The 115,343-nt window shown below is 64.7% G+C and carries 82 protein-coding genes (1 of these 82 cut by a window edge); 44 read left to right on the top strand and 38 right to left on the bottom strand.

Annotated features, from left to right (window positions below; all coding sequences use genetic code 11):
• Positions 1–705, top strand: the 3' portion of a protein-coding gene (locus tag FA85_RS20365) for an RCC1 domain-containing protein (protein WP_036113361.1). 591 nt of this gene lie to the left of the window's left edge; 705 of the gene's 1,296 nt are visible here — the last part of the coding sequence; the start codon falls outside the window, past its left edge; it ends in the stop codon at positions 703–705.
• 17 nt (positions 706–722) lie between these two features.
• Here FA85_RS20365 and FA85_RS20360 read toward each other — a convergent pair whose 3' ends face one another.
• From FA85_RS20360 to FA85_RS20350, 3 genes are all read right to left on the bottom strand, one after another.
• Positions 723–1,487, bottom strand: a complete 765-nt coding sequence (locus tag FA85_RS20360) for a PA3715 family protein (protein WP_036113362.1) — start codon at positions 1,485–1,487, stop codon at positions 723–725.
• Between the two features lie 32 nt (positions 1,488–1,519).
• Positions 1,520–2,683 (bottom strand): hypothetical protein, encoded by a 1,164-nt coding sequence (locus FA85_RS20355; protein ID WP_156108740.1) that lies wholly within the window; start codon positions 2,681–2,683, stop codon positions 1,520–1,522.
• A 106-nt stretch (positions 2,684–2,789) separates the two neighbouring features.
• Positions 2,790–3,956, bottom strand: coding sequence for a hypothetical protein (locus FA85_RS20350; RefSeq protein ID WP_036113368.1), 1,167 nt, complete (start codon positions 3,954–3,956; stop codon positions 2,790–2,792).
• Between the two features lie 109 nt (positions 3,957–4,065).
• Between FA85_RS20350 and FA85_RS22260 the strand changes: the two genes are divergently transcribed.
• A complete protein-coding gene (locus tag FA85_RS22260) occupies positions 4,066–4,314 on the top strand; it encodes a hypothetical protein (protein WP_156108741.1) in 249 nt (82 codons plus the stop codon).
• A 347-nt stretch (positions 4,315–4,661) separates the two neighbouring features.
• On the opposite strand, the gene FA85_RS20340 is transcribed toward FA85_RS22260, so the two are convergent.
• Positions 4,662–5,165 carry an alcohol dehydrogenase catalytic domain-containing protein gene (locus tag FA85_RS20340; RefSeq protein ID WP_051943670.1) on the bottom strand — a complete coding sequence of 168 codons (504 nt, stop codon included), beginning with the start codon at positions 5,163–5,165 and terminating at the stop codon, positions 4,662–4,664.
• Positions 5,162–5,911 carry an SDR family oxidoreductase gene (locus FA85_RS20335; RefSeq protein WP_036113373.1) on the bottom strand — a complete coding sequence of 250 codons (750 nt, stop codon included), beginning with the start codon at positions 5,909–5,911 and terminating at the stop codon, positions 5,162–5,164. The genes FA85_RS20340 and FA85_RS20335 overlap by 4 nt, the downstream gene beginning before the upstream one ends.
• 103 nt (positions 5,912–6,014) lie before the next feature.
• Between FA85_RS20335 and FA85_RS20330 the strand changes: the two genes are divergently transcribed.
• A complete protein-coding gene (locus tag FA85_RS20330; RefSeq protein WP_036113375.1) occupies positions 6,015–6,935 on the top strand; it encodes a LysR family transcriptional regulator in 921 nt (306 codons plus the stop codon).
• 17 nt (positions 6,936–6,952) lie between these two features.
• On the opposite strand, the gene FA85_RS20325 is transcribed toward FA85_RS20330, so the two are convergent.
• The 3 genes from FA85_RS20325 to FA85_RS20315 all read right to left on the bottom strand — a co-directional run bounded on the left by FA85_RS20325 (position 6,953) and on the right by FA85_RS20315 (position 11,478).
• A complete protein-coding gene (locus FA85_RS20325; RefSeq protein ID WP_036117638.1) occupies positions 6,953–9,559 on the bottom strand; it encodes a phosphocholine-specific phospholipase C in 2,607 nt (868 codons plus the stop codon).
• Between the two features lie 169 nt (positions 9,560–9,728).
• Positions 9,729–11,042: a PQQ-dependent sugar dehydrogenase gene (locus FA85_RS20320; protein ID WP_036113376.1), complete on the bottom strand. Its 1,314-nt coding sequence runs from the start codon at positions 11,040–11,042 to the stop codon at positions 9,729–9,731.
• Positions 11,035–11,478 carry a DUF2231 domain-containing protein gene (locus FA85_RS20315; protein WP_036113378.1) on the bottom strand — a complete coding sequence of 148 codons (444 nt, stop codon included), beginning with the start codon at positions 11,476–11,478 and terminating at the stop codon, positions 11,035–11,037. The genes FA85_RS20320 and FA85_RS20315 overlap by 8 nt, the downstream gene beginning before the upstream one ends.
• 154 nt (positions 11,479–11,632) lie before the next feature.
• On the opposite strand from FA85_RS20315, the gene FA85_RS20310 reads away from it, so the two are divergent.
• Positions 11,633–11,986 carry a TMEM175 family protein gene (locus tag FA85_RS20310; RefSeq protein WP_051943672.1) on the top strand — a complete coding sequence of 118 codons (354 nt, stop codon included), beginning with the start codon at positions 11,633–11,635 and terminating at the stop codon, positions 11,984–11,986.
• A 209-nt stretch (positions 11,987–12,195) separates the two neighbouring features.
• On the opposite strand, the gene FA85_RS20305 is transcribed toward FA85_RS20310, so the two are convergent.
• A complete protein-coding gene (locus FA85_RS20305; protein ID WP_239739794.1) occupies positions 12,196–20,499 on the bottom strand; it encodes a GH36-type glycosyl hydrolase domain-containing protein in 8,304 nt (2,767 codons plus the stop codon).
• A 906-nt stretch (positions 20,500–21,405) separates the two neighbouring features.
• On the opposite strand from FA85_RS20305, the gene FA85_RS20300 reads away from it, so the two are divergent.
• The 9 genes from FA85_RS20300 to FA85_RS20260 are packed head-to-tail and all read left to right on the top strand — an operon-like array spanning position 21,406 to position 32,506.
• Complete coding sequence (locus tag FA85_RS20300) at positions 21,406–23,595, top strand: polysaccharide biosynthesis tyrosine autokinase (RefSeq protein ID WP_036113381.1); 2,190 nt, start codon at positions 21,406–21,408, stop codon at positions 23,593–23,595.
• Positions 23,596–23,635: 40 nt separating this feature from the next.
• Complete coding sequence (gene wcaK / locus FA85_RS20295; RefSeq protein ID WP_036113384.1) at positions 23,636–24,868, top strand: colanic acid biosynthesis pyruvyl transferase WcaK; 1,233 nt, start codon at positions 23,636–23,638, stop codon at positions 24,866–24,868.
• 2 nt (positions 24,869–24,870) lie between these two features.
• Entirely contained in the window at positions 24,871–26,112 is a 1,242-nt protein-coding gene (locus FA85_RS20290) for a glycosyltransferase (protein ID WP_036113387.1), read from the top strand.
• A 2-nt stretch (positions 26,113–26,114) separates the two neighbouring features.
• Positions 26,115–27,539: a lipopolysaccharide biosynthesis protein gene (locus FA85_RS20285; RefSeq protein ID WP_051943674.1), complete on the top strand. Its 1,425-nt coding sequence runs from the start codon at positions 26,115–26,117 to the stop codon at positions 27,537–27,539.
• Entirely contained in the window at positions 27,536–28,453 is a 918-nt protein-coding gene (locus FA85_RS21245) for a glycosyltransferase family 2 protein (RefSeq protein ID WP_051943676.1), read from the top strand. The genes FA85_RS20285 and FA85_RS21245 overlap by 4 nt, the downstream gene beginning before the upstream one ends.
• Before the next feature lie 5 nt (positions 28,454–28,458).
• The gene (locus tag FA85_RS20275) at positions 28,459–29,691 is read left to right on the top strand and encodes an O-antigen ligase family protein (RefSeq protein ID WP_036113390.1); all 1,233 of its coding nucleotides are present in this window, start codon (positions 28,459–28,461) and stop codon (positions 29,689–29,691) included.
• Positions 29,684–30,166 (top strand): serine O-acetyltransferase, encoded by a 483-nt coding sequence (locus tag FA85_RS21240; RefSeq protein ID WP_051943678.1) that lies wholly within the window; start codon positions 29,684–29,686, stop codon positions 30,164–30,166. Before FA85_RS20275 ends, FA85_RS21240 begins: the two co-directional genes overlap by 8 nt.
• Complete coding sequence (locus FA85_RS20265) at positions 30,163–30,984, top strand: glycosyltransferase family 2 protein (protein ID WP_036113393.1); 822 nt, start codon at positions 30,163–30,165, stop codon at positions 30,982–30,984. The genes FA85_RS21240 and FA85_RS20265 overlap by 4 nt, the downstream gene beginning before the upstream one ends.
• Before the next feature lie 16 nt (positions 30,985–31,000).
• Positions 31,001–32,506, top strand: a complete 1,506-nt coding sequence (locus tag FA85_RS20260; RefSeq protein WP_051943681.1) for a right-handed parallel beta-helix repeat-containing protein — start codon at positions 31,001–31,003, stop codon at positions 32,504–32,506.
• A gap of 2 nt (positions 32,507–32,508) precedes the next feature.
• Here FA85_RS20260 and FA85_RS20255 read toward each other — a convergent pair whose 3' ends face one another.
• From FA85_RS20255 to FA85_RS20245, 3 genes are read right to left on the bottom strand one after another with little or no spacing between them, the layout of a single operon-like run.
• Positions 32,509–33,690: an acyltransferase family protein gene (locus FA85_RS20255; RefSeq protein WP_036113396.1), complete on the bottom strand. Its 1,182-nt coding sequence runs from the start codon at positions 33,688–33,690 to the stop codon at positions 32,509–32,511.
• The gene (galE, locus tag FA85_RS20250) at positions 33,690–34,670 is read right to left on the bottom strand and encodes a UDP-glucose 4-epimerase GalE (RefSeq protein WP_036113399.1); all 981 of its coding nucleotides are present in this window, start codon (positions 34,668–34,670) and stop codon (positions 33,690–33,692) included. Before galE ends, FA85_RS20255 begins: the two co-directional genes overlap by 1 nt.
• A gap of 35 nt (positions 34,671–34,705) precedes the next feature.
• Complete coding sequence (locus FA85_RS20245) at positions 34,706–36,151, bottom strand: undecaprenyl-phosphate glucose phosphotransferase (RefSeq protein WP_051943683.1); 1,446 nt, start codon at positions 36,149–36,151, stop codon at positions 34,706–34,708.
• A 395-nt stretch (positions 36,152–36,546) separates the two neighbouring features.
• Here FA85_RS20245 and FA85_RS22255 point away from each other — a divergent pair, with 395 nt between their 5' ends.
• From FA85_RS22255 to FA85_RS20230, 3 genes are all read left to right on the top strand, one after another.
• Entirely contained in the window at positions 36,547–36,879 is a 333-nt protein-coding gene (locus FA85_RS22255; RefSeq protein ID WP_197056615.1) for a hypothetical protein, read from the top strand.
• 129 nt (positions 36,880–37,008) lie between these two features.
• The gene (locus FA85_RS20235; RefSeq protein WP_036113405.1) at positions 37,009–38,121 is read left to right on the top strand and encodes a polysaccharide biosynthesis/export family protein; all 1,113 of its coding nucleotides are present in this window, start codon (positions 37,009–37,011) and stop codon (positions 38,119–38,121) included.
• A gap of 48 nt (positions 38,122–38,169) precedes the next feature.
• Positions 38,170–39,510 (top strand): UDP-glucose dehydrogenase family protein, encoded by a 1,341-nt coding sequence (locus tag FA85_RS20230; protein ID WP_036113408.1) that lies wholly within the window; start codon positions 38,170–38,172, stop codon positions 39,508–39,510.
• 79 nt (positions 39,511–39,589) lie between these two features.
• Here FA85_RS20230 and FA85_RS20225 read toward each other — a convergent pair whose 3' ends face one another.
• The 4 genes from FA85_RS20225 to FA85_RS20210 form a co-directional block, all read right to left on the bottom strand.
• On the bottom strand, positions 39,590–41,791 hold the full coding sequence (locus FA85_RS20225) for a YjbH domain-containing protein (protein ID WP_343122855.1): 2,202 nt from the start codon (positions 41,789–41,791) through the stop codon (positions 39,590–39,592).
• A gap of 95 nt (positions 41,792–41,886) precedes the next feature.
• Positions 41,887–42,669, bottom strand: a complete 783-nt coding sequence (locus FA85_RS20220) for a capsule biosynthesis GfcC family protein (RefSeq protein ID WP_036113412.1) — start codon at positions 42,667–42,669, stop codon at positions 41,887–41,889.
• Positions 42,666–43,283 carry a YjbF family lipoprotein gene (locus tag FA85_RS20215; protein WP_036113414.1) on the bottom strand — a complete coding sequence of 206 codons (618 nt, stop codon included), beginning with the start codon at positions 43,281–43,283 and terminating at the stop codon, positions 42,666–42,668. Before FA85_RS20215 ends, FA85_RS20220 begins: the two co-directional genes overlap by 4 nt.
• A gap of 215 nt (positions 43,284–43,498) precedes the next feature.
• Complete coding sequence (locus tag FA85_RS20210; protein WP_036113418.1) at positions 43,499–43,936, bottom strand: low molecular weight protein-tyrosine-phosphatase; 438 nt, start codon at positions 43,934–43,936, stop codon at positions 43,499–43,501.
• An 80-nt stretch (positions 43,937–44,016) separates the two neighbouring features.
• Here FA85_RS20210 and FA85_RS20205 point away from each other — a divergent pair, with 80 nt between their 5' ends.
• A complete protein-coding gene (locus FA85_RS20205) occupies positions 44,017–44,649 on the top strand; it encodes a phosphatase PAP2 family protein (protein ID WP_036113422.1) in 633 nt (210 codons plus the stop codon).
• Positions 44,646–44,993: a hypothetical protein gene (locus FA85_RS20200; RefSeq protein ID WP_051943685.1), complete on the top strand. Its 348-nt coding sequence runs from the start codon at positions 44,646–44,648 to the stop codon at positions 44,991–44,993. The genes FA85_RS20205 and FA85_RS20200 overlap by 4 nt, the downstream gene beginning before the upstream one ends.
• A 36-nt stretch (positions 44,994–45,029) precedes the next feature.
• Here FA85_RS20200 and FA85_RS20195 read toward each other — a convergent pair whose 3' ends face one another.
• Entirely contained in the window at positions 45,030–45,752 is a 723-nt protein-coding gene (locus FA85_RS20195; protein WP_036113425.1) for an AraC family transcriptional regulator, read from the bottom strand.
• Positions 45,753–45,966: 214 nt separating this feature from the next.
• Between FA85_RS20195 and FA85_RS20190 the strand changes: the two genes are divergently transcribed.
• The 14 genes from FA85_RS20190 (at position 45,967) to FA85_RS20125 (ending at position 67,607) form a co-directional block, all read left to right on the top strand.
• Positions 45,967–46,908, top strand: a complete 942-nt coding sequence (locus FA85_RS20190) for a 4-hydroxyproline epimerase (RefSeq protein ID WP_036113428.1) — start codon at positions 45,967–45,969, stop codon at positions 46,906–46,908.
• Entirely contained in the window at positions 46,905–48,002 is a 1,098-nt protein-coding gene (locus tag FA85_RS20185) for an NAD(P)/FAD-dependent oxidoreductase (protein WP_036113431.1), read from the top strand. The genes FA85_RS20190 and FA85_RS20185 overlap by 4 nt, the downstream gene beginning before the upstream one ends.
• Positions 47,999–48,244: a (2Fe-2S)-binding protein gene (locus FA85_RS20180; RefSeq protein WP_036113434.1), complete on the top strand. Its 246-nt coding sequence runs from the start codon at positions 47,999–48,001 to the stop codon at positions 48,242–48,244. The genes FA85_RS20185 and FA85_RS20180 overlap by 4 nt, the downstream gene beginning before the upstream one ends.
• Positions 48,241–49,539, top strand: a complete 1,299-nt coding sequence (locus FA85_RS20175) for an NAD(P)/FAD-dependent oxidoreductase (RefSeq protein ID WP_036113436.1) — start codon at positions 48,241–48,243, stop codon at positions 49,537–49,539. Before FA85_RS20180 ends, FA85_RS20175 begins: the two co-directional genes overlap by 4 nt.
• Positions 49,536–50,441, top strand: coding sequence for a dihydrodipicolinate synthase family protein (locus FA85_RS20170; protein WP_036113440.1), 906 nt, complete (start codon positions 49,536–49,538; stop codon positions 50,439–50,441). The genes FA85_RS20175 and FA85_RS20170 overlap by 4 nt, the downstream gene beginning before the upstream one ends.
• A 3-nt stretch (positions 50,442–50,444) precedes the next feature.
• The gene (locus FA85_RS20165) at positions 50,445–52,040 is read left to right on the top strand and encodes an aldehyde dehydrogenase family protein (RefSeq protein WP_036113444.1); all 1,596 of its coding nucleotides are present in this window, start codon (positions 50,445–50,447) and stop codon (positions 52,038–52,040) included.
• Positions 52,037–53,239: a M24 family metallopeptidase gene (locus FA85_RS20160; RefSeq protein WP_036113447.1), complete on the top strand. Its 1,203-nt coding sequence runs from the start codon at positions 52,037–52,039 to the stop codon at positions 53,237–53,239. Before FA85_RS20165 ends, FA85_RS20160 begins: the two co-directional genes overlap by 4 nt.
• 95 nt (positions 53,240–53,334) lie before the next feature.
• Entirely contained in the window at positions 53,335–55,116 is a 1,782-nt protein-coding gene (locus tag FA85_RS20155) for a DUF885 domain-containing protein (RefSeq protein ID WP_051943687.1), read from the top strand.
• Between the two features lie 12 nt (positions 55,117–55,128).
• The gene (locus FA85_RS20150) at positions 55,129–56,886 is read left to right on the top strand and encodes a DUF885 domain-containing protein (RefSeq protein WP_036113449.1); all 1,758 of its coding nucleotides are present in this window, start codon (positions 55,129–55,131) and stop codon (positions 56,884–56,886) included.
• Position 56,887: 1 nt separating this feature from the next.
• A complete protein-coding gene (locus tag FA85_RS20145) occupies positions 56,888–58,471 on the top strand; it encodes an APC family permease (RefSeq protein WP_036113452.1) in 1,584 nt (527 codons plus the stop codon).
• A gap of 16 nt (positions 58,472–58,487) precedes the next feature.
• Positions 58,488–60,914 (top strand): twin-arginine translocation signal domain-containing protein, encoded by a 2,427-nt coding sequence (locus tag FA85_RS20140; RefSeq protein WP_036117672.1) that lies wholly within the window; start codon positions 58,488–58,490, stop codon positions 60,912–60,914.
• Positions 60,915–61,031: 117 nt separating this feature from the next.
• On the top strand, positions 61,032–62,969 hold the full coding sequence (locus FA85_RS20135) for a glycoside hydrolase family 127 protein (RefSeq protein ID WP_051943689.1): 1,938 nt from the start codon (positions 61,032–61,034) through the stop codon (positions 62,967–62,969).
• Positions 62,970–63,126: 157 nt separating this feature from the next.
• Positions 63,127–66,030 carry a TonB-dependent receptor domain-containing protein gene (locus FA85_RS20130; protein ID WP_051943691.1) on the top strand — a complete coding sequence of 968 codons (2,904 nt, stop codon included), beginning with the start codon at positions 63,127–63,129 and terminating at the stop codon, positions 66,028–66,030.
• Positions 66,031–66,092: 62 nt separating this feature from the next.
• Positions 66,093–67,607, top strand: coding sequence for a DUF5597 domain-containing protein (locus tag FA85_RS20125; protein ID WP_156108845.1), 1,515 nt, complete (start codon positions 66,093–66,095; stop codon positions 67,605–67,607).
• Positions 67,608–67,627: 20 nt separating this feature from the next.
• Here FA85_RS20125 and FA85_RS20120 read toward each other — a convergent pair whose 3' ends face one another.
• The 4 genes from FA85_RS20120 to FA85_RS20105 form a co-directional block, all read right to left on the bottom strand.
• The gene (locus FA85_RS20120; protein ID WP_239739796.1) at positions 67,628–68,416 is read right to left on the bottom strand and encodes an XVIPCD domain-containing protein; all 789 of its coding nucleotides are present in this window, start codon (positions 68,414–68,416) and stop codon (positions 67,628–67,630) included.
• A gap of 244 nt (positions 68,417–68,660) precedes the next feature.
• On the bottom strand, positions 68,661–69,368 hold the full coding sequence (locus FA85_RS20115; RefSeq protein WP_156110299.1) for a hypothetical protein: 708 nt from the start codon (positions 69,366–69,368) through the stop codon (positions 68,661–68,663).
• On the bottom strand, positions 69,298–69,879 hold the full coding sequence (locus FA85_RS20110; protein ID WP_036113457.1) for a hypothetical protein: 582 nt from the start codon (positions 69,877–69,879) through the stop codon (positions 69,298–69,300). The genes FA85_RS20115 and FA85_RS20110 overlap by 71 nt, the downstream gene beginning before the upstream one ends.
• A gap of 787 nt (positions 69,880–70,666) precedes the next feature.
• Entirely contained in the window at positions 70,667–71,851 is a 1,185-nt protein-coding gene (locus tag FA85_RS20105) for an MFS transporter (protein ID WP_036113458.1), read from the bottom strand.
• Between the two features lie 242 nt (positions 71,852–72,093).
• On the opposite strand from FA85_RS20105, the gene FA85_RS20100 reads away from it, so the two are divergent.
• Positions 72,094–72,468 carry a TraR/DksA family transcriptional regulator gene (locus FA85_RS20100; RefSeq protein ID WP_036113460.1) on the top strand — a complete coding sequence of 125 codons (375 nt, stop codon included), beginning with the start codon at positions 72,094–72,096 and terminating at the stop codon, positions 72,466–72,468.
• 303 nt (positions 72,469–72,771) lie between these two features.
• On the top strand, positions 72,772–73,593 hold the full coding sequence (locus FA85_RS20095) for an alpha/beta fold hydrolase (protein ID WP_036117681.1): 822 nt from the start codon (positions 72,772–72,774) through the stop codon (positions 73,591–73,593).
• Positions 73,594–73,758: 165 nt separating this feature from the next.
• Here the strand turns inward: FA85_RS20095 and bla are convergent, their stop codons facing one another.
• From bla to FA85_RS20055, 8 genes are all read right to left on the bottom strand, one after another.
• Positions 73,759–74,733 carry a class A beta-lactamase gene (gene bla, locus FA85_RS20090; protein ID WP_051943694.1) on the bottom strand — a complete coding sequence of 325 codons (975 nt, stop codon included), beginning with the start codon at positions 74,731–74,733 and terminating at the stop codon, positions 73,759–73,761.
• Positions 74,734–74,931: 198 nt separating this feature from the next.
• The gene (locus FA85_RS20085; protein ID WP_051943696.1) at positions 74,932–76,341 is read right to left on the bottom strand and encodes a sugar porter family MFS transporter; all 1,410 of its coding nucleotides are present in this window, start codon (positions 76,339–76,341) and stop codon (positions 74,932–74,934) included.
• 58 nt (positions 76,342–76,399) lie between these two features.
• On the bottom strand, positions 76,400–77,026 hold the full coding sequence (locus tag FA85_RS20080; RefSeq protein WP_051943698.1) for a nucleoside/nucleotide kinase family protein: 627 nt from the start codon (positions 77,024–77,026) through the stop codon (positions 76,400–76,402).
• A 65-nt stretch (positions 77,027–77,091) separates the two neighbouring features.
• Entirely contained in the window at positions 77,092–78,507 is a 1,416-nt protein-coding gene (locus tag FA85_RS20075) for a family 4 glycosyl hydrolase (protein WP_036113462.1), read from the bottom strand.
• Entirely contained in the window at positions 78,485–79,432 is a 948-nt protein-coding gene (locus tag FA85_RS20070; protein ID WP_239739797.1) for a carbohydrate kinase family protein, read from the bottom strand. Before FA85_RS20070 ends, FA85_RS20075 begins: the two co-directional genes overlap by 23 nt.
• Complete coding sequence (locus tag FA85_RS20065; protein WP_036113464.1) at positions 79,411–80,790, bottom strand: APC family permease; 1,380 nt, start codon at positions 80,788–80,790, stop codon at positions 79,411–79,413. The genes FA85_RS20070 and FA85_RS20065 overlap by 22 nt, the downstream gene beginning before the upstream one ends.
• The gene (locus FA85_RS20060) at positions 80,787–82,781 is read right to left on the bottom strand and encodes a beta-galactosidase (protein ID WP_081907492.1); all 1,995 of its coding nucleotides are present in this window, start codon (positions 82,779–82,781) and stop codon (positions 80,787–80,789) included. The genes FA85_RS20065 and FA85_RS20060 overlap by 4 nt, the downstream gene beginning before the upstream one ends.
• Before the next feature lie 2 nt (positions 82,782–82,783).
• Positions 82,784–85,588 carry a TonB-dependent receptor gene (locus FA85_RS20055; RefSeq protein WP_239739798.1) on the bottom strand — a complete coding sequence of 935 codons (2,805 nt, stop codon included), beginning with the start codon at positions 85,586–85,588 and terminating at the stop codon, positions 82,784–82,786.
• A gap of 634 nt (positions 85,589–86,222) precedes the next feature.
• Here FA85_RS20055 and FA85_RS20045 point away from each other — a divergent pair.
• The gene (locus FA85_RS20045; RefSeq protein ID WP_036113468.1) at positions 86,223–89,168 is read left to right on the top strand and encodes a TonB-dependent receptor; all 2,946 of its coding nucleotides are present in this window, start codon (positions 86,223–86,225) and stop codon (positions 89,166–89,168) included.
• Positions 89,169–89,175: 7 nt separating this feature from the next.
• On the opposite strand, the gene FA85_RS20040 is transcribed toward FA85_RS20045, so the two are convergent.
• The 4 genes from FA85_RS20040 to argS all read right to left on the bottom strand — a co-directional run bounded on the left by FA85_RS20040 (position 89,176) and on the right by argS (position 93,016).
• Positions 89,176–89,646: a DUF1203 domain-containing protein gene (locus FA85_RS20040; protein ID WP_036113474.1), complete on the bottom strand. Its 471-nt coding sequence runs from the start codon at positions 89,644–89,646 to the stop codon at positions 89,176–89,178.
• 72 nt (positions 89,647–89,718) lie between these two features.
• Entirely contained in the window at positions 89,719–90,336 is a 618-nt protein-coding gene (locus FA85_RS20035; RefSeq protein WP_239739799.1) for an OmpW/AlkL family protein, read from the bottom strand.
• 49 nt (positions 90,337–90,385) lie between these two features.
• The gene (locus FA85_RS20030; RefSeq protein ID WP_036113479.1) at positions 90,386–91,162 is read right to left on the bottom strand and encodes a cyclic nucleotide-binding domain-containing protein; all 777 of its coding nucleotides are present in this window, start codon (positions 91,160–91,162) and stop codon (positions 90,386–90,388) included.
• A 93-nt stretch (positions 91,163–91,255) separates the two neighbouring features.
• Entirely contained in the window at positions 91,256–93,016 is a 1,761-nt protein-coding gene (gene argS, locus FA85_RS20025) for an arginine--tRNA ligase (RefSeq protein WP_051943701.1), read from the bottom strand.
• 190 nt (positions 93,017–93,206) lie between these two features.
• Here argS and FA85_RS20020 point away from each other — a divergent pair, with 190 nt between their 5' ends.
• A complete protein-coding gene (locus tag FA85_RS20020; protein ID WP_036113481.1) occupies positions 93,207–94,505 on the top strand; it encodes an NAD(P)/FAD-dependent oxidoreductase in 1,299 nt (432 codons plus the stop codon).
• Positions 94,506–94,612: 107 nt separating this feature from the next.
• On the opposite strand, the gene FA85_RS20015 is transcribed toward FA85_RS20020, so the two are convergent.
• The 3 genes from FA85_RS20015 to FA85_RS20005 all read right to left on the bottom strand — a co-directional run bounded on the left by FA85_RS20015 (position 94,613) and on the right by FA85_RS20005 (position 98,542).
• Positions 94,613–95,473 carry an aldo/keto reductase gene (locus tag FA85_RS20015; protein ID WP_036113483.1) on the bottom strand — a complete coding sequence of 287 codons (861 nt, stop codon included), beginning with the start codon at positions 95,471–95,473 and terminating at the stop codon, positions 94,613–94,615.
• A gap of 82 nt (positions 95,474–95,555) precedes the next feature.
• Positions 95,556–97,877, bottom strand: a complete 2,322-nt coding sequence (locus FA85_RS20010; RefSeq protein WP_036113484.1) for an ATP-binding protein — start codon at positions 97,875–97,877, stop codon at positions 95,556–95,558.
• Positions 97,877–98,542 carry a response regulator transcription factor gene (locus FA85_RS20005; protein WP_036113486.1) on the bottom strand — a complete coding sequence of 222 codons (666 nt, stop codon included), beginning with the start codon at positions 98,540–98,542 and terminating at the stop codon, positions 97,877–97,879. The genes FA85_RS20010 and FA85_RS20005 overlap by 1 nt, the downstream gene beginning before the upstream one ends.
• Positions 98,543–98,900: 358 nt before the next feature.
• Here FA85_RS20005 and tviB point away from each other — a divergent pair, with 358 nt between their 5' ends.
• From tviB to FA85_RS19980, 5 genes are all read left to right on the top strand, one after another.
• Positions 98,901–100,169 (top strand): Vi polysaccharide biosynthesis UDP-N-acetylglucosamine C-6 dehydrogenase TviB, encoded by a 1,269-nt coding sequence (gene tviB, locus FA85_RS20000; protein ID WP_036117702.1) that lies wholly within the window; start codon positions 98,901–98,903, stop codon positions 100,167–100,169.
• A 16-nt stretch (positions 100,170–100,185) separates the two neighbouring features.
• Complete coding sequence (locus tag FA85_RS19995) at positions 100,186–101,196, top strand: NAD-dependent epimerase (RefSeq protein WP_036113488.1); 1,011 nt, start codon at positions 100,186–100,188, stop codon at positions 101,194–101,196.
• A 51-nt stretch (positions 101,197–101,247) separates the two neighbouring features.
• Positions 101,248–102,921 carry a GMC oxidoreductase gene (locus FA85_RS19990; RefSeq protein ID WP_036113492.1) on the top strand — a complete coding sequence of 558 codons (1,674 nt, stop codon included), beginning with the start codon at positions 101,248–101,250 and terminating at the stop codon, positions 102,919–102,921.
• A gap of 4 nt (positions 102,922–102,925) precedes the next feature.
• The gene (locus tag FA85_RS21235; protein WP_051943703.1) at positions 102,926–103,678 is read left to right on the top strand and encodes a 4'-phosphopantetheinyl transferase family protein; all 753 of its coding nucleotides are present in this window, start codon (positions 102,926–102,928) and stop codon (positions 103,676–103,678) included.
• Positions 103,679–103,804: 126 nt separating this feature from the next.
• Positions 103,805–105,205, top strand: a complete 1,401-nt coding sequence (locus FA85_RS19980; RefSeq protein WP_036113496.1) for a TIGR03013 family XrtA/PEP-CTERM system glycosyltransferase — start codon at positions 103,805–103,807, stop codon at positions 105,203–105,205.
• On the opposite strand, the gene FA85_RS19975 is transcribed toward FA85_RS19980, so the two are convergent.
• Positions 105,202–105,891 carry a J domain-containing protein gene (locus FA85_RS19975; protein ID WP_036113497.1) on the bottom strand — a complete coding sequence of 230 codons (690 nt, stop codon included), beginning with the start codon at positions 105,889–105,891 and terminating at the stop codon, positions 105,202–105,204. The two genes, FA85_RS19980 and FA85_RS19975, sit on opposite strands and share 4 nt — an antisense overlap.
• A gap of 80 nt (positions 105,892–105,971) precedes the next feature.
• Here FA85_RS19975 and FA85_RS19970 point away from each other — a divergent pair, with 80 nt between their 5' ends.
• A complete protein-coding gene (locus tag FA85_RS19970) occupies positions 105,972–106,700 on the top strand; it encodes a hypothetical protein (protein ID WP_036113500.1) in 729 nt (242 codons plus the stop codon).
• Between the two features lie 423 nt (positions 106,701–107,123).
• On the opposite strand, the gene FA85_RS19965 is transcribed toward FA85_RS19970, so the two are convergent.
• Complete coding sequence (locus tag FA85_RS19965) at positions 107,124–109,661, bottom strand: autotransporter family protein (RefSeq protein ID WP_036113503.1); 2,538 nt, start codon at positions 109,659–109,661, stop codon at positions 107,124–107,126.
• Positions 109,662–110,062: 401 nt separating this feature from the next.
• Here FA85_RS19965 and FA85_RS19960 point away from each other — a divergent pair, with 401 nt between their 5' ends.
• Together FA85_RS19960 and FA85_RS19955 are read left to right on the top strand one after the other, a co-directional pair.
• Complete coding sequence (locus FA85_RS19960; protein ID WP_036113510.1) at positions 110,063–112,153, top strand: hypothetical protein; 2,091 nt, start codon at positions 110,063–110,065, stop codon at positions 112,151–112,153.
• Positions 112,154–112,187: 34 nt separating this feature from the next.
• Positions 112,188–115,127: a hypothetical protein gene (locus FA85_RS19955; protein ID WP_036113514.1), complete on the top strand. Its 2,940-nt coding sequence runs from the start codon at positions 112,188–112,190 to the stop codon at positions 115,125–115,127.
• Positions 115,128–115,343: the final 216 nt, after the last annotated feature.

Genomic DNA, 115,343 nt, shown 5'->3' with positions numbered 1-115,343 from the left:
CGACTGGATATCGATCTCGTGCCAGGCCTTAGCGACATAGTTCAGGTCGCCGGTGGCAAGCGAAGCAGCATGGCCCTGGGCAAGGATGGCCGTGTGTGGACGTGGGGAAACCTTTCTCATCCTCTGATCGAATCGTCGTCCCCGCCGCAACCTACCCTCGATGCCGTCTACTGTGGTGGCTACGAAAATCCCTTCCACCTCCCCGAGGCAGCGAATCCTACGCCTGAGCCCGTCGCTGGCTTGCCGCCGATAACGGCGATCTCAAGCTTTCACGGCTTCGACCTGGCGCTGGACCGGAAAGGCCGCGTCTGGGGCTGGGGTTACAACGATTGCGGACAGCTCGGCGGCGACCCCACCACCCTCGTCGAACGAGGGGGTTTCCAGTATGCGCCCGCCATCATCGAGGGCCTGCCACCTATTACCGCCATGGCCGCCGGCCGGCGTCATGCGCTGTTTCTGGGCACTGACGGCAGCATCTGGGCTACCGGCGATAACGAGTTTGGCCAGCTGGCAACGAGAGCCACCCTCCCTTTTGGCGGGCAAACCTGTGTGTCGAGCACCCAGCGCGGCGGCCTCGATCCCTATTCGGGCAAACCGGTGCGCATCGAAGGCATTCCAACGGCAAAGGCGGTCGCTGCCGATAATGGCCACAGTGCCGCTATTGATGAAGACGGACATGTATGGATCTGGGGACGTTACCCGTGAGACGCGGACATCGACTTCTACTCACCGTAGCTCGGTGCAGAAAACGATCCATACGTCGCTCCGTCATACGCGATCTGCTGACGCTCGATCGTTACCACCTTACAGGATTTACCCGGAACACCCGATTCAATGCTGTCACGCGTAACCACGAGAAGATCCTTGAAGCCACGACTGCTGGTCGGCGCGATCGTGATCGCCGAGCGGACCGCACGCGTAGCGTCATCGCACCCAGGTGAACTACCGCCATCTGTTAAAAGCTCAACCTGGGTCGAAAAGATCCTGTCAATCGCCTCGCCGCGCCGAACGAACATCGTCAGGCGCGTCTCACTCCATTTCGAATGCGTGTTGTAGGGGTAGTGGACGTCGCGAACACCAAACGCACGAACGTCCGCGGCAAGTTGATAGCGCGCCGTATCAACTTCCGTCGCCCGCAAGGAGGAAGCATCCGAGACGAGATAGGCTGGATCTCGTCGCTTTGCCACAACTTTCCGGGCACGCACATCCCAGATAGCCACGTCCAGATTAAAATGCTCGTCGTCAGCAGGACTAACGATGGCGACAATAGAGGTGCCAGACGTGACCGGATCACGACGGCATGAGGACAAGGCCGGGTCGAAGGTAGGCAAGCGCAGCTCTCCGGCAACCGCTTCGATGATTTCGGCACCACAAACGCGCGCAGCGACATCGGGCACCCGTTCATTCGCGATGCTGCTGAACACCGTCATGACCGTGATAGCTAAAGCAGCCCGCCTGAAAAGCCGGCAAAAAACACGTATCGGCATTCGTTGCTCCTCCAGTATCCCGGACATAACCGTCAGCCCGCCTCATACCGGCGCCCAGGCGAACTAAAAACAAACAACAACGCCGCATTCCCTGCAGCAAACAGCCACGGAAAACCCGACCCATTCGGCAATCGATTATTCGGCGACAGCAAGGAAAGCGACCGAGGCAACCCCACCACCATCTGAGCCATTAAAGAAAGCACCCCTTTCATCGGCGCTCCCGTGCTTTCATCAAGGCCCGCAACGCAGAGGGCCACGACCACCAGTATCACGTAGCCGACGAACAGCCCACGAGGCAGGATGGCGCGATGGGCGGAGTTGTAATGTGCCGCACCTCCGGTCGCCAGTAAGGCCGCTGTAACGACCAGTACGGCCCAGGCTGTCGTCGGTACCGGGCTCCTGGCCGCTTCGATGGCGCGAACTCGATTCGCGATCTCCACGCCTGCGAGCTCCCGGACGCCCAACGCCGTTTCCCATGACGGGGCGTAGTCAGCACCAGAGTCTGCCATGACATGCCGGGTCGGGGTCCCGGTCTCCAGATCGACTCGCTTTACGATGCCATCAAAATGCTTGAGCGCCTCCACGATGTAGGCGACTTGTCCAGCTACCGTACCGCCAGGGCCAGAAGACCTGCACCACGTTCCGGCCTCTCCCCCCGCGCTGATCTGGACCGGAGCGCACGACAAAGACGCGTCGTCGACTTGAACACGAGCACCTAGCTCTGCATCCAACGATCCGCGATTCGTCACGACAGCCGCAACAAACACGTGGTCGCCAGTGCGGGTGACGTAGATTCCCTCCCCTGAACGAACGGTCTCAGGCGGGATTCCAGCGACACCGTCAACAGCCAGGCGGATGCTGAACCGTTCGGCCACGTAAGCCATCGCAGCCTCGCGGTATGCACCACTGTCGGCGAGCGGGGAGTCGATCGCTTGCTCCACCGTCATATACGGCGGCGTGCCACCTTCCAGACGAGTGAGGTCGCGTCGCCACAGCCACGTCCGCAGTGAAGGCGTCCATAGGTCTCCGTTTGCGTCGTACATCTGCCAAAGGAGCTTGTACGCGCCAACGTCATCATCCGGCACATTCTGCTGCAGGATGGAGTGAAGCGGCTCCTGCTGTTTCAACGGGTCGCCGGCCTGCCCCACCGCCGGCAACAAGCACAGCAATACGAAAACCCAGACGAATCGCTTCACTTCATCGAACTCCCGAATCAATCACCACCGACCGCAACTCATCCCGCCTCACCTGCCGCAGCCCAAGCCGACTCATCGGCCCTCGGTGAAAAGTCAAGCCGACTGGCTACTTCGCTTTATACCGACGTCCAGGCGCGCTCAAGACAAACAGTAGAGCCGCGTTCCCAGCGACGAAGAGCCAAGGAAAACCCGACCCATTTGGCAGATGATTAGCCGCCGTCAGCAAAGAGATCGACCAGGGAAGCCCGACGACTATCTCGACCAGCACGGACAATACGCCACTCATCGGGGCGCCCGTACTCTGATCGAGTCCTCCCAAAGCAACGGCCGCTGCAGCTAGCATCATGTACCCGACGAACCATCCACGCGAGACGACGGGGCCGTTTGCCGAACGGTAGTGTGCCGTGCCGCCGGTCGTAAGAAGGATCGCGATCACGACCAACATGGCCCAAGCCGCTCGTGGCGCACCACTCTCCGTGGTGATCTGACTTGGCGGCGTGGGAGGATGATAGACCGAGAACGCAGGATCACCCTCTCTCAGGGTCGTTTCCCAGTCGGTGGCGAGGGTGGGGTCATTCGCCAGCGTCACGTGGCGAGTGGGTGAACCGATGTCAATCTCGGCCTCGGGAACGACGCCATCTGGTGAGTTCAGCAATGCATCGATCCCGGCAAGTTGCCGATCCACGCTGCCGTGCCCGAGCGCAGTGGCACACCAAACGGGAATCGTCATGCCCGCCTTCACCTGTGAGAGATTGCACCTCAGATCCACGTCTCCATGAGCGACTCGCATGCGAATGCGGGCCTCTATTGGACCTTTATTCTGCACCGTCGCCTTCACGAACACTTCCTTTGAAGATCGCCTGGTGAAAATGCCCGGTGCCTCACGGGTAGTACCCGATGGCCGACCGGTTGCATCGTCAACGCCGAATCGAATGGAAAACGTCTTGGTCAGATAGGCCTGCGCCGCGTTGCGGTACGCTGCCTGATCGGCCATGGGTGATTCAATGGCTTCTTTCACCGTCGTAGGCGGTCGCGGTGAGCCATCGATGGCGGTCAGGCTGCGTCGCCAGATCCATGTACGCAATGCAGGCGCATAGGCCTCGCCACTCGCGGCCTCAAGCGCCCAAAGCCTTTCATAGGCGCCAAGGTCATCGTCTGGAACCTCCCTTTGCAGAACGGAGCGAAGGCGTTCCTGTTCATTCAGGGGATCTCCTGCCTGCGCCACCGCAGGCAGCAAGCACAGAAGCACGAAAACCCAAACGAATCGCTTCACTTCATCGAACTCCCGAATCAATCACCACCGACCGCAGCCCATCCCGCCTCACCTGCCCCGGCCCGAACTGACTCACCTTCCCATCCAGCAGCACCACCGCATAGTCGGTATGACCCATCGACACCCGCGTGCGATGCCGGTCCAGGTAGTTCAGGACTTCGAAATCGCCGATGGTCCGCACCTAATCCGGTCGCCCAAGCGTGGCCACCACCTGGTCGCGGCTCGCGCCGATATCGATCTGCGTGATTTTGTGACCGGTCGTCTGGCACCCGGTGACCGCGATCACCAGGGCGACCGCACAAAGCATCCGTTTCATTGTTTTCCCCTGTTTCCGGTCGGCGCCGTCGGCGGACCGTAGGGCATTGTAGCGTCGTGAAGGCGCACTCGGCACGCCACCTTGGGGGTGCGAAAATGCCGACCGTACAGGGGTCACGCCGACGCTGCATGACACGTACCACGCGCACACCGGCCAGCTCAGCCTGAACCAGCCGCTCTGGCGAAAAGCCAACAGCGTCGCGCTGGACCAGGCGAGCCACGCGAGCGATCAGGCCAACTGGCAGATGGCCGACACGGAGCAACAGCTCTACGTGAAGCTGGCTACGAGCTGGTTCGACCTGATGGAAGCGCGCGACGTCGTCGACTTTCGCGGAAACCGTACGCCGTGAACGCAGCGGCGGTCGGGCCCTGCGCCGCTACGTCACGTGGTTACAGGATCGGGCCGAAAAACACTACGACCGGCAACGCATCGACACGCAGCGAAGGGATGTCGTACAGCGCCTGCCACGCGGTTAGTGCACCGATCGGCAACGTGGACGCTTCGATGGCAGTCAACATGTCAGGGAGCCGGGTGACCTCTGACGGCAGGACACTGGCCTGCTCGGCCGCAGCCCCGTTGCGCCAGAAGTCGATCAGGCCGACGACGCGGTCGCCGATGGCGAAGCCCTGAGTCCCGGCACCAGCATGCGCCACTCGCCCCGCGAACTCGTGACCGATGATGACGGGAAGCGCACGAGGCGAACCGTCGGGTAAGGCCATCGTTCCATTCGTGACCCACGCGGGTTCGCCGAAGGTCATGCCAACGGCTTCGACGTCGATCAGCAGCCGGTCGTCGGCGTTGGCGGGCACCTGCGTCTCGCCCACGTGGATCGTGAGATCGCCGGACCCGGCATCCGCAATCCAGGCCGCTTTCATCGTGGACGGCGTGCTCATAGCTGACTCATCCCGCCGTCGATGATGATCTCGGTGCCGACGATGAAAGCCGACTCCGGCGAGGCCAGGTGAAGCACCGTCGCGGCGACTTCTTCCGGACGGCCAAAGCGGCCAATCGGCACCTGGGACTGGATGCTGTCCGCGGTGGCCTGCAGCGTCGCCGCATCCATGCCGAGCTTGCCGTAGAGCGGCGTCTGCACCGGGCCCGGGCTTACGACGTTCACGCGTACGCCCTGCGGGATCAATTCCGCCGACAGCGTCTTGGCCAGGGAGATCAGTGCCGCTTTCGTCGCGGCATAAACGGACGAGTTCGGCATGCCGATGTGGGCGTTGATCGAGCCGTTGAGCACGATCGATGCACCGGTATTGAGGTGAGGTGCCAGCGCCTGGATCTGGAAAAAAGCACCCTTGATGTTGGTATTGAAGCTGAGGTCCCAGAACGCTTCATCCACCTCGGCCAGCGAGGCGAAGCGGGCCATACCGGCGTTGATGAATACCGCATCCAGCTTGATCCCGAGGTCGGCCACGGTGGTGCCCAGCGCACGGGCATCGGTGATGGAACCGGCGTCGTTGCGGATGACGGTGGCGCGCGGCCCCAGTTCGGCGGCGGCGCGGTCGATACCCGCCTGATCCCGGCCGGTGACGATGACCCGCGCCCCTTCGGCGATAAAGCCCTGAGCCACCGCGAAGCCGATGCCGGTGGTGCCGCCGGTGACCAGAACGTTCTTGTCTTTGAAACGGTTCATGACATGACTCCCGTGGGGTGGTTGATGGAAGCATGCTGCGCCGTGCCGTGTCTTTTGCCGTACCATCCTTTCGACGCACTCGTTCGAATGGGTCGAACGTCTTATGCTTTCGGATGATGAAATTGCCCTGCTCGAGGCCATTCGAGAGGCCGGCAGCCTGTCGCGCGCAGCACGCCGGCTGGGCAAGGCGCCTTCGACCATTTCGCACGCTGCACGGCAGCTGGAAGCACGTTTCGATGCCTTGCTGTTCGACCGGCGTCGTTACCGTCTGCAGCTGACACCCGCCGGCCAGCTGCTCGCGCAGGAATCCGCACGACTGGCCGCGGACGTCGGCCGCCTCACCCAGCGGGTCAAGCAGATCGCCGGCGGCTGGGAGGAACAGCTCTGGCTGGTCACGGACGAGATCTTCGAGTTCGAACTGCTGCTGCCATCGATCCGTGCATTCGACGCACTGGGTTCCGGCGTCACGCTGCGCGTAACCCACGAAGTCCTGGGAGGCACCTGGGAAGCCCTGGCCGACGGTCGCGCCGACCTGATCGTCGGAGCCACCAACGAACCACCGGCCATTCCGGGGCTGCGCTGGTTCGAACTGGGGACCATGGACTGGGTCTTCGCCGTGTCACCGCGCCATCCGCTCGCGAAGGAAACGAGCCCTCTCACGCAGGACGTCCTGGCCCACCATCGGGCGATCGTGGTCGCGGATTCGTCGCGCCGCCAGCGTCGCGGCTACGGCGTCGTCGGCGGCCAGCCCACGCTGGCGGTGCCGAGCATGCGCGCGAAGATGCGCGCCCAGCGCGAAGGCCTGGGCGTGGGCTGGCTGCCGCGCGACCGCATCCTCAGCCTGCTGAAGAACGGCAACCTCATTGAGAAGACGGTGGCCAATCCGCGCGAGCCCAACACGCTGTACGTGGCATGGCGGGAGGAACACGAAGGTCGTGCGCTCGCCTGGTGGCTGGACCAGTTTCGCGATCCGCGGCTGGCGAAGCGGCTGGTCCAGGGGGTCGACGCAAGCGCGACACCCTAGACGAGCAGACAGAGACGTCAGATGCGGAACGGTATGGGCTTGCCACCCAGCACGGTGTAGCTGTCGTCGAAGAAGTACCACGCTTCGTAGCGGCCAGGCGGCAGCGCATCGCCCGACGCGTCGGCCAGCATGACCGAGCCGACACCACGCGGCGCATACACCCAGCGGAGCAGGTGTTTTTTCGTGGGCTCCGAACCCGCGGCGAACACGCCGATCCAGTTCTTCGGACGGTGGTGCCACGGTGGCACCGCGTAGTCGAAGCGACGGCCCGCATAGCCCTCGCCCTGGATCGACACCAGCGCGTGGAACATCCGGTCGTTGCCAATGGCCGGGTCGGTGACCGGAGCCCGGAGCTTCTGCGGTACATAGCCAGCCATGCGTCGCAGGTAACCCGCCTGCCCCGCGACGCGCACGGCGACGTCGTACCAGCCACGGCTCACCTGCCACTCGATCGTCCGCTCGCAACCGGCCTCGACGCGCACCTGCATCGGTCCATTCTCGTAATACGCGTTATCGCCCAGCTGAAACACGCAAGCTTTGTCACCGGCCCGGTTGTCGAGACGAATGGAGAGACTGCCCTTCCACTCCTGATGCCAAGCACTGACTTCCGCCGCGAGTCCTGCGGACCCCATGGCCCGCTGATCGCCTCGCCACTCGCGCAGAAAGCCGTTGGGACCATGGATCGCGACGTCATAACGGCCGTCGTCGGCAACGGGCCGTACCGCTGAAAGCGACTTTCCGGCCTCGATCGTAAAGTGTTCGGAGGTCTGCGCCGCGGACATCGGCTGATGAAACCCGATGAGGGCGACGCCGATCGCCCCGGTATTGGCGAAGCGCAGCGCCAGCTGACCTCCGTCGACCCGCATGTCCGCCGCAAAGGCGTAGTCCGTACGACAGGCTGCCCGCGTGGCGGGTGCCTGGACCGGGAAGACCTGTGGCGCGGGCACGGCCGCGCTTTCGGTACCGTTCCGGAAATGCGTCGCCGTATCGATACGGCGTGGCAGCGACGGCCGGAAATCGAAAGCTTCCGTGAGATCGCCGCAGACCGCACGTCGCCACGGCGAAATGGCATCGCAACGCACCGCATCCTTTTCGCGACCCTGATTCGACAGACCCTTCGCCGCCGACCACGCTTCGAGCAGGCGGATCACGGAGGTATGGTCGCTCAGCTGCGAATGCACCTTGCCGCCGGCGGTCCACGGCGACACGATCACCATCGGCACGCGCGGGCCGAGTCCTACCGGGATCGCATCCATGGTTTCCGCGGCACCCGCGTCCTCCAGGGTCATCTCGCCGTAGGCATCGCTGGTCGCCGGAACCGGTGGCGGCACGTGGTCGAAGTAGCCGTCGTTCTCGTCGTACATCAACAGGAACACCGTCTTGCGGAAGACCTCCGGGTGGTCGTTGACCAGTACGTCCAGCAACCTGGCGGTGAACGACTCGCCGTCGCCCGGCGATGAGCTGGGATGCTCGCAAAACGCCGACGGCGCCACGATCCACGAGACGCGCGGCAGGCCCGCTTTCACCTCACCGGGTGCGGGATCGTCCGGCTCCATGCCGGCGGCGACGTCCTTCGCGAACTGCGCGACCAGCGCGTCGCCGGTCTTGCCACTGGGCTGCGCAAAGACGCGCCCACGGCGATACAAGGTCTGGAACGTCGGATCGTCCGAGGTATCGATCGGCTTGCCGGTGTTATCGACCCGGAAATTCTTGTAGTACTGGAGGTAGTTATCGCCGTAGTTGTCGTACTCCTGGTAGATCTTCCAGGTGATGCCGTTCTCGGTAAGCGTCTCCGGATAGGTCTTCCAGTCCGCGATACCGGCGGCTACCGCCGCGTTCCTCGCCTCAGGCGACTGGCCGAGCATCGCCGGGGTGATGTCCTTGTTGATGTCGCAGGCGATGTCCGCGACGTAACCGCAGCTGCCGTAGTTGTCCGGAAAATTCATCGGCGGCGGCACGGTGCCCGACCACAGGCAGAACCGGTTCGGATCGGTCGCCGCGAAGATCGAGCAATGATAGGCGTCGCATACGGTGAACGCGTTGGCCAGCTGGTAGTAGAAAGGCAGGTCGTCTGCGTTGAGAAAGCCCATCGCCTGCCGGCTCTTCAGCGGCACCCAGGTGTCCCAGTTGGACCAGGTCTGCTGTGAAGCCTTCCAGCTGTGATCCAGATCGGCCATGTACTGGTACTGCACGTTGCCTGGCGCGTTCAGGCGAAACGGCAGCACGTAATTCGTCGACTGCGCGGCGCGATCGGTGTCGTACCAGCCCTTCGGTTGCGTCCACGCCGCATGGGCCACGTGATCGCTGAAACCGCGGCTTGCCGCGTCGAGGCCTTCTGGCTGGTACCAGGCGTAGTTGCCACTAGGCAGCGGAACGGGTCGCGGATCGCCGTAGCCGCGCACACCCGGCAGCATGCCGAAGTAATGGTCGAACGACCGGTTCTCCTGCATGAACACGATGATGTGCTCGATATCCGCCAGACCCGGCGTACCGGTGGGATTGTGCGGTTCGAGCGCCAGCGCTTTCTCGATCAGACCGGGCCAGCTTGAAAGCGCTGCGACGCCCGCGGTGCCCGCACCCATCTTGAGGAAGCGGCGTCGCTTGATATCGTCGATAGGGGGCATGCCCTGGCCTCACGTCAACCGGCCGGTGTTGGCCGGTACCCGATTGTCACTATCCATGTTGCAGTAGCGCGTCAGCCCCGTGTGACCACCCCGGAATGCGACGCGGCGCACAGCCAGGCCCGCTCAACGCGCATGGCCCGGCCCGTCTTGTATCGCCCCGACCGTTTCTTCAGCGTGCCGCGTCCGTCACACGCCAGACCGTGTCACCGACATCATCGGCGATCAGCAACGCACCGTCCTTGTCCTGCACGACGCCCACGGGCGCGCCATACAGCTGCTTCTCGTCGCTGGAGTGGAAGCCACTCACCACGGTCTCCGGCTTACCTTCCGGTTTGCCATCCCTGAACGCGACGAAGACCACTTCGTATCCGCTCAACGGCGAACGATCCCAGCTGCCGTGCTCGCTGATGAAAGCGCCGTTGTGGTACTTCGCAGGCAGACCGTTGCTCTGCGTCAGAAGCAACCCGAGCGGCGCCACGTGCGAGCCGATGGCGTAGTCCGGCCTGATCGCCTTGGCCACGAGATCGGGCCGTTGCGGTTTGACCCGCGTATCGATGTGCTGGCCGTAATAGCTGTACGGCCAGCCGTAGAAACCGCCTTCCTTCACCGAGGTGAGATAGTCGGGCACGAGGTCGGCGCCGATTTCATCGCGCTCGTTGACGATGGCCCAGAGTGAGTTGCTCACGGGGTCCCACTGCAAACCGGTGGGATTGCGCAGGCCCGCGGCATAGATGCGACTCGCCCCGGTGGCGACATCGACCTCGAGCACATCGGCACGCCGGTATTCGATATCGAGGCCGTTCTCGGTGATGTTGCTGTTGGAGCCGACGCCGACATACAGCTTTGTGCCGTCCGGGTTGGCCTGCAGCGCCTTGGTCCAGTGATGGTTGATGGTGTTCGGCAGATCGGTGAAGTTCGTCGCCGGCACGGTGATCCGCGTCTGCCCTTCCTGGTAGGGATAGCTGACGATGCCATCGGTGTTGGCGACGTAAAGCGTGCTGCCGATCAGCTGCACGCCGAAGGGCGAATTCAGCCCTTCGAGAAATACATGCTTCTCCCACGGTCCCGACGCGCTCTCGCGCAACAGTGTGATGCGATTGCCGCCCTTCCCGCCTTTGCCCGACTGGTTCTTCACCATGCTGGCGATCAGCTGCTTGGGTGTGGTCACGGGCTCGCTGCCGGGACCGTTGGACTCCACGACCAGCACATCGCCGTTCGGAAGCGTGTACAGCTGCCGCGGGTGCATGAGGCCGTCGGCGATGCGTTCGATCTTCAGGCCGGCCGCTACCCTCGGCGCCTGCCCCTGTTTCCAGCCTGCCTTGTCCGGTACCTGCATGGGTGGGACGAGAAAGTTTTGTGCCTTGGGCAAGGTCGGATCGGTGCCCGACTGCTGGGGCGGCTCGAAGGAGGCTTTCTCGCTGCACGCCCCGAGGGCGACGACACAGGCCAGCGCCAGCGCGTTGCGACAGATGTACTTAGTCATGGGCCAGCACTCCCCGGTCGGATGCCCGCACCGCGACCACGATGTGCCCGATAGCGAGCAGCAGAACGGTGACGGCGGAGAGCCATACCCCTTCCGGGATGACCGCATACGCGTCACGGCTGTGAACGAAGGCGTTGAAGATCGCGGCGACGATGGCCACGAGGTTGAGCCAGAAGTCGAGTCGCTCACCGCGCACGGCGGCGTGACGGGAGGTGACCCAGACCTGGGTCAGGTTGACCAGCCGCGGTACGATCGCGAACAGCAGGCCGAATACGATCAGCCAGGCGGCCCCCTTCATCCAGAGGATCACGCCGGTGCGGGCGTAGACGATATCGAAAATCAGTGCCGCCACGAAGCATCCGAACGGTATCGGATTGAGCAGGCCGTAAATGGCATTGGCCACCACGTTGCGACGTGGCAGGACATGAGAATGCATGGTGACGATCTCCCTGGACTGGTGGAGCGGACGAGGCCTCCGCTCCGCATGCTGATCCGGGCGATGTCTAAGCCGCGTCTGCTCCTGGGCACCCCCTTCCCCTGAAGACCCGTGGCGGGCGATCATCCGCAAGAAATCACAGGGGGAGTTCGGCATGTCGGAGCACGGCCAGGATCAGCAGCTCGAGCGGCTGACCTTTTTTTCGGACGCGGTGTTCGCCATCGCCATCACCTTGCTGATCATCGAGGTGCACGTGCCTCATCCCGAGTCGCGTACGGACCAGGCCTGGCTGCAGGCTCTGGTCGACCTGATTCCGCAGCTAGCGGGTTTCTTCCTCAGCTTCATCGTCGTCGGCGCGTTGTGGGCCGCGCATCACCGGGTCTTCGGGCTGTTGCGCCGTTACAATCCCTCGTGGCCGGGGCGCAGCAACCTTCCGCTGCTGCTTACGCCTTTGGCGGTGATGTTGTTTGCCCGGATGCGTTCCCGGAGGCCGACGGCGGCGCCTTGACCGGCACGCAAGCGCCGGACGTATCCACGCGGCGCACGACGCAGGCCTCGGGATGCGTGGCGGCGGCCACGTTATAGGCGGCTATCCGGTCTTCCCGCAGCTGGGGCGCGGGCGACGGATCGTTCGATTCCTGAGACATGAGCATGATCTCCCGATCCGCCGGTACGCCCGGCTGCACTGACGCTGCGCGTAGCCGCGTTACGCCACCGTTACCCTCCCGCATAGATCACCTGCACCCGATGCTCGGCTCCGTCATCCTTCAGGGCCAGGGTTGCGCCACAGGCCACCCCGTCCAGCAAGAGGCTCGCCGGTTCGCCCTCGTGTGCACGACGCAGGTCGATGACGTAGGTCGCTCGTCCCTGGCGGTAGCGCACGGTATAGCCCGGCCAGTCCGCCGGAACGCGAGGCACGATCCGCAACCGGCCACCGTCGAGATGGATACCCAGTAACGACTCGACGATCAGGCGGTACATCCAGCCCGCCGACCCGGTGTACCAGCTCCACCCACCCCGTCCCGTGTGCGGCGCGACGGAATAGACGTCCGCCGCGATGACGTACGGTTCGATCTTGTAGCGCCCGATCGCGGCGGCGTCCCCGGTGTGACTGGCAGGATGGATCATCCTCGTCAGTTCCCACGCCCGCTCGTGGTTGCCCATGTGCGCGAAGGCCATGGCGGCCCAGACCGCGGCGTGGGTGTACTGGCCACCGTTTTCCCGCACGCCGGGCACGTAGCCCTTGATGTAACCGGGATCCATGGCCGACGTGTCGAACGGCGGATCGAGCAGGCGGATCATGCCCGGATCGTCGAGCACCAGATACCGGTCCAGCGACGCCATCGCACGTGCTCGCCGGTCGTCGCCGCCCACGTCCGAAAGGACCGACCAGCTCTGTGCGATCGCATCGATCCGGCATTCGTCGTTGCCCGCGGAGCCCAGCGGGGTGCCATCGTCGAACCAGGCGCGCCGATACCAGTCGCCGTCCCAGGCGCTCGCTTCGAGGGATGCGGCCAGCGTGTCGGCCCCCGCGACGCATTGCCCGGCGAACGAGAGGTCACCGCGCTGACGAGCCACCTGTGCGAACTCGCGCAGCACATGGACGAGGAAGAAGCCAAGCCAGACGCTTTCGCCCCGCCCGGCCTCGCCTACCTTGTTCATGCCGTCGTTCCAGTCGCCGCTGCCCATCAGCGGCAGGCCGTGAACGCCACGCGGCGCGGCGTGTTCAAGCGCCCGGACGCAGTGGTCATACAGCGACGCCCGCTGGCCCGAAGGCCGGGGCTGATCGTAATAGGACTCTTCCCCGGGGCGCAGCGGACGGCCTTCGATGTACTCGACGGACTCGTCGAGTACCCCGGTATCGCCGCTGGCCTGCACGTAGCGGCTGGCGGCCAGTGGGAGCCAGAGGTAATCGTCCGAACATCCCGTACGCACGCCGCGACCGCCGGGCGGATGCCACCAGTGCATCACGTCACCCTCGACGAACTGATGCGCCGCGCACATCAGCAACTGCGCCCGGGCCATGGCCGGCGCCGCGTGCTGCGTCGCCATCGAGTCCTGCAACTGGTCGCGGAAACCGATGGCCCCGCCGGACTGGTAGTAACCGCTGCGGGCCCAGAGGCGACTGGCGATGGTCTGGTAGAGCAGCCAGCCATTGGCGAAGACGTCGATCGACGCATCGGGCGTAGCGACCTGGACCGCGCCAAGGGTGTCGCTCCAGTGGCGCCGTACGGCGGCAAGGGCGGCGGTCGCCGAACCGGTCTGCCTGAAGCGCTGGACCAGCGCACGCGCCTCGGGTTCGCTGGCGCCCATGCCGAGGCGGAAGATCACGTCACGGGATTCGCCGGGCGCCAGGACGACGAAGCTGCGCAACACACCGCACGGGTCGAGTCCCGCCCCGACGCGGTTATGCCAGCCCGGACGGCGCATGCCCAGCGGCGCGCCCGCGTGGCCATTGCGCCCGAGAAAGGCGGTCCTGTCGCCACCGACGTCGCGGTCGGGATCTTCGACATCGAAGAAGGCGACGCGTCCCGGAAAGTCGCTGTTGTAGGCATTCCGTGCGAACAGCGCGCCGGTCATCGAATCGATCTCGGTGACCACGTGCATCGCGCTGCTCTCGCGCACGTCGCCCAGCAGCCATTCGACGTAACCCGTAATCGACAGGCGCCGTGACTCGTCACCGTCGTTGGTGAGAGTCAGGACCTGGAATTTCACCGACGCGTCGATGGCGACGAACACCGCCAGGCTCGACGAAACCGTGTCCTCCGCGTGGTCGAACACGGTGTAACCGAAGCCGTGCCGCGTGGTGTATTCACCCGCACCACGCATGGGTAGCGGCGTCGGCGACCACGTATGACCGGTGGCTTCATCGCGCAGGTACATCGCCTCGCCGCAGGCGTCTTCGACCGGGTCGTTCTGCCACGGCGTCAGTCGGCACCCGTGCGCGTTCGCTGCCCAGGTATACGCGCTGCCGCTTTCGGAGATCACCGTACCGAAGTCCGGATTGGCAAGCACATTGCACCAGGGCGCGGGCGTGACCGCACCGGGAGCAAGCGTTATCACGTACTCGGTACCGTCGGTAGAGAAAGCGCCCTTCGGCGCCGAAGCGGGGACCGGCTCGATGACCGGACGACGCGGCCAGCTGGCCGGCTCCGCGGCGACCGGGTGAGCGCCCAGCCGGTGACGCTCCATCTGCTCCTGCAGGGAACCCAGGCTGTCGACCACCACGATCGAGGCGCTGGCTTCCATCACCAGTCGATCCTCGAAGGACAAGGGCTGTGCCGCGCGGATGTAGACGCCGCCGGGGCGGTCGAGCAGGTTGGCTTCGGCGCCCGAGGCCAGCAGGCCGGTCAGCGCGTCGTGCAACGTCTGTCGGTACCCCGTGCTGTCCTCGTTCCAGATCACCAGGTCGACCATGAGACCGCGGAGGCGCCAGTAGGCGGCCGCGCGGATCAGATCGCGGGCGATATCCAGACGCGCGATGTCCGCGATGCGCAGCAGGACGATCGGCAGGTCACCCGAAACGGCTTGCCCCCACAGCCCCGACTGGCCGCGCCGGTTTGCCGCGATCAGGCCCGGCTCGGCGCGCAGGGCAAGGTTCGGATAGAGGATCGATGTCGCCATGTGCTCGTACAACTGGGCGTCGGCAAGCGTCGAGTTGGCCTGACGCAGCAGCACCTGGCTGCGTGTCCATGCGAGGTCGAAGACGCGGTCGGACAGGTGCCGGTCGCGATACTTCTCGATCAGACGTACGCAGCCCTCGCGCACATCCGCGACGCCGGTGACGAAGTCGAGCGTCGCCGTCTGGTCGGGATCGAGCGTCACCCGTACCCGAATGGCGACGATGGGATCGAGCACCGCGCCGTGACTTCCCGACAACGTGTCGCAGACGGCATCAAGCGCGGCCGGTTGAGCTGTGGTCCGGCCTCTCCCGATGAAACGGGCGCGGTCGGTCTCATACGAGATCGCATCGACATCCGCATCGTGTACCGCGACCAGATGGCACATCCATGGCGGGACTTCATCCGCCGAGCGCGGACGCCGTGTGCAGATGAGCGCCTGCAGGCTGGGCACGATCTCGGTCGTGACGAAGAGTTTGCTGAAGGCCGGATGGGCCGCGTCACCGCGTGGATCGGCCAGCACGACTTCGGCATAGCTGGTCAGTTCGATCGTACGACGCGTGCGGCCGCGATTGGTCACGCGGGTACGCCGCAGTTCCATATCGTCCTCGGGCGAGACGACGATCTCCGTATGCGTCTCGAAGCCGCGTTGCCGTACGCGGAACTCCGCGCGCGACTCCGCCAGAATGGCCTCGAAGTGGTCGGTCTGTCGTGCCACCGGCTGGTAGGCCGTCGACCACACGTCACCCGAGGCGGGATCGCGCACGTAACAGAACATGCCATGACGGTCGCGGGTGATGTCCTCGCGCCAACGGGTCAGCGCCATGCTGTCGCGTCGACTGTACCCACCACCGGCGCTGCTGACCATGACGTGATAACGGCCATTGGACAGCAGTTGCACCGCCGGCCGCGGACGGTCCGGATCGGTAAACAGGCGCAGCCGGGCTTCCGATGTCGCGGGTGCGGGCGCGCCCTCGCCCAGCCCGACGGCGTGCAGGTACTCCGATGCCGAGCGCGGCACACGTTCCTGCAACAGGAGGCTCGTCGCCATGACGCGCGGATCGGCTTCGAAGCGCTTGCGCATGGGCTGTCCGAGCAGCACATGCGCGATCGACAGCAACGACATGCCCTGATGATGGGCCATGAACTCCCGCACGATCGCCGAGTGCTGTCCCGGCGGCAGGCGCGACGGCGTGTAATCGACAGCTTCGTAGAGGCCGAACCGACCGGCCACGCCATCCGCGGTCAGCCGCTGCAGATTGCCGGTGGCTGCCGCCGGCGCGACCATCAGGGCCAGCACGGACGCATAGGGGGCCACGACGAGGTCGTCACCCAGTCCACGTTTGAGACCCAGACCCGGCACGCCGAAGGCCCGGTACTGGTAGGTCAGCTGCGCGTCGACGGCGTTGTATCCGGATTCGGACACCCCCCACGGAAGGTTGCGCTGCTTGCCGTATTCGATCTGGCGCGCGACCGCGGCACGACAGGTCTGCTCGAGCAGGCTGCCTTCGTAGGTCGGCATGACCAGCATGGGCATCAGGTACTCGAACATCGAGCCCGTCCAGGACAACAGCACCGGCAGACCGCCGGCATTCGTCAGCAGGCGGCCCAGCGAGAACCAGCTCTCCTGCGGTATCTGCCCTTGCGCGATGGCGACGAACGTCGTGAGTCGAGCCTCGGAGGCCAGCAGATCGTAGAACGAGTTGTCCAGCACGCGACGTTCGACATCGAAGCCGATCGACAGCAGGCGGCGGTTGTCGTCATAGAGGAAGGCGTGATCCATGACGGCCAGGTCGCCGGCCAGCGCCGCCGCCGCGGTGAGCGCGTCCAGACGCGTGGCGGCGCGCGCGGCGCGCGCCCGGTCGTTCGCGTCGGCCGCGATCTCCGCCAGCGACGCGATGCGATCACCGACGACGTCGGTATGCCACGCCTGGGCTTCGTCCAGAAGGTCGTCGCACTGCGCGGCGATCCGGGACAGCCAGAAACGCGTCTCTTCCGCGCCGTCGCTCCCATGGCGACCCACAAGTCCGTCCAGCTGGTGTCGCTGCGCGGTGGCGAACACGAATACATCCGTCGGCGTCGCGGGTGGCTTGCCCATCGCCTGAACGAGCTGATCCGACCAGTCGGCGAGGTCCGCTCGCCACGCGCCGCCGGCTTCTGACGCGAGGATTCCGACGCTGTCGGCCAGACCGGCGATCGACGCCACCGAAAAGACCGGCGCGTCGGCAATCGCCAGCAGCCCCCGCTGCAACGTGAGCAGGTGGCCGGCGAGGTTTCCGCTGTCGACGCTCGACACGTAGAGCGGATGCATCGGCGTACCGTGCTCCGTGTCGTACCAGTTGTAGAAATGGCCGCGATATCGCTCGAGATCGCGCATCGTGCCAAGCGTATGGCCAAGACGTTCGACCAGCGCCCCCGCCCCGAGATAACCGAAATCGTATGCGGACAGGGCGGAAAGCAGCCCCAGGCCCATATTGGTCGGCGACGTGCGCCTCGCGACGCGGGGCGCCGGCATCATCTGCACGTTATCCGGCGGCAGCCAGCGATCGTCGGGGCCCATGTACGTTTCAAAGAAAGCCCAGGTGCGGCGGGCGAGATGACGCAGGAACGTCCGGTCCGCGTCCGTAGGCGCATAGACTTGCGCGCTCTGCGCGCGGCTGACCCACCAAGCGAACGGTGGCGAGGCCATCCAGAGCAGGAGCAACGGGAACGCGACGGGCAACGCGGCCGGTCGTACGGCCACGAGCGCCGCCGTCACGCCGAACGCCACGGCCGGACCGGCCCACAGTGCGCGCCACGGAATCGTATGCGTGCCGCGACCCTGTCGCTCCACTTCGCCGGACGATCGCCATTCGAGCAGGTGCGTCCGACTCACCAGCACACGCCAGAGCGATCTCGCGATCGCATCCACGCTCAGGCGAGCTTCGTGCGGAAGCCATGCAACGGCGAGGCCGAGGCGTGCCACATGCTGTCCCGCCGCGTCCAGGGCGACGCGGCCGTGCACCGGCCAGGTCACATCGTGTGGCTTGCGAATCACGTCCATCAGCACGTGGAGCAGAACCGGTACGAACAGCATCGACAGGACCGCGATAGTCCACGTCGCGACGGGGCCGATCCACAGCCAACCGCCTACCAGCAAGGCCAGGGCGGCCGGCGACACGAGACTGCGGCGCAGGTTGTCGAAGATCTTCCAGCGCGACAGGCTGCTCAGATCGTTGCGAACCCATCCATGAACGCTGGGCACCGTCGGCATCAACCAGGGCAAGAGCTGCCAGTCGCCACGGGTCCAGCGGTGCCTTCGCACGCTGTCATCCGCGTAGCGCCCCGGAATCTCCTCGAAGACCAGGACGTCGCTGAGCAGCCCCGAGCGCGCGAAACAGCCCTCGATCAGATCGTGACTGAGTACGCGTTCGTCCTTGAGGCGCCCGGCCAGTGCACGCTCGAAGGCATCGATGTCGTAGATGCCCTTGCCCGTGAACGAGCCTTCGTGGAAGACGTCCTGGTAGACATCGGACACGGCACGCGTATACGGATCGACACCGGCATCCGCGCCGTACAGGCGTGCATAGACCGAGCGCGCCTGCGCCGGCAGTGCGATACCCACGCGCGGCTGCAGGATGCCGTAACCCGACACCACGGTGTTCGACGCGTCGTCGAACACCGGGCGGTTCAGCGGATGATCCATCGCCGCCACCATCAGATGAGCGGCGTCGCGCGGGAGCTGCGTATCGGAGTCCAGCGTGATGACGTAACGGACGGGGGGAAGATCCGCGATTCGTCCGACGATGAGCGCGAAGCGTTCCGCGCCTTCGCCGCGCAACAGCCGGTTCAGTGCGGCGAGCTTGCCGCGTTTGCGGTCGGCGCCCATCCAGCGTCGTTCCGTCGCGCTCCATTCCCGGGGGCGATGAAACAGATAAAAACGATCCGCTGCCACCGATGGATACCGGGCATTCAGTGCCGAAACGCGACGTCCTGCGTACGCGAGGATCGCCTCATCGTCCGGGAGGGCGGGCCGATCGGCATCCAGAAAGTCGGTGAGCAAGGCGAAATGCAGCGCATCGTCGCGATTGGCGAGGAAACGCACCTCGAGTGCATCGACGACCTCGTCGACGTCCTCCACACTGCCGAGCAGGGTCGGCACGGTGACCATGGTTCGCGCTGCCGCGGGCATGCCGGACGCATAGTCCATACGAGGCAGGTAATCGGGCGATGCGATCAGCGACGCGCCGAGGTTCAGAAGGCTCAGGCTGAGCTGGCTTGCAACGAGCAGACACCCTGCGCCGAGCAGCATCCACACCCAGGCTGACGCCGAAACGACCGCCGCCGTCGCCACCAGGCCAACGGTGAGCGCGGCAGTGAGCAGGAGAAACACGGTGAACGACACCGCGAACGGTGCGCGTGTGAAGGCGCGAGCGCACCGTGTTTTCCAGCCCCGGCTTGCGCCGAGCGCACGCTCGAACTCCGTTGCCCCCGCGCCGACCAGATAGAAACCGACGTGCCGCCGGGTCGTATCGTGGACACCAGCCGCCTGCGCGAGACATGCGGCGTGCACCGCACGGGCGGTATCCACTTCGCTGCGACGTGTCGCACGCGCCAGGCGCTCCACCGCATGGCGATAGCGATCCCGGCTGGTGAAATCCATCGCGGGATAAACGCCGGAGGGATCGTCGCGAAGCGATGCCTCGACCAGACTCGCGTGTTCGACGAAGTCGCGCCAGTCCACCGTCGCCAGCGAACGGAGGCTGCCGATGCTGTTGCCGACCGACACCTGGTGCATCGCCTGCTGCTGCGATTCGGCCTGCACGAGGTAGTCGATGCTGCGGCCCGATTCCGCGAGCCTCTGCTCGACCCAGCCCAGCGGCATGGCCAGTGCCGGCCCCTGCCCCTGTAACCGGCGCACCAGCTCGGCCACGAACGGTGCACTCATCACCGGGGCGGAGCGCGCCATGTCGGCGACCACCAGCACCACATTCTTCGGATCGTCGGCCGCCATGCGCGTCATGGCATCCGCCCAGCGCGTGGCACGTCGACGACGCGAGCGGTCCTGAGTCACGCGCACGGCGATGCGACGCAGATTTTCGATCAGCGCGAGCCGCAGCATGATGGGCACCGCCCAGAGTTCGCCCAGACTGAGCGGCGCGACGGTCTGGTAGGCATCGAGGAAACGCGCCAGGCCAGCGGCGTCGACGCGTCCATCGCCGTGGGAAATGACTTCCAGTGCGATGTCGTAGACGCGGGGAAGACCATGGGATGCGCCGCCATCGAGCTGGACGAGTTCGCGACTGTACCCTTTGGGAAAATCCTTGTTCGCGCTGCGGATGTGCTCTTCGATCAGGTAGAGGTTGTCCAGCAGCCACTCGCCGGCGGGCGTCGCGCTCTCCCCGCGACGTGCGGCCACCATGAGGCCGCGACACGCCCCAAGGATCACCCGTTCGTTGTCGGCAAGACGGGGAAGCAGCCATTCGGGTAGCCGGCGCGCAGCCAGACGATGCCTGGCGGCGAGTTGCGCGCCGTAAGCCTCGAGTTGTTCGGCATTGAAGAGTTCGGCTCGTAAGGCCGGCTCGCGTTCCGCGCCCGCGGTTTCCCGGACGCGCTTACGCCGGAAAAGGTCTATAGACCCGCCGTTAACATCGCGACGACATGCATGAGCTGCTCCCGATGCGGCCGGTGGACCGCCCTTAGCCGCCGAGTGTGCGCCGCTGACGGGCCGAGCGCCATCACCAGGGCGGAGATCGCCGTGTGTGCGTTGCTGCGATGCGGAAGCCACCTTGCCGAATAAGCGCGTATACGCGGCGCATACATCGGAGTGGTGACCATGCAGTGCAGCAATTAGTGACTGCGGAATGAACCATTCATTAGTGGTGCGTGTAGATACACCGAGACGCATATAACGAATTACTAACGTATTTGCGTTCTAGCGTCTCCGTAAGCGATGGTTCCTTGACGCAGGTCGCAAAACTGGCGGTTTTCACTTTGAGGCCTACGCGACCCCGTCTAAGCTGAAAGTCCTTCGGCGCGGATCAGTGGTACGCGATTGGCATCGAAGAAGGCGAAGGACATCGTTCTTTCAACGAATGGCGTCGACATCGGCATCCCCAACGGCCGCCCGTCGACGCCCGCCTGAGGTTTCATCCTACGCATCCAAGGGGGTGTGTCATGCGCCAGCTGTGTGCCGGTGCATGGAGATGTGTGCGTAAAACGCTGGAAATACAGGACGTTGGCTGGCCCTCTGCTTTTCGGCCCATTCATTCTCGCTCCGGTATAAACGCTTAGACGTCCAATTCATCTCCAGGAAACACGCGGCCGCATGACGACGAAGATTGAGCAGGCACATGATGACGACACCATCGATCTCAACGCGTTGTTCGGTACGCTGCTCGATCACAAGTGGCTGATCGTTGCAATCACGGGGGTCTTCTTCGTGATCGGTGTGCTGTATACGCTGCTGGCGACGCCTATCTATCAGGCCACCGCCGTGGTGCAGGTCGAGCAGAAGACGCCGAGCCTTCCGGGGCTGAGCGACCTTTCGCAATCGCTCGGCACGACCGCATCGCAGGCCGTCACCGAGATCGCGCTGATTACGTCGCGCCTGGTCGTCGGACAGACGGTCGACGACATGCGACTAAACGTGCAGGCGTTGCCGCAGCGCATGCCGGTGATCGGTGACTACCTCTCCCGCGGGCATAAACCCGGCCAGCTGGGCAAGCCTCGCTTCGGACTCAGTCGCTATGGCTGGGGCGGCGAGGTCGTCGACATCTTCAAGCTCGATCTGCCCGATCCGACCATGGGCGGCAAGTTCGAGCTCCGCGCCGAAGACAATCACCAGTTCAGCCTGTACGACGACGATGGCAAGCGTGTGGCGCAGGGCGCCGTCGGTCAGCTGATCAACGGCAAGGGCGTGACGGTGCAGATCCGCCAGCTGGTAGCCAACCCGGGGACGCGCTTCGACGTCGTCGTGCAGCCCGCGCTGACCACCACGACCAAGCTGCAGACCGATGTCGTCGCCCTCGAACAGGGCAACGACTCCGGGATCATCGGGCTGACCTATAACAACGCCGATCCGGAGCTGGCGCGGAAGGTGCTGGAACACGTCACCACCGCGTATGTGCGGCAGAACGTCGAGCGGAACTCCGCCGAAGCCGCCAGCCAGCTGCAGTTCGTCAAGGACCAGCTGCCCAAGGTGCGGCAGGACCTGGACAAGGCCCAGGCCGCGATGAACGCCTTCCAGACACAGTCCCACTCCGTCGATCTGAGCATGCAGACCAAAGGCCTGCTCGATCAGATCGTCGGTGTCGAGAACAACATCCAGCAGTTGCACATGCAGGAAGCGGACATCGATCGCCGCTTTACTCATGACCACCCTGCCTACAAGGCGTTGCAGCAGCAGATGGGCCAGCTGCAGGCACAAAAGGACAAGATGCAGAAGGAAGTCGGCGCCCTGCCCGACACCCAGCAGCAACTGCTCAAGCTCAACCGGGACGTCCAGGTCAGCAGCAATACGTACACCAGCCTGCTCAATCAGGCTCAGCAGCTCGACATCGCCCGCGCGGGCACCGTCGGCAACGTGCGTATCGTCGACAAGGCGGCGGTGGACCCCAACGTTCCCGTGCAGCCGCGCAAGGCGCTGATCGTCATCATCGCGACCTTCCTCGGTGCCTTCCTCGCGCTGGCCTTTGTCTTCCTCAAGCAGATCCTCAATCGCGGCATCGAAGACCCTGCGCTGATCGAAGACCTTGGCCTGCCCGTCTATGCGTCGGTGCCGCTCAGCTCCGGCCAGAGCGCGCGTTCCATCCGCACCCGTCACAAGCACGGCGCGCGTGGCCCCCTGCTCGCCATCAGCGACCCGGCCGATCTGGCGATCGAATCCATCCGCAGCCTGCGCACCAGCCTGCACTTCGCCCGGCTGGAAGCGAAGAACAACATCCTGATGATCACCGGCTCCAGCCCGTTCGCCGGTAAGACCTTCGTCTCGGCCAACCTCGCGGCCGTCATTGCCCAGGCGGGGCAGCGCGTGCTGCTGGTCGACGGTGACATGCGCCGCGGCACGCTGCACCAGTTGCTCGGCGTCAAGACGGGACGCGGGCTGTCCGATCTGCTGGTCGGCAAGGCCGAACTCGCGGACGTGGTGCAGAAGGGGCCGACCGAAAACGTCGATTTCATCAGCCGCGGCCAGGTGCCGCCGAATCCGTCCGAACTGCTGATGCATCAGCACTTCACGCGCTTCATCGAGGCCGTGGTGCCCGCCTACGACCTCATCATCATCGATACGCCGCCCATCCTGGCGGTGACCGATGCGGCGGTGATTGGCCATCACGTCGGGACCAGCCTGCTCGTGGCGCGTTTCGGTCTCAACAAGCAGCGCGAGCTGGCACTGGCCAAGCAACGTTTCGAACAGAACGGTGTCGAGCTGAAGGGCGCCATCTTCAACGCGGTGGAAAAGCGCACGGCGGGCTACTCCGAGTACGCGTACTACAAATACAAGGCCGATCCGGCTTGAACCGCCCCGCTACCACGGGGCCCAGCATGAAAAGAGCACTATGTCGCGCATCCTGATCGTCGGAAATCACACGTGCGGCAACCGGGGCGACGGCGCCATTCTGCGCGGCCTTCTGGAATGTCTGGCGGAGGCGCTGCCGGGGATCAAGGTCGATGTGACCAGCCGCTTCCCGACCAGCTCCGAATACCTTATCGGGCGTCGGTTGTTGCCCGACACGTTGAATGCCTACTACAACGAAGCCGCGAAAAAGCGCTTCGGTGGCCTGCGGCCGAAGGTGCTGCGCCGCCTTGTTCCGCGCATCCTGCACGGGCATCTCATGGGACGCTGGTGGGCACGCTGGGTAAAGCTGCCGCAGCGCCATCGCGAGACCATCGAGTGGATGAAAGGGTACGACCTGGTCATTCAGGTCGGCGGTTCGTTCTTCGTGGACCTGTATGGCCCCACGCAGTACGACCAGTCCATCTGCGCCCTGCTGGCGGGCCGTCCGGTCTACATGATCGGCCACAGCGTCGGGCCCTTCCAGCAGCCGTTCTTCCGGCAGATCTCCGAAGACGTCATGACCCGGGTCAACGCGGTCGCTCTGCGTGAGGAAGTCAGCGCGCGCTATATGACCGAGGGGCGCATCCCGCAGGACAAGGTGCGCTGGACGTCGGATACCGCGTGGCTGGTCAATCCGGGGGTCAACGAGCCCGTCAATACCGCGCAGCCGACGGTGGCCGTGACCTTCCGTGAGCTGGCCCCGTTCGACAAGCGTCTGGGCGTGACGCAGGCCGAGTACGAAACGGCGTTCGCCGAGCTGCTGGATGCCGTGATCGAAGCGGGCTACCGCGTCGTCGCCTACTCCACCTGCACGGCCATCGACGGCTACCCCAAGGACGACCGCATGGTCGCTCTCAAGGTGCGCGCGCGCCTGCGCCATCCGGAGTCCTTCCATGTCGAGATGAACGAGCTCAACGATGTCGAGATCGGCCGCCGCCTCGCCACCTGCGTGCTCACCATCGGCACGCGGCTGCACAGCGCGATCATGTCGATGAACTTCGGTACGCCATCCGTGGCGCTCAATTACGAGCACAAGTCCGAAGGCATCATGAAGCGTCTCGGTGTGGACGACCTGGCCATTCCCGTCAAAGCCCTGCTCGACGGCAGCCTGCGCACGAAGGTGCTCGCGTTGCTCCAGGACGAGACCTTGCGGCCACGCGTCGCCACGGCGGTCGCCCGCGAGAAGGCGTTCGCCCGTGAGTCGGTACTGGCGACGCTGGGGATCGGAGCCTGACCATGCCGATCCTGTTCGTCCTCCCGGAGTTTCCCAAGTATTCGGAAACCTTCGTCATCGACCAGATCGTCGGCCTGCTCGACCGCGGCTTCGACGTGCGCATCCTGGCGATCAGCCGGGGACCGCAGCCCGCACCCGGTGACATCGTCGCCACGCGGGGGTTGATGGAACGGACGACGTTCATCTTCGATCACTCCGCCAGCGCGTCGAAGCACTGGCAGATCCTGCTGCGCCGCTTGCGTCAGGTGCTTCCCGGACTGCCGAGCGCGCGCGTGCGCAAGGCGCTTTCCGTACGACTCTATGGCCACGCGGCGAAGAGCCTCGTCCTGGCCGGTGCCGTGCGCCGGATCAGGGAGCCGCTGAAGGCAAAGGCGATCATCGCCCACTTCGGTCCCACCGGCGTCCTGGCAGCCAACCTGCGCGCCCTCGGTCTGATCGAGGGTCCGATCCACACGGTGTTTCACGGCTTCGACCTTTCGCAGCACAGCGTGCTTGCCCGCCATGCCGACGATTACCGTCGCCTGTTCGCGCAGGGCGAGCGGATGTTGCCGATCAGCACGCGCTGGAGTCGCAAGCTTCAGGCGATGGGCTGCGCGCCGGAAAAGATTCAGGTGCACCGGATGGGCGTGGATCTGGAGAGCTTTCGTTACGTGTCCCCGGGCGATGTGTCGTCGGCCGGAACCCGCCCGCTGCGCGTGGTCAGCGTCGCCCGTCTCGTCGAGAAAAAGGGCGTGCTCTACCTGTGCCAGGCCGTAGCCGAACTGGCCAGGCGCGGCGTACCCGTCGAACTGAACGTGATCGGCGACGGCCCCCTTCAGCCGACCCTGGAGCGTTTCGTCGCCGATGAAGGCATGGGCGAGCACATCCATATCCTGGGCCGGCGCGACAAGAGCTTCGTACAGACCGCCTTGCGCGATGCCGACATCTTCGCCCTGCCCAGCGTCACCGCGACCGACGGCGATCAGGAGGGCATCCCCGTCTCGCTGATGGAAGCCATGGCCAGTGGCGTGCCTTGTCTGTCCACGGTGCACAGCGGCATTCCCGAACTGATCGAAGACGGCTATTCCGGGTGGCTGGTTCCGGAGCGCGACGCCGGAGCGCTGGCAGACAAGCTGGCGCGCATTCAGAACGGCGACTACGACCTCCCGGCCATCGCACGCCACGCACGTGAAACGGTGGAAGCCCGGTTCAACCAGAGCCGTCTGCACGACCAGCTCGCCGCGCAGCTGGCCCTGGAGGACTGACGATGGCCTCCGCCAAACGCGACGCCATCTGGACCGCCGGGTCGACCGTCATCAGCGCAGCCAGCCAGCTGTTGCAGATCGCGGTGCTGGCTCATCACGTCGACGCACGCATGCTCGGTGCGCTGGCGATCGTCAACGTGGTCAATGCGATCGCCACGTTGCTGCAGGACATGGGCCTGAGCAGCTACCTCATCCACCGCCAGAACATCAACCGTGAAGAGCGCACCTCGCTTTTCATGATCAGCGTGGGTCTCGGTCTCGTCTCGGCCGCCGTGCTCTTCTTCGTGTCCTACGCCGTGGCGTACTTCTATCAGTCCGAGGTCCTCGGCCAGCTGATGCGTCTGTCGACGATCAACTTCGTGCTGCTGGGGGTGGCCGCGCAGTATCAGGCCAGCCTGATCAAGGCCTTCCAGCTGCCGAGACTGGCCCGCATCGAAGTGATCGGACGCCTCTCGGGTCTGGCCACCCTGCTGATCATGGTGCTGGTCTTCCATGCGTCCATCGAAGCCGCCGTGTACGCCATGATCGTCAACAGCCTCGTCCGGCTGGGCTGCTTCCTGGCCGTGTCGGAGCCTGACTGGCACCCGGGTCGCGGGTTCGACCGGGGCATCATGCGGGAGGCGTTCCGCTATGGCGCCTTCCAGCTCGGGTCGCAGGTGATCAACCAGCTGCGCAGTCAGGCCGACCAGATCATCCTGGGCAAGTTTCTCGGCCTGGCGTCGCTCGGCGTGTATTCGCTTGCAAAGGAACTGGTCCTGCAGCCGACCAAGCTGATCATGCCGGTGGCGGGCCGTCTGGCGTTGCCGCGACTGGCGACCCTGCAGCACGATCCCGAAGCGCTGCGTCGCATCTACCTCGTCGGCCTGCGCGGTGTGGCGATCTTCAGCGCGGTGGTCTTCATCATGCTTGCCGTGTTCGCGCCACCGGCGGTGTCGATCCTGTACGGCCATCGCTACGACGGCGTGGCCCAGCTCATTCCGCTGATGCTGCTGTTCGGCATGCTGCGCCCGCTGGGCTCCCTGATCGGCGCCCTGAGCCAGAGCCAGGGCCGGTCGGACATCGAGTTCGGCTGGAACCTGAAGATCTGCGGCATCACGCTGGCGGTGAGCCTCGCCGGCGCGGCGTCCCGGTCGCTGGAAATCATGGCGGTGGCGCTGGCCATCAGCCAGATCCTGGCCACCGTGTTTTCGTATTACTTCTTCTCGTCGAAACTGATCCGGATCACCGCACGCGAGTTCTTCAACGCGTGGACGATCGAGAGCTTCGTACCCTATGCGTTTCTCATGCTGGCGGTCTTGGTTTACCCGGGCGATGGCTGGATGGCCAGCGCGGTGCGCTTCGCCATCGCCACGCCGCCGCTGGTGTGGGTGATCTGGCGTAGCCGGCACACCTTGCTGGACAAACAGATCCAGGCGGTGAGCGCATGAGTACGACGACCGATGCAATGCAGACGAGGAGCGATGACGCCATGGCGCTGGTGAGCGTTTACATTCCTACCCGCAATCGTTCGGCGCTGCTTCGCCGGGCCGTCGACTCGGTGCTGGCCCAGAGCTACCCCGAGATCGAGATTCTGATTTGTGACGAGGCCTCAACCGACGATACGGCCGAGGTCGTCGCCGACTACATTCAGCGCTACCCCGGCAAGTTCACCTATCTTCGCAACGAGACGCCGCAGGGCGCCTGCCGCGCGCGTAACCGGTGCATGGAGCAGGCTTCCGGCACCTATGTCACCGGACTGGACGACGACGACCTGTTTCATCCGCAGCGGATCGAATGCCTGGTCGACCTGTACCGGCGCAACAAGGTGTCGTTCGTCTGCAGCCGGTTCCGCTATTTCCAGAGCGACGCCCAGATCGCGGCGCTGCGCGATCGTCAGTACAGCCAGGCGGAACTGGGTAAGGTCGAGCCGATCACGCTGTCCGCCCTGCTCTACGCCAATCTCGCCGGCAACCAGGTTCTGACCGAGTTGTCGCGCATGCGCGAACTCGGCGGTTTCGACGAAGCGATGCCCTCATGGCAGGACTACGACATGTGGATCCGCCTGGCCGAGCGTTTCGGTCCCGCGCTGCGCACACGTCAGCTGCTGTCGTTCGTCGACGATGACAGGTCGCGCGCCCGAATTCGCAACTCGACCAAGCGCGCCGAGGGCAGCGAGCGTTTCATCGCCAAGCACACCCGGCTGATGAGCGCCGATCAACGGCGTAACCACCGGAACATCCAGTACGTCATGAACAAGCAGCGACCGCCCTTGGGCGACATCGCCCGGAACATCTCCGTCGGCGGCTACAAGTCGACGCTGAAAGTGTTGCTGCACAAGTTCTTCGGCGTGGCGATCGGCTGACCGGCATGGCATTGGCGATCAACAAGACGCGCGGCGCCGCCATCGTATTGCTGGCGATGCTGTTCGTGCAGATTCCGCTGGGGCACAGCACCACCAGCAAATCGCACGTCAACGTCTACCACCTCCTGTTGCTGCTCATGCCCGTGCTGTACATCCCGGCGGCACGCTACCTCAAGCTCAACCCGGCCACGGCGTTTATCGCCACGATGACGGCGACGGCTATCGCCGCCTCCGCGACCTATGGCGGCGGCGTCCGTTCCACGCTGATCCTGTTCGTGGCGGCGTCGTATTTCCTCGGCGTGGTCTTCGGGCGCAAGCTGCACGATATCGAGCTGCGCAAGATCTTTATCTGGATGCTGGGCTGCTGCCTGACCTTCGTCATCCTTCGCGATCTGGTCTACGCCGGCAGCCTGGGCGCGGTCTATGCGCGTACCGAGGGCGCGTCGAGCATCCTGTACATGTCGACCGGTGGCCGCAACATCGAGGCAAGCCTGCTTGCCCTGCTTTCCATTCTGTTGCTTGGCACCCGTGTTTATCCGATCGCGGCGGGCATCGCGCTGCTGACCAGCGGCATGATGCTGTCGCGAGCGGGGCTGGTGGGTGCCGCCGTGTCGATCGGCATCGCCTGCTGGCGTGCACGCAAATCCCGCCACTATTACTTCTTCAACTTCTTCGGCATCGCGATGGGCGTGCTGCTCGTCGGCCTGGTGCTGTCGTCGGTGATCGACATCCCCGTGCTGGACCGCTTCAACCTCAACGCCGAGACCCAGCTCGCGCACAAGAACGTCGGCCGCCTGGCGCTGTGGACCACTGCGGGCACCGCCCTGCACCAGAACATTCTGGGTTACGGCGTCGGCAACGGCGTGCCGGTGATGGAGCAGCTGTCCGGCCTCACCTTCGTCGAAAACAACGTCCACAATATCTATCTCCAGTTCCTTCTGGAAGGCGGCGTGCAGTCGTTGCTGCTCTTCCTGCTGATGGCGGCACAGATCCTGTTCACGCGTACGGAGGGCCAGCAGCGCAACATCAAGTTCTTCCTGCTTTGCTACCTGATGCTGGCCTTCATCGAGTTCAGCGGTTACGAGGCCTACTTCTGGTTTTTCGTCGGCATGTTCTACGCCCGCCACGACCTGCGCAAGATTCGCCTGCGTGAGGAAGCGAAGGAGCGGATGAAGATCCGCGCCAACGTACTGAAGCATCGCGACACCCTGCCCGCTCCGGATCCGAACCATGCTTGATGATTTTCGCGCCGACGTACGCCGCCTGAAGTCGCTGCCCGGCTACCGTGGCCTGGTCTGGTGGATGCTCGACCAGTCGTTCTGGGTGATCCTGACCTATCGCCTGATCTCCGGCACCCGGGGCACGGTGTTGCACACGCCGTTCCGCGTCTTCGAGAAGATCGCGGAATTCATGTTCAAGTGCTATGTGCCGACCACCGCGACGATCGGTCCGGGGCTGGTGATCTACCACGCCTTCGGCATCATCATCAACGGCAAGAGCACCATCGGGTCCAACTGCACGATCTACGCGCGCGTATGCCTTGGCAACCGTTTCCCCGGCGACGGTACGCCCACCATCGGCAACAACGTGACCATCGGCACGGGGGCCTGCATCTTTGGGCCCGTGGCCATCCCCGATAACTACGTGGTGAAGGCCAACGCGGTCATCACCCCATCGTCCTTCACCCCGCCCAACGTTGGAGCACCGTCATGAGCGAGGCCGATGTGCGCCTGTCGATCATCATCATCACCTGGAACGAACTCGGGAACCTGGAGCGCTGCCTCCACTCCCTGATGGACAAGGTGGATTTCAGCCGCGACGAAGTGATCGTCGTGGACAACGGCTCACGCGATGGCAGCGCCGAATTCGTGGCCACGCTGCCCCAGATCCGTTATTTTCCGCTCGACAGCAATTACGGCGTCGGCCCCGCACGTAACCGGGGCCTGTTCCTCGCGCGCGGCAAGTACTGCATGACGCTGGATAACGACACGATCTTCCTGACCAGCGATCCGGGCACCATCGTCGACGAATTCTTCCAGTCGCACCCCGATGCGGGCGTGGTCGGTTTCGAACTGCTGAATGTGGACCGCACCCGGCAGGACTCCACCCGCCGCTTCCCGCGTTTCTATCAGCCCATCGCGGCGCGTATCGCGGCCACCCGTAAGCTCGGCTTCGTGCAGCGCGAACTGGACCGCCACCTGATGGTGGACACCACCTTCGACGACAGCAACGATCCGCTCGAAGTCGACTACGTCCTCGGCGCCAACCAGACGTTCACCAAGAAGGTCGCCGCCTTGCTGATGGGTTATGACGACCGGATCTTCTTCGGTCCGGAAGACGCAGAGTTCTGCGTGCGCACCCGCAAGCTGGGCCTGCGCAACTACTACAGCCGGAAGATCTCCGTCGTGCACGACTACAAGCGTCGAACACGTAAGTTCTCCCGCCTCACCATCAAGCACCTCGCCGGCTTCGCCTACATGCTGAAAAAGCACGGCGGCGTGTACCGCTACTCGCTGAGCGAGCGCCGCTGATACCGGAGACGTCACCATGCACCGTCGCAGTTTTCTTCGTCAGTCCGTATGGGCCGCAGGCGCGATCGCCGTTCTGCCCCTGACCTCGCTTCGCGCCGCCGGCGCGGGCACCGGTAAGACGTACTACGTGGATGGCGGCGGGGGTAACGACGGACACGACGGGAGCAGCGCCACGCGGGCCTGGCGTAGCCTCGACCGACTGAACAAAACCCGCTTCGGGCCGGGCGACCGCATCCTGTTCAGGCGTGGGAGTGACTACCCGGGAGCGTTTCTGCCGAAGGGCTCCGGTAGTGCGAACGCGCCCGTGGTCGTCGATGCCTATGGCGAGGGAGCGCTGCCGCATCTGCATGCGGACGGTGGCGCCCCGTCGACCTTGCGCCTCCAGAACGTCGAGTACTGGACAGTGCGCAATCTGGAGATTTCGAACAAGGGACCGCAGATGGCACCGCGGCGCACGGCGGTGCACCTCTATCACGAGGACTTCGGCATCGCCCACGGCATCGTCCTGCAAGGTCTGCACATCCACGATGTGAACGGCACGCCGGTCAAGAAGGACGGCGGTGGCAGCGCGATCCTCGTCCAGGCAAAGACGAAAGACAAGCCCACGCGCTACCAGGACCTGTCCATCACCGACAACACGATCGAGCGCACTGCACGGGACGGCATCCTGTTCCTCGGCGCCGGCAGCCGCAAGGCCGGGCTGGCCACGGGTGTGGTGGTGCGCGGTAATCGCATCAGCGGCGTCCCCGGCGACTGCATTCTGGTGAAAGGCTGCGACGGCGCGCTGGTAGAGCGCAACACGGTGAGTCGGTGTGGCGCCCTTCCCCGTGGTGAAGCGGCCGCGGGCATCTGGCCGTTCGACAGCGACAACACGCTGATCCAGTACAACGAAGTCAGCGACCATAAGGCGTATGCCGACGGCCAGGCGTACGACGCGGACTTCAACTGCCGTGGCACGGTGATCCAGTACAACTACAGCCACGACAATATCGGTGGCATGGCGCTGGTCTGCAACGATGGCCGCAACGCGTCCGACGTCGGCAACACCGGTACGATCGTGCGTTTCAACGTCAGCATCAACGATGCCCTGCGCAAGACCGACAGCGCGTCACTGAGGATCTCGGGCCCCGTGGCGGGCAGCCAGATCTACAACAACATCATCATCATTCCCGAAAAGCCGATCGCCGGCGCCGAAGTCACCGTCTTCAAGGCGACCAGCTGGAAAGGGGTGCCCGACGACACGGCGATCCATGACAACATCGTGGTGTCGCCGCAAGCCCCGGGCATCGACATGAGCAAAGCCACGCAGACGAAGCTCGGCGACAATGCCGTCTTTGCGGACAGGGATGTCACGGCGTCGGCCAGCCAGCTCCGCACCGCGCGTGCCGACACGGGTATGCTCGCGCGCTTCCGGGAGCACCGGCCCTCGCTTGCCCAGGTCAATGCGCTGGTCAAGGCCTGTTTCGCCAACGGCAAGCCGGTACCCAATGCGCTGGAGCTGATCGGCAAGCTGACCGGCTAGGGTCAGGTCCGCGGTACGGTGGCCCGGTCCGGCGCGGGTGCGCGGCGGGCCGCCAGCCGCTGGATGAGGCGCTTTCCGAGCGCCTGACCCGGCACCTCGACGAGGTGATAGGTGATCGTGGCTAGCACCACCGTCCCCGCCAGAGCGACGACGACCGTGGCGCCGAAATACATGTCCGGACTCAGGTGATCGCCGGCATGCACCCTCGCTAGCAGCTTGCGGGCCACCTGCAGCATGAAGAAATGCACCAGGTAACCGCTGAAGCTGATCTTCCCTATATGCCTCATCGGCACGGTTACCAGCCAGCGATACGGCTGACGGTAGAGGCACAGCGTGATCAGGCCGAAAGCCAGGCCGTACAGAAAGACGGCCCGCGGATCGTCGGTCAGCTGCGGAACGACCAGCAGGGTCAGGACGCCCAGCGCGAACAGCGCCGCATTGGCGCACCGATTCCCCTCGTGGAAGAACCTCGTCAGTGCGCCGGTTTGCCCGAACAGGATGAAGTAGGCGCAGATGCCGCACAGGAAGATCGGCAGCTGGTTGGGCAGCCAGACAAAGACAAATCGCTCCCAGAGGTCGCCGTCGGCGATCGGCGGATGGGCGACGAGCGCGGGCCAGGTCAGAACATCGATGAGCAGGATGACGCAAAGCGCGGCGAAGGCTTTGGGGAAATCGCGAAGCGCAAGAAATACCAGCGGGAAGACGATGTAGAACGACATCTCCACGCCAATCGACCAGCCGCCGGGGACCACATCGTTCGCGCCCAGAAGCCACGCGGGGTTCCATCCGTTAATGAAGCCGAGCGTACCCAACAGCGTTCCCGGCGGCGGCAGCGCCTGACCTTTCATGACCACCGGTGCCAGACAGTAAACGCCGAATGCGATGTAAAACATCGGTGCGATACGGAAAAAACGGCGGATGTAGAAGTTCAGCCACTCATGCGACTCGCCGCCACGCTTGCCGGCGGACAGGAACAACGTGAGCGCGCTGACCACGAAGAACAGCTGCACTCCCCGCGCGCCCTGGGCGGCATAGCGACTCAGCCATCCCGACATGCTCGCCTGGTGCCCCATGGCCTGGTACATCTCGACATTGCGCTGCGCATGGCTCAGCAGCACACCGATAATGGCGACACCACGCAGGGCATCGATGAAATCAAGCTGTACCTTGGGCCGCGCCTGCATCAGCCGAAGCCGGGGTCGAGATGCCAGCGCCACGCGCTGGCGAGGATGTCGTCGAGGCGCGTAATGCGTGGCTCCCACCCTAGCTCGAGCCGCGCCAGTTCACTGGATGCGACCAGGGTCGCCGGATCGCCGGCGCGACGTGGCGCGATCTCGTGCGGCACCGGCTTGCCGGTTACGCGCTCGGCCGCGGCGATGACCTCCCGTACGCTGAAGCCTTCGCCATTGCCCAGGTTGAAGCGGAATGCGCCTTCATGGGTGGCAAGGTAATCGATGGCGAGCAAATGAGCCGACGCCAGGTCGTTGACGTGAACGTAGTCACGGACACAGGTCCCGTCGCGGGTGTCATAGTCGTCGCCGAACACCTTCAGCGCCGCGCCCTGCCCCAGCACCGCCTTCAGGACGTTGGGAATCAGATGGGTCTCGGGATCGTGCGCCTCGCCGATGGAACCGTCGGGATCCGCACCGGCCGCGTTGAAATAGCGCAACGCGACCGACCTCAGTCCGTACGCGCGGGCCGCATCCTCGAGCACGTGCTCGATCATCAGCTTGCTCTGGCCGTACGGGTTGATCGGCGCCGTGGCGTGACCCTCGTCGATGTGCTCCGCGTGGGGATTGCCGAATACCGCCGCCGTCGACGAGAACACCAACCGCTGGACGCCCGCCTCGTTCATGGCGGAAAGAAGGACCAGCGTATTGGCCACGTTGTTCCGGTAGTAGGCGTACGGATCGACCACCGACTCGCCCACCAGCGACCGCGCGCAGAAGTGAATCACCGCATCGAAACGATGCGTCGCGAAGACGCGAGCCAGCCGCGCCGCATCGCCGATATCGCCATGGGCGAATGTCACGCCCCTCGGGACCGCCTGACGGTGGCCTGTCGACAGATTGTCGTAGACCACCACCTCATGCTGGTTGGCCAGCAGGTAACGCACCATATGCGAGCCCACATAGCCCGCACCGCCACAGATCAGAAGCTTCAAGCGATATTCCCGGTTTTCGTGGATGAAGTGCTGGCTCAGCGCGACTCTTCGACCGCGGCCGAGGGTGTCGGCAGCGCCGCGTTTCCGGGTGACGGGGAGGCGCTGCCGCCCTCGCTATGCACAAACCCCTTGAAGATCGTGAGGAAGATGATGCGAAGATCGAACGCGACCGACCAGTGGTTGATGTAATAAAGGTCGTGCTCGATGCGCTTGACCAGATCGGTGTCGCCACGCCAGCCGTTGATCTGCGCCCAGCCGGTGATGCCGGCCTTGACCATGTGCTTGTGCATGTAGCCCGCGATCTCGCCCTTGAACTTCTCGACGAACATCGGACGCTCGGGGCGCGGACCCACGATGGACATGTCGCCGCGGAGCACGTTGAGGAACTGCGGGAGCTCGTCCAGGCTGGTGCCGCGAATGAAGCGGCCGAAGCGGGTGACCGTCTTGGCCGACGCATTGCCCCACTGCACGGCCTTGTTCTTCTCCATGTCCACAGGCATCGAGCGGAACTTCAGCATTTCGAACTCTTTGCCGTCCAGGCCAACACGACGCTGGCGATACAGGACGGGACCGGGACTGGACAGCTTGACGCCGATCGCAAGCGCGACCATCAGCGGCGAGATCATCAGCAGGATCGCGCCGGCGATCAGGCGGTCCTCGATGTCCTTGAGCAGCCAGGCATTGCCCAGTAGCGGGCTCTCGCGCAGCGTGACGAGCGGCACGCCCGCCACGTCTTCCATACGGTGATTGATCAACTGACGGCCCAGCATGTCCGGCACGAACTTCACCGTCATGACGTGCTGGTCCATACGATCGAGCACGTAGTTGATCGCGCGGTTGGCGCTGACCGGCAGCGCGACGAGAACCTGGTCCCACTCTCCCGACGCCAGCACTTTGTCCAGGTCCAGCAACGCACCTGCCAGCGGCACGCCACCTGGCACGCCGTTGTCGTAACTCGTGCGCACGTAAGCGGTGATCTTCATGCCGAGTGCCGGGCTGGACTCGACCTGGTCGATCATGTGCAGTCCGGAATCGGTCGCACCGATCAACAGGCACCGACTGATGCCCACCCCGCGCTCGCGAAGGCGGTGCGTGGCGCGATGGGCGACGACTCGCACCAGCGCCATGAATGACAGACCCAATATAAACGTCAGCGACACCCAGCCACGCGAATACAAATCGCTGACTTTGAGCAGATAGCCGAGCGCGATGAGCGCAGCAAAGGCGACAGACCACGATGCTGCGATGCGGCAATATTGCCCGACGGGACGTTCACCGATGGGCTGATCATAAACACGGAATGCGGCCGACGCGCTGAGCGTCGACAACAACAGTATAACGAGCGCCACTGAATAGACGCTGTTCATCGCTACCGTGTCGAATCGGACGTAGTAGGCCAGGAAACCGGCCGATACTGCGCAGATAGGATCGCTCGCACGGAGCTCTAGATCCACTAACGCATTGAATTTGGTCAGTTGCATGACAGGTACCTTCTTCCGACGCGACAATGCCGTGGTTAACGGCCTGCCCAGGTACGTGCCCCCTGTGGAACCGGGTTGTCCTGTCCGGGGACGCCCAACGGCCCAACACGTTTCAGATGGACTCCGGCATTCCGCCGGAATCCGTCATTCAACACTTCTCAGTGTGAGTCTTTCGACAACTCATGCTGCACCGCCAGAAAATTGGCGGCAATCCAACATATCCTAATTTGCGGCTCGCGTCACAAAAAGAATCGCCCCATTCTGTCGTTCAGCTGATTGCCTTGCACTTAACATCGATATGGCAGTGAATGGATCCCGCGTTTGCGCGAATAAACCGCGTTCATGAATGTCTGCAACGCGTGTACGCATCGATTCACCCACTGGAGATGACGACCATGAGACGTCTGCTTTTTGCTTGCGCGATTCTTGCCGTTGCGGCTCCGATCTGGGCCCAGAGTCAACGTGCCACAACCCAGCCCGGCACGCCTGAGAACCCGCAAAACAACGGCCAACAGCCCCGCGTGGCCAATCCGAACCAGGCACGTCAGGCATCGAAGGGGTCGCTCGCACCGGCCCGTGTCGGACCAGGCACCGCAGCGATGGCGGCTGCTACCGGAGCAACGGCCAACAACACCAGCGGCACCGGAAATGACGGTACGGGTGGCACCGGGGGTACGGGTGGCACGGGTGGAACCGGAGGCACCGGCGGCACGGGAGGCACGCGCTGAGCGGGCATCGACTCAGGTTCTGGACGTCTAAATGTCCATTCACGTTCCCGAGCCATTAATGCTCGATCGGTTTAAGTGGGGCGTTAAGCAATCGCCGCCTGGCGCTCCGACTGAAGGATCCCGTACACGATGAAGTTCCTGCCGATTCTCGGTCTGGCCGGGTGCCTGCTATTGAATGCATGCGTCCTGGCACCCGGCCAGCACATGAAGACCGGTGAGTTGAACGACAAGGAAAGCGCGACCGGAAGCCGCTACCAGCTCGTTCCGATCACGCCCAAGCTGATCGCGATGGATCGCGCCACCGCCACCGGGCGGGGCGTCGACCCCAGTCTCATCTCCTACCAGCCGGATCCCTATCGCATCGGTCCGGGAGATTCGCTGTACATCACGATCTGGGAGCACCCGGAACTCACCTCCCCCGCCGGTTCACAGCAGCAGACGGGTGCCAATGGACGACTCGTGCGGCCCGACGGCACGCTCTTTTATCCCTATGTCGGCTTGATCAACGCCGGTGGCATGACGGTGGAAGAGCTTCGCCAGGCCATCACGGACCGCCTGACGAAGTACATCGAGAAGCCCCAGGTCGACATCAGCATCATCAGCTACGCCAGCCAGCGGGTCACACTGGGCGGTGCCTTCGTCAGGACCGATCCACAGAACATCACCGTGACACCGCTCACGCTCGCTCAGGCGGTCGGGACGGCAGGCGTCAATGCCCAGCTGGCCGATCTGTCGGATGTCGTGCTCCGGCGCGACAACCGGGAATACCACATCGACCTGGACGCGCTGTCGCGCTCCCGCGACGGCGGCAAGGACATCTATCTGAAAGGCGGCGACAGCGTTTACCTGCCTTACAACGACCGTCACGAGGCATACGTGATCGGTGAAGTGCTGAGGCCGCAGGCGATTTCCTTCAAGACCAGCGACCTCACTCTCACCCAGGCCCTGGGCCGCACGGGCGGTCTCAGCCAGACCAGCGCGAACGGCAAGTCGGTCTATGTCATCCGTGGCGTCGAAGACATGGAGAAGGCGCCGGCAACGATTTTTCAGCTGGACAACACCTCCCCGGCGTCCTTCGCCGTCGCGTCGCAGTTCTCAGTCAAACCGGGCGACGTCATTTTCGTCGGACCCGCTGGAATTACGCGCTGGAACCGCTTCATCAGCCAGCTGCTGCCGCTCTCGGGCCTTATCAGCAATGCCGCCACGACGCAATACAACCTGGATCGCGACAGCCAGCTCTAGCTCTGATCGCGTTCCGCTTCACTTTTACGAGCTAAACAGGCGACATCGATGAAGGTCACTATTTTCGGCACCGGTTACGTGGGACTGGTCACCGGTGCTTGCCTTGCGGAAATGGGCAATCACGTGGTGTGCGTGGATGTCGACGAGGCCAAGGTGGAAGGGCTTCGCAACGGCGTCATTCCGATCTACGAGCCCGGCCTCGAGCCGATCGTCAAGCGTAACTATGCTTCCGGGCAGCTCGATTTCACGACCGATCCGGAACCCGCTATCGCGCACGGCGAGCTGATTTTCATCGCGGTGGGTACGCCACCCGATGAGGATGGCAGCGCCGATATGAAGTACGTCCTGAGCGTTGCCCGCACCATCGGCAAGCATATCGATGGCTACGCGGTGGTCGTGAACAAATCCACCGTACCCGTGGGTACGGCTGACCGCGTGAGGACCACGATCGCCGAAGTCCTCGGAGAGCGCGGTGCGAAGGTCGACTTCGACGTGGTCTCCAACCCGGAGTTCCTGAAGGAAGGCGATGCGGTCGAAGACTGCCTGCGCCCGGACCGCATCGTGGTCGGCTCGTCCAGCGAGCGCGCCGTGGCGCGCCTGCGCAAGCTGTACGCGCCGTTCAACCGCAACCATGACCGCATGGTCGTTATGGATGAGCGCTCCGCGGAGCTGACCAAGTACGCGGCCAACGCGATGCTCGCGACCAAGATCAGCTTCATGAACGAAATCGCGAACATCGCCGAGCGTGTCGGTGCCGACGTCGAACTGGTCCGCCAGGGCATCGGCGCGGATCCGCGTATCGGCTACCACTTCATCTATCCCGGTGCCGGTTATGGCGGCTCCTGCTTCCCCAAGGATGTACAGGCACTGGAGCGGATCGCTCGCGGTCACGGTTACGACGCGCGCCTGCTCAGCATGGTCGAAGCGGTGAATGCCGACCAGAAAACCCGGCTGTTCGCGCAGATCCAGCGTCACTTCGACGGTGACGTCAAAGGCAAGACCGTCGCCTTGTGGGGTCTGGCGTTCAAACCCAATACCGATGACATGCGCGAAGCGCCGAGCCGCCGCCTGATCGAGGCCCTGTGGGAAGCGGGCGCAAACGTCCGCGCCTTCGACCCTGAGGCCAGGGAGGAAACCACGCGTATCTACGGCGATCGCGGCGACGATCTCGTGCTGTGCGACAGCGCATACGACGCGCTCAATGGGGCCGATGTGCTGGCACTGGTCACCGAGTGGAAAGCCTTCCGTAGTCCGGACTTCGCACGGATCAAGGCGGCACTGAAGACGCCGGCGATCTTCGATGGGCGCAATCTCTACGACCCTGTGACGGTCGAAGAAGCGGGTATCGCTTATTACGGCATCGGCCGCGGGCGTTCGCTGCAACGCTAAGGCGCTGAAGCAGGCTTCAGTGACATAAGAAAGCCGCGCCCTGAAAGGGGCGCGGCTTTTTTTGCAGCTGTAAGACCGGTCAGTCGCCGATCTTGTTGAGGTTCTTGTCGAACAGATCGCTGTCCAGATCGTTGGTCATCGTGTAAAGCGTGTAGCGCTTGTTGAGACGCGCTCCGCCATCGCGCTGCAAGGGCTCCCACAGCAACGTGGCCCGGTTGCGCGACGACCGCGGCAGCAGCATGTCGAACGGAATGGACACATAGATGCCCTTGTCGAAGCTGCCTTCGCCGTAGCCCGCGCTGCCCGACTTGTTGGTAATCGTGGCGTACGCGCCCATGCGTGCCCCATTGGCGAACTGGCGTGACACGTCGACCGTCGTACCCCAGTCGCCGGCAAGGTAACGGCCCACGCTCACGGCGAGCGTCACGTTATGGAATCCGGTATCGAGGTATCCGGTCGCCTGCCCCGTAATCACGTGGTAGCGGCGGAAGGAGAAATCCTGATCGAAACCGCGCGACTTGACCCAGTTCAGGTCCGCCCCGAAGGCCCAGTGCTGACCGAACGGACGGTACAAGACTTCGCCACCGGCGCCGCCGTACATGCTTTCGAGCATGCCCGCGTACGCCAGGCCGTAAAGGTCTTCGCCCAGCTTGTGCGTGCCCGTGACCTGGAAGTTCGGCATGGTGATATCCGAGCTGGTCAGATACTGCCGGACATTGGTGCGGACCCGTGGCAGATTGCTGGGCGCGTCGTACTTGAACTTGTCGTAGTTGTTGGCGATGTTGACCGCCAGCACCCCGTCCACCCACAGATTGCGCGTGATGTTGAACGTGCCTGACGCGGTGCCGTAGATCTGGTACAGAACGAAAGCGTCGGGACCACCGAGGTTCTGCTGATAGCCGAGCGAGGTCCCGCCGGAGAAGCGCTTGAGCGGCGCCCGGTAGAGCACCTCCTCTTCCTGCGCGGTCACCGGGTCCTGCTCCACGCTGCGACGGAACGTCTGCAGGTCGATGCGGTTGTCCAGCAGCTCGATGAACTTAGGACGATGGACGCTGGTGTCCACCGTGGCCAGGCCATTGCGTTCGGACCTTACGGTCAGCCAGTCGATGCTGCCGTCGACGCGGTTATCGATGATGCGCGTCGCGCGGCCGACGCCCTCGGCGTTATAGAAAAAGCGATCCTGCTGGCCATGGATGACCAGCTCCGAGCCGCGACGACCGATGCTGCTGACGTTGATGCCTGCGTTGTCGTTGAGGGTCCTGGCCACTTCGCGCCAGTCGACCTGATCGGGGGTACGTCGCGAACGAGCCGACGAGTCCGCCGTAAGGTTGCCCCCGCCTTCAGCGCCCGGTGACACGGCTCCCGAGGGTGGCGGCGTCGCTTCCGGAGATGCCGAATCGGCCGTTCCCCTCATCGCCCTGTCACCGGTCGCTTCCGGAGGAGCCGCCACGGGCGTGCTCTCGAACGCCACGGCCTCCGGCTTCGGATCGTTCAGTTTGGGCGGATCGACATGCGTCGCCAGATTGCTGTGCAGGTTGATCGCGGCGGTCGCCACCTTGCCGCGCTCGTAGCCGAGCGTCAGGTCGACATTGCGGTTGACCCGGAATACGGCGCCCAGATTGATCGGCCACCGTTGCGGCTGATTGTTGCTCTGCGGCTGATGTTTGTAGTCGTTGCCATCGAGTTCGGCCTTGAGGACCAGCCAGTCCCACGGCGATCGGTACTCGACGCCTCCGAAGAAACCTGGACGCCCACGCAGGAACTTGTTGATGCTCAGCGCACCCGTCGCACCGGAACCGCTGCTCGGCCGCGTACTGAACTTGTCGCTGATGATATTCAGCGGGTTGGCGATATCGCCGCGGTTGCCGATGTAGCCCCAGGCCAGACCCAGGCTGAAATCGAATGGCCCTGCCCGCTTGCTGGTGACGATGTATTCGCTCGAGAACAGGCCGGTACCGCCGATGTCGCGCGCGCCGACCGCCACGGCGGGAAGCCAGCGGCTTTCCTCCCACAGGCGGATCTTGGCGTCGATCGACTTGTCCTTGTACGTCTGGCTACCGCTGAGGTAAGCCGGCCCATACGGCCGGTTACTTACGTTGGTATAGCGGAACGACCCTTCCAGCCAGGGTAGCGGCTGCATGGATACGTTGTAATTCGTATAGGGCGTCGTACGGCTCAGGACGAAGCTGAACTCGCCTTCCTGCGCCATGCGTGCCGTGGGCGACTGCAGGAGGCCCACGCCACCGAAGTCGCTCTGCGTATAGGTTTCCTGCGCGAGCACGCACGTCGCTCCGCCCGCCCAGAGGGCAAGGCCGGCGCAGCAGCCATGCAGCGCGACCCGCCGCGTGACGCGCCGTCGACGTCGAGGCGCCCGCATTAGCGCGCGCCCTCGTCGTTCAACAACTGCGTGGCGAGAAACGCGGCAATGTCATGGTTGAAGTCATCGTCGGCGGCGCCGGCGATGGCCTTGTTATCGAACGGCACGTAGATCCAGGCCCCCGGCGCCAGTACCCTTGGCGCATCGCGATTCCACAAGGCGATGTTCTGCTGGAATACCGCGCCGTCGGGCTGCACGACGAAAATCATATTGGGATCGGCAGCTTTTGAAACGGGACAATCCTTCAGGTAGTCGCGGGCGTCACGGAAGCCGACCTGGGGCAAGCGGCAGGTTTCATTCACCGCGCCGACCACGCGGATGTCCCGCGGACGCGTCGGGTAGAAAAGGCGATCGCCGTCATGCACCGGCCAGTTGTCGGCCGGCGTGACCTCGAGGCGGAACGGATCCAGAGCGGACAGGGTCCGGCGACCCGTCACCGGCAACCGGGCGAACCAGCGCTGGAAAGCGGCCGCGCCGATCGACAGATCCTCCTGCCCCTTCGCCATGGCCTGACGACGGATGGCACCCAGTTCATACTCCAGACCCGCGCGCAGGCGCAGCTGATCCCGCTGCAGGGCGGGCTGAAGCCACGCGGCGCCGAGCAGATAGGCATCCGGAGAGACGCCTGCCGCCAGTGCCGGGGCCGACAGGCGGGCTCCAGCCGGATAGACGTCCGAACCCGGTCGGGCCACGGCGCCGTCGACGGTCACGGTCACACCGGTCTGCGCGAACGACGGCCCGGCCATGGCCACGAGCAGCGAAAACAGCGCGATGCCCCTCACGCGGCGGGCTCGCGATACGGTCGCAGCTGGATCAGCTCCAGCGGGTAATCCGGGGCCACGTACTGGCGGCTCTTCCAGATGAAACCGTCCGCCGGGTCGACCCAGTAGCGATTGTCGAAGTGCACGCCCTGCGCGGTCAGCGACTCGTCCACACGTCTCAGACGATGCACCTTGCCCAGGATTTCGACGTCTTCCAGCCCTTTCGGCTCGAGCTGCGCCCGAAGGATGACGCCATACCGGTAATCCGGCGACCAGTCCATCCGACGGGTATAGCTGACTGGCCCGCTGAGCCGCTGCAGGCCCTGATGAAAGGGGTTTTCGCCCGGGAAGGCCGATGCGTCCAGGTTCTGGGGAAGGCCGACGGTACGGGCGATCACGCCGTCTCGCGTGAAGACGATATCGTGGTTGCCGCCGTACCAGCCGAGCTCGCCCTGCTCCGTCTTCGCCAGGATCAGAATCGCCTGGCCGGCGGGAGAATTCGCTTGCAACTGAAAATACGGCGAGGCCGCCACCGACTCGGGGGTGGCATCCACTTTGTCTCCCTGAAACGCGAGACGCACACTCTCGACACTGCCAAGCGACACCGTCGAGCAACCGGCGAGCAACGCCAGCACCAGTGCGAACCCAGCGGGGAACAGAAAACTTAGCGCGACGCGGGCGCGTTGTGTCTCAGGCCAAGCCAAAATCAGTGATGGGTCCGTTAAGTAAATGTCGAGCCCCGGCGTCGTGGCAAACGGGGCGATGCGAGGACAACACTGACAGTGGATCTACCCTACGAACACTACATGACCGATGCGGACTGAAAACTGACTGACGTCACGACGCGCGCCTATAAGTACTTCAACCATCCGCTGACGGCACCATCGATCAGTTTGTATACATGTTCGAAGGCCGGGCGTTGTTGGCGGTAGGGGTCGGGAATGTCGGCTCCCGCGCCCCAGCGATCCAGCAGAAAGACCTTCCCGCTTACCTCAGGCGCCATCCGACCGATTTCCGCGATGTGTCGCTTCTCCATGGCAAGGATCAGATCGGATTGGCGCAGCAGTGCGTTATCGGCCTGCCGGGCGCGGTGAGCCGCGCCATCCACACCGTGTTCACGCAACAGCTCCAGCGAGGTCGCATCCATCGCGTGGCCAACGAGTGCGCCGAGGCCGGCGCTGCTCACCTGGGCGCGATGATCGCCACCGAGGCGATGCCGTAGCAGGTATTCCGCGGTGGGACTGCGGCAGATGTTGCCGACACAGACAATCAGTATCCGTTCGAACATAGGTGCTGCGATACTCCGGGTCGTAGACAGACATAAGCGATGAGCGCAACCGACATGATAGCGACACACGAGTGCATGGCATGACCCTGTGGCAAGCCATCACCAGTTTCGGCGACAGCGCACTACTGCTTCCCCTGATTGCATGGACCGGTATCTGCCTGCTGGTGCCGGCACCCCAGTGGCGGGATGTCCGGCGCTGGGGCTTCGCCGTCGCGACGGCGGGCGGCATCGTCTGCCTCTCCAAGCTGCTGTTCATGGCCTGGGGTATCGGACCGCCCGGACTCAACTACACCGGCTTCAGCGGTCATACGACGCTGGCGATACTGGTATGGCCCTCGCTGGGCGCCCTGCTCGCGCGGGACGGCAACGTCCGCATACGACGCACAGCGATCGCCGCGGGTTGCCTGATCGGGGCAGGCGTGGCCGTCTCGCGACTGGTACTGAAGGTGCACAGTCCCTCGGAAGTCTGGCTGGGCGCGCTGCTGGGAACCGCCGTCATGGCCTGGTTCGTACGCGGCGTTGAACCGACCCTCCACGAGTCGCGCTCCGACGCACGGCGGCGCATCCTCATCCTCGCGTTGGGCGCGGTGGCCATCTTCGTACTGTGCTATGGCCGCGTGTTTCCCTCTCAACATGTCCTCAAGGACGTCGCGCTCTGGCTCAGCGGCCACAGCGACGTTTTCACCCGCCGTATTCGCCTGGACTCTCCATGACCGCACCGAGGCCCTTTGAGAACAGCCTCTGGCTGCCCCGGCTGGTGGAGGCGCGCGCCGCCATGATTCAGTCGGCCGGTGACACCGCCCTGGCCGCCGACGAACTGCGGCGGTACCAGAAGTTCGCCAGGCCGGGACAGCCCTCGGCTCACATCGTCCAGCTGCGGCAAAGGCAGGCGGCGGCCCGGCAGGCGACGGCGCGAGCGAAGCAGGCCTTCCTGAAGGCTGCGATGGAGTTCACGCGTGAGGCGGAGCTCCTTCCGCCACCGCGCGTCACGCTCGAGGCCTTCGTACTGGACTGGCTGGATGCGCACCCCGACGCCACCCCCACGTCGACGCCATGACGCGTATCGACGGGGAAACGCGCGCCCATGCCCACGTCAACGTTGCGTTGCGCTTCCCACGGCCGCCTGCATCGCACGGTAGTCGCTTGGCGTCATACCGACAGTCGCCTTGAACTGGCGCGCAAACGCGCTCTGATCGACGAAGCCGCAGGCCATGCCGATCGACGCCACGTTATCGTCACCGCCAAGGAGACGCATGGCCGCTTCGATACGCAGCTTGGTCAGCACCTGCTGCGGTGTCAGCTGGAAGACGCGGCGGAAGTGCCGCTCGAGCTGCGCGACCGACAACCCTGCCAGCTCAGCCAGGGTGGGGATGCGCACCCCCTCGCCGTGGTGCTCCTGCATGTACGCAAGAACGCGTCGCAACCGTTCGTAAGTAGGATGCTTGCCGTCCGGCAGACCGAGATCGCGTGAGATGCCGATCACCCCGCGGATGTCGCCACGCGACGACACCAGCGGGCGCTTACAGGTGAGACACCACCCCGGCGCGCGGTTGCTGAAGATGTGCACCTCCAGCTGGTTCTCGATGACTTCGCCCGCCAGCACGCGCCGGTCCTGAGCCGCATACGACCCGCCCATCATCGCCGGAAACAATTCCGTGACTCCCCGGCCGATGATGTCGCCACGACGCTTCAGCCCCAGACGTCTCACGAGGGTCAGATTGGCATGCGTGTACCGCCCTTCGGTGTCTTTGACGAAGAACACGACGTCGGGCAACGCGTCGAAAAGCGGTTCGAGCTCATCGGCGGAAATCTTCATGGGCCTGGGGCTCCTCCGGGGCGGCAACGGCGACCTGTCGCGGCAATGAAAAGATGCCGCAACGCATCATAAAGCCGATAGAACCGGGAATTGCAAGCCTCGCAGCGTTTCCACCCCGTCGCTGGCGGCGGATCGGACGTTATGCCAAATTCCGCATCCGTCATCGGTAAAGCTTTCTATACGCAGACAGGCCGCCCCGGTGAGCATGGAGGCCATGCATCACATCGAATTCATCGACTCACACACTGGCGGCGAACCTACCCGGGTCGTCCTCTCCGGCTTTCCCAATCTGGGTGACGGCCCACTGGCCGGTCGCCGTCAGCTCATGCGCGAACGGTACGACGCCTGGCGGCAGGCGATCGCGTGCGAGCCGCGCGGCTCGGACACGATGGTAGGCGCGCTGCTGCTGGAACCGACCGACCCGTCGTCGTGCGCAGCGGTGATCTTTTTCAACAACGTCGGCTACCTCGGCATGTGCGGCCACGGCACCATCGGCCTCATACGCACACTGCAGCATCTCGGCCGCATCGCCCCCGGCCGGCATCGTCTCGAGACGCCGGTCGGCATCGTCGGTATCGAGCTGCTGGACGACGGACGCGTGTCGATCGACAACGTCGAGAGCTACCGGTATCGCCGTAACGTATCGGTGGACGTCGAAGGCCATGGCCCGGTCACGGGCGATGTCGCCTGGGGCGGCAACTGGTTTTTCATCACGAGCCAGTCTCCCCTGCCCCTCACGCTGGCCAACCAGCGGGCGCTGACCGCGTACACGGAAGCGATCCGCGCCGGTCTGGAACGCGACGGCATCACCGGCGCGAACGACGAAGAAATCGACCATATCGAGCTGAACGGGCCGGACGAGGAGAGCGGCGGCGACGGACGCAACTTCGTCCTCTGCCCCGGCATGGCCTACGACCGTTCGCCCTGCGGCACAGGCACCAGCGCCAAGGTCGCGTGCCTGGCCGCCGATGGCAAGCTCGATCCGGCTCAGGTGTGGCGCCAGGCCGGCATCCTCGGCAGCCTGTTCGAGGCGACTTACAAGCACGGCGAGCGCGGCGTTCTTCCGCGTATCACGGGCAGCGCGCACGTGACCATGCAGGGCACGATCCTGATCGACGAGGCCGACCCGCTGGCCTGGGGCATCGGCACCGCGTGAGCACGTACGATCTGATAGTCATCGGTGCCGGCATCGTCGGCGCCGCCTGCGCCGAGCAGGCCACCGCCGAGGGCCTCAAGGTCGCTATCGTCGAGCCCGCCACCGTCGGGGGCGGCGCCACCGCGGCCGCCATGGGTCACCTGGTGGCCATGGACGACGACCCGGCGGAATTCGCACTGTCGCGATATTCGCTCGGTCTGTGGGAAGCCTTCGCCGAACTGCCCGCCGCGGAGTTCAGCCGCTGCGGCACATTGTGGGTGGCCAGTAACGACGATGAACTGGCACGCATTCCCGACAAGCTGGCACGTCTGACCGACGCGGGCGTCGTCGCCGAAGCCGTGGACGCCGCCGGTCTGTACGAACTCGAGCCGATGCTCGCCGCCGGCCTGCGCGGCGGGCTGCTGATTCCGCGGGAAGCGGTGGTCTATCCACCGGCCGTCGCGCGGCATCTGGTCGACCTCGCGCTCGAACGTGGGGCCACGCTGCACCGGCAATACGCGTTCCGGCTGCAACCGGGTGGTGTCGTACTGCAGGACGGCGGCAAGCTGCACGGTCCGGTACTCGTCGCCACCGGATGCGCCTTGCCGCGACTGCTGCCACGACTGCCGATCCGCGCGCGGAAAGGTCACCTGGTGATTACCGAACGCTACGGGCAGCGAGTCAATCACCAGTTGCTTGAACTCGGCTATGCGGACAGCGCTCACGGTGCCGATGCGGCAAGCGTCGCGTTCAACGTGCAGCCGCGCCCGACCGGGCAGATCCTCATCGGCTCCTCCCGCGAATACGACGCGGCGGATGCGGACGTCTCGATGGATATGGTCCGGATGATGCTGCAGCGAAGCTTCCGGTTCCTTCCATGGTTGCGAGAGCTCGATGCGTTGCGCGTGTGGACGGGCTTCCGCCCCGTCAGTACCGACGGCTTACCGTACCTGGGCCGCGTACCTGGCATGGCCGACACCTGGGTCGCGGCCGGTCATGAGGGGCTGGGCGTCACCACGTCGCTTGGCAGCGCACGCTTGCTTATCGATCAGCTGCTCGGCCGACCGACGGCCATCGACGCCGCGCCTTACGATCCAGCGCGGGTGGCTTCATGACGGTGCGGGAAGCACGTCTCATCGTGGACGGCGTCATCAGGCGCGTACCGGCCAGCATCACGGTCGCCGCCGCCCTGCTCAGCCTCGACCTGCCGTTCCGCCGCTCCGTCAGCGGTCAACAACGTGCCGCCCTGTGCGGCATGGGTGTCTGCTTCGAATGCCGGGTGCGTATCGACGGCGTCGCGCAACAGCGCGCCTGCCAGGTCACGGTCCGCGATGGCATGACGGTAGACAGCGAATGAGCGACACCTTCGACATCGCCATCGTCGGTGCGGGTCCCGCGGGTCTTGCCGCGGCGGCCGCCGCAGCCACACACGGGCGGCGCGTCGTGCTCATCGACAGCCAGCCGAAGCCCGGCGGCCAGGTATGGCGTCACGACGTACGACACGGCTATCCCGCCATGGCCGATCGCAGCATCCGTGAGGCCTTGTCATCGCGCGGTGTGACCTGGCTGGCCGAGACGCAGGTCATCGCCACGGAAGCCAGCCATCTTCTGCTGCAGGATCCGCGACGCGGTTACCTGCTGCCGTACCGCTCGCTGATCATCGCGACGGGCGCACGCGAATTACTCATGCCTTTTCCGGGCTGGACGCTGCCGGGTGTGGTCGGGGCGGGTGGTTTGCAGGCCCTGGTCAAGCAAGGCTGGGCCCTGCGTGGACGACGTGTACTTATCGCCGGTAGCGGACCGCTGCTTCTTGCCGCCGCGGCGACGGCACGAAAGCACGGCGCCATCGTCACCGGCATTCATGAGCAGGCGTCGACCGGTGAGCTTCACCGCTTCGCCCGCAGCCTCTGGCGCTGGCCGGCGAAGCTCGCACAGGCCGCCGCCTTGCAGGTCTCGCTTCGCGGTATCGACTACCGCCACGGCAGCGTCGTGACCGAGGCCGTCGGCGAGCACGCCGTGTCGGCCGCACTGATCGAGCGCGCCGGGCATGTGCAACGCGTCGACTGCGACGTACTCGCGGTCGGCTTCGGTCTCGTCCCGGATCTGACGCTCGCCCGCCAGATCGGCTGCGCGACGCGCGCCGACACGCTTCATCCTCAGGTCGATGTCGATACCCATCAGCGCACCAGCCTCGACGATACGTTCGCCGCGGGCGAGAGCTGCGGTATCGGTGGCCGCGACTGCGCGCGTCTCGAAGGCCGGATCGCCGGGCTGGCCGCTGCCGGCGTCGCGATACCCGATGCGCTCCTGCGTCGACGCGATCACGCGCGGGCCTTCGCGACCCTGTTGCGCGAGCATTTCGGGTTGTCACCGCGCGTCCGTGAGCTCGCCCGCGACGACACCCTGATATGTCGCTGCGAAGACGTGTCCTTCGGTGCCGTCCGCGCCCATGGGGACCCTCGTAGCGCCAAGCTCGCCACGCGCTGCGGCATGGGCGCCTGCCAGGGCCGCGTATGCGGCGCGGCCATGACCGAGCTCGGTCTGGGTGCGCGCACCGATGCGCGCCCGCCCTTTTTCCCTGCCCGCCTGTCCACCCTGGGCGAGCCGGATTTTCCCAGTTCCCTTCCTGCATCGAGAGGCATCCAAGCATGAGCAACGCAACTTTCTGGCACGGCGTCCTTCCCGCCATCACCACGCCATTCAAGGCCGATGGCCAGGTCGACCACGAGTTTCTCGCCAAACATGCGCTGCAGATGATCGACGCCGGCTGCAAGGGCATCGTGCCGCTGGGCTCGCTCGGCGAAGCCGCCACGCTGAGCTACGACGAGAAGACGGCCATCCTGCGGACGCTGGTCAAGGCGCTCGACGGCCGCGCGCCCGTCATTCCGGGTATTGCCTCGCTCTCCACCGACGAAGCCGTACGGCTGGCGCAAGACGCCAGGGCCATCGGTTGTTCGGCCCTCATGGTGTTGCCGCCATACGTCTACTCCACGGACTGGCGGGAGATGAGCGCGCACGTGAAGGCCGTGATCGCCGCGACCGACCTCCCGTGCATGCTGTACAACAACCCGGTGGCGTACAAGACCGACTTCACGCCGGCGCAGATCGCCGAGCTGGCGGGTCAGTTCCCCAACCTGCAGGCCGTCAAGGAATCTTCCGCCGATGTGCGGCGCTTCGCCGCCATCCGTGCGCTCGCCGGCGATCGTCTCGAACTGCTTGTCGGCATGGACGACGCGCTGGTCGAAGGCGTCAGCATGGGTGCGGTCGGCTGGATCGCCGGCCTGGTCAATGCGTATCCGGCCGAATCGGTGAAGCTGTTCGAGCTGGCCCGCGATGGCGGTGCCAAGGCCGCGGAATCCCTGTATGCCTGGTTCCTCCCGCTTCTCCGCCTCGATACCGTGCCGACCTTCGTACAGCTGATCAAGCTGGTGCAGTCGCGCGTCGGCATGGGCAGCGAAACCGTGCGCGCGCCGCGCCTGCCGGTGGCCGGCGCCGAGCGCGACGCGGCGATGAAGGTGATCGACCACGCAATCGCCACCCGGCCGGGAGTCTGATCCATGGCCGAGCAGCCGCAGGTTCTGATCGGTGGCCAGTGGCGCGCCGCCGACGCGCCCACCGGCTCGTTCCACGCGGAAGATCCCACGCGTGGTGAAGCCATCGGGCCGTCGTTTCCCGTCAGCGGCGCGGACGACGTGGAGGCGGCGCTCGCAGCCGCCACGGCGGTCGCCGGTGAACTGGCCGCCGTGCCGCCCGAGCGCATCGCCGATTTCCTCGAGCGCTACGCGGCGGCGATCGACGCCGATGCCGAAACGCTCGTGTCCCTGGCCGCCGCGGAAACGGCACTGCCCGCCGAGCCGCGACTGCGCTCGGTCGAACTCCCGCGTGCCAGCGGACAGCTACGTCAGGCGGCACGCGCGGTGCGTGAACACAGCTGGAGCGATCCGGTCATCGACACGGCCAGTGGTCTGCGAGCGCATCGCGCACCGCTGGGCAAGCCGGTACTGGTGTTCGGACCGAACAATTTTCCGTTCGCCTTCAACGCGATCGCGGGCAGCGACTTCGCCTCGGCCATCGCGGCACGCAATCCCGTGATCGCCAAGGCGCACCCGTCGCACCCGGCGACCTCACAACGGCTCGCCGAGCTGGCGCACGAGGCGGTCCTGGCCTCGGGCCTGCCGGCCGCCTCGGTGCAGATGCTGTATCACTTCGATAACGCGATCGGCGCGGCCCTCGCTTCCGACGCGCGGCTGGGTGCGATCGGTTTCACCGGCAGTCGCGCCGGTGGCCTCGCGCTGAAGTCCGCCGCCGATGGCGCGGGTGTCCCCATCTACGCCGAGATGTCCAGCGTCAACCCGGTGTTCCTGCTGCCGGGTGCGCTTGCGGAAGATGCCGAAGCACTCGCCACGGCCTTTTTCACGTCCTGCACGATGGGCAGTGGCCAGTTCTGCACCAACCCCGGCATCGTCATCGTGCCCACCGGTGAGGATGGCGATGCGTTCGTCGCCAGCGCCACGGCGCAGTTCGCCGCGGCGACGCCCCGCGTCCTGTTTTCGCGCGGTGTGCAGGAGGGCCTGATGCGCGCCGTGGGCGCGTTGAGGAAAGCGGGCGCCACCGTGCTCGCCGGTGGGGCCACCGGCGACGACGCGGGTTACCGTTTCCAGCCGACCCTGCTCAGCGTCGATGCCGCGGCCTTCGTCGCCGATAAAGGCGCTTTGCAGACGGAGGCTTTCGGTCCGGTCAGTCTGCTCGTCCGTGCCGACGGCGATGACGACTTCGCTGCCATCGCGCGAGCCTTCGAGGGCAACCTCACCGGAACGATGTACCGCGCGACGGATGGCAGCGACGATGCGTCGTGGCAATCCATCGCCCGGCATCTGCGCGAGCGCGTCGGTCGCCTCATCGCCAATCGCATGCCGACCGGCGTGGCGGTCAGCCCCGCCATGAATCACGGTGGCCCGTTCCCCTCGACGAGCCATGCCGGCTTCACCGCCGTGGGCATGCCGTCAGCGATTCACCGCTTCACGGCGCTGCACAGCTACGACAACGTGCCCGATGCCCTGCTTCCGCCGGAACTGCGCGACCGCAATCCTGGCGGCGTGCAGCGACGGATCGACGGCCGCTGGACCGATGCGGACGTGGGTGACGCCGCATGAGCACGCAGATCGGACACCTGACCCCGGAGCAGGCCCGCGAGGCCTGCACACCGTGGACGCAACTTGCGCCACGCATCGGCCGGGACGAGTACCTTGCTCGCCTGGAGCGCGCGCAACGCCTGCTCGATGCCGCTGGCGCAGGTGCGCTGCTGGTCACGGCCGGCACGTCGCTGCGTTATTTCACCGGGATTCCCTGGGGCGCCACCGAGCGGCTCGTCGCGATGCTGCTTCCGCGACGGGGCGAGCCGGTATTGATCTGCCCCGCGTTCGAGGAAGGTTCGCTGCGCGCCGAACTGGCCCATCCGATGACGATGGCGTTCTGGGAAGAGCACGAGGACCCCTGCGCGCTGGTCGCCGCGTGCATGGCCTCACGCGGCGCGAGTACGCTGGCCCTGGACCCCGCGGCGCCGTTCAACGTGTTCACGGGGCTCGCGCACACACTGGGGACCCGCGATATCGTCGATGCGACACCGGTGATCGACGGGTGCCGGGCACGCAAGTCGGCGACGGAACTCGCCCTGATGAAGCAAGCCTGCGCGATGACGCTGAAAGTGCAGGCGCTCGCCGCCGGCATGCTGCACGAGGGCATCGCCGCCGGTGACGTGAAGCGCTTTATCGACGGCGCCCATCGCGCGCTGGGCGCGGACAACGGTTCCACGTTCTGCATCGTGCAGTTCGGTGTGGCCACGTCGTATCCCCATGGCGTGCCGGGCGAACAATACCTCGAGAAAGACCAGGTCGTCCTGATCGATACGGGTTGCAGCGTGGCCGGCTACCAGTCGGACATCACACGTACCTACGTCTTCGGCGCGCCGGACGCCGAGCAGTCGCGCATCTGGAACCTCGAACGCGCGGCGCAACAGGCGGCTTTCGACGCGGTGCGCCCCGGCGTGCCTTGTGCGGACATCGACGCCGCCGCGCGGCGCGTGATCGAAGCCGGCGGCCTGGGGCCGGACTATCGCCTGCCGGGTCTGCCGCACCGTACGGGCCACGGCTGCGGAATGGCCATCCACGAGGCGCCGTACCTCGTCCGTGGCAACACGGCACCTCTCGCACCGGGGAACTGCTGCAGCGACGAACCCATGATCGTCGTTCCCGGCCGCTTCGGCATCCGCCTCGAGGACCATTTCTACGTCACCGACGACGGTGGCGCGTGGTTCACCGAGCCGTCGCCTTCGATCGAGCAACCGTTTGCCTGATTGTGCACAATGCCGCATCGTCACCGGGCAATGTCTTCTAGCCGCCCGGTGACACTCGCGCGAGCATCGGGTGATACGTTCCAGAGGGGAATCGCATGACCCGTTTTCCAGCCGTCCGCGGCCTCGTCCTCGCGTGCCTGCTGGCCGCGCCATACGCCTCCGCTCAAGCGGCCGACGCGCCTGCCAGGGCCTTCGACGCGCTCGTCGCCGAGCGCTGGGAATACCAGCTGAAGGAAAGTCCGGAACTCGCCACGACCATCGGCGATTACCGCTATAACGACCGCTGGACCGATTATTCGCTGGCTCACGTCGCTGTCGACGGCAAGGCCACCGCCGATTTCCTGCGCCGGTTCGAAGCCGTGGACGTGTCCCAGCTCGACGAGCAGCGCCGCCTCAGTCAGGCCATGGCCGTGCGCGAGCTGAAAGACCGCCTCGAAGCCATCCGCCTCAAGAATCACGAGATGGTGCTGGATCAGATCGGTGGCGTGCAGCTTCAGCTTCCCGGCTTCGTTCCGACCATCCCGTTCGACAGCACACGCCACTACGAGGACTACCTCGCCCGCCTCAGGGCGATCCCAGGCATCGTCGACCAGCTGATCGCCGCATCGCGAGCAGGCATGGCCGATGGGCTCATGCAGCCGCGTTACCTGCTCGAAAAGGTCGCCGTGCAGGCGCGGCAGATCGCCGATCCGGCGGGCGAAGCCAACGTCTTCGGCCAGCCGGCCGCGCATATCCCGGACAGCGTGCCAGCGAAAGACAAGGCGCGGCTGAAACAGGCGATCCTCGCCACTGTGGACAACGAGGTGCGCCCCGCGTATCGCAGACTGGCGGACTTCGTCGCCAACGACTACGCCCCGCACGGCCGTACGCAGGAAGGGATCTGGTCCCTGCCCGACGGTGACGCAAGGTATCGCTATGCCATCCACACACAGACCACCACCGACCTCGACCCGAAGCGCATCCATCAGATCGGTCTGGATGAAGTAAAGCGGATCGAAGGCGAGATGACCGCCATCGCGAAACAGCTCGGCTACGCCGACCTGCCCGCCTTCCGCGCCGCCGTCGCAAAGGACCCGAAACGCTACGCCACCTCGCGCGAGCAGATTCTCGACGGCTACCGCAAGTACATTGCCGGTATGCAGCCCGAACTGCCGAAACTCTTCGGCCATCTGCCGACCACGGCCCTGTACGTGCAGGCCGTGGAGGCCTACCGCGAGAAAGACGCCGCCGGCGCCGAATACCATCAGGGTACGCCCGACGGCAAGCGTCCCGGCGTGGTCTTCGTCAACACGGGCGACTTCGCCCAGCGCACGCTCTACACCATCGAAGACACCGCGTATCACGAAGGCGTACCGGGCCATCATCTGCAGATCTCGATTGCGCAGAGCCTGCCGCTACCGCCGTTCCGTCAGCAGGCCGGGTACAACGCGTACATCGAAGGATGGGCACTTTATGCGGAGCGCCTCGCCAAAGAGGCCGGCTTCTACAAAGACCCGTACAACGACTACGGGCGTCTGAGCGGCGATCTGCTGCGCGCCGACCGTCTCGTGCTCGACAGCGGCGTGCATGCGCTGCACTGGACGCGCAAGCAGATGATCGACTTCTTCCACGCCCATCCGGCCGAGGACGAGCCGAGCATGCAGGCCGAGACCGACCGTTACATCGCGTGGCCGGGCCAGGCGCTCGGTTACAAGCTCGGCCAGCTCAAGTTCCTGGAACTTCGTCAGCGGGCCGAGAAAGCCCTCGGCACCGCCTTCGACATCCGTGCCTTCCACGATGAAATGCTCTCGGGCGGCGCCATGCCGCTGGAACTGCTGGATGCGCGCACCGATGCATGGATCGCCGCACAGAAGGCCGCAAAGCCCACCTCGCACTGATCGGAGAGCCTCATGGCCTGTCCATCCGCCCGTCTTGCCTGCCTGCTCGGCATCGTCACTTTCGCCGCCCCTGTGCTCGCCGACGACGCGACTCAACGGTTCCATGAGATAGCCAGCCGCGAGTACGCGTGGCGCCAGGCCCAGTTCGCCGGCGCGGATGACGAAGACGGTCCGGCCAGACCGGCCGACCGCCTTCCCAAAGTCGACGCCGCCACCCAGGCCGCACGCGAGGCCTACTGGACGAAGGTCGTGGAACAGCTCCAGGCGATCGATCCCGCGCAGCTGAAAGGCGAAGACCCGGTCAACTACGCGGTCTTCCGCCAGCAGGTCGACGTCCTGCTGGCCGACCAGCGCTTCAGGACGTGGCAGATGCCGTTCAACGCGGACTCGGCGTTCTGGAGCAACCTCGGCTTCAGCGCGCGCGCCACGTTCACCGACGCGGATGCGTACCGGAACTATCTCGGGCGCCTGCGCGATGTACCGCGGTATTTCGACGAGCAGATCGCGGATATGCGGCTGGGCCTGGCCCGTGGCTTCAGCCAGCCGAAGCTCGTGGTGAGCAGTCAGTACGACGGCATACGCACGGTGGCGGACGCGGAAGGCGACGCCAATCTCTTTTACACGCCATTCCTGAAAATGCCGGCGACGATTCCCGCCGCCGAGCAGGCACGTCTGCGCGACGAAGCGAAGAAGGCGATCGCCGCGCAGGTCCGCCCGGCTTACGCGAAGCTGCTGGCCTTCATGAAGAATGAGTATTACCCGAAGGCGCGCGACGGTCTCGCCGCCGAGGACCTGCCTGACGGCAAGGCGTTTTACCGTTCGCAGATCCTCGAGTACACCACGCTGGACCGAAGTCCCGACGATATCCACGCGCTGGGGCTCAAGGAAATGGCGGACATCCACGGCCAGATGCTTGCGGTGATGAAAGAGGTCGACTTCAAGGGAAGTTTTCCCGACTTCCTGCAATTCCTCCGTACAGACCCGCAGTTCTACGCAAAGACACCCGACGAACTGCTGAAGGACGCCGCGTGGATCGCGAAGGAAGTGGACGCCGTGGTCGGCGATTACATCGGACTGCTGCCGCGCCGCCGCTTTGCGATCAAACCGGTGCCTGACGATCTCGCACCGATCTACACGGGTGGCCGCGGCGGCCCGGGCATCTATCTGGTCAACACGTATAACCTGCCCGCTCGCCCGCTTTACTCCCTGCCCGCGCTGACCCTGCACGAATCCTCACCGGGGCACGCCTTGCAGATGCCTCTCGCCGCCGAGACCACCGGCCTGCCCGACTACCGCCGTTTCAGCTACATCTCGGCATACGGTGAGGGCTGGGCGCTTTATTGCGAGTATCTCGGTCAGGAGATGGGCATCTATCAGACGCCGTACGAGCAGTTCGGTTATCTCAGCTATCAGGCGTGGCGCGCCGCCCGTCTGGTCGTCGACACCGGCATCCATCATCTGCACTGGACGCGTGAGCAGGCACGCCAGTACCTGCGCGACAACACCGCGCTGGCGGAGCACGAGATCGACACCGAGGTGGATCGCTACATCGCCTGGCCGGCGCAGGCGCTGTCGTACTACCTCGGCGAGATGGCGATCCGTGACGGACGCGAGCGTGCGACGAAGGCGCTGGGCGAGCACTTCGACATCCGCGCCTTCCACGACACGGTGCTGTCCACCGGTTCCGTGCCGCTGCCGGTGCTGAACCAGCGTATCGACGCGTTTATCGCGGGCGGCGGCAAATCACCGTATGCCGAGGGGGCGCACTGACATGAGCGATGCACCCCGCGACGCACAAGGCCATTTCCAGAAGCGACTGACACTGGTCGATCTCACCTTCATCGGACTGGGCGCGATCTTCGGCTCGGGCTGGCTCTTCGCAGCGGGGCATGTGGCCGCACTCGCGGGACCCGCCGGTATTCTTTCCTGGCTGATCGGCGGAGCCGCCGTCTTGCTGCTCGGTCTGGTCTACTGCGAACTCGGTGCGGCACTGCCGCGAGCCGGCGGTGCGGTGCGTTACCCGGAGTACTCGCATGGCGCGCTGCTCGGCTCCCTGATGGGTTTCATCACCCTGATCGCGTTTTCCAGCCTGATCGCCATCGAGACCGTCGCATGCCGGCAGTACGCCGCCGCGTGGCTACCCGCGCTGAACGTGCCCGGCAGCACCCATGCGAGCGTCCTCGGCTGGTTCGTGCAGCTGGCCCTGTTGCTGCTCTTCTTCGCGCTGAACTACTACAGCGTGAAGACCTTCGCAAAAGCCAACAACATCATCAGCGTCTTCAAGTTCGTGGTACCCATGCTGGTCATCGTGATGCTGCTGACCCACTTTCATCCGGGCAACCTGAGCATCCACGGCCTCATGCCGAACGGGCTGTCCGGTGTCGAAGCCGCCGTGTCGGCGGGCGGCATCATCTTCGCCTACCTCGGCCTGACGCCGATCGTGTCCGTGGCCAGCGAGGTGCGCGAGCCGCAACGGACGATTCCCATCGCGTTGATCCTGTCGGTGCTGCTGTCGACAGTGATCTACGTGCTGCTGCAGCTGGCCTTCCTCGGTGGCATCCCGACCGACCTCCTGTCGGGAGGCTGGAGCGGTATGGACAAGGCGTTCGCCCTTCCCTATCACGACATCGCGCTCGCGCTCGGTTTCGGCTGGCTGGCGACGCTGGTGGTCTGCGACGCGGTGATTTCGCCCAGCGGCACTGGCAACATCTACATGAACGCCACACCGCGCATCGTCTACGGCTGGGCGCGCAGTGGCGGCTTTCTGCCCGCGCTTACGCGGATCGACCTCAAGTCGGGCATTCCGCGTCCTGCGCTATGGCTTACGCTGGCCCTGTCCATCTTCTGGACGTTGCCCTTTCCGTCGTGGGAGGCGCTGATCCAGGTGGTGTCCGCCGCGCTGGTACTGAGTTATGCGGTGGCCCCCGTCACGGTCGCCGCGCTTCGCCGGAGCGCGCCTGAGCTCGACCGGCCGTTTCGTGTCCGCGGTTTCGCGGTGATCGGACCGGTGTCTTTCGCGGTGGCCGGCTTGATCGTCTACTGGTCCGGCTGGGGCACGGTGTCGTGGTTGCTCGGACTGCAGGTCGCCGCGTTCGTTGTCTATGTCGTGGTGAAACGCGCCGTGGGCGCGGCGCGTGACGTGCTCGCACAGCAGGTGCGTTCGGCGCTTTGGCTGATCGGGTTCTATCTCGTGATCATGCTGGTGTCGGCGTTCGGGACCTTCGGCGGAAACGGCGTCGTGGCGCATCCGTGGGATTCCGTCACGGTGTTTGTCGCGTCGCTGGGCATTTATTACTGGGGCGCGGCGACAGGGTTACCTGCGTCCGCGCTGGCTTTGGATGATGACGATGATTGAGAGCGAACGCACGGCGATGGGCCGGCGGGATTTCATGCGGACTCTCGCTGCGGCGAGTGCCGCGGTGGGGGTGGGATCGGTTTCGGCGGAAGGGTGGTTGCGGGGCGATCTGGGTTCGCCAGCAGGGCTGGCTCCTACAACAGCAGGCACGCCATCGCCAGCGAGTCCTCAACCCGCTCATGCAGGAGCCAGCCCTGCTGGCGATGCTCCCCGCGTCCCACTCGATGAGGTCCCTCGCAAAGGCTTCGCCCACCTGGGCGGTTTCTCGCTCGACGACCGGGCCTGGCACGTCGAAGAAGACCTCACCCATCCCGATGGTGCGCTCGTAATTACCGACGGCAAACAAGCGATCGTCCTGCACAAGCGCACCGAGGCCACCTGGGACGAAGCACCGAAGCCCTATCTCGGCCTCGCGCTTGCCGACATCGCGGTCGCCGGCCCGGATCTGCTCGCCGACCGCCTGCTCGCCTCCGGCCAGCCCGACGAAGCAAAGGTACGCCTCGCCGCCCCACCCCCGGCGTCGGTACTGGACCCCGAAAACTACTACGGCCGCCTCCCGTGGACGACCTTCGTCGGCACGCGGCAGTGCCTGGATACGATGCCGGTCTACACCTCCGGCAGCACGCGCGGGTACCACGCCGATCAGGTCTTCGCCGATCTGCATGACCCGAAGAAGGTCGCCCGTCGCCGCGAGGGGCTCCTCGGCGGCTGGCTCCCCGCGGTACACAAGGTCGTACCGCTCGATCAGCATCGCTGGTACGACGTGATCGTCTTCGCCGATGTCGATGCCAGCGATCGTTTCGTCGTACAGACCTGGCACCGTACCGCGCTGGTCGAGCGCGGCGCGATCACGAAAGTCGTCTACGGGCACAGCTACCCGGCTTACCCGCCCCGGCGCGAACCGCCCGGAGCGGAGGCGTTTTACGCTGCCCTGCTGCGCTTTCACGACCGCTGGCATGCCGAGCTGGCCGACGCGTCCCAGGCCGAGATCCCCGCACCGGGCTGGGCCGACATGGCGCGCTTTGCCTTCGCGCGCGAACTGGTGGTGCGACCGGAAGGCACCTACCCCAAATACGGCGCCGTCGATCGCGACTACTACGGCAACGAATACGACGGCTTCCAGGACACCTTCACCAGTTCGCTTTACGCCAATCTCGAATGGGGCCGATTCGCCCAGGCCACCGCGGTGTTCGACGGCTACTTCAGCGACTTCGTCCAGGACGACGGCATGATCAACATGCGCGGCGCCGAGACGGCGCAGTTCGGGCTGACCCTGTCGCTGATCGCACGTTACGTGGCCTACACCGGCGACGTCGCGCTGTGCCGCAAACATCGACGCAAGATCGAAGCGACCGCGGCCATCCTCATCGAACTGCATGACGCATCCCTGCAGCTCGCCGCGAGCGCACCCGGCTACGGCCTGATCCATGGATGGAACGAGTCGGACGCCTGCCTGTTCCCCGATCCTTCGCTCTGGTGGAAACCCTACTTCGCCAACAGCGCCCTCGCCGCGCGCGGTCTCGCGGACATCGCGGCCATCTGGCAGCGCATCGCACCCGACGACGCGGCGAACGCGTCGTTGTGGACCCGGCGAGCCGATACGCTTCGCCAACGTGTGACCGAAAGCGTCCGCGTCAGCGTACGCCGCGACCTCAAGCCTCCCTACGTCGGGCCGCTGCCGGGCGTCACCCGGACGTTCCGCGAAGCGCTGGCCGAAGAGCACCCCAGCGAACAGCAATGGCCGCACCGCGCTTATGCGGAATTGCTGCAGGCGGATGTCCTGCCCGACGATCTCGCCCATCTCGTGATCGACGCGATGCGTGGCCACGGCGCGACCAGTCTCGGCGTGGTCGCGAACATCGGCCCGGTCGATGCGAAAAGTCGCGACATCCTCGGCTTCATTTCCTATGGCTACGCGCAACAGCTGCTGCGCCTTGGCCGGGTGGACGAATATCTGCTGTTCCTCTACGCGCATCGTTATCACGCGCACACGCCGGGCAGCTGGACCGCCGGTGAGGTCACCGATATCAGCGGAGGCATGCCGCTGTTCTGCATGCCCGCCCAGATGACGATTCCGTTGCTGCTGCGATGGGCCTTCGTGTTCGACGACAGCGCGGGCGACGTCCTGTTGCTCGGTCGTGCGCTTCCCTCGGCGTGGCTGGTGGAGGAAAAGCCGCTGTCGATCGTCGACGCGCCGACGCGCTGGGGACGTTGCGGCCTGGCGATCCGGCGAGAAAAGCACGGCCTGACGGCGTCGGTCACGCTCCCCGCCAGCGGCACGCCGCGCGAGATCTGGCTCACGCTGCGCGCACCCGACGGACGCACCGCCGGCGACGCGCACGTCGACGGCAAAGCGGTGGCGGCCGCCGATCGTCGTGGCGACGAGATTCGCCTGCGAGGGCGTGCCGGGCAGCGTCTCGTGGTCACACTTCAGTTCTCATGACATCGGTGTGCGGGATTCCGCATCGACGCACCGCAAATGACACAAGACGGTCCGTCCATGTGACGGCACGATGAAACAGCGCATCGGGGGGTGCGATCCATAAGCATCGGGGGTGGCATGCAGGGTTCCGACAAACGCAGGCGGTTTCTGAAGACGGGGGCACTGGCCTTCGCAAGCGCCCTCGCCGTACCCCGCGTGCGCGCCTTCGACACCGCCGACCCGGCCAGCGTCGCCGCCAGCGCGGCACGCGAAAAGCCGGTATGCCGGATGCAGCCCTTCGCCCTGAATCAGGTCCGTTTACTCGACAGCGACTTCAGCCGTGCCGCGGCGATCAACCTCGAGTATCTGCATAGTCTGCCGGTCGACCGGCTCGCGCACAGTTTCCGTGTGCAGGCGGGTCAGCCATCCTCGGCCAGACCGTTCGGCGGCTGGGAAAAACCCGACTGCGAACTGCGCGGCCACTTTACCGGTGGCCACTACCTCTCCGCCGCGGCGCTGGCCTGGGCCGCGCAGGGCGACGCCACGATGAAGGCGCGCGGCGACGAACTGGTCGCCATCCTGGCCAGCTGCCAGCGCCCGAACGGCTACCTCAGCGCCTTCCCCGAATCGTTCTTCGATCGCCTCAGCGCCGGCGAAAAGGTATGGGCGCCGTTCTACACCCTCCACAAGATCCAGGCCGGCATGCTCGACATGTACCGGCTGGCCGGCAACAAGCAGGCGCTCGCCGTGGCCACCGGCATCGGCAACTGGACCGTGCGCTGGCTCAACGGTTTTTCCGACGCCGACATGGCGCACATCCTGAAAACCGAATACGGCGGCATGAACGAGTCGATGGTGGATCTCTACGCCATCACCGGAAACAGCCGCTATCTCGATGCCGCGCACCGCTTCGACCAGGCCTCCCTGTTCGAACCGCTCGCCTCGCATCGCGACGAGCTCAAGGGACTGCACAGCAACACGCAGATCCCCAAGATCATCGGAGCGGCACGTCGTTACGAACTGACCGGCGAACCACGCTACCGTCGTATCGCCGAGTTCTTCTGGGAGACCGTCACGCAGAACCGCACCTACGCGACAGGCGGATCCAGCAACGACGAGTTCTGGAACACCGGTCCCGGCGACCTCAGGGGCCAGCTGGGACTGTATGCCGCCGAGTGCTGTGTCGCGTACAACCTGCTCAAGCTGACGCGCCACGTCTACGCGTGGAACGGCGACCCGCGCGCCTTCGACTACTACGAGCGCAACCTGTACAACGCGCGCCTCGGCACGCAGGACGCGCAGGGCATGAAGCTCTACTACTACTCGCTGCGCCCCGGCGGAGCCAAGTTCTACAACTCCCCCACCGACTCGTTCTGGTGTTGTACGGGCAGCGGCGCCGAGGAGTTCGCGCGCTTCAACGATGCGATCTACTTCCGCGACGACGATGCGCTGCACGTCAACCTCTTTATCGCGTCCGAACTCGACTGGCCTGAGATGGGTCTCACGCTCCGCCAGGAGACCGATTTTCCGCGAGAAGCCGCCACACGCCTCCGCTTCACACTGACGCAGCCTCGCGAGATCGCGCTGAACCTTCGCATCCCTTCGTGGATCGCGCCCGGGGCGCGCGTCGAAGTGAACGGCGAAGCCCTCGACACCTTCGCCTCGCCCGGCAGCTACCTGACCATCAAGCGTACCTGGCAGTCCGGCGATCGTGTGTCGCTGACGCTGCCCATGACCCTGCGCAGTGTGCCGCTGCCGGGTGACGATCATCTGCAGGCCATCACATACGGGCCGATCGTGCTCGCCGCGCGCCTCGGCGCGAAAGGCCTCACGCACGACCAGCAATACGGCCGCTACGACGCGGGCCCCTCACCCGAGCCGAAGCCGCAACCCGCCCCGCAGATCGCGCCGGACGAGGCGGACCCGCTTGCATGGCTTATCCCCGGGGACAAGCCGCTGACCTACCGCGCCACCACACGCCATGGCGTGGTCGATGTCGCACCGCTCAACACGATCCAGGGTGAACGCTACGCCGTGTACTGGCAGACCGAAGGGTCCGCCACCGACGCTGGCTGAACCGGGGGAACGGCCACACGCCGTTCGACGAGGAAACGCACCGGGCCCGGTGCGACGCGCTAGCGCGCGCAGGGAAACGCTCCACCTGCCCAGCGACCGGTCTGCCGACCGGCCGACGGAGTTTTGCACCCTATCGCCACCGCCAACGAGGGAAGCCATGTATTCACGTCATCGCACCAGGTACGACCGCTCGTGTTGTCCGACCTCCTCCAGGCGCTTCGCCGGCACGACGCTTCATGCCGCGCTTTGTCTCGCCCTGCTGGGAAGCAGCGGCGCCACGTTTGCCCAGGACACCACCGGCGCCACGAGCTCCGACGCCAAAACACTGGATGCCGTGACCGTCACCGGTTCGCGGATCCGCCGCGTCGATACCGAAACCGCCAACCCCGTGGTCACGCTGGACCGTGCGGCGATCGAAGCCACCGGCAAGCCGACCCTCGGCGATCTCGTGCAGGAACTCCCTTCGATCGCCGGCAACGCGACCAACCCGAACACGAACAACGGCGGCGGTACGGGCGCGTCCACCGTTTCGCTACGCGGCCTCGGCGACAAGCGCACGCTGATCCTCGTCAACGGCGTACGTCTCGCCTATAACGACGTCAACGCCATTCCCGCCAGCATGATCGAGCGCGTGGAGGTGCTCAGCGATGGCGCATCGGCCGTTTACGGCTCGGATGCCATCGGCGGCGTGGTCAACTTCATCCTGCGCGACCATTACGATGGGGTGCAGATCTCCAGCGACTTCGGAACCAGCCGGCAGAGCGACGGCAACCGGCGCAACTTCTCGCTGACAGCCGGCCACACCGGCAGCAACTACAGCATCATCGCCGGCCTCTCCTACAGCGACATCGACGCGGTCTCGGCCGCGGCGCGCGACTATTCGAAGGACGCGCTCTACCTGATCGACGGCGCGTCGGTGAAGCAAGGCTCGTCGGCCACGCCGGGCGGCTCGATCAACTTCAACGACGGCTCCGCCGCTTCCGATGCCCTGGCCGCGTCGTCCGGTTGCTCACGCGTCACCCTCAACCCGGGTGTGACCGGCGCGACCGGCCGGGGCGACTTCCACTGCTATGGCGGCAGCGATTCGTACAACTACCAGCCCTATAACTTGCTGCAGACTCCGCAGAAACGCACGAATGCTTTCGTACTGGGCAAATACCAGATCACGCCCTCGGTGCAGGCATACGTCAACGGTTATTTCAGCAAGACCAGGTCCTCGTCGGTGATCGCGCCGATTCCGATCTTCGCCAACGGGGACAACTTTCTCGTCTCGGCCGACAGCTACTACAACCCGTTCGGCGTGAACTTCGGTACCGACCGTACCACCGGCACCTCGTACAACGACCTCAACTCGCGGGCCACGGTCCTCGGCAACCGGAGTTACCAGTACAACACGTACAACCTGCAGCTCAATCCCGGCCTGCGCGGCTCGTTCGGCAACAGCAGCTGGCAGTGGGACGCGGATATCAACTATGGCCGCGTGCGTCAGATCTCGCGCAACAACGGCTTCCTCGATTACGACGCATTCAATCAGGCGGTCGGCCAGTCGTTTCTCGATAGCGACGGCAGCGTGCGCTGCGGTGCCGCCGGCAATGCCATCGCCGGCTGCACGCCGCTGGACATCTTCAACCTCAATTCGGCGTCCAGCCTCGCCACGCTGCAGTCGATGATCGTCAACCCGACGGTCACCAGCGTGTACACCGTGAAGCAGTTCGAGGCCAACGCGAACGGCGATCTCTTCGACCTGCCCGCCGGTACGGTGAGCCTCGCGACGGGCCTCTCGTACCGCAAGGAGAGCACGTCCACCTCGGCCGACTCCCTCTGGACCGGCGACGAAAACGGACTTTGCGGCGTCATCGAGTACTGCGCGTCCACGCTGGCAGGCAGTTTCAACGTCAAGGAAGCCTATGCCGAAGCCCTCGTACCTCTGCTTTCGGACCTGCCCGGCATCCGCTCTCTGAATCTGACCGTGGGCTCGCGCTGGTCCGACTACAGCACCGTCGGCAGCAAGACCAACAGCAAGGTCTCGCTCGAGTGGCGTCCGGTCGACGACCTGCTGCTGCGCGGCACGGTCTCGCAGGTCTTCCGTGCGCCCAACACCAGTGAACTCTACGCGGGGGTGGCCGGCGACGCGGCAACCGCCAACGACCCCTGCAACGGCTATACCGGCGGCCATGAGGCGGCCTGCGCCAACGTGCCGACCGACGGCTCGTATCGTCAGGCCGACGGCCAGGTTTCGGGCAAGGCGTCGGGCTCGGTGCTCGCCGGCTATCAGCTCAAGCCGGAGACCGGTCGCTCGTACGACGTCGGCTTCGTCTACGATCCGCACTGGCTCGACGGCCTGTCCTTCAGCGTGGACAGCTGGAAGATCAACCTGAAAGACACGATTTCCACCGTGTCCGCGCAGACGGTGATGAACCAGTGCTATTCCAATCCGTCCAGCGCGTTCTGCGCCCTTATCCACCGCAACGGCAACGGTACGATCAATTACATCGCCGAGCCCACCGTCAACCTCGGCAAGCTGTGGGCGGCGGGAACGGATTTCGGCCTGGCCTATCGCTTTCCTGAAACGAGCTTCGGCAAGTTCAACGCGTCGCTCAACGGCACGTACATGAAGCGCTACGACGTCAACCCGGATACGACCGATCCCAGCTCGGTGGTGATCCACAACGCGGGCATGTACACGTACTCGTATGGCAACTTCCCGCGGTGGCGCGGCCTCGGCACCCTCAACTGGTCGATGGGTGACTGGAGCGCGTCATGGCGCATGCGTTACGTCGGCCGCTCGCAGATCGGCAGCGACGATCTGACCCAGGGTCTCTCGGCCGACTCCGATGTCGCGGGCGTCGAGCGTAAGGTGGGCGCGTACGTCTACCACAACATCCAGGTAGGCTATAACGTGCAGCCATGGCATACCCGCTTCGACCTGGGTATCGACAACGTCGCCGACAAACAGCCGCCCCTCTACTATTCCAACAACGTGACCAACGCCAATACCGACGTCGCCACCTACGACCTGCTCGGCCGCTATTACTGGGTCCGCGCGACGGTGTCGTTTTGATCCGCACCGTTCTGGCTGGGTGCTGCCTTGCCGTGGCGAGCGCTTCCGCGCTCGCCACGGATATGCCCAGCGTCGTACACGCGAACGGGCGGCACGCGCTGCAGGTCGACGGCAAGCCGTTTACGGTGCTCGCCGTGCAGCTGCACAACTCCAGTGCGTGGCCGGCGGTGCTGCCCGAGGTCTGGGACGACGTGCTTGCCCTGCATCCCAATACACTTGAGGCGCCGGTGTACTGGGAGCAGTTCGAGCCATCTCCCGGCAAATACGATACGACCAATCTAGATGCGCTTATCGCGGGCGCTCGCTCGCATGGGCTTCGTCTGGTGGTGCTCTGGTTCGGCAGCTGGAAGAACGGGCAGATGCACTATGTGCCGGAATGGATGAAATCCGACCCGGTGCATTACCCACGGGCGCTCGACGAACACGGCACGCCGCAGGAAGACATGTCGCCGTATGCGGAATCCAACCTGCATGCGGATGAGACGGCCTTCGCCGCACTCATGGATCACCTGCGCAAGGTCGACGGCGACCGGCATACGGTCATCATGGTGCAGGTGGAGAACGAACCGGGAAGCATCGGTGCGATCCGGGACCAGTCGCCGGCCGCTGAGAAAGCCTTTGCCGCGCCGGTGCCGGATGCGCTGACGCGGGCGCTCCGTCGTCCTCCCGGTGGCGACTGGACGGCAACGTTCGGGGCCGACGCCGACGAGCAATTCAACGCCTATGGCATCTCGCGCTACATCGATCAGGTCGCCTCCGCTGGCAAGGCCCGCTACCCGTTACCGATGTACGTCAACACATGGCTGCGCTACAAGGGCAAACACATGCCTGGCTACGACTATCCCAGCGGCGGCGCCACCTGGAACGTGCTCGACACCTGGAAGGTCAGCGCGTCGCACATCGACTTCATCGGCACCGATCTCTACAGCACCGATTACAACGAGTTTACGAAGGTCGTCGGGCAGTACACGCGGGCGGACAATCCGCCGTGGATCTCCGAGACGGGGTTCGAGGCGGGGAATGCGCCTTACCTGTTCCATGTACTTGCGCAGGGCGGCGTGGGTTTTTCGATCTTCGGTATCGATCATCCGGCGGATACGCCTGAGGTCAAGGCGGCTATCGAGGCGCATGCGCGGAACTTCGCGCTGGTTGGGCCGATTCAGGGGCTGGTTGCCGACGCAGCGTTTCGCGGGACACTGAAAGCTGCCGTCGAGCAACGTGGGCAGGCGGAGTCGGACGTTGCGCTGGGCGGTGGCTGGACGGCGCATGTGTCGTATGGGGCACCTTCGTGGGGAGACGCACCGCCGGAATTGCCGGGTAACCCCGCCGCCGATGGGCATGTGCTGTTTATTCCGCTGGGTAAGGACGAGTATTTGCTCGTTGGGTTCCATGCACGAGTGGAGTTCGAGCGGGATCGTTCCGACAAGCGGATGGGTCAGGTGCTGCGGGTTGAGGAAGGCGCTTACGAAGGAGGGGTCTGGAAGGCGCGTCGCTGGTGGAACGGCGATGAGACGGACTATGGGATCAATCTGGGTCAGAAGCCGGTTTACCTGAAGGTCCGCCTTGGGGACTACTGAGCCAAGGCGGAAAGTTTGTTTTAGCTCAGGCTCATGACCGGCGCCTTCGATGGCCGCGCTATTTCCTGCTGAGCCTGTTGTTGTTGCTGCTGTTCCTGCTGCTGCACCAGAGCCCTGCCCTGCTCTTCGGCCTGCGGCCACGCCGCACTGCTTCGATCCAACGGCGTCTCCAAAGCCTGCATCGTCTCTACCCACGCCATCTTCCGGTCGAGGCCATGCACGCTTTGCAGGTTGCCTTCCACCGCGAACGCCCGGCTCGCGTCGTCGCTCAGCATAACGTGATCGATCCCGCGCATGCCTTCCGCGGTGGCGGCCACGGTCAGTGAGCCTGCAAAGCGCGAATCGCGAGGGCTGGGCGCAACACCGTGCTCCGCGTTCAGCTTGGCGACGCCATCCGTCGCCTGGCGGAACATACCGTTCGCTGGATGAGCGGGCTGGTCGAGGGTACGTTCTTCGCTCAGCAGCCACTGCGTAGCGGAGCGGTCTTTAGGCATTGGATTGCGCTGCTCGGTATTCATCGGGCTGTGCGGAACCGGATCCTTGATGCTCTGAATATCCTTAATGTTCTGGGTGGGCCGGAGCGCGTTCTTACCTGACGCCTCGGTCCACGTCGGAATCCGGATGTCAGGCCCGAGGCCACCAATGGTGGGTACCACAAGATGCCGTTCGCGATGGATGCCCGCGTGGTTCAGGGCAGCCCAGGTGAAGTCCACGCAGTTGTTCCGCACATCCTGGTATTGCATGTTGAAACCGAAGATAGCCGGATTCTCAGCAAACTCCTCCAGTCGATCATGTTGTTCCTTGGTCACCTCCATCGTTCTGGAGTAAAGCGGGCTCTGGTATTGCTTTACATCGTCCGTAGCTACCACTCCAACGCCATTTGTGCGTCCGTGCTCCGCCGGAGCAAACCCGTGACTCTTCGCGTCCCTGTCGTCAACTTTCGTCGACAGATACATATGCCCAGGCAGAGATGTCCCGCCATCGAGTAGCGGTGTGCCCGGGGCGGCGACGAATATCGTGACTGAGTACCTTCCTTGTGACACCAAACATCTCCTACTTACCCATGTTGTAAAAATCGCGAATAACAAGTTCCGTTGGCACGCCGACCATCACCGGAAGGTCATAGGCCGTCTCGACGCGCAGACGATAGTGACCGTAGCCGTACGCACGAAAACCTCCGGCAACCACCATGTCACGGGAAGCGGTGTAGCCATGTACATGTAAGTGCATCATTGAATTCATTGGTACCGATGCCTTACCCCTCCAGAGCTCAAACTTCCCACGCACACTAAAAATACTGTCCATGTCGAGGACGGTCAGCTCCGTCGTCGATCCCCGATCAATCCGCCAGACGCGCACCCGTAGCGGCGGCTCGGCACGAATCAGGTACTCACGGGCAAGCGCGTAGGCGTGTGGAAACTCTATCGCCACCATAAAGCGGCGTGAGAGGTCGTCCTGCCCCTCCTGTAGCTGAAAGTCGATCACCATCGATCTGCCCGCCTTGTCGATGGGAAAGTCGTGGCGCAGAGGAATCCGATCTCCCGCATCAGCGGGCGTCCCATATCCAGGCGAACTGACCACTGCCAGCGCTGCGAAGAGCGGCGAAAGATAGATCCGAGGCAGAAGAACGTTCTTCGCTGGCTTGCCGAGCCGAGATCCCCGCGCCGGCAGATCCATATGTTTTTTCCGGCTATTTTCCACCGTTGTAAATCTGATCAACCACAATTTCTGACTGAATATCTTCGAGAATCGGTAGGTCATATGCTGCCTCAATGCACGCTCGATAGTGGCCAAATTCCTGAGCATAGAAGCCTCCAACGAGAACGTACTCCGTTTTATCGTCGTTGCCGTCGGGCCGCATATGAAGCAAGGCCCGCGTGGGCGCGGAAGATGATGGATTCCACTGACGCGACTTTCCAAATGCGGCGTAGATACCGTCCATATCCAGAAGGTTCACTGTCGCGAGGTCGCCACCGTCGACCCTCCAGACCTGCGCCCGAATCGCGGGTCGCGCATTTCGGATGAAGCTCGTCGCAGCGTTGTGCCAAGCGGGAAATTCAATCGCAATCATGAAGCGACGACTCAAGTCAGCTTCTTCCTCGCGGAGCCAGAAATCGATCGTCGTCGACTTGCCAGCTCTGTCTAGAGGAAATGCCTGCCGTATGGGTATGCCTCGCGTTCCGGGCGGCAATGGATTGCGCCAGATTGCTGCAGTCATCAGCACGACAGGAACGAACAACCACCAGACCCAGGTATGTATCGACCTCTTCATCCCTTTCCCATCGCCTCACGGCGCGTGGCTTCTCCTTTCGTCCAGGAGGCGAAGGATGAAGAAGGCTACCGGGGAACGTCAACCCGGTAGTAAGAAAAGAGATATTTCTCAAAATAAAGAACAGTCGAATATTGGTCGCAATTCTCAATACACGCGCGTCTTTTTTGCTAGATCGCACCTATTGCCTGCGCAATCGCATTCCACGCATCGCAGGTAACCATCGCTCAAGGCGCTGAGAGCGCGGACCAGGGGTGTTAGAGCACCACGAGGTCCGCTGATCCTAATCAACAGACAAGGTTGACCACGGCTATGCCAAATACTCGGGCATTCTCCCCTCCTCCGCTTGCCTGCGGCGATCCTCTCAGCGCTTACCGGACCGTCCGCACACGTCGCGAACACGGTTGAAGAACCGCGGCGCTAGCCGTTGTTATTGAGGTTTTTCTTGCCGATTCCATCCGGCGCGTAGCCGTGTGGCCTTTTGGCAACGAGGGACGTCGCAATCCACTTCTCGATCACACCGCCCGGTGCCCGGTCTCGGGCAGGCCGATGAGGCTCATTGTTTGAGCGATGGTGGCATGTCTTTGGAATTTAGGCATGCCACCACTCGGGGCAGGTGGGATCGCCAGCAGGGCTGGCTCCTACCACAGTTGGCTACTGCTCACTCATCAGGGAGACAGAGATGGAAAAGTATGGAACGGTGGGTGAAGGCAACCTGTGCCCTGATCCGGATGTGAGCGGGCGCGCAGTGTGCGGCGCGCGCCCATGTAAAGATGGAATGGGACCGCTTTCAATGGGTTGGGAGCGATGTCGGCCGATGTAACAGCCGCGCCACCAGCGCGATCAAAGCGAAACCACCACCGAGCAGGCACACGCCGGGCCAGCCGGCGCGGCGCCATGCCTCGGCGGACGCGAACGAACCGATCGCTCCACCGACGAACATGGTGGTCATGAACAACGTATTGAGACGGCTCTTGAACTCGGGGTGCAGACCGTAGATCAGGTGCTGATGCGACACCAGCGCGATCTGCACGCCGAAGTCGAGCACGATGACGCCGACGATGAGACCGGCGAGCGTCGGCCAGACGGCGAAGATACCCCACGCCACGACGGTGGCTGCGGCACCCAGCGAGATGACGATCCACGGACCTTTACTATCCGCGACGCGTCCGGCAAGGGGCGCCATCGCCACACCCACGGCACCGACCACGCCGAACAAGCCGGCGGAGGCGGCGCCAAGATTGAGCGGCGGCTGTTCTAGGCGGAGCGCAAGGACCGTCCAGAACGCCGAGAACGAGGCAAAGATCATGGCCTGCGTGAGTGCGGCACGACGCAGCAGCGGTTCGCCGCGCCACAGACCGACCAGTGAACCGAACAGCTCGGCAAAACCCACACGGCGTGGCGGGCGGTGCTCCGGCAGGCGCAGCGCCATGAGCAGGGCCGCCAGGAGCGCGATGGGCACGGCGATCCAGAACATCACTCGCCAGCCGGCCGCGCTTGACACAAAGCCGGCGATCGTCCGGCTCAACAGGATGCCGGTGAGCAGGCCGCTCATCACTGTGCCCACCGCCGCACCACGTTTCGACGGCTCGGACAGAATGGTCGCGAACGGAACGATCTGCTGCGCCACCGTCGCGGCCGCACCGACGATCACGGAGGCGAAGGCCAGTGTCGCAAGGCCGGGCGCCAGCGCGGCGATCACCAGCGCGATCGCCAGCAGGATGAACTGGAGGACGATCAGGCGGCGGCGCTCGAACGCGTCACCCAACGGGACGAGGAACAACAGCCCCGCCGCGTAGCCCAGCTGCGTCAGCATCGGCACCCAGCGCTCGACGGCCCCGTCGTGGAGGTCGCGGCCCATGATGCCGAGCATCGGCTGGTTGTAGTAGATGTTGGCGACGGCGAGGCCGGCGGCCAGTGCCATGGCATACAGGGTGCTACGCGGCAGGCCGCTGCCCTGTGTGGCGTTACTCATCGTGAAAGCTCCGGGTCGGTGGTGCCGTGTGAATGATCGTGCATTGCACCACACCCGGGCTTGGATGTTTCGTCAGCGCCACGCCGGTATCCGCCGTAGCGACCGTCCTTTCGAATCGAGGGGTCGCCGCGGTGCGTTGACAAAGCGGCCGACCGGCGAGCCGCTGAAACGCACGATTGCACAATCCCTGAACGCGGCAAGGGGTACACCATGGAGGATTCCCACACGGACAGGATCCACTCATGTCGAAGCTCGATGCCGCCTTTATCGAACACCAGAAACAGCGCCTCGAGGACCTGCGCGCCCAGCTGATCGCCACGGGCGATGCGGCGGGAGCCGACGAGTCGGCGCTTCAGACCGCCGCCGGTGGCGAGCCGCAGGACGAAGGCGACGACGGCGATCGCTTCGCCCAGCAGGATGCGGACGAAGCCCTGCTGTCGCACAACGAAAACCGCCTCGGCGACATCAACCGCGCCCTCGAGAAGATCGCCGATGGCACCTATGGCATCTCGGATGGCAATGGTGAGCCCATTCCGCGCGAGCGCCTGGAAGCCGTTCCGGAAACCCGCTACACCGTCGAGGAAATGGCCGAGCGCGAGCGCCTCGCCCAGCGCTGATCGTCTGCGGCGACACTTTGTGTTGATCAAAAGTCACGCCTCGTCAAAATGGAGGCAATTGCGTTCTAGCCGGAACGTTTCCCGCTTCCGCAAGATGTCACGGGACAATCAAGGAGACACCCCGTGAGCGATTCAACCTCCCTCGGCGCTGGCCACGATGCCAGCCGCCGCAATTTCGTCGTCGGCGCGGGGACCCTCGCCGCGGGCACGCTCGTTGGCGCGAGCGTGCTTGCCTCCGGCGTCAATGCCGCGCCGGCCGCAACGACCCATTCCTCTTCCAAAACCAGCAAGAAGGTAGGCGACATGTCTTTCATCACGACCAAAGACGGCACCGAGATCTATTACAAGGATTGGGGTACCGGTCAGCCGATCGTCTTCCATCACGGTTGGCCGCTGAGCTCGGACGACTGGGATGCCCAGATGATGTTCTTCCTGAACAATGGCTTCCGCGTAATCGCGCATGACCGTCGTGGGCACGGCCGTTCGTCGCAGACCGCGACCGGCAACGACATGGACACGTATGCGGCCGACGTCGCGGAACTCACCGCGCACCTCGACCTGAAGAACGCCGTGCATATCGGTCACTCGACCGGCGGTGGCGAAGTGGCGCGCTACGTCGCCCGTCATGGCAAAGGCCGCGTGGCCAAGGCCGTGCTGGTCAGCGCCGTGCCGCCGATCATGCTCAAGACCGCGGCCAATCCGGGTGGCCTGGATATCTCGGTGTTCGACGGCTTCCGCAAGGCGCTCGCCGATAACCGCGCGCAGTTTTACCGTGAAGTGCCGATCCCGTTCTACGGCTTCAACCGTCCGGGCGTGAAGACCCTCGACGGCGTGGTCGACAACTGGTGGCGCCAGGGCATGATGGGCGGTGCCAAGGCCCACTACGACTGCATCAAGGCCTTCTCGGAAACCGACTTCACCGAAGACCTCAAGGCGATCACCGTACCGACGCTCGTGCTGCACGGCGACGACGATCAGATCGTTCCTTACCAGGACGCGGGCGTACTCTCCGCCAAGCTGGTGCCGGGCGCGCAGCTGAAGCTCTACAAGGGCTACCCGCACGGCATGCTGACCGTCCACGCGGACGTCCTCAACAAGGACCTGCTGGACTTCATCAAGGCCTGATGTGACGCGAAGGGCCCGACGTGACGCGAAGGGCCCGACGTCACGCGCTTTCTGTAGGAGCGGGCCCTGCCCGCGAAACCCTCGGGGCATAACGCTGGCGCAATGAGGTGCAAAGCCTCATTCGCCACGTTTATCCGTGAGGGTTCGCGAGCGGGCTCGCTCCTACTACAGCTGCTTCGAAACAACGGTACCTAGCTCTTTGAACCACGCGGCTCGCTGCTCATCCGTTGAGGTGGTGTCGCGGAGGAAGGCGCCGACCACGGCACGATTGCCGTTGGGCGCGGTAATGATCGCCATATCGTTCCACGCGGCGATACGATCGCCATTGCTGGCACCCGTACCCGTCTTGTCCGCGATGCTGAAGCCCGCCGGCAGCCCCGCGCGGATGCGATTCGGAATGACCTGAGCTTGCATCATGTCGAGCAGGCGCTTGGTCGATGCAGCCGAGAGCAACTCGCCAGCCTGCAACTTGCGCAGGAATGTCGCGGCGCCGTCCAGCGTCGTCGTGTTCTCCTGCATCACGATCGCGGCCTCGTAGCCCTTCAGCAGCCGCGCCGATTCTTGCACGGTCGTTTCGTGCAGAGGTGGCTTCGCGCCTTGGGCCAGACCTTCGAACACATGCCCCACCGCGCGCTCATCCATATCGATGCGCATGCCCTCGACGCCCTTGTCCTTGAGGTATGCCGTGACCACCTGGCCGCCACCGACCAGTTTCAATAGCGCGTCCACGGCCGTGTTGTCGCTCTGCGTAGCCGCCGCGGTCATCAGTTCGCTGACGGTGACATCGATCGGGCCCTTTGCGGCGCGCGCGCCAATCGACGGGACGGCGGAACCGGCCGTGACGTCGGCCGGGGTGACGTGGACCTTCTGGTTGAGACTCAGCTTGCCCGCGTCCACCTGAGACAACACGGCAGCCGATACCGGTGCCTTGAAAGTGCTCATAAGCATATAGGCCCGGTCGTCGTTGACCTTCGCCGAGGCGCTGCCATCCAGATCGACGACGATGATGCCGAATTTGGCAGGCTTGGCCTGATCGGCGAGCTTTTGCAGGGAGGCCTGGAGGGTCGCGGACTTGTCGGCGGCGGTGGCCGAGCCGGCGGCGAGGGCCAGCGATAACGCGAGGAAGGTGTGCTTCAGCATGGGGAGCGCCTTTGGGGGATGACCGGGGCGCCATGCTGCCGCATGGTTCTGCGTTTTTGGTGGCAAATCGGGGGCCGGCGGGAGCTTTGGCCGGCAGCGGCTGTTGTAGGAGCCAGCCCTGCTGGCGATGGGGGGTACGGCGAGCACCCATCGCCAGCAGGGCTGGCTCCTACAGAAAGCCGCTACCGGAAACTGGGCTCAGCTCTTCTTCAAGCGCTTCTGCTGGAACGGGTAGAACCGCTCCTCGCGCAGCTCGTGCTCGATCTGCTCCAGGCTCTTGCCCATCGTCTCGGGCACGAGGTAGTAGATGAAGACCAGAGCACCGAGCGAGATCATCGCGTAGAGCCAGAACGTATGCGACGCGCCCAGCCAGGTGACCAGCGACAGCGTGCTCAGGGTGACCAGCAGATCGAAGAACCAGTGACTGAAGGCGCCCAGGCTCGCGCCCTTGCCGCGAACGAACAGCGGGTATACCTCGGAGTTGATCAGCCAGATGCAGACGCCGAAGCCACCGCAGTTCAACATCAGGTACGCGGCCAGACAGGCGACCACCAGCACGCGGCTCACGTCGGTCTGCGGCCCCTGCCCTTCGAACAGGATGCCCATCACCACGAGCGCCACGATCGAGCCGGGAATCATCCACAGCAGGTAACGACGGCGCCCGATCTTGTCGACCAGGATGCTTCCGATGACCGTCATGACGACCACGAGCAGCGTGCTACCGCCGGTGCCGAGCACGGCCCATTTGTCCGAGAAGCCGGCCTTGGTGAGGATGGTCGGCGCGTAATAGATCAGCGCGTTGTTGCCGGTGATCTGCGAGAACATGGAGATGCTCGCGCCCACGATGATGGCCGGACGGATCCAGGGCTTGGCGAAATCCTTCCAGCGCCCGGTTTCCTCGTTATGGGAAACGCCCTCGATCTCGACGACTTCCGCTTCGGCCGCGCGACGGTCGCCGCGAACCCGCTCGAGCACGTCGATGGCTTCATTCTTGCGACCCTGCGTCACCAGCCAGCGCGGGCTCTCCGGGAGAATGAACATGCCACCCAGCAGGATCACCGCCGGAACCACACCGAGACCGAACATCCAGCGCCAGTGTTCGCCGAGCAGGAATCCGGTGAAGTACGCCACGGTGATGCCGAACACCACCATGAACTGAAACAGCACCACCATCTTGCCCCGGTGCTTCGGCGGCGACACCTCGGCGATGTAGACGGGAATGATCTGTGTGGAACTGCCGGCCGACAGGCCGAGCAGGAAACGCGCCGCGATCAGCATCTCGACGCTGCCCGACATGGCCGAGGCGATCGAGCCGAGCGCGAACAGCACGCCGACGAAGATCACCATGCGTCGGCGACCGAACCGGTCGGACAGCGGGCCGGTACCGAGGCAACCGAACAAGGCACCGAAGATGATCGCGCCGGTGACGAGCTGCTTGGTGGTGTCGTCGAGAGCGAACTCACGACCGAGGCCCAGAAGCGCGACGCCGATCACGCCGGTGTCGTAGCCGAACAAAAGGCCGCCGAGCGCGGCGATGACCGCGATACCGACGACCAGGGCGGTGCTGCCGCCCTCGCTGTCGACCTTGGATGGGGTTACCGCATGCATGCGTTTCTCCTGGGAGGATGAAGAAGCCCTCGCCCCCGCGAGTTGTTCTTGAAAGAGATCACGCCGCCACGCTCACGCGCACACGGAAATCCGCCTTCGGTGCCGTCAAAGCGATGCGGCGGGCATTCGGCTCGTCGGTGTTTTCGATCCAGTCGAGCGCGGCCTGGCGGTCGCGGCCGTAGCGCATGTGCCGCGCGAGCAATTGCTCATGGCGCTGTGCGTCGTCGACGTCGACGAACCAGACCTCGTCGAGCAGGCCCTGGACGTCTTGCCACGGACCTTCATCGAGCAGCAGGTAGTTGCCTTCGGTAATGACCAGACGTACATCGGACGGCACGGCGATCTCGCCGGCGATCGGCTCTTCGATTTCACGATGAAACGCCGGTGCGTAGACCGTCTCGCCCGGCACCGGCGAGCTAAGGCGGCGCAGCAAGGCGACATAGCCCGCCGCGTCGAACGTATCGGAGGCGCCCTTACGGGCGGCCCTGCCCAGGCGGGCGAGCTCGGCATTGGCGAGATGGAACCCGTCCATCGGTACGCCGACGGCGATGTCGCCGGCGTATGCGAGCAATTGCGCCACGAGGGTGGATTTACCGGCGCCCGGTAGTCCCGCGATGCCGAGGATGCGGCGTCCGCTGCCTTCCATGAGCGCGTCCAGGCGCTCCCTTGCGGAGGATTCGATCATGCCGATGCCAGACAAAAAGACCGACAAAAGCTAATGATCCGAATGTGTGCATGAGATGAATCGCGTCATATATGGCGATGGACGGGTCCCTGACAGAGACATTCGCCGTCTTCGTTCGCATGACCCAGCAAGGCGTCGAGCAAGTCCCCGGACGGCGTCCACTGTCCGATGGCCGGATGAATCAGCATCGCCTTGCGTGCTTCGAGACGGCGGTCGTTGAGCACCGATGCGATCGCGGCACGTTCGTACGCCTTGACCGAGCGCACCAGACCGTTCACCGCATCCGGCAATGGCGCGATGGGACGGGGCACGATCGCGTCCAGCGAGATATCCGACGCGATCTCCACGATGTCGTTATCGGGCAGATCGGGCAAGGCGCCACGATTGCGCGTGTTGACGACGATACGCGCCGGTTTCGCACCGGTCAGCGCGCTCATCACGTCGATGGCGATGCGGTGGTAACCGGTCGCTACACGGAAGGGGTCGACCTGCAGGCTGACCCCCTGATCGAACGCGGAACCACCCTCGGCTTCGAGCTTCATGTACGAGCCGGAACGCTGGTTGAGGTACGCGGCGTAGATATCCACGGCCGCGTCGCCGTCGCCCGCGTCCAGACGCGCGGTCAGCGTCGCCAGCAGATCATCGTTGAGTCTCTGAATTTCGCCACCGCGGCTCCCGCCCTGCCTGCGCTGGTTGTCCAGCGCGCGCTGCCGCTCGTAGTAGAAGAAAAGGTACTCCGTGGGAATGAGCCGCAGCGTGCGGATCATGTCGAAGTCGAACAACGGCGCCAGATAGAGCTGACGTAGCAGATCATCGCTGGCAAGCAGCGTGTCGATGACCTCCTCGCCCCGAACGCGCACGCCGCGTACCCAACCGAGGTGGTTCAGGCCGACGTAGTCGCACTCGACCTCGTCGGCCGGCTCACCCAGCGCATGCGCGATGTTGTGAAACAGCTCCGTCGGCGTATCGCAGATGCCGACGATGCGGGCCTTGCTATGGTCGGTCACGGCCTGCGTGATCAGGCCGGCGGGGTTGGTGAAGTTGACCAGCCACGCCTGCGGGCTCAGCTTCTCGACGAGTTTCGCCTGTTCTATCGCGACAGGAATGGTGCGCAGGGCCATGGCGACGCCGGCGGGGCCCGTCGTCTCCTGCCCCGGATATCCCTGCGCGATGGATGCGCGTTCGTCGGCGGCGCGACCGGCGATACCGCCGATACGAATGCTGTTGAGCACGAAGTCGGCGCCTTCGATGGTGTCTTCCATCGAGGTGCCGCCACGTAGCCGCAGCGCGCCGCCCGAGCGACGGATCACGGCATTGCCCAGGCCGACCATGATCCGCAGCCGCTCGGGATCGGGGTCGTAGAGGACCATTTCGGCCGCGCCGAGCGCCTCGGCGGCTTCGTTGACGCCGAACACGACAAGCGGAGACCGGACACCGCCGCCTCCGATCAATGCGATCTTACGATCCGTACGTTTGCTCACGAAGTGTCCTTAATGGCTGGGGATGGGGAAGCGATTCAAGGGCGCCGGCGGCCGTCGTACACAACGCCCCGCAGATGCAACCGCGCTCGACGCAGCCATCGATGGACTCGCCATCGAGCAGCCCGTCGATGACGCCCGCGTCGAAGGCATCGCCCGCACCGGTGGAGTCGACCGCTTCGATGCGCGGCGCCGGCACCCGGCGCAGGCCGCGTGCATCGGCGATCCACGCACCACGGGCGCCCTGTTTCATGACGGCACGAGCGATACCGGCCGCGGCGGACCAGGCCTCATAGGACGAGGGGGCGTCGTCGCCGCATAACAGCGCGACTTCCTTGTCGTTGGGCAGGAAGAGGTCGACATCGCGGCAACTGAGCCGGTTGACAGGGTCTTGCAGCCACGCCGGGCTGTAGCCGACGTCGAGGGAGGTCGTACACCCCGCCCCACGCAACAGCGGAAGCAGGGTCGAGGCAAGGTCGCGCGGCAGCGGCATGGCGAAATGCACATGACGGGCGGCGGACAGATCCGCCACGATCTCCGACGTCGCCAGCAGTTCCGGGAGCGAGCGGTTGACGCCGGGATAGGTGAAAAACGACCGGTCCTCCACCGTCGAGACGCTCACGGTGATGCCGGTACCGTCGCTGCCCAGCCGGATACCGTCCATGCTGACACCGAATTCGCCCAGACGGCCTTCGAACCAGTCGAGATCGGCATCGCCGATCAGTCCGACCAGGCGGACACGGCGTCCGAGCCGCGACAAGGCACAGGCGGTATTGATCGTGCCGCCGCCGAGTTCGCGCACGTAGTTCTCGGCGATCACTTCTTCGCCGGGGCCGGGCCAGGAGGGAAAGCCGCTGAAGACGTGATCGGCGTAGATCTCTCCGACGACGGCGACATCCCATGATTTCAGCGATGGGGAAATGGCCACGTGCGGGACCTCCGTGCTTGCCACAGGAAAAGAAGCGTGCCCGCGAGGACCGCGACCACGGCGGCGACGATGGACGAGGTGCCCGCCGTCGCCACGAGATACAGCCAGCCGATGACGCTGACGACCAGCGGCAGCGGATACAGCGGCATGCGAAACACGTCGGCGTCGGCGCGGCGACGACGCAGGGCCACCACGGCGAAGCACTGCGCGATGTACTGAAACAGGATCTGCGTGACCATCAGCGTCGCGATCAGATGCTCCAGTGACAGGAAGCAGGCCGCGGCGGACGTCGCACCCACGAACAGGAGCGACACCGTGGGAAACCCGCCCCGCGGATGCAGGCGCGCGAAGACGGGAAAGAACTGGCCGTCCGCCGCCGCCGCGTACGGCACGCGTGAGTAGCCCAGCAACACCACCAGCGCCGATCCCCAGCTGGCCAGAAGAATCAGGAGCACGGCCAGCGTGCCGCCCGTGCGACCGTGGATCGCCTGCATGAAGTCGGCGACCACGGCCTTCGAGTGCGCCGCCTGCTCCCAGGGCAGTACGCCGAGAATGCTGAGGTTGAGGCCCAGATACAGCACGGCCACCAGCGGAATGGAAACGAGCACCGCCATCGGAATGGTGCGCCGCGGCCGCTTCACCTCACCGCCCAGCATGCAGACGTTGTTGTAACCGCCGTAGTCGTACACCGCGATCAGGGCGACCGCGCCGAGGCCCAGCCAGAACCCGTGAGATGAGTCGACGTGTGCCTGGAAGAAGTGGCTTGCGATCGTCATGTCGAAGTGCCTGATGCCACTGATCACGATCCATGCGCACGCGATCACGACGATCGCGCTGACCAGCACGGACAGCCGCTGGATCTGACCCACCCGCCGATAGAGCACGGCCGTGTTGAGCAGACACAAGCCGGCGGCGACGAGCGCCCTGCCCGTTTCCCCCAGGGACGGGATGAGGAAGCCCGCGTACTGGGCGAAACCCACCGCCGCCGAACCGATGGAAAGCGGCGCGGTGAGCAGCGTCTGCCAGAGGTAGAGGAAACCGAACAGACGGCCGGCTTTGTCGCGGCCATAAGCCTCGCGCAGGTAATGGTAGGGACCGCCGGATTCGGGAATGGTGGAGCCAAGTTCGGCCCAGACCAGACCGTCGCAGAGGCACAGCAGTGCGCCGGCGACCCAGCCCAGCAGCACCGAGGGTCCTGCCAGGGCCGAGAGGGCGAGCGGGATGGTCACGAACGGCCCGATGCCGATCATGTTGAGGACGTTGGCGGAAAGCCCGCCCCAGAAGCCGATGGCTCGCGGCGGTATGGCGGATGTTCCTGGTGCTACCGCGTTCGCGGTCGGGGTGGCTGTCGCTCTCATGATTCGCGGCCCGTTTCCGGGTAGCTTCGGCCAGCACCTGACGCCAACAGGGTCGGCTCCCACCGGGCTGCGGGGTCCTGCTCCTGGTAGGAGCCAGCCCTGCTGGCGACCGGTGCCTGCCCCACCCCATGCAAACTATCGGCAGCAGCAATCACCGCCCCCTCCACCCGATGCAGATCCAACACCAGCACCTCGTTCTCCCCCGCCTTCAACCACGGACCCGGACAGAACAACCGAAGCTGCGGCCCGACACTCCAGTACCGCCCCAGCAACCGCCTGTTGACCCACAGATACCCCTTCGCCCACCCACTCATGTCGAGATAAACGTCGCCAGGTACATCCACATGAAGCGCCGCCCTGAAGAACACCCCACCTCGCGACGGTGCCGCCTTCAACGGCTTGAGACCGCGAACCCACGCATCGTCCAGCGGCAACGGCCACGCCTCGACCTCATGCAGGGCGACACCATCGAGCGTCACCGGCCCGATGAGCCCTTTGTGGTCACCCAGCCGCGGCCCGAAATTGATGTGGCCGAAGGTATCGACAAGGACCTCGACGGTCGCCTCGCCCGAGGCACGCGCAGGCAGCGTCACATCGGGCCGCGAATTGAGCGACGCATGCTCGACCCGTGACACGACAGCCGTTTCACGCCCATCGACATGCACGACGGCATAATCGCGCACGTTCTCCAGCCGCAGAACGCTGCCGGTGGCGATCCGCTTGCGATAAACGACCAGTCCCTGATCCTGGCCGAACACGATCTCGTTCGGACCGGGCGATGGCAGCCTGACCGGCTCGCCCGGAAGGTTGTCCCAGAGCGACGCGAACGGCACAGGCGTCACCGGTGAAAACGTTGCCGAGGGAGGAGCTTCGGGCATCGCGGGCGGCGTGACTCCCGCGCTCTCCACGATCACCCGGCGCAACGCCGCGTAGTGCGGCGTGGCACGCCCCCGCTCATCGATGGGTGCACCGTAGTCGTAGCTGGTGATGACGGGCTGGAACTGCGAGCCGTCGTCCTCCGCATTGGCTCCCGCGGTCAGACCGAAGTTGGTCCCGCCGTGCACCACATACAGGTTGAAGGAATACCCGGCGCGCATGATCTCCCGAAGCGGCTCGACGAGGTCCCTGGTCGCGAAGGCCGGCTCACCCCAGTGCGTAAGCCAGCCGGGATAACCCTCGCCCAGCCACACGGGCGACTCGCCCGCGAAGCTCCGGCCCTTGAGCAGGTCCGCGACGTCCGCACCATCGAGGCCAAGCGCCATGCCTTTCGGATAGGCCTTACGCCGCCGCAGGTCCTTCAAGCCATCCGACACGGAGAACGGTCCCGCGATGCCGCGCTCCCGCCACAGGTCGCGCAGCGCCTCCAGGTAGCCGACATCGTCGGCGAACATCGAATACTCGTTCTCGACCTGCAACATCAGCACGGGACCACCCGCCCCTGCCGTCAGCGGAGCGATACGCGGTGCGAGCGCGGCGATATAGCGACGCACCGCCGCCATGTAACGGGGATCGTCACGCGTGCGCAGGCGGGTATCCGGATCGCGCAGGAGCCATGCCGGCAGACCGCCGTTCGTCCACTCACCGCAGATGTACGGACCCGGGCGCAGATACACCCACATCCCCTCCTCCGCGCACAAGCGGATGAAGGCCACGATGTCGCGATTGTCGCTTTCGAAATCGAACACGCCGGGCTCGCGCTCGTGGTGATTCCACATCACGTAGATCGCCACGGTATTGAGACCCATCGCACGTGCCATCCGGATGCGATGACGCCAGTGCTCACGCGCGATCCGCGCCGGATGCATCTCGCCACTGCGTATCTGGAACGGCTTCCCGTCGAGAAGAAACGTACGCTTGCCGAAGGCGAACGCATGTCCGCGCCCGTCCGGTGCCACCGCCGAAGCGGCGACACCGGACGGCCCCGCCCACGCGCGACCGGCGAACGCCAGTGGCGTGAGCAAGGACAGAGCGAGGAACCGACGTCGTTGCATGCTCAGAACGAGTACTTCACGGTCAACAGGGTGGTCATGCCCGCATCCACGATATCGGAGTTGGCCAGACTGTTCCTGCCGATGTGCGACCAGTAGGAGTACTGCTTGGTCAGGTTGCTGATCTGCAGGTCGAACTGCAGCCCGTTAGTCATCAGATAGCCCGCATGAAGATCGACGCGGCGGATCGGACGGATCCACAGGTCGTCCCACGGATTGCCCTGATTGAGGAAGTCGTACGTCGACAGGTAGGAGCCCGTGTAGTGGTAGCTGAGGTTCAGCGAGAAACCGGCCTTCTCGTAGAACAGCTCGGCGTTGGCCATGCGCTGTGGAGCCGACTGCAGCCTTTCGTTCTCGAAGCCGTCGCGGCCCAGGTCGACCTTCGAATTCTGCCGCGTGGCGTTGACGCTGAAGCCCAGACCATCGAAGGGCTCAGGCAGGTTCTGGAACTTCTGCCTGTACGTGGCTTCGAGACCGTAGACATGCCCGTCCCCGCCGTTGGTCGGCGTCTTGGTCAGGACGGTACCCACACCGGACGTGTTCGGATTGGCCTGGCCGCCGCCGCTGTCGTAGATGTAGTTGCGCAGCTTCTTGTAGTAGCTGGCCAGGGACACGTAACCGCCGCTCTGCGTCGTCCACTCGGCGCCCAGATCCACGTTGGTGGCCTTGATCGGGCTCAGGTTCGGGTTGCCGCTGGTGATCGTCGTCACGCCATCGGACACACTGATCTGCGAACCGCCGCCCAGCTGCACGAAGGCCGGTCGCGTGTAGCTCTGCCAGATCGCGCCGCGATACACGATGTTGCCGTCCGGGCGGAAATTGATGAACAGGCTGCCGAGCGGCTCGTTGTAGATGGTCCGGTTATTGGAGAAGTAGCCCGGCGCCTCGTTGCCGTCGGCGTCGGTCGGCGTCGTCCAGAACGTGTTGTGGATGGAGGTGTGCTCGAAGCGCACACCGGGAATGATCTCCCACGGACCGCTCTGGAACGTGGCCATGCCGTACGCGGCACTGACCGCTTCCGTGCCGCGCATGGTGTCGCAGTTGTAGTTGTTGAAGTCCAGCTGGCCGCAGGTATCCAGATCCGACGGCTGGACGTGGGCCGCGATGAGCGCGGCGACCGCGGCACGACTGACTTCCGGCGTCCGCCAGTCGAATTTGCCGGGAAAAATCTGATTGTAATAGCCCTTGAAGATGCCGAGGTCGTCGAGTGTCGTCGTTCCGTCGTTGATGCCGCCGGTCGACCAGTCGCGGTTGGTGAACTCACGCGAGCTGTCGCTGTACTTCACGCCGAACTTGACCGACTGCAGCACGCCGCTGTCGAAGTCATAGCGCAGATCGAGTTTGGCGCCGCCGCGCTTCTGGCCGGAGCGGATGTCGGTGACCTCGCCATAATCGTTGGCGTACATGTTCTGCACGTTGTTGACGGAGTTCTGCAAACCCGGCGTCAGCACGGGGTACGGGAAGCCGTTGCCGCCGTAGCTCAGCAGCGAACTGCGGTTATACGCGAAGTTGTCCTGCGAATACTTGTCCTCGCGCCCGTCGATCTCGACGTGTTCGGGTCGGTCGTTGCGGCCGATGCTCCAGAAGACGTTGGGCGAAATCGTCCATCCGCCGGCGGTCTTGTCCGCACCGAACTGGATCGTGGCCAGGTCTGCCCGCTCCGGGTTGGTCTCGAACCAGAAGCGGTTGGCGATGCGCCCGATGTTCGGCGTGTACACGCCTGGCGTGGAGGTCGGTACGTACGTCACGTCCTGCGGCAAAAGCTGGTTATACGTGGTGTTCTGCTCGGTCAGCGCATACGCGTAAGTCATTCGCGCATAGGCTTTGAGCGTCGGGTCCACGTTCCAGTCGAACGAGATATTGCCGCCGTAGCGGCGCTCGAACCCCGACGCGATGCCGACGTTGCTGCCGAGGCTGGTCAGGTTGTGAGCGGGGTCGTACCCGGGCGCGCTGTCGCCTTCCGCGGTCGCGTGAAGAAATGCCCAGGAACCGTCGTTGGACGCACTTTCCGCCGCACCGATCTCGCTGTTGGCGATGTTGCGGTAGTCGTAATAGCCGCTTACGTAAATGCCGAACTGTTTCTCGGCACCGAACTTGCCTTGCAGTTCCCCGGCCAGACCGCTGCCGAGGCCGCTGCCGCCGTAGTCGCGCGCACGGCTTTCCACGCGTCCGCTGGCGGTGACGCTACCGCTGAAATCCTTCCTGAAATCGAAGGCGCTCGGCGTGCGAAAGTCGATCGTCCCGCCGATCGCGTCGCCGTCCATGTCGGCAGTCGAGGTCTTGTTGAGTACGATGGTCTGCAAGCCCGACGGTGGCAGCAGGCTCAGCTGTACGCTGCGGCTATATGGCATGCCCTGGGCCACGTTGCTGCCGTTCACCAGATTGACGTTGTACTCGGACGGCAGGCCGCGCACCGAGGTGAACATGCCCTCGCCGCGCGCCGCGCCGTCGATGCCGCCGAAGTAGCCGGAGCCCGTGGTCGTTACGTTGACCCCCGACATCAGGCCCAGCGCCTCCGCCACGTTGTGCACGGCGGTGTGCTGCAGGTCGGCCGCCGACAGCACGTCCACCGTGTTGATGGAATCCATGCGCATGTTTGTCGCGTCATAGCGGTTGGCCACCACGCTGAGCGCCTTCATCTGCACGGCCTTGTCCGGCTTGGCGGCCGGGTCCTTCGTATCCGTAGCCGCTTTGACCGGCGGCGGCGTTGACGGCGCTGGCGCAGCGTCCTGCGCAAACGCCCCATTGGCCAGTACCGCACACACGGCCACGACCAGACACTTCTTGTTGAAAACCTTATCGATACCCACGATCCACCCCCACCCCGAAAGTGCTCTGAAAAAAGGCTGACCAGCGGGTTCGTCGCGCGGTCCGGACATGGAGGCTCGTGCACGCTCGCGTCAGCGGGCATGCGTCGACATCACGACGGACGGGTGAACGTGCCGATCAGTTTGGTCGGACGATCAGAGGGAGGTTTGCGGGGGCGAGTAGCCGGCGACACACTTGCCGCGGGAACGCAGGGCGCTGAGTTTGTTTCGCGCGAGGATCGGAAGGCCATCGGCCCTCACATGCACGAACGGACGACCTGCGAAGGCGCAGCTGGCGTTCTGATTGGAATCGGGGCGACGCATCGTAGCGGTCTGTCCGTCATTCATCGCGAGCTGCGTGCCGGCATACCCCAAGGATGCCGGAGGAATACGCGGTATGACGTTCGTCGAACGCACCGCGTGGAGCAACATATAGCGCACTGTAAAAAGGGCGTCAACGGCCAAAAATGCATAGACGTACGCCTATTGCAACGCACCACGAGACTTTGCGTCCGGATGAACCAGGCCGCAGGATTCTGCTGCGACGCACGATGACACCGACGCAAGGGGCGCGCATTCTCGCGCGGCGGCGTGAACAGGGGTGCGCCGCTCACTCAACGTAATCGCAGGGATCTCGATGAATCGTCGACAGACGCAGGGCCGTGCCGTGCCCGCCACCCCACGCCGGCCATTGGCCGTCGCATGCGCCGCCGCGCTCTCGCTGCTGTGCGGCGGCATCGCCACCGCCCAGGAGCAAACGCCCACGGCGCAGGATACGGCGAAGCCAGCCGTAAAGGCCGCCACGAAGCCGGCAGCCACGCCAGCTACCGCCGCGCAGGCTCCGCAGAGCGACAAGGAAAAACGCGCCGCCAATCCGGATGCCGCAAGCAACCTCGACGCGGTGGTCGTTACGGGTATTCAGGGCAGCATCCAGAGCGCACTCAAGGCCAAGCTCAATTCGGACAACATCATCGAAGCGATCTCCGCCGAGGACATCGGCAAGCTTCCCGACAGCAGCATCGCCGAGAGTCTGGCGCGCCTGTCCGGCCTCGCGACGCAGCGTGTGGATGGCCGCGCGAACCAGATCTCCATTCGCGGCCTGTCGCCCGACTTCGCCGGCACCACGCTGAACGGCCGCGAGCAAGCGACGATCGGCGAAAACCGTGGTGTCGATTTCGACCAGTATCCGTCCGAACTGATCAGCGGCGCCGCCGTCTACAAGACACCGGATGCGAGCCTCATCGGCCAGGGCCTCTCCGGCACCGTCGATCTGCACACGATCAAGCCGCTGGATCTGCCGAAGCGGACGTTCGCCGCCAACGTGCGCGGGGAGACCAATTCCAACGGCAGCCTCAATCACGGCTCCGGCGTGGGCGATGCGGGTCATCGCGTCAGCTTCTCGTATATCGACCAGTACTTCGACCACACGCTCGGACTGGCGGTCGGCTTCGCGCAGCTGGATTCGCCCGTACAGGAAAAGCAGTATCAGGCGTGGTGGTGGAGTCTCAACAATGGATCGCAGGGCGCGGAGAACAACTGGGGCGCGCCGCATACACCAGGCTTGCCGGACAACGTGCTTTCTCAGGAAGGCGCGCAGTTGCGTGCAAAATCGGAGAACCAGCTGCGTAACGGCCTGATGACCGTGCTCGAGTGGGCTCCGGACGACCACTATCACTCCACGATCGATCTGTACTACTCGACGTTCAATCAGAAGACGTACCTCAATGGTGCGCAGTGGTCGAGCAGCCCTTACGACAACGTCTCGTATTCGAACGTGGGCGTGGTCCCCGCACTGCCCTATCCGATCGTTACTACCGGCCACATCGACGGCCTCAAGTCGATCCTGCAGAACGACTACACGAAAGAACACGACAAGCTCTTCTCCGCGGGCTGGAACAACCAGTACGACTTCGGCAACGGCTGGGCCCTCACGGCCGATCTGTCTTATTCCAGCGCGAAGAAGGACCTGCACGACGCCTACCTGTTCGCCGGCCTTCCGGATCAGGCGACATCGTCGACCGATTTCGCTACGCCGATCCACGAGCACTTTCCGGATTTTCGTCCCGGGGTGAATTTCGCCGATCCCTCGGCGATGTTCTTCACCGATCCCAACAACTACGGCTATGACGGCCGCGAAGAGTTCGACAAGCAGAAGGACACGATCAAGGCGTTCCGCCTCGAGGTGAGCCATCCCGTGGGCTGGATCTTCAGCGACGTCAACATCGGCGTGAACTACTCCGATCGCAAGAAGACCAAGCAGGCCGACGTGTACTTTGCCTGGCTCAACGGTAACGGATCGACGTCGGCCGATTACCTGCCCGGTTTCGCGGCTCCCATCGATCCGTCCGCGCTCAGCGGCATCACCGATCTGAGCTATGGCGGCTTTCCCGGCGTCGTCAACTACGACGTATTGCAGGCCCTCAACAGCCAGTACTACAAGACCCAGCGCAACGGTCAATCGGACTGGAGTCGCAACTATTCGGTCGAAGAGAAAGTCCCTGTCGCCTACGTCAAGTTCAATATCGACACGCATCTGGGCGACATTCCGCTGCGCGGCAACGTCGGCGTGCAGGGCGTGAAGACCGATCAGTCGTCGGAGGCCCTCCAGACCAACGGCAACACGCTGGTCGGCCGCATCTCCGATGGCGCGAAATACAGCAAGATCCTGCCCAGCCTCAACCTTGCCGCCGAGATCGCCGACAAGCAGTTCCTGCGTTTCGGCCTGGCCAAGACCATGGCGCGCGGACGCATCGACGACGAAAAGGTCGCCACCTCGGCGGGCGTTGCGGAAGTCCTCGACGGTCCCGGCGCGGGTCAGGTGCTCTGGTCCGGCAGCGGCGGCAACCCGAAGCTCAAGCCGTATATCGCGGTGGGTGCGGATCTGTCATGGGAAAAATACTTCGGCACCGCAAGCTACGTCGCGGCGGCGGTGTTCAACAAGAATCTGCTGAATTACATCTACAACCAGACCACGCTGGATTACGACTTCTCGCGTTACGTCAACGACAACCCGACGCTCACGCCGACCAGCACCATCGGCTCGTTCACACGCCCGGAAAATGGCACCGGCGGCAAGATGCAGGGCCTGGAACTGTCCGGGTCGCTGGAAGGCGGTCTCGTCACCCCGGCCCTCGACGGCTTCGGCGTGCAGGCCAATTTCTCGCTGACCAACAGCACCCTGCCGGTCAGCGCCGTGTCGAGCATCCCGGGCAGCCCGTCGACCCTGCCCGGTTTGTCCCGCAAAGTCGCCAACCTGGCCCTGTACTACGAGAAATACGGCTGGTCGGTGCGCGTGGCGGAACGTTACCGCTCTTCGTTTACCGGTGAGGCCGTCGCCCTGTTCGACCAGCTGGGATACACCCAGGTGCTGGCGGACAAGCAGACCGACCTGCAGCTCGGCTACGCCTTCGACCATGGCACATGGAACGGGCTGTCGATTCTTCTTCAGGTCAACAACCTGACCGATTCGCCGATGAAGACGCAGCAGATCGCCGCGTTGCCGAACAACGTGAAGGTCGCACGCCCGCTGGAGTTCGATACGTACGGGCGGACGGTGATGTTCGGGCTCAACTACAAGCTCTGATCTTCGCTTATCCGACGCGATCGATCCGCGCGGCATAGCACCCGTAAGCCGCGTAATGCGCATGGATGTAGCGCACCGCGCCGCGGTTGAAGAGGCGTTCCACCGCCTCTTCAACCGCGGTACCCGGTACGAGAAGCGCATCGGCGATATGCCCTCGCTCGTCGAAGGCGCGCAACGAGATATGCCGCGTGCGGATCACGTCGGGAACCTCGTCCACGGCGTCATAAGCGACCGTCGCGCCCTCACGGACGAAGATGGCATGGCTCGCGCGATAGGGCCCCGGCGCGGGCTGGTGAACGTAGTTCAGGAGGATCAGCGCCTCGCCCTTGCGCGCGGCTCGAAGTTCGATGCGTTCAGGGTACCCGGTGTCATCGCCGGCGATAACGCGTAAGGCGTTGCGCGCCTCGAGTGATCGGTCATCAAGGCCGTAGAGGGACTGGAAAGGTGCGGGATCGAGACCACTGATTCGAAACGACATGGATTCACTCCGGTGTGGGAATGAATCCATGGTGCTCGCGGCCTGGACTCGCCAGCCATCCGGATCTTGCCGTCAGAAGTGATACCCAAAGCTGAAGCCATATACCCACGGGTCGATGTGCGCGGTACCCACCGAGGCCCCGCCGACCTTCACCTTTGAATCGATGTCCATGTAACGGGCGTCGAGCGTCAGAGTCCAGCGCGGGTCCAGCGTGATATCGACGCCACCGTGCCACGCGATGCCCCAGCTGCTGTCGAGGTCGACGTTGGCGCCCTGCAAGGCGCCGCGACCCTTCGTGTCGAAGAAGCGCGTGTAGTTCACGCCGACGCCAACGAAGGGCGACACCGGGCGACCCGCGAGAAAGTGATAGTTCACGCCGACCGTCGGCGGCAACTGCTTCACGGTGGCGGCACGCTGCCCGTTGAGGCGGACGCTGTGCTGGAACGGCACGGCAGCGAGCACGTCGACGCTCCATTCGGGAGTGAACAGGTATTCGAGGCTCAGCGTCGGACGCGTGCTGCTGCCCACACTGGCCTTCATGCCCGCGAGGTGGCCGTTGTCGGAGCGCGGGTCGACGACATGGGCTCCAATGTGCAGGATCCAGGGATTATCGACGGACTGGGCGATCGCACCGGTGACAGGAGCCATACACAGCAGGCCGGCGATGGCGACGTTCTTCAGGTTACGCACGGAAAACTCCTTCATTCTGTCCCGACCGCAACCGGTCGGCAGACAAAGGTTAGGAATTCATTGCCGCGCGTTTCCTGATCGCGGTCAGTTTTTCCTGCGATCGCAAGGGCGCCGCGGAAACCATCGCCGACAGCATCGCGCGGTCGAGGATGCGCAGCGTGCGACCACTGGCCTGCAGCATCCCCGTCTCCTCCATGCGCCCCAACGCACGACTCACGGTTTCCACGGCAAGACCAAGGTAATTGGCGATGTCCGCACGTGACATCGACAGCCGCAGCCAATCGCCCTGCCGCGACAACCTGCCCTGCTTCTCGACCAGACCGTGCACGAACAAGGCGACGCGTTCGACAGCCGACTGACGTCCCATCGCCACGAGATGATCCTGATCGGCGGCGACCTCGCCGCTGAGTACGCGCAACATGCGCCGGTGCAACGACGGCACTTCGGTCAGAGCCGCTTCCATCCGGGCAAACGGTACCTCGCACAGCGTGCTGCGCTCCAGCGCGATCGCCTCGGTCCGGTACGCCTCGTCGAGCAGCCCGTCCACGCCGAGAATATCGCCCGGCGACCCGAAGCCGATGACCTGATGCACGCCTTCGGCGTCGGCGATGGTGCTGCGCGTCGCGCCCGACCGGAGGACGTAAAGCGAGTGGAACACCTCGCCCTGACGAAACAGCGGCTCGCCCCGGACCAGCGTGCGGCGGTCCCGGGTCATGCGGTCGACGCGCGCGAGCGCCTCGCCCTCGATACCGGCGGGCAGGCAGACGTCGTGCAGCCCACAGGCCACGCAGCCGTGGCGCGTGGCGACGTCGTGCAACTCGGTCATCTCAGTTACCCCGATGCGATAGGTCGAACGGACGGTAACAGGCGCGCGCGTGTGGGGAGGCCGGATGCGCGGTGCCTGCGACGATAGGTCCTCCTACATCCGCAGCGGCACGTCGATACCCAGCAGGTCGAGGCAGCGGGTAAGCACGCGTTCGGTCAGCACGCAGAGGGCCAGCCGCGAAGCGCGCGTGGCCGGATCTGGCTCGGCCCGCACCGGGCACTCGCCATAGAACCGGCTGAAGTGCTGGGCGAGCGTATACGCGTAAGCCGCAAGTACGCCGGGTTGATACAGCCGGGCGGCTTCCGACACCGTGTCACCGAATGACAGGCAATGCAGCGCGAGGTCGCGCTCCACCGGCGCCGACGCCTGCGCGGGCCCCACGACCTCACCGGCGGCCCTGGCGAGCAACGACCGCAGGCGCACGCAGGCGTATTGCAGGTACGGACCCGTGCGCCCCTCGAACGCGACCATGCGCCCGGGGTCGAAGACATACCCCGAGAGACGATCCCCCGACAGATCGGCGAACTTCACGGCGGCGACGCCCACCTGGCGCGTGAGCGTCTCGCGTTGCGCACCGTCCAGGTCCATGCCGTAGCCGGAAGAGGAAAGGCGCTCCGCGGCGCGGGCGACGGCGTCGTCCAGCAGTTCGGCCAACCGCGCCACACCGCCCGAGCGGGTTTTGAAAGGTTTGCCGTCTGGCGCGTTCACCGTGCCGAAACCGGCGTGGACCAGTTCGACACCCCGGGCGATGCCTGCCTTGTGCGCCGCGCGGAAGACCTGCTCGAAATGCAGTGCCTGCCGTTGATCGACGACGTATACGACACGCGCCAACCCCGGCACCGACGCACGAGCCTCGAGCGTTGCCAGATCGGTGGTCGCATAAAGGGCGGCGCCGTCGCTCTTTGCCAGCAGCAACGGCGGCACCGGCGAGCTGTCCGTGGGCTCGGCGACTTCAATGACCACGGCGCCCTCACTTGCTGTCGCGACACCGCACGACCGCAGCCGGGCGACCAGCGGCGCGATCGCATCCCGCACGTCGCTCTCGCCATTCAGAGCGTCGAAGCGCACGCCCAGTTGCTCGAAGTCGGCTACCTGAGAGCTCAGGCTGAGCGCACGCAACGAGCGCCATAACGCCATGAGTCCCGGATCGCCCGCCTGTAAGGCCGCCGTATCCGCGCGGGCTTCAGCCATCCGGCCAGGGTCCTCCCGGCACGCCGCGGCGGCTTCGGGATAGAGACGTTCGAGTTCACGGAGCGTGACCGGCGCGGTCGCGGGAAACGGTGCCACCGCCTCGGAATCGAAGAACGCCAGGGTCGGGTCCGTGCGGCGTATCGCCGCGCTCAACATGCCCATCTGCAAGCCCCAGTCACCGAGATGCGCATCCGCATGCGTCGACCAGCCCAGTGCCGCATGAATGCGCCGCAGGCTCTCGCCAAGCACGAGGGAGCGCAAATGCCCTACGTGCAGCGGTTTCGCGACGTTGGGACCACCGAAGTCGAGCACGACACGCCGCGCACGGCCTTCATCCGGAATACCCAGCCGGTCATCCGCGGCCACGGCGTCAAGACCCTGCGCGATGAACGCGGCGGATAGCCGCAGGTTGATGAAACCCGGACCGGCAACGCTAACCTCGGCAAAAGCCGGTTCCTGGCGCAGGTACGCGGCAATGTCTTCCGCGATGGCGCGCCCCGTCCGGCCGACGAGCGCCGCGGCAGCAAGCGCGCCGTTGCACTGAAAATCGCCGAGGTCCGGGCGTGTGGCAGGCACCGCCCTGGCGAGAGCCGCAGGCAGGTCGAGCGACAGGAAGGCAGCGGTAAGCAGGACGTCGATCCGCGACGCCGGGGACAGGCACATGGGTTTCTCCAGGGACGATGAAAGGCGGCGCAAGGCGCGCCGTCGGCTCAGCTCAGTGCGAGCTGGGCGATTCGTCGTCGGAGAAGGATGCGCGGGGACATGCGCTTTGTTTACACGACACGGTGGGTCTTCGCAAGCCGCGAACGATACGCTGGGTATGCTCGTTTCAGACTGATACGGAGACTTCTCAATGAACTCAACCAAGCGGCCCGGCGCACATCGCGTCGTGATCGTCGGCGGCGGTGCCGCCGGCATCGAACTGGCCACCCGGCTGGGCAAGAGCCAGGCCTTCGATGTCGCGCTCGTCGACCGCGATTCCAGCCATTTCTGGAAGCCGCGATTGCACGAGCTTGCCGCCGGCCTGCTGGGCGACGGCGAAGAAGCGGTGCCTTTTCTTGCGCACGCGCAGGCGCATGGTTATCGCTTCGAACCGGGGGCCCTGCTGGGCCTGAACGCCGCGGAAAAAACGATCGACCTCGAAGCGGTGCACCTGCCCAACACGGACGAGCTGATCCTGCCACCGCGGAGCCTGACCTACGACACCCTGGTGCTGGCGTTCGGCAGCCGCGTGAACGACTTCGGCACGCCCGGCGTGCTCGAGAACTGCGACATGCTCGACAGCCCGGCCCAGGCCATCGCGTTACGCCGGAAAATCCTGGCCCTCGCGCTGCGCAGCGCGGGCGACCCGGAAAAGCGCATCCGCGTCGGCATCGTCGGCGCGGGCGCCACCGGTGTCGAGCTCGCGGCCGAGCTGCACCACGCCTTCAACGACATGCATCGCTATGGCGGCCTGGATTCCGCCGCGAAACTCGACGTCACCCTGATGGATATGGCGCCACGCGTGCTGCCCGCCGTGGATCCGGACACGTCGGCTTCCGCGCAGCAGATCCTGGAGCGCATGAAGGTCAACCTGCGCCTTGGCGTCGGCGTCAACGCCGTCGAGAATGACGCTTTCCACCTGTCCGATGGCAGCGTCATTCCCTGCGACATCAAGGTCTGGGCCGCGGGTGTCACCGGGCATGACATGGTCAAGGGCCTCGGCCATTTCGAGCTGTCGCGCGACCGGCGCATCGTGGTCGATGAGCACCTCGCGGCGAAGGGCGTCGAGGGTATCTACGCTCTCGGCGACTGCGCGTTCACCGCCACGCCCGACGGAGGCAGCGTGCCGCCGACGGCACAGGCCGCGCATCAGCAGGCGACGTATCTGTCGGACGCGCTGATCAAGGTATCGCGAGGCGAAACACCCGCAGCGTTCGTCTTCCATTCGAAGGGAACGCTCGTCTCCCTGGGCGTACGCCAGGCGACCGGCGAATTGCCGTCGGGCCGCCATACGTCGGTGATCCCGATGCGCGGCTGGCTGGCGAAGCTGGTGTACGTGTCACTGCAGCAGAGGCATCGCGCGACGCTGCACGGCTGGCCCCGTGCGACGGCACTGTGGCTGGCGGACTGGCTGCGGAACACGACGCTGCCGCCGGTGAAGTTGCATTGAGGCCAGCGGGCTCCGCTGGCGGAGCCGACTTCCACCTGGGCCCGGCGGCCTGGGTGGAAGCCAGTCCTGCTGGCGGTGGCCGGATCCCTCAACTCACCGGAAGCACGTCACTTCACCGCGTGCTCGAGCGCCTCGAAGTCTTCCTGCGACAGCTCGATGCTCGCACCCTTGACGTTCTCCTCGAGGTGGCCCGGATCGCCGGTACCCGGGATCGGCAGCATCACCGTTGAACGCTTCAACAGCCACGCGATAGCCACCTGGCCGTCCGTCGCGCCGAGCTTCTTCGCGATCTTCGACAGCAGCGAGCCCTCTTTCGCCAGCTCACCCGCCGCCAGCGGGTACCAAGGAATGAAACCGATGCCGTTTTTCTCGGCGTAGTCGAGCACCGCTTCGCTCTGGCGGTTACCGAGGTTGTAGAGGTTCTGCACCGTCGCGACCTTGAAGAATTTCGAGGCGGCTTCGATTTCCTCGACGTTGACCTCGGACAGGCCGACGTGGCGGATCAGCCCTTCGTTCTGCATGTCCCTGATCACGCCGAACTGCTCATCGAGCGGCACTTTCGCGTCGATGCGATGCAGCTGCCAGAGGTCGATGCGTTCGACGCCGAGACGGCGCAGGCTCATCAGAACGCACTGGCGCAGATATTCCGGTCGGCCCAGCGGGGGCCAGACGTTGGGACCGTGACGCGTAAGGCCGCCCTTGGTCGCGATAACGAGGCCTTTGTACGGGTGCAGAACCTCGCGAATCAGATCCTCGCTGACGTAGGGGCCGTAGCTGTCCGCCGTGTCGATGAGGTTGACCCCGAGTTCGGGAAGCTTCGCCAGCGTGGCCCGCGCCTTGGCGGGATCGGCCGGGTCGCCCCAGATGCCCTTGCCGGTGATACGCATGGCGCCGAAACCGAGGCGATTGACCTCGAGATCACCGCCGATGCTGAACGTGCCGCTTGCTGCTGCGTTGGGGGTTGTCATCGTATGACTCCATGAGTGGGACGAGGAAAGTCACAGACACACATTGGTACGCGATGAGACGTTTAAAGGGCGTGGTGGCGGCTCAGTCACCGTCGAGATGCCGCGCGATGGCTTCCATGAAGGGCTCGGCATCGGCAAGGCCCCCACCCGCCCCCAGCGATTCTTCCAGCCGCTCGGCGATGTCCGCGATCGCCACCATGCCGCAGACCAGCGCGGCCCCTTTCACGCGATGGACGTGATGCAGTGCTCGCGCGAAGTCGCCCCGCTCGAGCGCATCGCAGGTCAGCGCAAGATCGTGCCGGGTCTCCTCACGAAAGGCGGCCTGCATGGCGGGCGTGGGGGAAACCGCCTGCTCCGCCATGGGCGAGACGGGACCGGCCAGCGCCGACTTCAGCGCATCCAGCGAAAGCGGCTTTCCCAGCACGATGTCGATGCCGCTCTCCGCGCAGCGGCGCACATGATCGCTGCCCTGGTTGGCCGAAATGGCGATAAATCGGGTGGGAGTGACGCGAGCCTCGGCCTCGCGCGCGCGCAATTCGGAAGCGATGTCGTAACCCTGCATGTCGGGCAACTCACAGTCCAGGAGAACGCCCACGAAGCGCCCGGGCACGAAACGGTCGATAGCCGCCTGGCCATGATCCACGGCTTCGGTGGCGTAACCGAGGAACTTGAGCTGGGCAACGATGATCTGCCGGTTGGCCGGGTGATCCTCGACCAGCAGCACGATGCCGCCCGGTTCGCCGCACATCGACGTGTCGGCGGCTGGCGACGGTGGTGACGAGGTCGTGCGGGGCACCAGACTCGTCGGCAAGGTGACGCGGACGGCCGTACCCACGCCCGCCTCGCTGTTGAATTCGAGGGTGCCACCCAGGTTGGTCGCGATATCCCTGCAGATCGCCAGGCCGAGGCCACTGCCGCCAAGACGGACGTCGAGACGCCCACGCGCCTGGGCGAACGGCTTGAACAGCTGACGCTGCCGGTTCGCGGGGACACCGATACCCGTGTCGAACACCTCGATCAGCAGGCGACGCACCCCGTCTTCGTTTTCACCGGCACCCTGCCAGAGAGCGATTCCCACGTGGCCGCGCTCGGTGAACTTCACCGCGTTGGCGAACAGGTTTTCCAGAAGCTGCCTGACCCGGACTTCGTCGACCAGCAGCCACGGCAAGGGCCCCATCGGCAGATCCAGACGCACCGCGAGGCCCTTGGCCTCGATCGCCAGACGCTGTGCCTCGATCGCGTCACGCGCGATCGCCTGCACGTCGCAGGGCACCGGGTCAGGGGTGAAACCCTCAACTTCCGAGCGCGTGTAATCGAGGGCACTCTTCAGAAGGTTCTGCAGGTTCCGGCTGCTGACCTGTGCGATCGCCATGAGGTCACGCTGGGGACCATCCTGAGGTTCGCGTGCCATGAGGTCGATCGACGACGTGACCGCGTTGACCGCGTTGCGCACTTCATGACTCATCACCGCCAGCAGCATGGTCTTCTGCTGCTCGCCGCGACGGGACGCCAGCTGCGCACGGCGCATCTGCCATAGCGCGAAGACCAGCGCGGCTATCAGTGCGACACCCAGACCCAGCTCGCCGCGAAACGCCGAGAGTACCTGCGACACGGTAGGCTGGCGCAGATACGCCGTCTCGAGCCACCGCTCGATCACCGCCATGTTGTCCGCCGAGGACAGCCCGCGCATGCTCTGCTCCAGAATGGCGAGCAGCTCGGGCTCGTCGCGCTGGACGGCGACGCGGACAGACACCGCCATGTCCGGCACCGTCCCCGCCACGCGAAGGCTCATGGCGTAATCGCGGCGCACGATCGGGTAGTAGGCTACGTCCACACCGATCGCCGCGTCGGCCACGCCGCTCTCGACGGCGGCGAGCACCTGATGGATATCGGCCAGGGGAAGCCGGGTGATGGAGCGGTGCTCGCGCTCGAGCCACGCCTCGTACTGGCCTCCGCCCTTGAAGGCCACCGTGCGCCCCTGCAGATGCCAGAGGTCCATTTCGGCGGGTCCGACCGTCCGCGTTACGATCAGCGTACGGCCGACATAGAAAGGCGACGACAGCAGCGCCGAGCTGCCCAGATCGGCGGTCAGCATGCGATCGGCGGTGGACGGCAGCACATCGACCCGATGCGCCCTGAATGCGGCGACCGACTCCGCCCAGGAGCGCGTGCGTACCGCCTCGAAGCGCATGCCCGCCTTACGCGCCGCAAGCGCGAGGTACTCCGTCACCAGGGGGTTCGCTTTGCCGGCACCGATCTCGGCGCCCTGCTGAGGATCCAGGGCGATACGCAGCACGGGGTGCGCTTTCACCCAGCGCGCGCGCGTCTCCTCGTCCGGCACGTCCTGGGCGACCGCCACCGCTGCGACCATGCAGCCAACCAGCATCCATGCGAAACGGCGCATCACGGCGGCTGGTTCGCCAGCGCGCGGATGTGTTCCTTCAGGCTGTGAAACTCACTGTCCGAGCGGACGCCGAGTTTCTGGTACGCCGCCGACTTCTGTGCGCTGATGGTCTTCATGCTACGGCCGAACTTCACCGCGATCTGCGTCACGCCCAGTCCGTCGAGCAGGCAGCGGACCACTTCCCACTCGCGCAGCGACAGCTGCTTCCCCGTCTTGCTGCCCGCGGCGCCCTCGCCCGGTATGCCGACACGCTGCGGAGGCCGGTAGACGCCGCCGGTCATCACCACGTCGATCGCATGGATGATCTCCGAGGGATCCTGGCTTTTCGCCACGAAGCCATCCGCGCCGGCCTGAAGCAGGTTGCGCACGATCAGGCCTTCGTCATGCGCCGAGACGATGAGAATCTTCATGCGCGGGTACGCCTTGCGCAGCAGCCGGATCAGCGCGACACCATCGAGGTCGTCGAAAGCCAGCGAATAATCGAGCAGCACGACGTCCGCGGGCGTCTCGGCCAGCAAGGCACGGAAAGGCCGGCTGCTCGAAAAGCTGCCGAGAATCACGATGGAGGGGGACGTCTCCAGTTGCGCGACCAGCCCTTTGAGGACGAGCGCATGGTCGTCCAGTAAGGCCACGCGCACCGAGCCCAGATAGCTTCGCGCGGACATGAGTGGACCAGATGGGGAGAGGCTTGTAGTCATACGCCCACCGATACGTAGTGGGACCGACGGCAAGATATCGCGGCGACCGAGCCTTGTAAACGCTTGCTTCACACGTCAATCGATGTCGCGCTAGCCCTACGTTCAGGCATGGTGCCATCGGCCATTCGTCCACCCACGTAAGCCATACAGGCAAGACGAAGGCGCGTTGCTAACCTTCTCTGGCCTCGTTCCACGGGGTTTCCGGGCCATCAGGGGAAGGACGCGTATGGACATCGTTAGCCGCAGACAGGCCGGTAGCGCCGTACACGAGGCGTCGGCCGAAGCTCGCCCCTACTCCGACGCGGAGACCGCGCCACCACGCGCGCTGGCTACCGCCCGCATCGGCGTGGTCGGCCTCGGCTACGTCGGTCTCCCCCTGGCAGTCGAATTCGGCAAGCAATACGCAACCCTCGGTTTCGACATACATTCCCGCCGCATCGATGAACTGCGCGCCGGTTGCGACGTCACGCTGGAAGTCGACGCGGGCGAACTGGCGGCCTCGAAGCGCCTGCGCTTCTCGGACGCGCTGGATGAACTGGCCGATTGCGACATCTACATCGTGACCGTCCCGACGCCGATCGACGACGCGCGTCGCCCAGACCTCGCACCACTGCGCCGTGCCAGCGAAACATTGGGCAAAGTTCTCAAGCGCGGCGACATCGTTGTCTACGAGTCCACGGTGTATCCCGGCTGCACGGAGGAGATCTGCGTCCCCATTCTCGCCGCCGTGTCGGGCCTCGTCTTCAACAAGGACTTCTTCGTCGGATACAGCCCGGAACGTATCAACCCGGGTGACAAGACACACCGAGTGACCAGCATTCTCAAAGTCACGTCGGGTTCGACGCCGGAAACCGCGGATACCGTCGACGCGCTATACCGTTCGGTCATCACCGCCGGCACGCACCGCGCGAGTTCGCTCAAAGTCGCCGAAGCCGCCAAGGTCATCGAAAACACCCAGCGCGATCTGAATATCGCCCTGGTCAACGACCTGGCCATCCTGTTCAACAAACTGGGTATCGACACGCTCGAAGTCCTCGAAGCGGCCGGCACCAAGTGGAACTTCCTGCCGTTTCGCCCCGGCCTGGTCGGCGGGCACTGCATCAGCGTCGATCCTTATTACCTGACCCACAAGGCGCAGCAGGTCGGCCACCACCCCGACGTGATCCTGGCAGGTCGCCGCACCAACGACGGCATGGGTCCGTATATCGCCAGCGAGCTGGTCCGTCTGATGGTTCGCAAGGGCATCAACCCCGTGCAGGCGCGTGTGCTGATCCTGGGCCTCGCCTTCAAGGAAAACTGCCCCGACCTGCGCAACACACGCGTGGTCGATATCGTAGGCGCCCTCGATGGCTACGGCGTGCACGTCGACGTACACGACCCCTGGGTGCGGGCCAGCGAAGCACGGCACGAATACGGAATCACCCCGGTCGACGTACCTGAGGCGGGCAGCTACGACGCCGTCCTGGTCGCGGTGGGCCATAAGGAATTCATCGCATGGGGCGCGGAAGGCATCCGCGCGTTCGGCAAGCCGGCCTCCGTCGTTTACGACGTCAAATACGTACTGCCGCGGGAAGCGGTGGACGGGCGCCTGTGACCGCGAGACGGCATCCATGAGAGTCCTCGTCACCGGCACCGCGGGCTTCATCGGCTCCCACCTCGCCCTGCGGCTCCTCGCGCGGGGCAACGAGGTGATAGGGCTGGACAACCTGTCGGACTACTACGACGTGGGGCTGAAGCAGGCACGTCTGCGACGCTTCGCGGACGACCCGGGCTACACCCATATCCACGCCGATCTCGCCGACCGCGAGGCGGTGGAAGAAGTCTTCGCCACCTACCGCCCGCAACGCGTCGTCAACCTTGCGGCACAGGCAGGCGTACGTTACGCCGCCACCAATCCGCACGTGTACATGTCCAGCAATGTCACCGGCTTTCTGCATGTACTGGAGGGCTGCCGCCATCACGACGTGGAACATCTCGTGTTCGCGTCGACCAGTTCGGTCTATGGCGCCGACACGCGGATGCCGTTTTCCGAGCATCAGCCGACCGAGCACCCGCTGACCCTGTATGCCGCGTCGAAGAAAGCCAATGAGCAGATGGCGCACAGCTATGCGCATCTCTATGGCCTGCCCTGCACCGGCCTGCGCTTTTTCACGGTGTACGGCCCCTGGGGCCGACCCGACATGGCGCTGTTCCTGTTCACCAAGGCCATCCTGGCGGGCGAGCCGATCCGGGTGTTCAATCACGGGCACCACAAGCGCAGCTTCACCTACGTGGACGACATCGTCGAGGGGATCCTGCGCACGCTCGATCAGCTGCCCGGCAGGAACGAACAGTGGTCGGGCGATCGCCCCGACCCGGGCAGCAGCGGCGTCGCGCCCTATCGCATCTACAACATCGGCAACGAGAAGCCGGTGGAGCTGCTGCAATACATCCACACGCTGGAAGAGTGTCTCGACCGAAAGGCACGCATGGAGATGTTGCCCTTGCAGGCCGGCGACGTACCCGACACCGAAGCCAATGTCTCGGCGCTGGTGCAGGCCACGGGGTACGCGCCGCGGGTGGATGTCCGCTCCGGCGTCAGACATTTCGTCGACTGGTACCGCGCGTATTACCGGGCCTAGCGCGGCGACGAAGATTTTCCAACGCGACGCGACATTTCTGGGAGATGCGCCGTGCTCATCGATTACCTCGACCCGTCGGCACCTGCCGATCTTCAGGCGGACCTGTGCGTCATTGGCGCGGGACCGGCCGGCATCGCCATCGCGCAGTCCTTCATCGGGTCGTCGATCACCGTCTGCCTCGTCGAGGGCGGCGGCCTGACGGGTGAGGATCGCAGCCAGGACCTCTACAACGGCCGCTCGGCCGGCGACATGCCTTTCGATGCCGGCACCTCGCGCATGCGCGTGTTCGGCGGCAGCTGCACCCTTTGGGGCGGCGGCTGCATACCGCTCGGCGACGACGACATGGCCCCGCGCGACTGGGTGCCCGGGAGTGGGTGGCCGCTGCGCTACGCCGAGCTGACACCCTGGTACGAGAAGGCGCGAGCCTTCTGTCACATCGACGCGTCGTACCGTTTCGGCCAGGGGTCGTTCGAGGGTCCGGTGGCACGCAAGCCGCTCGACCTCGATCCGGACGTGATGACCAACTACATCTTCGCGCGGAGTCCGATCCTGTTCGGGGAAGCCTACCGCGAGCCGCTCGGCCAGGCGGCCAACATCACCGTTCTGCTGCACGCCAACGTGATGGAGCTGCGTTCCAACGACACGGCGAGCCACGTGACCGAAGTGCGCATCGGCTCGCTCGACGGCCGCCGTGGCCGTATCCGCGCGCGGCGTTACGTCCTCGCCGCCGGTGGCATCGAGAATGCGCGCATCCTGCTGCTGTCGGACAGCGTGGCGACCCGCGGCCTGGGCAACGACCGCGATCTGGTCGGACGATATTTCATGGATCATCCCAGCGGCACGCTCGGCAGCATCCGGTCCGACACGCCCGACCGGCTCACGCGGCCCTACGAGCGCACCATCGGCAAGGCACGGGCACCCGTGTCTCCCGAGATCGGCTTGTCGATGGCGGCCCAGAAACGTCACGAGACCCTGAACGGCCGCGTGCATCCCTTCGCGGTGGAAGGCGAGGTACCGCGCGGTATTCGCGCCCTGCGCGATCTTCGCGCCGCCTTACGTGGTCCCGTACGCGACGAAGGCTCGCTGCTCCAGGCCCGGCTCAACGCCGCGCTGCAGAACGGGCCCGGTGGCGCGGTCGCCGTCTCACCGCGGAACCTGGCGCTGAGCACGATGCGCCTCGGCCTGCATATCGGCGACATCGTCCGGGCGGCCGCGCAGAAGGCGAACGACCGCCCCACCGTCCATAGCGACCGCGTCGCCCTGGTCGGCTTCTTCGAGCAGGCGCCCAACCGCGACAGCCGGATCACCCTGGATACGAGCCGCGACGCGCTGGGGTTGCGACGGGTGAGCGTGGACTGGCGACTGACCGATCTGGACCGACACACCTATCGCACGCTCACCGTGCTGACCGGCGACCGGCTGGCCCATGCCTGCGACGGCCGGTTCGAACCGGCCGCGTGGGCGATCGATCCCGCCCTGCCACCGGATGTACATGGCACGGCGCACCACATGGGTACCACACGCATGGCGAACGATCCGGCTCAGGGTGTCGTCGACCCGAACGGCAAGGTCTTCGGCGTCGGCAATCTCCATGTCGCGGGGAGCTCGGTCTTCCCCACCGGCGGCTGGGCGTTTCCGACCTTTACGCTGATCGCGCTGAGTCTGCGCCTTGCCGGTCAGTTGCGGACCTTGCTGCAAGCCTGCGAAACGGGCGGACTCGGATAACCGGATGACCGCACTGGCCCACGCGTCCCGAAGGGACACCTTCTCCGGTCGGGTCGTCGCCCGCCTTGCCGACGCGGGCTTCGATGCGCCGCGCGCCGATCAGGCCCGTGTCCTCGTGTTCGACGCCCTCGCTCTCCGCGACGACGTGTGCGATGCCAACGCCCTGCTCGACCGGACCGAACGGGCACGGGCACTTCGCTTCCACTACCCCCGCGACCGCGACGTCTACGTTCTTGCGCATGCCGTGTGGCGTATCGTGCTCGGCGAGTGCCTGCGCCTGGCGCCATCGGACGTGCCGCTGGCACGCACCGCCGATGGGCAGCCCCGCCTGCCCGGAACCGCATTGTCGACCAGCCTCAGCCATAGCGGCGATGTGGTGGCGCTGGCGGTCTCGCCGGCGGCGACGATCGGCGTCGACATCGAGACGTACCCTCCGCGCGTGGATCTGGACACGCTGATGCCGGTGTTCTGTACCCGAGCGGAAATCGCACAGCTGTCGGTTCTCGACGATGTCGCGAGGCGCTGGGCACAGATGGAACTATGGACGCGGAAAGAAGCGCTGCTGAAAGCCTTCGGTGTCGGACTGCTGACCGATCCCGCCACGACACCGGCGCCCGCGACGCATCTTCTGCTCCCGCCCCCGGAGGCGGCGCACTACCCGCCATGCATCACGCGCAACCTCGAGGGCTGCGATCGCTGGATCGCGGCCTTCGCCGCTCCGCCGGCGATCCGGGACATTCGTCTGCACACGCTGTAACGATGACGTTACACACGGCCATACGGCCTAGCCGCGTCACGACCGGAAGTGCAATCGACACTCCCGGCGCACATGCCTAGCCTTCCGTCATCGGCACGTCGACACGCGGCGTGCAAGGGGAACACGATGATTCGTTTGCTTCGACAGCCGATCGTACGCTGGCTCACCCTGATGGGTGGATGCGAGCTGCTCCTGCTTGCCGCGTCGCTCAACGTCGCCACGTACATTCGCTTCGCACCGTCGCCGGACGACCTCGAAGCATCGATGCAGATGCTTACCGCACGCGCGGTGATGTTCGCGCTGGTCATCTTCCTCGGCATGGCGGCACTCGGCGAATACCGGTCAACGTTGCGCATGAGCTGGCGAGGTCAGCTGGCGAGACATGCCATCGCCTTCGCACTGGGCGGGCTCGTTCTGGTGGTCGGCTATTACGTGGTACCGCAGGCGTACGTGGGACGCGGCGTGCTCGGCATGGCGCTGGCGATCGGCTTTATCGCCACGGCCGCTTTCCGTGCGCTTTTCATGCGTCTGGTCGAGCTGGAAGCCCTGAAACGGCGCGTGATCGTGCTGGGCGCCGGACAACGCGCGGCGCAGATCCATAATCGCATGCGCCGCCGCTCGGACCGTCGAGGCTTCTGCCTGCTCGGATATGTGCAAGGACCCAACGAGAACATACTGGTGCCCGCCGAACTGCTGCTCGACACGCGTGAGTCACTGGCAGGCTATGCGCGCCGTGTGAAGCTCGACGAAATCGTCGTCGGCGTGGACGACCGGCGTGGGAGCCTGCCCATGGACGACCTGCTGGCCTGCCGCCAGCTCGGCGTGCAGATCACCGACCTCACCACTTTCGTCGAGCGCGAAGCCGGTCGCGTGCAGCTGACCATGCTCGATCCGTCATGGCTGGTGTTTTCAGGCGGCTTCAACGCGTCGCCTTTCGCGCTCTTCGTGAAACGCGCCTTCGACATCGGTGCATCGCTGACGATCGCCCTGCTCTGCTGGCCGGTCATGCTGGCGGTGGTCGCCGCCATCCGCATCGAATCCGGTCGCGGACAGCCCATTCTGTACCGCCAGGAGCGCGTCGGCGAACACGGGCGCTCGTTCTGGCTGTACAAGTTCCGCAGCATGCGCACCGATGCCGAGATGGACGGCGTGGCACGCTGGGCGAAGAGCAACGACGATCGCGTGACGCGCGTGGGCCGCATCTGCCGCAAGCTTCGTTTCGACGAGCTGCCGCAGCTGTGGAACGTGATCCGTGGTGACATGAGCATCGTGGGCCCGCGACCCGAGCGCCCGCAGTTCGTGTCGGACCTGGAAACCAAGATTCGTTATTACAGCTTGCGGCACAGTATCAAACCGGGCCTGGCGGGCTGGGCGCAGCTCAGCTATCCGTACGGGGCTTCCGAAGAAGACGCTGCCGAGAAGCTGAAATACGACCTGTTCTACGTGAAGAACCACAACCTCTTCCTCGACATGGTGATCCTGATCGAGACGGTGGAGGTGGTGCTGTTCGGCCGTGGTGCGCGTTAGTGACGCGGGCGCGGGCTCTCGCTGTGCAGACCGCGAAGTGGCGAGCTGTACCAGTCACTGACCGTGTGGTTGTCGAAGCGGACCCAGGAGGGTCCGTATTCCCAGCGACCGTCCGCGCGTTGCGTGGGTTCGCCCTCGAGTGCGATGACCTCGTCTTCGCTCATGCCCAGCGACAACGGTCCGCTGACCGCGAAGGCGGAGTTCGCCGCCGGTACGCCAGTCGTTCGAACGATGGCCGCTTCCGTGCTGTCTTCTGCGTCGGGTTCGCTGGCAGCGGGCATCAGCGACCAGGCGAGCACCGCGACGCCAATCGCGCCGATCGCGAGCCACCACCAGGCGCCCAGTGGTCGCCGTGGCAACGACTCCGTATCGGCGATCACCGTGGCGGCCGGCGTACCGTCCTCGATTACGGCAGCGGGTTTCGGTGTCGCGACGGCTACGCCTGGCAGCGGTGCGCCGCCCGGCAGACGGCCATGTCGCCGGTGGAATTCCATCGCCGCGCCATACTGCCTGGTAAGCCGTTGCAGGCGACGTGCCGCCAGCGCGTCGACATGCCCGTCGGCACGGCGGTCCGGATGCCACTGTGCGACATGGCGCCGGTAGGCTTGCTTGAACTCGGCCAGCGAGCATCCAGGCTTCAGCCGGAGCCGTGTGTAGAGATCCAGAAAATCGGTTTCGTCCGCCACCGTCGAGCTCCCCTTGCTCCGCAGCCAAGAGCGTGGCGCAGCACCCACGGCGTGACAAGTACAACTTATGGAGAATACGCATGCGCCTGCCCCATCGCGTCGCCTTCCCCGCGACGCTGCTGCTCGTCCTGAGCAGCGGCGCCGTCACCGCCGCCGACACGCCTCCGCCCGCCTTAGGCGCGCACGTTTTCCTCGGCCAGGGCGAAGGTCTCGGGGTTACCCCCGCGACCACGGCGCCGGTCGACACGCAGGTCAGTGGCAGCGTGTTCATCGCTTTCAACGCGGGGTATGCCAGCAACGTTGCCACGCCTCGCGATACCTACGGGAACCGTTGGAAGCCCCTGGGCGGGGCGCAGACGTACGCGAACTACGGTGACCGGTTCACGGTGCAGGGCTATGTCGTCACCGACGGCAAAGGCGGCGCGGCGCATTCGGTATCGATCGACAAACGCGGCGAACCCCGCGGTGAACTCTCCCTGCCCTTCGTCGAAGTACGTCACGGCACACGCGTGGCTGCCGTCGCACGTTCCTACGCCAATGGCGCCTTGCAGGTAGCCAGCGACACCGTGACGGTGAACGGACCCGCCACCTTGCTGGCGTTCTGGTGGGGCGACGGTGGCGTCAAGCACATGACCGTGAGTCCGGGCGACGGCTTCCGGCTGATCGATGCCTTCGTCACGTTGCCCGACGAGAGCGGTGTGCAGGGAGCGGTGGCATGGCGACAGGTGGAGACCGCGGGCACCTACCGCGTGCACTGGACCGTGGCACCGGTTCAGGGCGCGGCGTTGTGGCTGATCGCCATCCAGTGACGGCATTTCACTGTCCGGATCCGGACAGTGAAAAACGGCAAGTCGAATGTAAGCTTTCGACCCTGCTCGCGACCCGGGTCACGCCTGTCCGCAAAGGCGGCAAGAAGCGCTCCGGGGTGTCCGGAACCGGACGTTCACCCCTACAACCAAAGACCTATTTTTATATGTGAAACAACACGATAGCCTAATTCCTCGATACCACTGAACCGCGACGAGCCAGATGACAGGGACCGTGCAGGGAGCACGTCCACGCAAGCGACATGCATGTCGCCCCGGTGCACGGATGCACAGCGCGGAGTGTCACGAGGAATGCGAGGAATGTTGCAAGACTCGCCAGCGGTTTAGCGGTATCGAACTGGGGAACTGCACGACCTCCACGGCATGTCGTCAACGCGACATGCCGTGGTCTTTTGTGGCCGCGCGTCAGAACGACACGCGGACACCGACGTTGCCGGCCCAGCCGCGCATGCCGTAGCTGCCGACGAAGTGCTGGTAGGTGCCTTCGCCATACACTTGCACATGTTCACCGAGCTGGCTGACCGCACCCGCGGCAACACGATACGCATTACCCACACGACCCGAGCCGAAGCGGTCGCCGGTATGGAAGGCTTCGCTGGAGACGTCCACGCCCGGATCGCCATTGCTCGTATGTGTCAGGTCCAGGCTGGCATAGGGCATGAATCGCGGCTGCGCCGTCCGGGTAACACGACCGCCAAGCGTGGCGCTGGTCTGCTTCGCCGTGCCCAGCCGGATCTCGAGTCCATCGGTGTCGCTGAAGTCCCGGAAGTTCAGCTGTTGGTGCTTCAGCTGGAACCGCGGCTCCACCGTCCAGTCGCCACCGATCGCGATCGGCAGACCCGCCTCGATCGACGTGGTCCAGCCATGCGCGCGGAGATTGCCGACATCGGAGCCGCGCAGATCCGTACCTACATCGCCGCGGTACCGCGTGGCGCCGATGACGCCGTCTACCCAGAAGCCGTTGCCGTGCTGCCAGGTGATCCAGCCGGATACACCATGGGCATGGTATTTCGCACTGCTGTTGCCATCGATCGCGTTGGGCGTAACGCGCGTGGTCCCCTTGTCGGCGGCCCAGCCCGCACGCAACAAACCGTTGTCGCCATCCAGCGCGATCAGGCTGCCCCCGAGCTGCAGCGCATTGATCTGCTGATCGAAGTCGTAGCCGTAACGCTGAAACGACAGGTTGGAGCTGTAGCGTAGCTGGCCACCGAGGTAGCGCGCGAATACCTCGCCGCCGACCGGGTTGTCCGATGCGCCCTGGCGGATGTCACCTAGCCGCTGGTGCAGACCGTCGTTCATCATGTCGCCATAGGTGAGCAGCGCGGCCGGGGCGGAGAGATAGGAAGGCAGCTGCGGAGCCACGGCGAATCGCTCACGTGGGGTTTCGGGGATACCGGGGTCGCCGCCGTCACCCGGAACACCGGGATCCTCGGGATTGCCCGGGTCGCCACCATCACCAGGGCCCGGACCACCCGGATCCACCGGTGTACAGCCTCCTTCGCACACCACCTGGTTGGCGAGACGGTAGTCCCAGTTCAATGGTGCACCACCCAGCTGGTTCTGCGCCGGATCGGCCTGCCCTGGGCCGAACGCGTGCAGGGTGTACTGGAATGGACCGACGGCGACATAGCCACCGCGAAGCCTGAACGCATCGGCCCGCGAAGCGCCGCCCACCTGCACCAGTGAAATGCCCTCGTCAGCTTCGATCACCCCGTTGCCGTTGGTGTCGGTAGCGGCACCGGCGCCGCCCGGCGTCACAACGATATCGGTCACACCCGTCGTGGTCACGTTACCCAGGATCAACAGCCGGTCCGTCTGCTGATGGGACGAAGCCCCGCCCTCATTCAGGAGGACGTTGAGCCCGATGGCGCCGCCGCTCCCCGAGAAGTCGCCACGCACGGTCGTGCTTCGATAGGCCGCGCCGCTGACCGGCGTAAAGGATGCGCTGCCGCCGTTCAGGGCGAGCGAAGCGATCGTCGAGTTTCCCGTCGAGGCCCATGCGGTGCCCGCTGCCAGCGTCATCGTCGCGTCGCCCGTCACGCTACCGGTAAGCGTCGCCGCATTGGTCAGCGAAACGTCCGCGGAGGCACTGCCCGCCAGCTGGAAGTCACCGGCGATTCGACTATTGTCCAGCTGGATGGTCGCGTGCGTCCCGTCGTTCATGCCCAGCGCCACGCCGTTGGCACCTTCGAGCGATGCGCCGTTACGCAGAATGATCGTCGGATCGACTGGTGTCTCATCCTGAGTGAACACCTGGATGGCACTGCCGCCCAGCCCACGTACCGTGGAGCCGTCCACGATGAGGGTGCTGCCGACGTAGGGCGCGTAGACAGCGCGCGTTGTCGTCACCTGCAAGCCCTGACCTTGCCCCTGCACCAGACTGCCGTCAGTCAGTGTCAGGCTGCCGTTGTACATCGCGATACCGGCGGAACCGGCACCCTGACCGATGAACCGGGTGGCCGAAGCGTCAATGACGCCGTTACCCGCGATACTGGCGGCGTAGTCATTTCCGTTGATGACGCTGCGTGCGACGGACACGCGTGCCGCCATGCCCTTGCCTTCGGGCAGGTTGCTTTCCGACAGCAGGAGGCCTCGCTGGAAGCGACCCGTCGTTCCCGGGGAAATCGTGGAATCGGTGATCGTCAGGTTCGATCCGTTGTATCCATCCACGCCGACGCCCGACGCGGACGTGATCGTCGAGCGGTCGATGACGAGCGTACCGAACGTCGTATGCACGGCGCCGGCGGTCGACCCATTCAGCACACGCAACGTACCGGACGCCCGCACATTGAAGACCTCCGGCGAGGCGTTCTCGTTATCGAGCACGACGGTCTGGCCCGCGCCGACGTCGCGCGCGATCACATAGGAAGACGTCGAAAGTGCCGCGACGATCGCGGCCGAAAGCGTCGCGCGGCGCGCAACTCGGGACAAAGTGCAATGCATGGCGTTTTCCTGCTTCGGAACCAAGACAAGGAGTCGCCGGACATGAGGACCTGGCGACGGACGCGGCGGACACTGGTCGACGCCACGAGAGAGGGCATTACAGCCACTCGCGGCCGACCTCGCTATTGGGCGTGGTCCTAAAAGTGGATGCGGTGTGGTGCGGCCCTCCCAGCCTTTCCGATCTCGTTGCGATGACCGGGCGCGGTTCCGGCGCGTGATCCGGCAAGAGTCGCATCCTTATCGCTGTACACGTCCATGTGACGTGAAGCGCGTCGATCCTCCCAATTTAAGCTCGAACATGCCGATTTCCGGCACACCGCGCCTACGACGTCCGGACTATCGAAGCAGCACTATACGGGCGAGTAGCATCGAAGCCGCGCCATTCACAGGAGTGATACAACATGCAAGGAAAGCCCACCGCAAACCCTCCGCGTCGCGCACAGCTTATGCTCGACACTACCGCCCAGCCTTCCATCGGCAATCATGCCGTGGCTGGTATCGCCGCCGCTTCGCCCCAGGACGAAAACATCGGCCTGCCCACTCTGGTGCCCGACGCGTTACCGAACGATAAGATTCCGCGCACAAAGATGCTGTCTCCTCTTCTGGTTACCTGCGAGACCTGGACCAACTCGAAGCCAAACGACCTTTACAGTCTGATGTACGGCGAGACGGAGCTTGATTCGTTCGAACTTCCTTCGAGTCCACCGTACCCCCCGACGATCGAGTTGCATGTGCCGGTGGCTTTTATGGCTGCGATCGCTGAGGGAACCGTACAAACGGTTCCCCTTCGCATGCAGATCGAAACCCTGCTCGGTATCAAGTACTACTACAAGTTCGTTTCGCCCATCTTCGACAAGCAGCCACCGGGCGGCGATCTGCCGCCGGCGATCGATTTCGACGAGGACATCGACAATAACGGCCTGACCCTCGCCAAGTTGCTCGGTCAGCTCGGTGGTGTGCTCGAAGGTACGATCCCCAGCTACGAATTCCAGGAGAAAGGCGACACCATCAACCTCTTCATGAAGCTTCGTAGTGACGGCATTCAGATTGACGCCGGAACCGTCGTCACCACGAGTAAAAGCGGTGGCACGAAGGTCACCTACGACCGCACGGTACTCGAGAAGGTCGATGGGGCCGGTATTGTCGATTTTTACTATGCCGCGACGGACGACGTCGGCAATCAACACGGGCCGGCTCCGGGAACCCCGGTCAACATGCTGATCAGGGACGCTCCTGAGACCATTCCGGCACCGCTGATCCCCCGCTTCGACCCCGAAGAAGACAAGCTGATCACCGATCTTGACGCTCGACCCGCCATGGTGATTCAGATTCCCAGGTACACGCCAACGCCTAAGGAAGGCGATTACTTCATCGTCAGTGTCGGCGACCAAAGCGTCGTCACCAGCCCGCTGAAGGCTTCAGACATCGACAACGATCCGCTACTCGAGCTGGGTTTCCCTTACACGCTGCTGTTTCCGTCCACCAACGACGGCAGCCCGCCCGCACCGATTTTCACGGCCGATGTCCGTTATCAGGTCATGCGAAGCGGTCTGTCGAGTCCGTCCGAGATCAAACCGGTTGACTTCGATCTTTCATTGCCCGGCAATCCCGACCCCAATCCTGACCCGCTGCCGAACCCGGATCCAGGTCTGCCTGCCAATCCGAACGAGAATCTGCAACGGCCTACCCTCCGGGGTGAGAGCGGCGCGGACAACGATCTTCCGGCGGACGATGCCGAGAAGGACGCTACCGGCATCGTGCCCTGGTTCGACCTTTCCGCTACGCCGGTTGCAGCGTTCAAGGAAGACGATGTCATTCAGCTCTACATCGATGCCGAAGACGGCGGCGCCGTGGGTGCCGCATACAAGGTTACCGGCGACGACGTCACCAAGGCTGCCGATCTCAAGATCACGGTTCAGAGTGCCGACCTCCAGAGCCATTCCGGCGCGCACCAGTTTTATTACGGTGCGACCCGCAAACTGGAGAGCGGCGAGGATATCCCGGCGTTCTCCCCGTCGCGGGCCATCACCATCAAGACCGCCGGCGAACTGCCCGGAGGAGGCACGCTCTATGCCGCCACCTTCGTGAATGCAGCGGGCAGGCGGGCCTATGGCATCAACATCGACGACGCCCGAAACGGGACACTCGTACGCATTCGCCTGGACCAGACCAATGTCGGCGAAGGCGATACCATCACGTGGAAATTCGTGGGAACGCCGGACTTCGAACCGCCGGGACAGCCGACAAGCGCCAGCGGATCGCACATCATTACAAAGAACGATCTCGTCGAAAGGGACGACAGTTCGCTTCCCAAGCCACCGGCAAAACCGATCACGGAGAAGCGTGCTTTCGTCGACATCCTGCTCGTCCCGGGCGTTCTTCTGCCCGTCAATTTCGGTCACGGTTATTTCGACTATACGATCGAAAACCAGGCCGGCACGGTAGAGGCCGTTCAGGACAACGTGCTGATGGATGTACGCACGGGAAACTGATGCGTTACGAGCGACGGTGGATCAAGGAGGTTCCATGCAAACCGAACACGAACGCCCGGATTCACCGCCGCTCGCCGACGGTGGCGCCGCCACAGACACAATCGTGCCAGATGCGGCGCTCCCGCCCCCGCTCATTCACGAGGTCGACGCCAACGGCGGTCTCGGGTACGACCTTGTGGGCCCTAACGCCGCGGGAAGCATTGGCGTGATCGTCGGCCCGTGGGATGGCTTCGCCGATGGAGACATCGCCCGTATCCGCTGGGGCGGCACGACGGGACCGGTCGTCGGGAGCCGACTCATTAACGCCGAGGACAACGGCAAGGCCATTCCGGTCACCGTTCGTGCTTCGGCCATCCATGCCATCGGCGCAGGCATCTACGATGTAGTGCACGAAAATGTGGGCGCATCGGGCACGGTGGTTTACTCGCCTTCCCTTTCGGTCGAAGTCAAACTGAGCGTCCCGGGCGGCCTCGACCCCGACCCGAGCACCGAAACCATCAATGAGGGACTGAAACCGCCGGAAGTCCTCCCCTGGCCGCTCGGGGCGGACCTGAGCAACGTGCGCGTCGTCGTGGCCAGGTACCTCAACATCGAAGCAGGCGACAGGGTCACGGCTTCGTGGCATGGCTTCTGGCATGAGATCACGGTGTCGTCAGCGGACGCGACGGCGCCGTCGGTCGAAATAGATATACCCGAGGACGAGATCAGGCAGGTCGGCGAGGGTCCGGCGACCGTCACGTACCGCATCCTAGACCGCGTGACCAACAGTTCGAAGTGGGCGCCGCATAAGCAGGTGCAGGTGCCCCTGCCCGATCCGGGTGCGCTGCCCGCGCCTCGCGTGGAGGAAGCCGACATCGATCAGACGGTTATCGACCTGGGCAAGCTGGGTACCGGTGACGTTACCGTCCAGCCTGTCAACAACGGCGGCCTGAAGGGCGCGAGCATCACCGTGACATGGACGGGCGTGGCGGAAGACGGGACCACGCCCCGCCCTTATTCACCGCCGCCCCAGTTGCTCACCTACGACTACCAGGTACCTGAATTCATCATCCCGAATGCCGAAGTCGCAGCGCTAGGCGGCACGGCCGGCGGCGGCAAGGCCAGTGTCGCGTACAAGCGGACCAATCCCGGGGACACGCCGGTTCAGTCGAAACGCAGGGATCTGCGTGTCATCGGCAGCGAGCTACCCGCTCCTAAGGTGGATGAGGCGATCAACTACACGATTCCCGCCGAACTTGGCGTCGCCCACCTGGTCATTCCGCCGCAGACAAGGGGCGACCGGGTCACCGCCAATATCGCCGCGCCTGTGCCGTTCACAGATTCCAAAGCCATGAGCGATCCGTCGAAACCCCCTGAATTCACGCTGACGGGAACGGCGTTCATCGCGCCGAACGCCGGCTCGCCTGCCACGGCGACCTATACGGTAACCGGGCCCAACTACTCCGCGACGTCGCTTCCCTATCCATTCGGCATCCTGCCCCCTGCGGTGCCGAACCTTCCCCTTCCCGGCATCGTCGAAGCGGTCGCTAATCAGATCGATCCGCCCGCGGCGCCCAACGGAATCACCGCCTCCATTCCGGCGTCCTCCGATATCCGCGCGAGCGACGATGTGATCATGACTGTGGCGGGTCCAGGTGGGCAGGAGACCGCCGCCGCGCAAACCGGCAACCCGTCAGGCATGAAGATCGACATCGGGCCGGCGGTCGTGGCGAAGAACCTGGCCCATGCGATCACTGTGCAATACAGCGTCACGCCCAAGGCCGGCGGCGCAGCGAAGTCCTCGCCGATCGCAAACTTCAACGTGATCGACTTCCAGCCGAACGACCCGCGCGTCGGCAAGCCGGTCATCCGGCAAGCGCTAGGTACCAGCGTCCTCGATCTCAACCAGTTCGTCGGCGACGCGACGATCGACGTACCTAAATGGCCATTGATGGCCACTGGGCAGCTGTACTGGCTTACGGCGTCGACGGCAAACAGTTCGCAAGTCATTGCCACGGCCAAACCGGTCACCGGCGGGAGCGCGTTCTCGGAGCCGCTGCCGCGCCTGTGGCTGAACACCCTCTCCGACCAGACACCGCTCGTCCTCACACTGGAAGTCGCCTTCGATGGCGGCGCGCAGGCGACGGCACGAAAATTCACCTCGCTCGCCTACACGGTTCGTGCCACGGTCGCGCCACCGGCCTTCCCGGCGCCGATCATTCCGCAGGCCATCGCGTCGCGGCTCGACGGCAACAGAACGTCCGCAGACCTGGAGGTCCCGCCCACCGCGCCCTTGCTGAGCGGTGACAGCGTCGCAGCGTCATTCGGTACCCACGCCTTGCCGACAAAGACGGCCTCGCCGGCCCTGGATCCGTTTAAGATCACCGCCGCCATGATCGCGGCGGAGCGCGGCAGGACCGTGGTGAGCACGTACACCGTCACGCGCGGCGGTACCACTTTACCTGTCTCCGCGCCGCTCAGCGTGTTCGTCACGCCAGGAGGCGATCAGTGGGATGCGACGTTCGATTTCGACGGCGAGCAAACGCGAAGCGTATCGTCCGAGACGAAAGACCAACTCAAGTTCGACAAAGTGTTCCACGTCATGTTCGACAGGAACCACCATGTCGAGAAAGAGCAGTTCATCGGCGTCAAGCCCTACTCTGGCGCTGGCCTCGACGACTACTACAAGGGCGACATCCTCTGGATCGGACACCCGACAAACAACGAGCTTATCTTAAAAACCGTCCTCTTCAACTTGTTCGAGGAATGGACGGAAGTGCGCTTCGCGGTCAGTTCGATGGACGATCCGGTGTACATCTCGTTTCAGGATGCATCGAGCAGCATCATCGGCGGAAAAAAGACGCTCAACGCGGGAAGCGGCAACGGCCAGTACGCCGAAGTGAGAAATGACGTCGTTGCCGGGAAGAAGGTCAAGTGGATAGAAATTGTCTGCAAGGACTCGATCCACGTGGACTTCTTCAAGTTCAAAAGGTGATCGACAAGACCAGGACAACCCGCCCATACGGAGGGTTGTCTTCATTGGCTTATCGGCCAAATGCCTCACCCGGCTAGCACGCTGGTTGTATAGGCCCCGCGCTTTCCAAAGCCTATAAATGATCTCGCGAATGCAGGTGCCTCTGGCCCTGCGGTAGTTCACGGGGGATCGCATGAAGGCCGACAGGATGGCGTGGAGCACGAGGGGAAAAGGGAT

Origin of the sequence: Luteibacter mycovicinus (assembly GCF_000745235.1) — a bacterium.
In the GTDB taxonomy this organism is placed as follows: Bacteria; Pseudomonadota; Gammaproteobacteria; order Xanthomonadales; family Rhodanobacteraceae; genus Luteibacter; species Luteibacter mycovicinus.
This window is presented reverse-complemented; position numbering and strand designations above follow the sequence as displayed.

Coding starts and splice junctions, on each gene's coding strand:
- FA85_RS20360 (WP_036113362.1), bottom strand. CDS start 1,487: ATGCCGATACGTGTTTTTTGCCGGCTTTTCAGGCGGGCTGCTTTAGCT.
- FA85_RS22260 (WP_156108741.1), top strand. CDS start 4,066: ATGACCCATCGACACCCGCGTGCGATGCCGGTCCAGGTAGTTCAGGAC.
- FA85_RS20340 (WP_051943670.1), bottom strand. CDS start 5,165: ATGAGCACGCCGTCCACGATGAAAGCGGCCTGGATTGCGGATGCCGGG.
- FA85_RS20335 (WP_036113373.1), bottom strand. CDS start 5,911: ATGAACCGTTTCAAAGACAAGAACGTTCTGGTCACCGGCGGCACCACC.
- FA85_RS20330 (WP_036113375.1), top strand. CDS start 6,015: ATGCTTTCGGATGATGAAATTGCCCTGCTCGAGGCCATTCGAGAGGCC.
- FA85_RS20325 (WP_036117638.1), bottom strand. CDS start 9,559: ATGCCCCCTATCGACGATATCAAGCGACGCCGCTTCCTCAAGATGGGT.
- FA85_RS20320 (WP_036113376.1), bottom strand. CDS start 11,042: ATGACTAAGTACATCTGTCGCAACGCGCTGGCGCTGGCCTGTGTCGTC.
- FA85_RS20315 (WP_036113378.1), bottom strand. CDS start 11,478: ATGCATTCTCATGTCCTGCCACGTCGCAACGTGGTGGCCAATGCCATT.
- FA85_RS20310 (WP_051943672.1), top strand. CDS start 11,633: ATGTCGGAGCACGGCCAGGATCAGCAGCTCGAGCGGCTGACCTTTTTT.
- FA85_RS20305 (WP_239739794.1), bottom strand. CDS start 20,499: ATGGTGGCCGCACGTCGCGGGGAGAGCGCGACGCCCGCCGGCGAGTGG.
- FA85_RS20300 (WP_036113381.1), top strand. CDS start 21,406: ATGACGACGAAGATTGAGCAGGCACATGATGACGACACCATCGATCTC.
- wcaK (WP_036113384.1), top strand. CDS start 23,636: ATGTCGCGCATCCTGATCGTCGGAAATCACACGTGCGGCAACCGGGGC.
- FA85_RS20290 (WP_036113387.1), top strand. CDS start 24,871: ATGCCGATCCTGTTCGTCCTCCCGGAGTTTCCCAAGTATTCGGAAACC.
- FA85_RS20285 (WP_051943674.1), top strand. CDS start 26,115: ATGGCCTCCGCCAAACGCGACGCCATCTGGACCGCCGGGTCGACCGTC.
- FA85_RS21245 (WP_051943676.1), top strand. CDS start 27,536: ATGAGTACGACGACCGATGCAATGCAGACGAGGAGCGATGACGCCATG.
- FA85_RS20275 (WP_036113390.1), top strand. CDS start 28,459: ATGGCATTGGCGATCAACAAGACGCGCGGCGCCGCCATCGTATTGCTG.
- FA85_RS21240 (WP_051943678.1), top strand. CDS start 29,684: ATGCTTGATGATTTTCGCGCCGACGTACGCCGCCTGAAGTCGCTGCCC.
- FA85_RS20265 (WP_036113393.1), top strand. CDS start 30,163: ATGAGCGAGGCCGATGTGCGCCTGTCGATCATCATCATCACCTGGAAC.
- FA85_RS20260 (WP_051943681.1), top strand. CDS start 31,001: ATGCACCGTCGCAGTTTTCTTCGTCAGTCCGTATGGGCCGCAGGCGCG.
- FA85_RS20255 (WP_036113396.1), bottom strand. CDS start 33,690: ATGCAGGCGCGGCCCAAGGTACAGCTTGATTTCATCGATGCCCTGCGT.
- FA85_RS20245 (WP_051943683.1), bottom strand. CDS start 36,151: ATGCAACTGACCAAATTCAATGCGTTAGTGGATCTAGAGCTCCGTGCG.
- FA85_RS22255 (WP_197056615.1), top strand. CDS start 36,547: ATGAGACGTCTGCTTTTTGCTTGCGCGATTCTTGCCGTTGCGGCTCCG.
- FA85_RS20235 (WP_036113405.1), top strand. CDS start 37,009: ATGAAGTTCCTGCCGATTCTCGGTCTGGCCGGGTGCCTGCTATTGAAT.
- FA85_RS20230 (WP_036113408.1), top strand. CDS start 38,170: ATGAAGGTCACTATTTTCGGCACCGGTTACGTGGGACTGGTCACCGGT.
- FA85_RS20210 (WP_036113418.1), bottom strand. CDS start 43,936: ATGTTCGAACGGATACTGATTGTCTGTGTCGGCAACATCTGCCGCAGT.
- FA85_RS20205 (WP_036113422.1), top strand. CDS start 44,017: ATGACCCTGTGGCAAGCCATCACCAGTTTCGGCGACAGCGCACTACTG.
- FA85_RS20200 (WP_051943685.1), top strand. CDS start 44,646: ATGACCGCACCGAGGCCCTTTGAGAACAGCCTCTGGCTGCCCCGGCTG.
- FA85_RS20195 (WP_036113425.1), bottom strand. CDS start 45,752: ATGAAGATTTCCGCCGATGAGCTCGAACCGCTTTTCGACGCGTTGCCC.
- FA85_RS20190 (WP_036113428.1), top strand. CDS start 45,967: ATGCATCACATCGAATTCATCGACTCACACACTGGCGGCGAACCTACC.
- FA85_RS20180 (WP_036113434.1), top strand. CDS start 47,999: ATGACGGTGCGGGAAGCACGTCTCATCGTGGACGGCGTCATCAGGCGC.
- FA85_RS20175 (WP_036113436.1), top strand. CDS start 48,241: ATGAGCGACACCTTCGACATCGCCATCGTCGGTGCGGGTCCCGCGGGT.
- FA85_RS20170 (WP_036113440.1), top strand. CDS start 49,536: ATGAGCAACGCAACTTTCTGGCACGGCGTCCTTCCCGCCATCACCACG.
- FA85_RS20165 (WP_036113444.1), top strand. CDS start 50,445: ATGGCCGAGCAGCCGCAGGTTCTGATCGGTGGCCAGTGGCGCGCCGCC.
- FA85_RS20160 (WP_036113447.1), top strand. CDS start 52,037: ATGAGCACGCAGATCGGACACCTGACCCCGGAGCAGGCCCGCGAGGCC.
- FA85_RS20155 (WP_051943687.1), top strand. CDS start 53,335: ATGACCCGTTTTCCAGCCGTCCGCGGCCTCGTCCTCGCGTGCCTGCTG.
- FA85_RS20150 (WP_036113449.1), top strand. CDS start 55,129: ATGGCCTGTCCATCCGCCCGTCTTGCCTGCCTGCTCGGCATCGTCACT.
- FA85_RS20145 (WP_036113452.1), top strand. CDS start 56,888: ATGAGCGATGCACCCCGCGACGCACAAGGCCATTTCCAGAAGCGACTG.
- FA85_RS20140 (WP_036117672.1), top strand. CDS start 58,488: ATGGGCCGGCGGGATTTCATGCGGACTCTCGCTGCGGCGAGTGCCGCG.
- FA85_RS20135 (WP_051943689.1), top strand. CDS start 61,032: ATGCAGGGTTCCGACAAACGCAGGCGGTTTCTGAAGACGGGGGCACTG.
- FA85_RS20130 (WP_051943691.1), top strand. CDS start 63,127: ATGTATTCACGTCATCGCACCAGGTACGACCGCTCGTGTTGTCCGACC.
- FA85_RS20125 (WP_156108845.1), top strand. CDS start 66,093: ATGCCCAGCGTCGTACACGCGAACGGGCGGCACGCGCTGCAGGTCGAC.
- FA85_RS20115 (WP_156110299.1), bottom strand. CDS start 69,368: ATGACCTACCGATTCTCGAAGATATTCAGTCAGAAATTGTGGTTGATC.
- FA85_RS20110 (WP_036113457.1), bottom strand. CDS start 69,879: ATGAAGAGGTCGATACATACCTGGGTCTGGTGGTTGTTCGTTCCTGTC.
- FA85_RS20105 (WP_036113458.1), bottom strand. CDS start 71,851: ATGAGTAACGCCACACAGGGCAGCGGCCTGCCGCGTAGCACCCTGTAT.
- FA85_RS20100 (WP_036113460.1), top strand. CDS start 72,094: ATGTCGAAGCTCGATGCCGCCTTTATCGAACACCAGAAACAGCGCCTC.
- FA85_RS20095 (WP_036117681.1), top strand. CDS start 72,772: ATGTCTTTCATCACGACCAAAGACGGCACCGAGATCTATTACAAGGAT.
- bla (WP_051943694.1), bottom strand. CDS start 74,733: ATGCTGAAGCACACCTTCCTCGCGTTATCGCTGGCCCTCGCCGCCGGC.
- FA85_RS20085 (WP_051943696.1), bottom strand. CDS start 76,341: ATGCATGCGGTAACCCCATCCAAGGTCGACAGCGAGGGCGGCAGCACC.
- FA85_RS20080 (WP_051943698.1), bottom strand. CDS start 77,026: ATGATCGAATCCTCCGCAAGGGAGCGCCTGGACGCGCTCATGGAAGGC.
- FA85_RS20065 (WP_036113464.1), bottom strand. CDS start 80,790: ATGAGAGCGACAGCCACCCCGACCGCGAACGCGGTAGCACCAGGAACA.
- FA85_RS20060 (WP_081907492.1), bottom strand. CDS start 82,781: ATGCAACGACGTCGGTTCCTCGCTCTGTCCTTGCTCACGCCACTGGCG.
- FA85_RS20045 (WP_036113468.1), top strand. CDS start 86,223: ATGAATCGTCGACAGACGCAGGGCCGTGCCGTGCCCGCCACCCCACGC.
- FA85_RS20040 (WP_036113474.1), bottom strand. CDS start 89,646: ATGTCGTTTCGAATCAGTGGTCTCGATCCCGCACCTTTCCAGTCCCTC.
- FA85_RS20030 (WP_036113479.1), bottom strand. CDS start 91,162: ATGACCGAGTTGCACGACGTCGCCACGCGCCACGGCTGCGTGGCCTGT.
- argS (WP_051943701.1), bottom strand. CDS start 93,016: ATGTGCCTGTCCCCGGCGTCGCGGATCGACGTCCTGCTTACCGCTGCC.
- FA85_RS20020 (WP_036113481.1), top strand. CDS start 93,207: ATGAACTCAACCAAGCGGCCCGGCGCACATCGCGTCGTGATCGTCGGC.
- FA85_RS20015 (WP_036113483.1), bottom strand. CDS start 95,473: ATGACAACCCCCAACGCAGCAGCAAGCGGCACGTTCAGCATCGGCGGT.
- FA85_RS20010 (WP_036113484.1), bottom strand. CDS start 97,877: ATGCGCCGTTTCGCATGGATGCTGGTTGGCTGCATGGTCGCAGCGGTG.
- FA85_RS20005 (WP_036113486.1), bottom strand. CDS start 98,542: ATGTCCGCGCGAAGCTATCTGGGCTCGGTGCGCGTGGCCTTACTGGAC.
- FA85_RS19995 (WP_036113488.1), top strand. CDS start 100,186: ATGAGAGTCCTCGTCACCGGCACCGCGGGCTTCATCGGCTCCCACCTC.
- FA85_RS21235 (WP_051943703.1), top strand. CDS start 102,926: ATGACCGCACTGGCCCACGCGTCCCGAAGGGACACCTTCTCCGGTCGG.
- FA85_RS19980 (WP_036113496.1), top strand. CDS start 103,805: ATGATTCGTTTGCTTCGACAGCCGATCGTACGCTGGCTCACCCTGATG.
- FA85_RS19970 (WP_036113500.1), top strand. CDS start 105,972: ATGCGCCTGCCCCATCGCGTCGCCTTCCCCGCGACGCTGCTGCTCGTC.
- FA85_RS19965 (WP_036113503.1), bottom strand. CDS start 109,661: ATGCATTGCACTTTGTCCCGAGTTGCGCGCCGCGCGACGCTTTCGGCC.
- FA85_RS19960 (WP_036113510.1), top strand. CDS start 110,063: ATGCAAGGAAAGCCCACCGCAAACCCTCCGCGTCGCGCACAGCTTATG.
- FA85_RS19955 (WP_036113514.1), top strand. CDS start 112,188: ATGCAAACCGAACACGAACGCCCGGATTCACCGCCGCTCGCCGACGGT.